The organism is Kitasatospora sp. NPDC034533, from assembly GCF_055575155.1.
In genome coordinates, this window is the sequence record NZ_JBVITE010000002.1 from 55,331 (window position 1) to 170,673 (window position 115,343).

Annotated in this window: 93 protein-coding genes, 4 tRNA genes and 2 pseudogenes (2 of these 99 running past the window's edge); 50 read left to right on the plus strand and 49 right to left on the minus strand. The window is 73.1% G+C overall.

All coding sequences use genetic code 11. The annotated features are described in order from the left end of the window. The 4 genes from ACZ55U_RS01910 to ACZ55U_RS01925 all read right to left on the minus strand — a co-directional run. Nucleotides 1-147, minus strand: partial view of an FUSC family protein gene (locus ACZ55U_RS01910; RefSeq protein WP_465521376.1) — the 5' end (the start) only. The gene continues 1,959 nt to the left of window position 1, outside the view; 147 of the gene's 2,106 nt are visible here — the first part of the coding sequence; the start codon lies at nucleotides 145-147; the stop codon falls past the left edge of the window. Between the two features lie 9 nt (nucleotides 148-156). Beyond that, a complete protein-coding gene (locus ACZ55U_RS01915; RefSeq protein ID WP_465521378.1) occupies nucleotides 157-1,440 on the minus strand; it encodes an HTTM domain-containing protein in 1,284 nt (427 codons plus the stop codon). Next, nucleotides 1,437-2,099: a DUF5819 family protein gene (locus ACZ55U_RS01920; RefSeq protein ID WP_465521380.1), complete on the minus strand. Its 663-nt coding sequence runs from the start codon at nucleotides 2,097-2,099 to the stop codon at nucleotides 1,437-1,439. The genes ACZ55U_RS01915 and ACZ55U_RS01920 overlap by 4 nt, the downstream gene beginning before the upstream one ends. 139 nt (nucleotides 2,100-2,238) lie before the next feature. Continuing rightward, nucleotides 2,239-3,444, minus strand: coding sequence for a rhodanese-like domain-containing protein (locus ACZ55U_RS01925; RefSeq protein ID WP_465521382.1), 1,206 nt, complete (start codon nucleotides 3,442-3,444; stop codon nucleotides 2,239-2,241). Between the two features lie 279 nt (nucleotides 3,445-3,723). On the opposite strand from ACZ55U_RS01925, the gene ACZ55U_RS01930 reads away from it, so the two are divergent. Beyond that, nucleotides 3,724-6,501 (plus strand): ATP-binding SpoIIE family protein phosphatase, encoded by a 2,778-nt coding sequence (locus ACZ55U_RS01930; RefSeq protein WP_465521384.1) that lies wholly within the window; start codon nucleotides 3,724-3,726, stop codon nucleotides 6,499-6,501. Between the two features lie 71 nt (nucleotides 6,502-6,572). Here the strand turns inward: ACZ55U_RS01930 and ACZ55U_RS01935 are convergent, their stop codons facing one another. Then, entirely contained in the window at nucleotides 6,573-7,229 is a 657-nt protein-coding gene (locus tag ACZ55U_RS01935; RefSeq protein ID WP_465521386.1) for a hypothetical protein, read from the minus strand. 312 nt (nucleotides 7,230-7,541) lie between these two features. Continuing rightward, on the minus strand, nucleotides 7,542-9,371 hold the full coding sequence (locus ACZ55U_RS01940; protein WP_465521388.1) for a phosphatidylglycerol lysyltransferase domain-containing protein: 1,830 nt from the start codon (nucleotides 9,369-9,371) through the stop codon (nucleotides 7,542-7,544). A gap of 337 nt (nucleotides 9,372-9,708) precedes the next feature. On the opposite strand from ACZ55U_RS01940, the gene ACZ55U_RS01945 reads away from it, so the two are divergent. After that, nucleotides 9,709-10,362, plus strand: coding sequence for a response regulator (locus ACZ55U_RS01945; protein ID WP_465521754.1), 654 nt, complete (start codon nucleotides 9,709-9,711; stop codon nucleotides 10,360-10,362). Then, nucleotides 10,359-11,507, plus strand: a complete 1,149-nt coding sequence (locus tag ACZ55U_RS01950) for a sensor histidine kinase (protein WP_465521390.1) — start codon at nucleotides 10,359-10,361, stop codon at nucleotides 11,505-11,507. The genes ACZ55U_RS01945 and ACZ55U_RS01950 overlap by 4 nt, the downstream gene beginning before the upstream one ends. An 89-nt stretch (nucleotides 11,508-11,596) precedes the next feature. Here the strand turns inward: ACZ55U_RS01950 and ACZ55U_RS01955 are convergent. Continuing rightward, nucleotides 11,597-11,680 (minus strand) — tRNA-Leu (locus ACZ55U_RS01955). Between the two features lie 423 nt (nucleotides 11,681-12,103). Here ACZ55U_RS01955 and ACZ55U_RS01960 point away from each other — a divergent pair. The 6 genes from ACZ55U_RS01960 (at nucleotide 12,104) to pknB (ending at nucleotide 20,607) form a co-directional block, all read left to right on the plus strand. After that, entirely contained in the window at nucleotides 12,104-12,964 is an 861-nt protein-coding gene (locus ACZ55U_RS01960) for an FhaA domain-containing protein (protein ID WP_465521392.1), read from the plus strand. A gap of 46 nt (nucleotides 12,965-13,010) precedes the next feature. Beyond that, nucleotides 13,011-13,556 (plus strand): FHA domain-containing protein FhaB/FipA, encoded by a 546-nt coding sequence (locus ACZ55U_RS01965; protein WP_465521394.1) that lies wholly within the window; start codon nucleotides 13,011-13,013, stop codon nucleotides 13,554-13,556. A gap of 53 nt (nucleotides 13,557-13,609) precedes the next feature. Further along, complete coding sequence (locus ACZ55U_RS01970) at nucleotides 13,610-15,235, plus strand: PP2C family protein-serine/threonine phosphatase (RefSeq protein WP_465521396.1); 1,626 nt, start codon at nucleotides 13,610-13,612, stop codon at nucleotides 15,233-15,235. 160 nt (nucleotides 15,236-15,395) lie between these two features. Beyond that, on the plus strand, nucleotides 15,396-16,772 hold the full coding sequence (locus ACZ55U_RS01975; protein WP_465521756.1) for an FtsW/RodA/SpoVE family cell cycle protein: 1,377 nt from the start codon (nucleotides 15,396-15,398) through the stop codon (nucleotides 16,770-16,772). Continuing rightward, nucleotides 16,769-18,226 carry a peptidoglycan D,D-transpeptidase FtsI family protein gene (locus ACZ55U_RS01980; RefSeq protein ID WP_465521398.1) on the plus strand — a complete coding sequence of 486 codons (1,458 nt, stop codon included), beginning with the start codon at nucleotides 16,769-16,771 and terminating at the stop codon, nucleotides 18,224-18,226. Before ACZ55U_RS01975 ends, ACZ55U_RS01980 begins: the two co-directional genes overlap by 4 nt. A gap of 260 nt (nucleotides 18,227-18,486) precedes the next feature. Next, nucleotides 18,487-20,607 carry a Stk1 family PASTA domain-containing Ser/Thr kinase gene (gene pknB / locus ACZ55U_RS01985; protein WP_465521400.1) on the plus strand — a complete coding sequence of 707 codons (2,121 nt, stop codon included), beginning with the start codon at nucleotides 18,487-18,489 and terminating at the stop codon, nucleotides 20,605-20,607. 147 nt (nucleotides 20,608-20,754) lie between these two features. Here pknB and ACZ55U_RS01990 read toward each other — a convergent pair whose 3' ends face one another. From ACZ55U_RS01990 to ACZ55U_RS02010, 5 genes are all read right to left on the minus strand, one after another. Further along, the gene (locus tag ACZ55U_RS01990; protein ID WP_465521402.1) at nucleotides 20,755-21,588 is read right to left on the minus strand and encodes a class E sortase; all 834 of its coding nucleotides are present in this window, start codon (nucleotides 21,586-21,588) and stop codon (nucleotides 20,755-20,757) included. A 37-nt stretch (nucleotides 21,589-21,625) separates the two neighbouring features. After that, on the minus strand, nucleotides 21,626-22,801 hold the full coding sequence (locus tag ACZ55U_RS01995) for a class E sortase (RefSeq protein WP_465521758.1): 1,176 nt from the start codon (nucleotides 22,799-22,801) through the stop codon (nucleotides 21,626-21,628). After that, nucleotides 22,726-23,388 carry an aminodeoxychorismate/anthranilate synthase component II gene (locus ACZ55U_RS02000; protein WP_465521404.1) on the minus strand — a complete coding sequence of 221 codons (663 nt, stop codon included), beginning with the start codon at nucleotides 23,386-23,388 and terminating at the stop codon, nucleotides 22,726-22,728. The genes ACZ55U_RS01995 and ACZ55U_RS02000 overlap by 76 nt, the downstream gene beginning before the upstream one ends. A gap of 55 nt (nucleotides 23,389-23,443) precedes the next feature. Next, entirely contained in the window at nucleotides 23,444-23,623 is a 180-nt protein-coding gene (locus ACZ55U_RS02005) for a hypothetical protein (RefSeq protein ID WP_316522182.1), read from the minus strand. 69 nt (nucleotides 23,624-23,692) lie between these two features. Next, entirely contained in the window at nucleotides 23,693-24,457 is a 765-nt protein-coding gene (locus tag ACZ55U_RS02010) for a DUF881 domain-containing protein (protein WP_465521406.1), read from the minus strand. A 169-nt stretch (nucleotides 24,458-24,626) separates the two neighbouring features. Between ACZ55U_RS02010 and crgA the strand changes: the two genes are divergently transcribed. After that, entirely contained in the window at nucleotides 24,627-24,875 is a 249-nt protein-coding gene (gene crgA / locus ACZ55U_RS02015; RefSeq protein WP_465521408.1) for a cell division protein CrgA, read from the plus strand. Between the two features lie 337 nt (nucleotides 24,876-25,212). Here the strand turns inward: crgA and ACZ55U_RS02020 are convergent, their stop codons facing one another. Beyond that, nucleotides 25,213-26,106, minus strand: coding sequence for a rhomboid family intramembrane serine protease (locus tag ACZ55U_RS02020; RefSeq protein ID WP_465521410.1), 894 nt, complete (start codon nucleotides 26,104-26,106; stop codon nucleotides 25,213-25,215). A 620-nt stretch (nucleotides 26,107-26,726) separates the two neighbouring features. Between ACZ55U_RS02020 and ACZ55U_RS02025 the strand changes: the two genes are divergently transcribed. Beyond that, on the plus strand, nucleotides 26,727-27,443 hold the full coding sequence (locus ACZ55U_RS02025) for a DUF5324 family protein (protein ID WP_465521412.1): 717 nt from the start codon (nucleotides 26,727-26,729) through the stop codon (nucleotides 27,441-27,443). Nucleotides 27,444-27,525: 82 nt separating this feature from the next. Here ACZ55U_RS02025 and ACZ55U_RS02030 read toward each other — a convergent pair. The 13 genes from ACZ55U_RS02030 to dnaA all read right to left on the minus strand — a co-directional run bounded on the left by ACZ55U_RS02030 (nucleotide 27,526) and on the right by dnaA (nucleotide 42,887). Next, nucleotides 27,526-27,598: transfer RNA gene (locus tag ACZ55U_RS02030), tRNA-Ala, on the minus strand. A gap of 184 nt (nucleotides 27,599-27,782) precedes the next feature. Next, nucleotides 27,783-27,911 carry a DLW-39 family protein gene (locus tag ACZ55U_RS02035; protein ID WP_014137031.1) on the minus strand — a complete coding sequence of 43 codons (129 nt, stop codon included), beginning with the start codon at nucleotides 27,909-27,911 and terminating at the stop codon, nucleotides 27,783-27,785. A 338-nt stretch (nucleotides 27,912-28,249) separates the two neighbouring features. Continuing rightward, nucleotides 28,250-28,323: transfer RNA gene (locus tag ACZ55U_RS02040), tRNA-Ile, on the minus strand. A 105-nt stretch (nucleotides 28,324-28,428) separates the two neighbouring features. Further along, nucleotides 28,429-28,502: transfer RNA gene (locus ACZ55U_RS02045), tRNA-Ile, on the minus strand. A 16-nt stretch (nucleotides 28,503-28,518) separates the two neighbouring features. Beyond that, nucleotides 28,519-29,913 (minus strand): class I SAM-dependent methyltransferase, encoded by a 1,395-nt coding sequence (locus ACZ55U_RS02050; protein WP_465521414.1) that lies wholly within the window; start codon nucleotides 29,911-29,913, stop codon nucleotides 28,519-28,521. A gap of 255 nt (nucleotides 29,914-30,168) precedes the next feature. Next, nucleotides 30,169-30,870, minus strand: a complete 702-nt coding sequence (locus ACZ55U_RS02055; protein ID WP_465521416.1) for a DUF3566 domain-containing protein — start codon at nucleotides 30,868-30,870, stop codon at nucleotides 30,169-30,171. Between the two features lie 150 nt (nucleotides 30,871-31,020). Next, nucleotides 31,021-33,558, minus strand: coding sequence for a DNA gyrase subunit A (gene gyrA, locus ACZ55U_RS02060; protein WP_465521760.1), 2,538 nt, complete (start codon nucleotides 33,556-33,558; stop codon nucleotides 31,021-31,023). 131 nt (nucleotides 33,559-33,689) lie between these two features. Next, entirely contained in the window at nucleotides 33,690-35,711 is a 2,022-nt protein-coding gene (gene gyrB / locus ACZ55U_RS02065) for a DNA topoisomerase (ATP-hydrolyzing) subunit B (protein WP_465521418.1), read from the minus strand. Nucleotides 35,712-35,981: 270 nt separating this feature from the next. Beyond that, on the minus strand, nucleotides 35,982-36,446 hold the full coding sequence (locus tag ACZ55U_RS02070) for a DciA family protein (RefSeq protein ID WP_465521762.1): 465 nt from the start codon (nucleotides 36,444-36,446) through the stop codon (nucleotides 35,982-35,984). 245 nt (nucleotides 36,447-36,691) lie between these two features. Further along, entirely contained in the window at nucleotides 36,692-37,825 is a 1,134-nt protein-coding gene (gene recF, locus ACZ55U_RS02075) for a DNA replication/repair protein RecF (RefSeq protein ID WP_465521420.1), read from the minus strand. Between the two features lie 40 nt (nucleotides 37,826-37,865). Then, nucleotides 37,866-38,741, minus strand: coding sequence for a phosphogluconate dehydrogenase (NAD(+)-dependent, decarboxylating) (gene gnd / locus ACZ55U_RS02080; protein ID WP_465521422.1), 876 nt, complete (start codon nucleotides 38,739-38,741; stop codon nucleotides 37,866-37,868). Nucleotides 38,742-38,991: 250 nt separating this feature from the next. Further along, nucleotides 38,992-40,122 (minus strand): DNA polymerase III subunit beta, encoded by a 1,131-nt coding sequence (gene dnaN / locus ACZ55U_RS02085; RefSeq protein WP_392868688.1) that lies wholly within the window; start codon nucleotides 40,120-40,122, stop codon nucleotides 38,992-38,994. A gap of 932 nt (nucleotides 40,123-41,054) precedes the next feature. Further along, nucleotides 41,055-42,887: a chromosomal replication initiator protein DnaA gene (dnaA, locus tag ACZ55U_RS02090; RefSeq protein ID WP_465521424.1), complete on the minus strand. Its 1,833-nt coding sequence runs from the start codon at nucleotides 42,885-42,887 to the stop codon at nucleotides 41,055-41,057. 354 nt (nucleotides 42,888-43,241) lie between these two features. Between dnaA and rpmH the strand changes: the two genes are divergently transcribed. The 9 genes from rpmH (at nucleotide 43,242) to ACZ55U_RS02135 (ending at nucleotide 49,993) form a co-directional block, all read left to right on the plus strand. Next, nucleotides 43,242-43,379 (plus strand): 50S ribosomal protein L34, encoded by a 138-nt coding sequence (rpmH, locus tag ACZ55U_RS02095; RefSeq protein ID WP_030059672.1) that lies wholly within the window; start codon nucleotides 43,242-43,244, stop codon nucleotides 43,377-43,379. Nucleotides 43,380-43,397: 18 nt separating this feature from the next. Next, a complete protein-coding gene (rnpA, locus tag ACZ55U_RS02100; protein WP_465521426.1) occupies nucleotides 43,398-43,826 on the plus strand; it encodes a ribonuclease P protein component in 429 nt (142 codons plus the stop codon). Further along, on the plus strand, nucleotides 43,823-44,194 hold the full coding sequence (gene yidD / locus ACZ55U_RS02105; RefSeq protein WP_465521428.1) for a membrane protein insertion efficiency factor YidD: 372 nt from the start codon (nucleotides 43,823-43,825) through the stop codon (nucleotides 44,192-44,194). The genes rnpA and yidD overlap by 4 nt, the downstream gene beginning before the upstream one ends. Beyond that, nucleotides 44,191-45,348 carry a membrane protein insertase YidC gene (gene yidC / locus ACZ55U_RS02110; RefSeq protein WP_465521430.1) on the plus strand — a complete coding sequence of 386 codons (1,158 nt, stop codon included), beginning with the start codon at nucleotides 44,191-44,193 and terminating at the stop codon, nucleotides 45,346-45,348. The genes yidD and yidC overlap by 4 nt, the downstream gene beginning before the upstream one ends. Nucleotides 45,349-45,430: 82 nt before the next feature. Then, nucleotides 45,431-45,961 carry a Jag family protein gene (locus tag ACZ55U_RS02115; RefSeq protein ID WP_449782907.1) on the plus strand — a complete coding sequence of 177 codons (531 nt, stop codon included), beginning with the start codon at nucleotides 45,431-45,433 and terminating at the stop codon, nucleotides 45,959-45,961. Between the two features lie 158 nt (nucleotides 45,962-46,119). Beyond that, the gene (gene rsmG / locus ACZ55U_RS02120) at nucleotides 46,120-46,938 is read left to right on the plus strand and encodes a 16S rRNA (guanine(527)-N(7))-methyltransferase RsmG (protein WP_465521432.1); all 819 of its coding nucleotides are present in this window, start codon (nucleotides 46,120-46,122) and stop codon (nucleotides 46,936-46,938) included. A gap of 262 nt (nucleotides 46,939-47,200) precedes the next feature. Next, the gene (locus ACZ55U_RS02125) at nucleotides 47,201-48,139 is read left to right on the plus strand and encodes a ParA family protein (RefSeq protein WP_465521764.1); all 939 of its coding nucleotides are present in this window, start codon (nucleotides 47,201-47,203) and stop codon (nucleotides 48,137-48,139) included. Then, nucleotides 48,136-49,248 (plus strand): ParB/RepB/Spo0J family partition protein, encoded by a 1,113-nt coding sequence (locus tag ACZ55U_RS02130; protein WP_465521434.1) that lies wholly within the window; start codon nucleotides 48,136-48,138, stop codon nucleotides 49,246-49,248. Before ACZ55U_RS02125 ends, ACZ55U_RS02130 begins: the two co-directional genes overlap by 4 nt. Nucleotides 49,249-49,375: 127 nt before the next feature. Beyond that, nucleotides 49,376-49,993, plus strand: a complete 618-nt coding sequence (locus ACZ55U_RS02135) for a GNAT family N-acetyltransferase (protein WP_465521436.1) — start codon at nucleotides 49,376-49,378, stop codon at nucleotides 49,991-49,993. A 90-nt stretch (nucleotides 49,994-50,083) separates the two neighbouring features. Here the strand turns inward: ACZ55U_RS02135 and trxA are convergent, their stop codons facing one another. From trxA to ACZ55U_RS02170, 7 genes are all read right to left on the minus strand, one after another. After that, nucleotides 50,084-50,410: a thioredoxin gene (gene trxA, locus ACZ55U_RS02140; protein WP_465521438.1), complete on the minus strand. Its 327-nt coding sequence runs from the start codon at nucleotides 50,408-50,410 to the stop codon at nucleotides 50,084-50,086. 132 nt (nucleotides 50,411-50,542) lie between these two features. Then, nucleotides 50,543-51,508 (minus strand): thioredoxin-disulfide reductase, encoded by a 966-nt coding sequence (gene trxB / locus ACZ55U_RS02145; RefSeq protein ID WP_465521440.1) that lies wholly within the window; start codon nucleotides 51,506-51,508, stop codon nucleotides 50,543-50,545. 173 nt (nucleotides 51,509-51,681) lie between these two features. Next, nucleotides 51,682-52,671 (minus strand): zf-HC2 domain-containing protein, encoded by a 990-nt coding sequence (locus ACZ55U_RS02150; RefSeq protein WP_465521442.1) that lies wholly within the window; start codon nucleotides 52,669-52,671, stop codon nucleotides 51,682-51,684. Next, nucleotides 52,668-53,393, minus strand: coding sequence for an RNA polymerase sigma factor SigM (gene sigM / locus ACZ55U_RS02155; RefSeq protein ID WP_465521444.1), 726 nt, complete (start codon nucleotides 53,391-53,393; stop codon nucleotides 52,668-52,670). The genes ACZ55U_RS02150 and sigM overlap by 4 nt, the downstream gene beginning before the upstream one ends. Nucleotides 53,394-53,442: 49 nt before the next feature. Further along, nucleotides 53,443-55,428: a protein kinase family protein gene (locus ACZ55U_RS02160; protein WP_465521446.1), complete on the minus strand. Its 1,986-nt coding sequence runs from the start codon at nucleotides 55,426-55,428 to the stop codon at nucleotides 53,443-53,445. A gap of 295 nt (nucleotides 55,429-55,723) precedes the next feature. Then, nucleotides 55,724-58,180: a murein biosynthesis integral membrane protein MurJ gene (gene murJ, locus ACZ55U_RS02165; protein WP_465521448.1), complete on the minus strand. Its 2,457-nt coding sequence runs from the start codon at nucleotides 58,178-58,180 to the stop codon at nucleotides 55,724-55,726. A 58-nt stretch (nucleotides 58,181-58,238) separates the two neighbouring features. After that, nucleotides 58,239-60,773, minus strand: a complete 2,535-nt coding sequence (locus tag ACZ55U_RS02170; RefSeq protein ID WP_465521450.1) for a DUF6049 family protein — start codon at nucleotides 60,771-60,773, stop codon at nucleotides 58,239-58,241. Between the two features lie 366 nt (nucleotides 60,774-61,139). On the opposite strand from ACZ55U_RS02170, the gene ACZ55U_RS02175 reads away from it, so the two are divergent. Next, nucleotides 61,140-62,564: a CCA tRNA nucleotidyltransferase gene (locus ACZ55U_RS02175; RefSeq protein ID WP_465521766.1), complete on the plus strand. Its 1,425-nt coding sequence runs from the start codon at nucleotides 61,140-61,142 to the stop codon at nucleotides 62,562-62,564. Between the two features lie 55 nt (nucleotides 62,565-62,619). Here the strand turns inward: ACZ55U_RS02175 and ACZ55U_RS02180 are convergent, their stop codons facing one another. The 5 genes from ACZ55U_RS02180 to ACZ55U_RS02200 all read right to left on the minus strand — a co-directional run bounded on the left by ACZ55U_RS02180 (nucleotide 62,620) and on the right by ACZ55U_RS02200 (nucleotide 67,840). Continuing rightward, nucleotides 62,620-63,630, minus strand: coding sequence for an LppU/SCO3897 family protein (locus ACZ55U_RS02180; protein WP_465521452.1), 1,011 nt, complete (start codon nucleotides 63,628-63,630; stop codon nucleotides 62,620-62,622). A gap of 58 nt (nucleotides 63,631-63,688) precedes the next feature. Beyond that, the gene (locus ACZ55U_RS02185; protein WP_465521454.1) at nucleotides 63,689-64,366 is read right to left on the minus strand and encodes an LppU/SCO3897 family protein; all 678 of its coding nucleotides are present in this window, start codon (nucleotides 64,364-64,366) and stop codon (nucleotides 63,689-63,691) included. A 123-nt stretch (nucleotides 64,367-64,489) separates the two neighbouring features. After that, the gene (locus ACZ55U_RS02190) at nucleotides 64,490-65,812 is read right to left on the minus strand and encodes an MFS transporter (protein ID WP_465521456.1); all 1,323 of its coding nucleotides are present in this window, start codon (nucleotides 65,810-65,812) and stop codon (nucleotides 64,490-64,492) included. 120 nt (nucleotides 65,813-65,932) lie between these two features. Next, the gene (locus ACZ55U_RS02195; protein ID WP_465521458.1) at nucleotides 65,933-67,015 is read right to left on the minus strand and encodes an inositol-3-phosphate synthase; all 1,083 of its coding nucleotides are present in this window, start codon (nucleotides 67,013-67,015) and stop codon (nucleotides 65,933-65,935) included. A gap of 126 nt (nucleotides 67,016-67,141) precedes the next feature. Further along, the gene (locus ACZ55U_RS02200) at nucleotides 67,142-67,840 is read right to left on the minus strand and encodes a PadR family transcriptional regulator (protein WP_465521460.1); all 699 of its coding nucleotides are present in this window, start codon (nucleotides 67,838-67,840) and stop codon (nucleotides 67,142-67,144) included. 521 nt (nucleotides 67,841-68,361) lie between these two features. Here ACZ55U_RS02200 and ACZ55U_RS02205 point away from each other — a divergent pair. Both ACZ55U_RS02205 and ACZ55U_RS02210 read left to right on the plus strand, forming a co-directional pair. Beyond that, the gene (locus ACZ55U_RS02205; RefSeq protein ID WP_465521462.1) at nucleotides 68,362-70,842 is read left to right on the plus strand and encodes a transglycosylase domain-containing protein; all 2,481 of its coding nucleotides are present in this window, start codon (nucleotides 68,362-68,364) and stop codon (nucleotides 70,840-70,842) included. A 192-nt stretch (nucleotides 70,843-71,034) separates the two neighbouring features. Then, the gene (locus ACZ55U_RS02210; protein ID WP_465521464.1) at nucleotides 71,035-72,684 is read left to right on the plus strand and encodes a glycosyltransferase family 87 protein; all 1,650 of its coding nucleotides are present in this window, start codon (nucleotides 71,035-71,037) and stop codon (nucleotides 72,682-72,684) included. A 9-nt stretch (nucleotides 72,685-72,693) separates the two neighbouring features. Here the strand turns inward: ACZ55U_RS02210 and ACZ55U_RS02215 are convergent, their stop codons facing one another. The 3 genes from ACZ55U_RS02215 to ACZ55U_RS02225 all read right to left on the minus strand — a co-directional run bounded on the left by ACZ55U_RS02215 (nucleotide 72,694) and on the right by ACZ55U_RS02225 (nucleotide 75,328). After that, nucleotides 72,694-73,728: an alanine racemase gene (locus ACZ55U_RS02215; RefSeq protein ID WP_465521466.1), complete on the minus strand. Its 1,035-nt coding sequence runs from the start codon at nucleotides 73,726-73,728 to the stop codon at nucleotides 72,694-72,696. A gap of 13 nt (nucleotides 73,729-73,741) precedes the next feature. After that, complete coding sequence (locus tag ACZ55U_RS02220) at nucleotides 73,742-74,860, minus strand: lipid II:glycine glycyltransferase FemX (RefSeq protein ID WP_465521468.1); 1,119 nt, start codon at nucleotides 74,858-74,860, stop codon at nucleotides 73,742-73,744. A 168-nt stretch (nucleotides 74,861-75,028) separates the two neighbouring features. Next, nucleotides 75,029-75,328: a hypothetical protein gene (locus ACZ55U_RS02225; RefSeq protein ID WP_465521470.1), complete on the minus strand. Its 300-nt coding sequence runs from the start codon at nucleotides 75,326-75,328 to the stop codon at nucleotides 75,029-75,031. Between the two features lie 319 nt (nucleotides 75,329-75,647). Between ACZ55U_RS02225 and rpsF the strand changes: the two genes are divergently transcribed. From rpsF to rplI, 4 genes are all read left to right on the plus strand, one after another. Beyond that, nucleotides 75,648-75,938, plus strand: a complete 291-nt coding sequence (gene rpsF / locus ACZ55U_RS02230; RefSeq protein WP_030233085.1) for a 30S ribosomal protein S6 — start codon at nucleotides 75,648-75,650, stop codon at nucleotides 75,936-75,938. 96 nt (nucleotides 75,939-76,034) lie between these two features. Further along, on the plus strand, nucleotides 76,035-76,637 hold the full coding sequence (locus ACZ55U_RS02235; RefSeq protein WP_465521472.1) for a single-stranded DNA-binding protein: 603 nt from the start codon (nucleotides 76,035-76,037) through the stop codon (nucleotides 76,635-76,637). A 79-nt stretch (nucleotides 76,638-76,716) separates the two neighbouring features. After that, complete coding sequence (gene rpsR, locus ACZ55U_RS02240) at nucleotides 76,717-76,953, plus strand: 30S ribosomal protein S18 (protein WP_030059640.1); 237 nt, start codon at nucleotides 76,717-76,719, stop codon at nucleotides 76,951-76,953. A 17-nt stretch (nucleotides 76,954-76,970) separates the two neighbouring features. Further along, on the plus strand, nucleotides 76,971-77,417 hold the full coding sequence (gene rplI / locus ACZ55U_RS02245; protein WP_030278278.1) for a 50S ribosomal protein L9: 447 nt from the start codon (nucleotides 76,971-76,973) through the stop codon (nucleotides 77,415-77,417). Nucleotides 77,418-77,532: 115 nt separating this feature from the next. Here the strand turns inward: rplI and ACZ55U_RS02250 are convergent, their stop codons facing one another. Beyond that, entirely contained in the window at nucleotides 77,533-78,870 is a 1,338-nt protein-coding gene (locus ACZ55U_RS02250; protein WP_465521474.1) for an MATE family efflux transporter, read from the minus strand. A 452-nt stretch (nucleotides 78,871-79,322) separates the two neighbouring features. Here ACZ55U_RS02250 and dnaB point away from each other — a divergent pair, with 452 nt between their 5' ends. Further along, entirely contained in the window at nucleotides 79,323-80,972 is a 1,650-nt protein-coding gene (gene dnaB, locus ACZ55U_RS02255; RefSeq protein ID WP_465521476.1) for a replicative DNA helicase, read from the plus strand. Nucleotides 80,973-80,984: 12 nt separating this feature from the next. Here the strand turns inward: dnaB and manA are convergent, their stop codons facing one another. Beyond that, nucleotides 80,985-82,163: a mannose-6-phosphate isomerase, class I gene (gene manA / locus ACZ55U_RS02260; RefSeq protein ID WP_465521478.1), complete on the minus strand. Its 1,179-nt coding sequence runs from the start codon at nucleotides 82,161-82,163 to the stop codon at nucleotides 80,985-80,987. A 337-nt stretch (nucleotides 82,164-82,500) separates the two neighbouring features. Between manA and ACZ55U_RS02265 the strand changes: the two genes are divergently transcribed. From ACZ55U_RS02265 to ACZ55U_RS02315, 11 genes and pseudogenes are all read left to right on the plus strand, one after another. Then, nucleotides 82,501-83,268 carry a polyprenol monophosphomannose synthase gene (locus ACZ55U_RS02265; protein WP_465521480.1) on the plus strand — a complete coding sequence of 256 codons (768 nt, stop codon included), beginning with the start codon at nucleotides 82,501-82,503 and terminating at the stop codon, nucleotides 83,266-83,268. A 189-nt stretch (nucleotides 83,269-83,457) separates the two neighbouring features. Further along, nucleotides 83,458-84,495, plus strand: coding sequence for an MBL fold metallo-hydrolase (locus tag ACZ55U_RS02270; RefSeq protein ID WP_465521482.1), 1,038 nt, complete (start codon nucleotides 83,458-83,460; stop codon nucleotides 84,493-84,495). Nucleotides 84,496-84,515: 20 nt separating this feature from the next. Further along, nucleotides 84,516-85,085 (plus strand): annotated as a pseudogene (mobA, locus tag ACZ55U_RS02275) (molybdenum cofactor guanylyltransferase); the annotation flags it as partial. A 103-nt stretch (nucleotides 85,086-85,188) separates the two neighbouring features. Further along, nucleotides 85,189-85,470: pseudogene (locus ACZ55U_RS02280) on the plus strand (DUF6457 domain-containing protein); the annotation flags it as partial. Continuing rightward, entirely contained in the window at nucleotides 85,467-86,675 is a 1,209-nt protein-coding gene (locus ACZ55U_RS02285; RefSeq protein ID WP_465521484.1) for a molybdopterin molybdotransferase MoeA, read from the plus strand. The pseudogene ACZ55U_RS02280 and the gene ACZ55U_RS02285, both read left to right, overlap by 4 nt. Before the next feature lie 5 nt (nucleotides 86,676-86,680). Continuing rightward, nucleotides 86,681-87,733 carry a potassium channel family protein gene (locus tag ACZ55U_RS02290; RefSeq protein ID WP_465521486.1) on the plus strand — a complete coding sequence of 351 codons (1,053 nt, stop codon included), beginning with the start codon at nucleotides 86,681-86,683 and terminating at the stop codon, nucleotides 87,731-87,733. Between the two features lie 42 nt (nucleotides 87,734-87,775). Continuing rightward, nucleotides 87,776-88,753 (plus strand): NAD(P)H-quinone oxidoreductase, encoded by a 978-nt coding sequence (locus tag ACZ55U_RS02295; RefSeq protein ID WP_465521488.1) that lies wholly within the window; start codon nucleotides 87,776-87,778, stop codon nucleotides 88,751-88,753. 149 nt (nucleotides 88,754-88,902) lie between these two features. Continuing rightward, on the plus strand, nucleotides 88,903-89,775 hold the full coding sequence (locus ACZ55U_RS02300) for a hypothetical protein (RefSeq protein WP_465521490.1): 873 nt from the start codon (nucleotides 88,903-88,905) through the stop codon (nucleotides 89,773-89,775). 166 nt (nucleotides 89,776-89,941) lie between these two features. Further along, nucleotides 89,942-90,556, plus strand: coding sequence for a bacterial proteasome activator family protein (locus ACZ55U_RS02305; RefSeq protein WP_465521492.1), 615 nt, complete (start codon nucleotides 89,942-89,944; stop codon nucleotides 90,554-90,556). A 308-nt stretch (nucleotides 90,557-90,864) separates the two neighbouring features. Next, nucleotides 90,865-92,313, plus strand: a complete 1,449-nt coding sequence (locus ACZ55U_RS02310) for a protein kinase domain-containing protein (RefSeq protein ID WP_465521494.1) — start codon at nucleotides 90,865-90,867, stop codon at nucleotides 92,311-92,313. Nucleotides 92,314-92,425: 112 nt separating this feature from the next. Then, on the plus strand, nucleotides 92,426-94,153 hold the full coding sequence (locus ACZ55U_RS02315) for a protein kinase domain-containing protein (RefSeq protein WP_465521496.1): 1,728 nt from the start codon (nucleotides 92,426-92,428) through the stop codon (nucleotides 94,151-94,153). A gap of 106 nt (nucleotides 94,154-94,259) precedes the next feature. Here ACZ55U_RS02315 and ACZ55U_RS02320 read toward each other — a convergent pair whose 3' ends face one another. Both ACZ55U_RS02320 and ACZ55U_RS02325 read right to left on the minus strand, forming a co-directional pair. Then, complete coding sequence (locus ACZ55U_RS02320; RefSeq protein WP_465521497.1) at nucleotides 94,260-95,351, minus strand: phosphotransferase enzyme family protein; 1,092 nt, start codon at nucleotides 95,349-95,351, stop codon at nucleotides 94,260-94,262. A 65-nt stretch (nucleotides 95,352-95,416) separates the two neighbouring features. Then, nucleotides 95,417-96,076, minus strand: a complete 660-nt coding sequence (locus ACZ55U_RS02325) for a response regulator (protein WP_465521499.1) — start codon at nucleotides 96,074-96,076, stop codon at nucleotides 95,417-95,419. 426 nt (nucleotides 96,077-96,502) lie between these two features. On the opposite strand from ACZ55U_RS02325, the gene pdhA reads away from it, so the two are divergent. From pdhA to ACZ55U_RS02340, 3 genes are read left to right on the plus strand one after another with little or no spacing between them, the layout of a single operon-like run. Continuing rightward, nucleotides 96,503-97,657, plus strand: a complete 1,155-nt coding sequence (gene pdhA, locus ACZ55U_RS02330) for a pyruvate dehydrogenase (acetyl-transferring) E1 component subunit alpha (RefSeq protein WP_465521501.1) — start codon at nucleotides 96,503-96,505, stop codon at nucleotides 97,655-97,657. Next, a complete protein-coding gene (locus ACZ55U_RS02335) occupies nucleotides 97,657-98,631 on the plus strand; it encodes an alpha-ketoacid dehydrogenase subunit beta (RefSeq protein ID WP_465521503.1) in 975 nt (324 codons plus the stop codon). Before pdhA ends, ACZ55U_RS02335 begins: the two co-directional genes overlap by 1 nt. Before the next feature lie 15 nt (nucleotides 98,632-98,646). Beyond that, the gene (locus tag ACZ55U_RS02340; protein ID WP_465521505.1) at nucleotides 98,647-100,095 is read left to right on the plus strand and encodes a dihydrolipoamide acetyltransferase family protein; all 1,449 of its coding nucleotides are present in this window, start codon (nucleotides 98,647-98,649) and stop codon (nucleotides 100,093-100,095) included. A 103-nt stretch (nucleotides 100,096-100,198) separates the two neighbouring features. On the opposite strand, the gene ACZ55U_RS02345 is transcribed toward ACZ55U_RS02340, so the two are convergent. Both ACZ55U_RS02345 and ACZ55U_RS02350 read right to left on the minus strand, forming a co-directional pair. Continuing rightward, the gene (locus ACZ55U_RS02345; RefSeq protein WP_465521507.1) at nucleotides 100,199-101,137 is read right to left on the minus strand and encodes a hypothetical protein; all 939 of its coding nucleotides are present in this window, start codon (nucleotides 101,135-101,137) and stop codon (nucleotides 100,199-100,201) included. Between the two features lie 115 nt (nucleotides 101,138-101,252). After that, a complete protein-coding gene (locus ACZ55U_RS02350) occupies nucleotides 101,253-102,266 on the minus strand; it encodes a hypothetical protein (RefSeq protein WP_465521509.1) in 1,014 nt (337 codons plus the stop codon). A gap of 363 nt (nucleotides 102,267-102,629) precedes the next feature. Between ACZ55U_RS02350 and ACZ55U_RS02355 the strand changes: the two genes are divergently transcribed. After that, on the plus strand, nucleotides 102,630-103,862 hold the full coding sequence (locus ACZ55U_RS02355; protein WP_465521511.1) for a M64 family metallopeptidase: 1,233 nt from the start codon (nucleotides 102,630-102,632) through the stop codon (nucleotides 103,860-103,862). Nucleotides 103,863-103,920: 58 nt separating this feature from the next. Then, a complete protein-coding gene (locus ACZ55U_RS02360; protein WP_465521513.1) occupies nucleotides 103,921-105,273 on the plus strand; it encodes an MFS transporter in 1,353 nt (450 codons plus the stop codon). Nucleotides 105,274-105,322: 49 nt separating this feature from the next. On the opposite strand, the gene ACZ55U_RS02365 is transcribed toward ACZ55U_RS02360, so the two are convergent. Next, nucleotides 105,323-106,144, minus strand: coding sequence for a maleylpyruvate isomerase family mycothiol-dependent enzyme (locus ACZ55U_RS02365; protein WP_465521515.1), 822 nt, complete (start codon nucleotides 106,142-106,144; stop codon nucleotides 105,323-105,325). Between the two features lie 173 nt (nucleotides 106,145-106,317). On the opposite strand from ACZ55U_RS02365, the gene ACZ55U_RS02370 reads away from it, so the two are divergent. The 3 genes from ACZ55U_RS02370 (at nucleotide 106,318) to ACZ55U_RS02380 (ending at nucleotide 109,023) form a co-directional block, all read left to right on the plus strand. Next, nucleotides 106,318-107,115, plus strand: a complete 798-nt coding sequence (locus tag ACZ55U_RS02370; RefSeq protein WP_465521517.1) for a carbon-nitrogen family hydrolase — start codon at nucleotides 106,318-106,320, stop codon at nucleotides 107,113-107,115. A 151-nt stretch (nucleotides 107,116-107,266) separates the two neighbouring features. Then, nucleotides 107,267-108,259: a GntR family transcriptional regulator gene (locus tag ACZ55U_RS02375; RefSeq protein WP_465521519.1), complete on the plus strand. Its 993-nt coding sequence runs from the start codon at nucleotides 107,267-107,269 to the stop codon at nucleotides 108,257-108,259. A gap of 116 nt (nucleotides 108,260-108,375) precedes the next feature. Then, on the plus strand, nucleotides 108,376-109,023 hold the full coding sequence (locus ACZ55U_RS02380; protein ID WP_465521521.1) for a hypothetical protein: 648 nt from the start codon (nucleotides 108,376-108,378) through the stop codon (nucleotides 109,021-109,023). A gap of 22 nt (nucleotides 109,024-109,045) precedes the next feature. Here the strand turns inward: ACZ55U_RS02380 and ACZ55U_RS02385 are convergent, their stop codons facing one another. Then, nucleotides 109,046-109,831 (minus strand): SLATT domain-containing protein, encoded by a 786-nt coding sequence (locus ACZ55U_RS02385; protein WP_465521523.1) that lies wholly within the window; start codon nucleotides 109,829-109,831, stop codon nucleotides 109,046-109,048. 367 nt (nucleotides 109,832-110,198) lie between these two features. Here ACZ55U_RS02385 and purD point away from each other — a divergent pair, with 367 nt between their 5' ends. The 3 genes from purD to ACZ55U_RS02400 all read left to right on the plus strand — a co-directional run. Next, on the plus strand, nucleotides 110,199-111,446 hold the full coding sequence (purD, locus tag ACZ55U_RS02390; protein WP_465521525.1) for a phosphoribosylamine--glycine ligase: 1,248 nt from the start codon (nucleotides 110,199-110,201) through the stop codon (nucleotides 111,444-111,446). Between the two features lie 622 nt (nucleotides 111,447-112,068). Next, nucleotides 112,069-113,679 carry a hypothetical protein gene (locus ACZ55U_RS02395; protein WP_465521527.1) on the plus strand — a complete coding sequence of 537 codons (1,611 nt, stop codon included), beginning with the start codon at nucleotides 112,069-112,071 and terminating at the stop codon, nucleotides 113,677-113,679. A 230-nt stretch (nucleotides 113,680-113,909) separates the two neighbouring features. After that, nucleotides 113,910-115,343, plus strand: partial view of a N,N-dimethylformamidase beta subunit family domain-containing protein gene (locus ACZ55U_RS02400; RefSeq protein WP_465521529.1) — the 5' portion only. The gene runs 99 nt beyond the window's last position; 1,434 of the gene's 1,533 nt are visible here — the first part of the coding sequence; its start codon is at nucleotides 113,910-113,912; the stop codon falls past the right edge of the window.

Sequence of the window (115,343 nt, forward strand, 5' to 3'; positions counted from 1 at the left end):
GAGCGCGACCCCGCCGATCGCGAGGGTCGGGAAGAGCACCAGCGCCACCGCGACCGCCCCGCGAACCGCCCGCTTGGGGTCGGTGAGCGCCCGGTCCAGGGTGAGCCCGGTCCGCGCGGTGTCACGAAGTGCGGCGAACCAGGACATAGCGACATCCTAGGGTGCGGGTGCCCGTCGGATCCGGCTCATCCGGCGCAGCCGCGCCGCCGCCCACAGCAGCACCCCGGTCGGCAGGAACACCGCGTCCGCCGCGATCATCGCGAGCGAGAACACCGGCAGCCCGAGCACCACCGCGATCCCCACGTGCTCCAGCACCATGACGGCCAGCAGCCCGTTCTTGACCCGCCGGTTGAGCAGCGTGAACGGGAACGCCACCTGGAGGAACACGGTGCCGTACGAGATCAGGAAGACGGGCAGCAGCGCCGAGCCGACCAGCGCGGACAGCCCCGGCCAGGGGGTGAAGTAGTCCAGGTGCAGCGGGTAGTACAGCGCGGTGCCGTCCTGCCAGCGCGAGCCCTGCACCTTGTACCAGCCGGCCGTGGCGTAGATCAGCACCACCTCGACGGCGATCACCAGCATCGCGCAGTTGTGCACCATGTTCGCCAGCGCGTCGAGCACCGCCCGCGGCTCGCCGTCCGGCCGCAGCCGGCCGAGCGTCCACCACAGAGCGGACACCGCCCAGAGCCCCCAGAACAGCGGCGACCACCCGAGGTACGGGAAGGCCCGGTCGGTCCAGGTCAGGCTCTCCCCGGCGAAGCCGCCGAACTGACAGACCGCCAGGACGGCCCCCAGCACCGCCCAGAGCACCACCCCCGTCCGCCCGTCGCGGACTCGGCCGGCGTCCAGCGACCAGACCTCGGCGCAGCGGGTGAAGACCAGGTAGACCGCCATCAGGTGGACGACGTTGTCGCCGCCGTCGCCGAGGAGGACGTCCCGGTTCTGCAGGGACAGCACGGTGACCAGGAACAGCACCGTGCTCGCCCTGGTCCGCCAGCCCAGCAGCACGGCCAGGGCCGCCAGCACCGCCAGGTGGTAGACCAGCTCGAACCAGAGCCGCCCGCCGAACCAGGGCAGCACGGTGAACGCCCCGGTGTCGGCCAGCAGCCGGTCGGCGAGCTCCGCCGACCAGGGGGAGCGGTCGCCGTACAGCACCCTCCGGTGCGGCCACTCGCGCAGCAGGTAGGCCAGCCAGACCAGCCCGAAGCCGATCCGCACCGCCGCGGCCTGGTGCCGGCCGAGCACCCGCCCGGTGAAGGCGCCCATCGCCCGGCCGAGCGCCGCCCCCGGTCCGGCGGCCGTCGCCCCGGCCACGCCCGTCTCGGCCGCCCGCGCCTCGGTCGCCCGCGGCTCGGCCGCCGCCGACCGGCCCACTCCGGCCCGCGGCGGCGCCGTGCCGTCCGGCTGAACCGTTCCGTCCGCCAGCACCGTCGCCCCGTTCATCCGAGCAGCCCCCGGTAGTCCTCGTCCGCCACCGGCCACCACGGCAGCTCCCGCACCCGCGGCGGCGCCGGCGCGGCCTCCCCGCTCCAGGACGGCGGTGCGACGGTCGCCGCGGTCGACCGGAACTGGATCTCCCGGACCGGCTCGCCGTCCGCCTCCCGGCCGATCCGCTGGAGGGCGATCCGCTTGAGGTACTGCTCGGCCAGGCCGGCGCGCTGGGAGGTCGGCGACTCGTCCCGAGGGTCGTGCGAGCCTTCGTAGAAGTCCCAGGCCCGGCGCAGCAGGTTCTGCCGGACGTGGCTGGGCGCCGGGTTCCCCCGTATCGCGGCGATGTCCCGCGCGGTCAGCCCGATCCAGTCGTGGGTGCGGGTCGTCCCGTCGGCCGCGACGGTGCGGACCCGGGCGTCCACGGTCACGTTCTGCTGGAGCGGGTCGGGCGCGAACAGCTTCCAGTTCTGCTCGAACTCCGGGTACACCACGCCGTCGACCTCGTCCCGGTACTGCCGGGACACCGAGTTGGCGGGGGCGACGTGCAGGAACACCGCCGCGAGGAACAGCCCGGTGCCGCCGGCCAGCACGGCCGCGGCGAACCCGAGGACCAGCTGCGCGGGCTTCGACCAGGCCCTCCCCGCCGACGGCCGGTCAGTCCTCTGCGCCATGGCCTCCCCGCCCGGTCGGCGGGCGCCGCCGGCCCGGTGCCGACGCGCTCGCGCGCGCCCATCCTGCCCTACGGGGGAACGGGCGCCGCGCCGCCGTCAGCCGTCCTCGGCCGGTCCTCGGCCGGTCCTCGGCCGGTCCTCAGAGGACGAAGGCCTCCTGGCCGGTGCTGCTCACCATCGGACGGCCCGCGCCCTGCCAGGCGTACATCCCGCCGTCCACGTTCACCGCGTCCCGGCCCTGCTGCACCAGGTACTGGACGACCTGCGCGGAGCGGCCGCCGACCCGGCAGAGCACGTACAGCCTCTCGTCCGGCAGCTCGCCGAGGCGGGCGATCACCTCGCCGATCGGGATGTGCAGCGCGCCGTCCACGTGGCCGGCGTCCCACTCGTCCTGCTCGCGCACGTCCAGCAGGACGGCGTCGGCGGGCACGGCGGCGGCTTCGGCGGAGGGGATCTGCGGGAACATCGTGGGGCTCTCCTGGGGTGTCGTCGGGTGCGTGCCATTGTCGCCCACCGGCGCGGACCCGTGGCCGTCCACCGGGGCCGGTCCGCCGTCGAGCAGCCGCCGCAGCTCGGCCTGCCGCTCGGCGGCCTTGGCCAGCAGCTCCTCGGCGAGCTGCTCCAGCAGCCGGTCCGGGTCCTGCGGGGCGAGGGCGAGCAGCTGGCCCATCGGGGTCTGCTCCAGCCGGACCCGCTCGGCCGCGGTCTCGCCGATCTTGGCCGTCAGCCACTCCAGCCGGCGGCGCAGCCAGTCCGAGCGGTCGGGGGAGTCGACGGCCGGCGCGGCCTCCGGCGCGGTTGACCACTCGGCGGCCAGGCCCTCCAGCGCGACCGCGTCCCCGTGCGCGTAGGCCTCGTTGACCCGGGCCAGGAAGGCGGCCCGGCGCTGCTGCTCGCCCGGGTCGGTGGTCAGGTCGGGGTGGGCGCGGCGGACCAGCTCGCGGTAGATCCGCTGGGCCTCCTTGCCGGGCCGCACCCGCTGCGGGGCGGCGGGCGGCGGGGCGGCCTCCCCGTCCTGGCCGGACCGCTCCCGCACCGAGTCGAACAGGGCGTCCAGGTCGGGGAGCTCCTCGACCTGCTGCCGTGCCTCGGCGGCCCGGCGCAGGTCCTCCGGCCGGCCGGTGCGGGCCGCGACGGCCTCGGCGACCAGCGCGTCCAGCTCGTCCAGCCTGGCGTAGAGCGGGCCGAGCAGTTGGTGGTGGATCAACGCGAAGTTGTCGATCTCGACCCGCAGCGTCTGCACGTCCACGTCCAGGCTGAGCCAGGCGAGCTCGGCGGCGGCGACCCGCTCCTCCAGCTCCTGCCGCTCAGGGTCCGTCCAGTGGGCGGGGCTCTGCGCGCTCACGTCTCGCCTCTGTCTCGTCCGGCCGACTGCGTCCTGCGGGCCCACCCGTACGGGCGGTCCGGCCTGCCACCCTACCGCCGTGTTCGCGCACCCCGTCCGGGTGAACCGGGGGTGCGAACGGGCGCGCGGTGCCCGACACGCAACCGATCCTGAGGAATCTCCCCGTTTCGGTGTCGAGCCCGGCCCCGTCCGTGCTTCGCTGGTACCCGCACAGCGTGCCTTCCTCCGGAGAGACGGCCGCCCCCGGCGCGGCGGCCAGGACGGGAGCAGAGCGGATCCATGGTGGCCGAGTCCAACTCCACACCGCGACCGGCGGGCGGCGGTACCGCGCCGGGCGACCACCCGGCGGGTGTGGCCGCCCTCGTCCGGCTCGTCCCCGTCCTGGTCGACCGGTCCGGCCGGATCGCCCACTGGGGCCGCGCCGCCGAGGAGCTGTTCGGCCACCGCGCCGAGGTCGCCCACGACCGCCCGGCCTCCGGCCTGCTGCCCGCCGTGGAGTCCCGGGCGCACGACCGGTGCTCCGTACGACGCCACTGCGACGCCTTCGACACCCTCGCCGAGCGGACCGCCGACGGCCGCCCCTGGACCGGCCGACTGACCGTCACCGACCGCGAGGAGCACCAGCGCGACGTGCTCTGGTGGGCGTACCCGCTGCCCGGCCCGTCCGGCGGGCTGCTCGCACTGGGCGTCGACGCCCGCCCGCTGCGCACCACCGGGCCCCGGCTCGCGCTCGGCGAGCGGCTGCTCCCGTTCGCCGCCGCGCCCGGCGCCCGGGGCGGCTTCCACGCCGTGTCCGCGGCGCTCGTCCCGGCGCGTCCGCCGGTGCCCGAGCCGTTGGCCCGGCTGCTGCCCGCCGGCCACCGCGGGGCGCTGCTGGCCGCCCTGGAGCAGGGCGGGCTGCCCGCGCTGCGACTGGACCCGGCCACCGTGCTGCCGGTGCTGCCCGCCGACGCCCAGCCCGGTACGGCGCACGCGGCCACCGGACTCGGCCGCCGCTACCCGACGCCCCAGCAGCGGGCAGCCAGGGTCGGCCCGCCGCCGCAGCCCGAGCAGGGCGCGCCCGGCCGCCGCCAGCCCGGCCCGCTGCCCGTCCAGCGCGAGGCCGCCCAGCCCGCCGTCCCGTCCGCCGCCCGGCCGCCGGCCGCCGCCGGCGGAGCCGCGACGGGCGGTGGCCCGTCCGTCCCTCCCCCCGCCCCCGAGCGGGAGGCCCCACCCAGCGCAGGAGCCGCCGCCATCGAGCCCATCGCGACCTGGCCCACCGCCGTCGAGCCGGCCACCGACGCCCGCCCGCCGCTGCACACCGGCCGGACCCCGTCCGCCGCCGCCGCGATCCCCGGCCCCGCCGACGGCGGAGCCCCGCCCGGCGGCCGGCTCGGCCCGTTCCTCACCAACGGGCAGGCCGGCGAACAGCTGGCCCTGCTGAACGAGGTCGGCGGCAACGTCGGCACCACCCTGGACCTCGGCTTCACCGCCCACGAGCTGTGCCGGGTGCTGGTCCCCCGGATCGCCGACTTCGCCTGCGTGGACCTGGTGGACGGGCTGATCTCGGACTCCGAGCTGCCGGCCGCCCGGCCGGACGACGACACCATGCTGCGCCGGGTCGCCCTGGTCTACAACGAGACCGGCGGCGCCTGGGACCACGTGCTCGCCGAGGGCTCGCTGGTCAGCATGCCGCGCCGCACCCCGCCCGGGATGGCCCTCCAGCTGAACCAGCCGGTGCTGGTCCCGGTGATCAGCCCGGACGTCGCGGTCGACTACGCGATCGCGCTCGGCGGCGCCCGGCTGGCCCCGGTGGTGACCGGCCGTTCGATGCTGGTCGTCCCGCTCTCCGCCCGGGGCACCGTGCTGGGCATCCTCAAGCTGCTCCGGCTGCCGGACCGCGCCCCCTTCGACGAGAGCGACGCCGCGACCCTCAAGGAGCTGGCCGTCCGCGCCGCACTGTCCCTGGACAACGCCCGGCTGCACCGCGCCGAGGCGCGGGTCGCCACCACCCTCCAGCGCTCGATGATCCCGACCCGCCCGCCGCAGATCCCCGGCGTGCAGATCGCCCACCGCTACCTGCCCGGCGATCCGAAGGCCGAGGTCGGCGGCGACTGGTTCGACGCGATCCAGCTGCCCGGCAGCCGGGTCGCCCTGGTGGTCGGCGACGTGATGGGCCACGGCCTCCACTCCGCGGCCGCGATGGGCCGCTTCCGCACCGCCATGCAGACCCTCGCCGCCCTGGACCTGCCCCCCGGCCAGCTGCTGCGCCACCTGGACAACCTGGCCCACAAGCTCGGCGACGACCACCTCGCGACCTGCCTGTACGCGGTCTACGACCCGATCAACCGGACCTGCGAGCTGGCCAGCGCCGGCCACGTCCCTCCCGTCCTGGTGCACCCGGACGGCACCGGCGAACTGCTGGAGATCCCGGCCGGCGCGCCGATCGGCGTCGGCGGAGTGCCGTTCGTCGCCAAGACCATCGACGTCTCGGACGGCTCGATGCTCGTCCTGTGCACCGACGGCCTGGTCGAGGTCCGGGGCGGCGACATAGGGGCCGGACTGGCCGCGCTCTGCGGCAACCTGATCGACCCCCAGCAGAGCCCCGAACAGGCCTGCGACGAGGTGCTGCGACGGCTGCACTCGGAGGACCGCAAGGACGACGTCGCCCTTCTGGTGGCCCGGTTCGACGGGGTCGCCCCGTCCGAGGTGGCCACCTGGGACCTCACCGTGGACCAGCGCGAGGTCCGCCGGGCCCGCTCACTCGTCCGCGAACAGCTGGCCGCCTGGCACCTGGAGGCCCTCGGCGACACCACCGAACTGCTGGTCAGCGAGCTGGTGACGAACGCCGTCCGGGTCGCCCGGGACACCGTGAAGCTCCAGCTGATCCGGGTGGACAAGCTGCTGGTCGAGGTCAGCGACGACAACCACAACCTGCCCTCGCTGGAGCCGGCCGAGCAGCTCGGCGAGACCGGCCGCGGCCTCACCCTGGTCACCAAGCTCGCCGAACGCTGGGGCACCGCCCGTAAGGCGGTGGGCAAGGTCGTCTGGTTCGAGCTCCCGCTCCCGCACGCCTGACGGCCACCCGGGCCCCGGAACGCCGGACGGCCGCGCACGGACGCCCGCGCGCGGCCTGAGGAACCTGGCCGTCAGGGAATGACGGCCCCCGCCGAGCGGCGCCGCCGAGCCTCCACCGCGACCTCCATCGAGGCGGTCGCGGCCACCGAGGCGGCGGCGCCGACCCCGGCCAGCACCCTCGGCCAGAAGTCCCCGAAGACCTCGACCGAGACGGCGATCAGCAGCGCGGTGATCACCGCCACGACGTGCTCCAGACCGGCCAGGTTCGGCAGCACGACCGCCTCGCCGACCATCACGGCCACCACCAGGCCGGCGGTGTACCAGGCCCGGCTGCGGAACGCGATGCAGATCGCCAGCGCCACCACCGCGGCCGACGGCCCGGTGTCCCGCACGTAGGCGACCCACTTCGGGAAGCCGAACAGGTGGTGCGGCCCGATCGCCACCCCGACCCGGGCGAACAGCGTGCCCGCCAGGGTGCAGGCGTAGGCGACCACCAGCGTCATCCGCCGGCCGAGCACGATCTCGGCGATCGAGAAGACCACGAACACCTGGGCCAGCGCCCCCCAGACCGGAAGGTCCAGCGCCGGCACGTACAGCGAGAGCGGGGTCCGCAGCAGCGACACGTCCAGCGGCAGCGCCGCCCGCACCACCCCGATGTTGTTGACGAAGCGCTCGCCGCCCGGCAGGTGCTGGACGACGCTGAACAGCAGGATCAGAAACGTCGCCACGCAGGCCAGCGGAACAGCGGCGAACTTCTTTCGCACCACCGCGTCCCGGACCGTCGCGAACAACGTTCCCCACTCGGCGACAGCGGCCGATCTGGCGAATGCCAGCGGCCCCTTTCGCACGCCCCCCGCGTGGGTCCTGTGAATCACAACCGTTTCTCCGAATCCCCGAACTCTCGACCACTCCACATTAGAAGCCGCTTGACAAAGCCACATCGGCACGGATGGGGATATCGGTCATCCTCAGGGGGGAGACGCTCCCCCCATCGGCCCCCCATTTCGGCCGACCGGCTCCCTCCGCCCCCCGACGGAGGGCTACCCCTTCCCGTCCCGGGCCGCCACCGGGAGCCGGGGCGCCACCACGGCGGCCCGGGCGTGCCGGCGGCGGAACAGGGCGGGCAGGCTCGGCGCGACGATGAAACCCTCGGCGCGCGCGCTCGCGATGCCGATCCGGGGAATCTCGCTGCTCTTCTCGAAGAGCAGGTAACGCGGCTCCCAGATCGGCCGGTACTTGGCATTGGCGCGGTACAGCGACTCGATCTGCCACCAGCGCGAGAAGAATCCCAGGGTCGAACGCCACAGCCGCAGCACCGGACCGGCACCGAGGCGCGAACCGCGCTCGAAAACCGAGCGGAACATCGCGAAGTTCAGCGAAACCCGCTTCAGCCCGACCTCGTCGGCGCGCTGCAACAGCTCGATGACCATGAATTCCATCAGGCCGTTCTCGGTGTCCCGGGCCCGGCGCATCAGGTCCAGCGAGAGCCCGTCCGGGCCCCACGGCACGAAGCTCAGCAGCGCCTTCAGCTCGCCGTCCCCGTCGTGGCACTCCAGCATCACGCAGCGGCCGTCGCCCGGGTCGCCGAGCCGGCCGAGCGCCATCGAGAAGCCGCGCTCGGTCGCTCCGTCGCGCCACTCGTCGGCCTTGGCCACCAGCTCGGCCATCTCCGCCTCCGAGATGGCCTCGTGGCGGCGGATCCGCACCGTGTACCCGGCCCGCTTGACCCGGTTGTAGGCCTGCCGGACCACCCGCATCGCCCGGCCGTCCAGCGAGAACTCGTCCAGCTCGACGATCGCCTCGTCGCCCAGCTCCAGCGCGTCCAGCCCGTGCCGGGCGTAGATCACCCCGGCTTCCTCGGAGGCCCCCATCACGGCCGGCGCCCAGGCGTGCTCGCGGGCCTCGGCCAGCCAGGCGTCGATCGCGCCCGGCCAGGCCTCCGGGTCGCCGATCGGGTCGCCGGAGGCGAGCGAGACACCGCCGATCACCCGGTAGGTGACCGCCGCCTTGCCGCTGGGGGAGAAGATCACCGCCTTGTCCCGGCGCAGCGCGAAGTAGCCGAGCGAGTCCCGCTCGCCCTGCTTGTCCAGCAGGCCGCGCAGCTTCGCCTCGTCCTCGGGGGTGAGCAGCTCCTTGCCGCGCGGGCTGCGGAAGGCCATGTACAGCACCAGCAGGAAGAGCACCGCGCCCATCGCGTTGATCGCGGCGTTCACCCAGGTCGGCGCCGCGATCACCGAACGCAGGTGCTCGGACGGGGTGATCGTGATCATCCGGCCGACCGAGTAGCGGAACAGGTCCCAGAAGCCGGCGCCGGTCAGCTCGTTGGTCAGCCACACCAGCAGCGCCCCGACCCCGCCGCCGAACGCCAGCCCGCCGACGAAGGTGGCCGCCGCCGTCTTCGGGTTGGAGCTGTCGCCCTTGGAGGTGAACTCCTTGCGCCCGACCAGCAGCGCCAGCACGAACAGGCAGGTCAGGACCGTGGAGAAGTAGTTGAGCGGGTGGGCGCCGAAACGCTCGCCCGGTACCACCATGGCCGTCAGGTAGAGCAGCGCGAACATGCCCCCGAGCGCCGTGTTGAAGATCCACGCCGCGCGCTTGCGCCGCCGCATCGCGATCGCGAGGAACACCGAGAGCACCGCGCTGGCCAGCCCGGCGGTCATCAGGTACGGAGTGAAGTACTCACCCTCGTTGTGCTCGTAGACCTGGTCCCGGAAGGGCGCCAGCAGCACCGTCGCCACGTTCAGCAGCGCGATCAGGCGCAGGTACCAGACGGAGGCCGTGGCGGCCCCCGGGCCCCAGCGCTCCAGCACGCCGCCGGGCCGGGGCTCCGAGGTCGCGGCGGACGGCTCCGACTTCACAGTGGACGACACAGCTCAATTCCAAACGATCAGATGACGGGGCGCATCCCCAGACGGCCCGGCGCCGGGCGCCCGCACGGCCCGACGGACCGACCGGCGACCGTTCCCGGCCGACCGCCCGAGTGGATAGGCAGCCGAAAAGGGTCAGCCAACTCCATGGTTCCTCACCGAAGCTGAGAATTGCGTGAACCGGGTAGCGGATTCCCACCCCCGCCGAACGGCGGGGGTCGACACCCCCCGGGCGTTCGGCGCCCCGCCGCCACTGCCCCTACGCTCAAGACGACCCACGCGGACCGCCCCCCACCACGGCCGCCCGACCCGAGGAGGCACCATCACCACCACCCGCGTGCTGATCGTCGACGACGAGATCCTGGTCCGCTCCGGCCTCGGCCTGATCGTCGGCTCCGCCGGCGACCTCGAAGTGGTCGGCGACTGCTCCGGCGGACAGGCCGAGGAGTACGTCCAGCGGCTGCGCCCGCACGTGGTGCTGCTCGACATCCGGATGCCCGACCTCGACGGCATCTCCGTGCTGCGCCGCCTGCGCGCCCTGCCCGACCCGCCCGCCGTGGCGATGCTCACCACCTTCGACACCGACGAGTACATCGGCACCGCGCTGCGGGCCGGGGCGGCCGGGTTCCTGCTCAAGGACACCGCCCCCGACCAGCTGGTGCACGCCGTCCGGGTGCTCGCGGCCGGCGGCAACATCCTCTCCCCGACCGTCACCCGCACCGTCATCGGCGGCTACGTGGACGGCGGCGGCCCGGACGCCGAGGCCACCGCGCTCGCCCGCACCCTCACCGGCCGCGAGCTCGACGTGCTCGCGCTGCTCGGCGAGGGACTGTCCAACGCCGAGATCGCCGACCGGCTCTTCCTCGGCACCGGCACCGTCAAGGACCACATCAGCGCGATCCTGGGCAAGCTCGGCGCCGCCAACCGGGTCCAGGCCGCCGTCCTGGCCCACCGGGCCGGGCTGGTCCGGCCCAAGCCCGGCGACGGGGCATGACGGCCGCCGACCAACTGCCGTCCGGACGGCTGCCGGCCTGGTGCACCGCCCCCTGGCTGATGCTGCTGCTGCCCGTCCTCTACTCCCTGCTGGACGCCGCCCTGGTCGCCCGGGAGGCCGCCTGGTGGCAGGTGGCGCTGTCCACGCTGGCCGCCGTCGCCCTGTTCTGGCGCCGCCGCTTCCCGGTGGCGGCGCTGCTGCTCACCATGCCGGGCAGCTGGGTGGACGAGATCTGGCTGGCCCCGATCACGGCCGTCTACTCGGTGGCCGCCGAACGCCCCCGCCCCCGGGTCGTGATCCCCTGCGGCACCGTGTTCGCCCTGGTCGAGTTCTTCCACTGGCCGCTGCCCCCGGACCTCCTCGACCTCAGCCGGAACACCGCGCTGGACGCCATCCAGGCCGTGATGCTGGCGGCCGGACCGGCCGCCACCGGGCTGCTCGCCCGCACCCGGCGGGAGCTGGCCGCCCGCGTGGACGAGCTGACCCGCGGCCAGGAACGGGAGAGCCGGCTGCTCGCCGAACGGGTCCTGATCAGCGAGCGCGGCCGGCTGGCGCGGGAGATGCACGACGTGGTCTCGCACCAGGTCAGCCTGATCAGCATCCAGGCCGGCGCGCTCCAGGTGAGCAGCACCGACCCCGCCGCGGTGAGCGCCGCCCGCACCATCCGCGAACTGTCCGTCCGGACCCTGAACGAGCTGCGCCAGATGGTCGGGGTGCTGCGCGGCACGGGCGGCGGGCTGCCGGACGCCCCGCTCGCCCCGCAGCCCCGGCTGGCCGACCTGCCCCGGCTGATCCAGCAGAGCGGCCTGGCCGCCCACACCGAGCTGGTCCCCGGCGACCGCCCGTGGCCGGAGGCGGTCGAGCGGGCCGCGTACCGCACCGTCCAGGAGGCGCTCACCAACATCACCAAGTACGCGCCGGAGGCGACGGTGCACGTGCGGGTCCGGGCGAAGGGGCGCCGACTGCGGGTCGAGGTCCGCAACGAGGCCCCGCCGGTGCACCCGGCCGAGACCCTGCCCGGCGGCGGCCACGGCCTGGTCGGCCTGCGCGAGCGCGCCCAGCTGCTGGGCGGCACCCTCACCGCCGGGCCGACCCCGGACGGCGGCTTCGAGGTCCGCGCCGACCTCCCGGCCGGCCAGGGCTGATCCGGACCGGCCCGCCGACGGCCCGGGGCCCGAACGATCCGGAACGACGAGAAAGCCCCGCAGATCCGTAGATCTGCGGGGCTTCGCTGTGCGCGAGGGGGGAGTTGAACCCCCACGCCCTTTCGGGCACTGGAACCTGAATCCAGCGCGTCTGCCTATTCCGCCACCCGCGCATGGGTGTCGTCTTCGTTGCCGACCGGACTTCCGAACCGCTCGGTACCATCGGTACTTCGCGTTCCCTTGGACCGGCCTCCCTTCCGGGCGGCCCTTCCGACGTGGAAAACATTAGCACGGCCCGGGGGGCTGCTCCGAATCCGTTGTCCCTCGGGCCCCAGGACATTCGAACGGACACCCGGCGAACGCCCGTGCGACCCGCCGGAGGGGTGCCCCGTCGGGAACGCCTGGCGTCCCGTGCCCGACATGCGTCACCCTGTGTGTCCGAGCCCACCCCCGGGCACCACACGGTCCGGGAACCGTACGGAAGGGCCCGGCGTGGATACGATCAGTACGGAAGTACCGCAAGTAGGAGGCGCGACCGGGTCCCCGGCGGGACGCGGCCGGCAGGCAGGCGAACGAACCCTGGAAGGGGGTGCCCCATGGGAGTGCTGAAGAAGTTCGAGCAGCGACTCGAGGGTCTCGTCAACGGCACCTTCGCGAAGGTGTTCAAGTCCGAGGTCCAGCCCGTGGAGATCGCCGGAGCGCTGCAGCGCGAGTGCGACAACAACGCGAGCATCTGGAACCGCGACCGCACCGTCGTGCCGAACGACTTCATCGTCGAGCTGAGCCCGCACGACCACGAGCGGCTCAGCCCCTACTCCGGGCAGCTCGGCACCGAGCTGGCCGGCATGGTCCGCGAGTACGCGGAGGCCCAGCGGTACACCTTCATGGGCCCGCTCCAGGTGAACCTGGAGAAGGCCGACGACCTGGACACCGGCCTGTACCGGGTGCGCAGCCGCACCCTCGCCGCCGAGGAGCCCCCGCAGCAGTACCCGCAGCAGCCCGGCTACGACCGCCCGCCGGCCGCTCCGGCCCCCGGCGCACCGTGGCAGCAGCCCGGCGCCGGCCAGTACAACGCGCCCCCGCCGCCGGCCGCGCCCCCCGCGATGCCTCCGGGCCCGCCCGCGCCCGCCGGCGGGAACGTCCGCGCCCTCCCCGGCGCCGGCCACGGCGGCACCGCGGTGCGCCGCTGGGTCGAGGTGAACGGCGCCCGGTACCAGATCTCCGGTTCGGCCTGCGTGCTCGGCCGCTCCACCGAGGCGGACGTGCGGATCGACGACCCCGGGGTCTCCCGCAAGCACGCCGAGATCCGGCCCGGCACTCCTTCGATGGTGCTCGACCTGGGCTCCACCAACGGGATCGTGGTGGACGGACAGCACACCCAGCGCGCTACGCTCCGCGACGGCTCGCGAATCGTCGTGGGCTCCACCACCATCGTCTACCGGCAGGTCGAAGGGTAGTGTCCGAATTGTTCGCGCGCCTCGCTCACCGACTGGCGGGACGGTCATGTCAGAACTGACCCTCACGGTCATGCGGCTGGGCTTCCTGGCCGTGCTGTGGCTGTTCGTCATCGTCGCGATCCAGGTGATCCGCAGCGACCTGTTCGGCACCAAGGTGAACCCGCGGTCCTCCCGTCGCGGCACCGGCGTCGCGACGGGCGGCGGCGCGGCCACCACGACCGCCGCGCGCGCCGCGGCACCCGCCCCGGCACCGTCGGCGGCGGGCCAGACCCAGGGCGGCGGCGGCCGCCGTCGCGGCGGCCCGACCCAGCTCGTCGTGGTCCAGGGCTCGCTGGCCGGCACCACGGTGGCGCTCCAGGGCCAGACCATCACGCTCGGCCGCGCGCACGACTCCACCATCGTGCTGGACGACGACTACGCGTCCTCCCGGCATGCCAGGATCTATCCGGATCAGACTGGGCAGTGGACGGTCGAGGATCTAGGCTCCACCAACGGCACCTATCTGGACCGGCAGCGCCTGACCGCGCCCACTCCGCTCCAGCCGGGCACGCCGATCCGTATCGGCAGGACCGTCATCGAACTGCGGAAGTAGTAGCGCATGAGGGACAGCATCCCGTCCATGACCCAGAGGGGGGCACAGGTCGCATGACCCTGGTGCTGCGCTTCGCCGCCGGCTCCCACAAGGGACTGATCCGGGAGGGGAACGAGGACTCCGGCTACGCCGGGCCGCGGCTGCTGGCCGTGGCCGACGGCATGGGCGGCGCCGCGGCCGGCGAGGTCGCGTCCTCCGAGGTGCTCGGCTCGATCGTCCGGCTGGACGAGGACGTGCCCGGCGCCGACCTGCTGACCCTGCTGGGCGACGCCGTCCAGGGCGCCAACGACCGACTGCGGCAGATGGTCGAGGAGGACCCGCAGCTGGAGGGCATGGGCTGCACCCTGACGGCCATGCTGTGGACGGGCCAGCGGATGGGCATGGTGCACGTCGGCGACTCCCGGGCCTACCTGCTGCGCGACGGTTCGCTGGCCCAGATCACCCAGGACCACACCTGGGTGCAGCGCCTGGTCGACGAGGGCCGGATCACGCCCGAGGAGGCCGAGACCCACCCGCAGCGCTCGCTGCTGATGCGGGCGCTGGACGGCCGCGGCCAGGTCGAGCCCGACCTGTCGATCCGCGAGGTCCGGGCCGGCGACCGCTACCTGATCTGCTCCGACGGCCTCTCCGGCCCGGTCAGCCACCAGACCCTCCAGGACACCCTGGGCAGCTACTACTCGCCCGAGCAGACCGTGCAGGAGCTGATCCAGCTCGCCCTGCGCGGCGGCGGTCCGGACAACATCACCTGCATCGTGGCGGACGTCATCGACGTCGGCGCCACGGACACCATGAGCGGCCAGTTCAACGACGTCCCGGTGGTGGTCGGCGCGGTCGCCGACGCCCCGCCGTCCTCGGCCGCCGCCGACCGCTCGATCGCGGACACCCCGGCCGGCCGCGCCGCCGGCCTCGGCCGCGGCCCCCAGGGCGCCTTCGGCCCCGCCGAGGGCTACGAGGAGGGCTTCGGCGCCGCTCCGGGCGGCTTCGGCCCCGCCGAGGGCTACGAGGGCGGGTACGGCTACGGCTCCGGCGAGCCCTCGGTGTACGGCACCGAGGACTTCGACGAGGAGCAGCCCCCGAAGCGCAGGCGCCGGGGCCTGACGATCTCGGTGGCCGTCCTGGTCGCGCTCGGCCTGCTCGGCGGCGCCGGCTACTTCGGCTACCAGTGGACTCAGGACCAGTACTACGTCGGCACCCAGGACGACCACGTCGCGATCTACCAGGGCATCAACCAGAACCTCGCCGGGCTGAGCCTGTCCTCGGTGCACTCCTCGTACAGCCAGATCCAGCTGAAGTGGCTGCCCGAGGACCAGCAGGCGCACGTGAAGCGGACCATCTCGGTCAACAGCCTCAACGACGCCCAGACGACGGTCACCGAGCTCGACAACTGGGTGCAGCTCTGCCGCCGGGCCGCCAAGCCGGCCACCCAGGCCACCACCCCGGCGCCCGGCCAGGCCGCGCCGGCCGCGTACCTGGCGACCACGCCGACCCCGACCGAGAAGAAGGTCCTCCCGGGCTCACCGGCGCCGAGCACGGCGCCCGCGACCACCCCGACACCGACCACACCGGCGGCGCCCGTCCCGGCGCCGACCGCCACCCCGCCGGCCGCCGGCGCGCAGAGCGGCGACGCCCCGCTGACCGACGACGAGCTCAGCCGGGCCAACGCCTGCCCGAAGCAGTGACGTCCGTGATCCGACATAGGAGCGCCCCGAGCGGGCGGGCCGGCCGTCAGGGAGCGGTCATTACGTGAGCAGCTACAACGTGAGCGAAGAGCCCACCCGGGCCGGCCGGCGCCGGGCGGCGGCCGAACGCGCCGTCCCCCGGCGGCGGGACAACACCACCATCTCCCCGCAGGAGGCGCCCAACCGGCGCAACACCGAGCTGGCCCTGCTGGTCTTCGCGGTGCTGGTGCCGGTCCTCGCGTACGCCAACGTCGGCCTCGCGATGGACTCCAGGCTTCCGGCCGGCATGCTCGGCTACGGGCTCGGCATGGGCGCCCTGGCGCTGGTCGCGCACCTGCTGGTGCGCCGCTTCGCGCCGTACGCGGACCCGCTGATGCTGCCGATCGCCACCCTGCTGAACGGGCTCGGGGTGGTGATGATCTGGCGGCTGGACAAGGCGGGCAAGCTGCTCAGGGGCAACTACCCGGCGGCCGAGAACCAGCTGATGTGGTCGGCCCTCGGGATCGCCGGCTTCATCGGGGTGATGGTCCTGCTGAAGGACCACCGGGTCCTCCAGCGCTACACCTACATCTCGATGGTGGTGGCGCTGGTCCTGCTCGCCGCGCCGGCCTTCTTCCCGTCCCGGGCGGAGGACTTCGGCGCCAAGATCTGGATCCGGATGGGCAGCTTCTCCATCCAGCCCGGAGAGTTCGCCAAGATCATCCTGACCGTGTTCTTCGCCGGCTACCTGATGGTCAAGCGGGACGCCCTGGCGCTGGCCAGCCGCCGGTTCATGGGCCTGTACCTGCCGCGCGGCCGCGACCTCGGCCCGATCATCGTGATCTGGCTGCTCAGCCTGCTGATCCTGATCTTCGAGAACGACCTGGGCACGTCCTTCCTGTTCTTCGGGCTGTTCGTGGTGATGCTCTACGTCGCCACCGAGCGGACCAGCTGGATCCTGTTCGGCCTGCTGATGTCGATCGGCGGCGCGGTCGCCGTCGCCTCGACCGCCAGCCACGTCAAGGTCCGCATCGACGCCTGGCTCGACCCGATGGCCGCCTTCGGCCCGAACCCGCCGAAGGGCGCCACCGAGCAGATCGGCCAGTCGCTGATGGCGCTCGGCTCCGGCGGGGTCACCGGCTCGGGCCTGGGCCAGGGGCGTTCCTGGCTGATCGCCTTCGCCGCCAAGAGCGACTTCATCCTGGGCTCCTTCGGCGAGGAGCTGGGACTGACCGGCCTGATGGCGATCTTCCTGCTGTACGCGCTGCTGGTGCAGCGGGGTCTGCGCACCGCGCTCGCCGCCCGGGACCCGTTCGGCAAGCTGTTCGCCGTCGGCCTCTCCTCGGCGATGGCGATCCAGGTCTTCGTCGTCGCCGGCGGTGTCACCGGGCTGATCCCGCTCACCGGTATGACCATGCCGTTCCTCGCCCAGGGCGGTTCGTCCGTGGTCGCCAACTGGGCGCTGGTCGCGATCCTGCTGAAGATCAGCGACAGCGCCCGCCGCCCCGGGGTCGAACCGGCCCCGGCCCCCGAGGGCCAGGGAGGACCCGCCCGATGAACAAGCCGATCCGCCGGGTCTCGATCTTCTGCCTCGTGCTGATCCTGGCCCTGATGGTGCGCACCAACTGGGTGCAGGGCGTCCAGGCCGAGTCCTGGGCCACCAACAAGAACAACAAGCGGCAGCTGTACGACCGGTACGCCCACCCGCGCGGCAACATCATCGTCAGCGGCCAGCCGGTCACCAAGTCCGACTTCGTCGACGGCCTGCGCTACAAGTACAAGCGCTCCTGGGTCGACGGCCCGATGTACGCCCCGGTGACCGGCTACTCCTCCCAGGCCTACGGCTCCAACCAGCTGGAGAACCTGGAGGACGGCATCCTCTCCGGCACCGACGACCGGCTGTTCTTCCGCAACACCCTGGACATGCTGACCGGCGAGCAGAAGCGCGGCGGCGACGTCGTCACCACCATCAACGCCAAGGTCCAGAAGGCCGCCTTCGACGCGATGGGCAACAAGAAGGGCGCGGTGGTCGCCCTCGACCCGAAGACCGGCGCGATCCTCGGACTGGTCTCGACCCCCTCCTACGACCCCGGCACCTTCGCCGGCGGCGAGGCGGCCGACACCAAGGCCTGGACGGACCTCAACGCGGACCCGAACAAGCCGATGCTCAACCGGGCGCTCAAGGAGACCTATCCGCCCGGCTCCACCTTCAAGCTGGTCACCGCGACCGCGGCGTTCGAGAACGGCCGCTACCAGAGCATCGACGACGCCACGGACACGCCCGAGCCGTACGTCCTGCCCGGCACGACTACCCAGCTGAAGAACGAGAGCCCGAACGAGCGCTGCGAGAACGCCAGCGTCAAGTCCGGGATGGACCAGTCCTGCAACACGGTCTTCGCCAAGATGGGCGCGGACCTGGGCAAGGAGCGGATGCGGGCGCAGGCCGAGAAGTTCGGCTTCAACAGCACGATCGACACCCCGGTCCGCTCCGAGAAGAGCGTCTTCCCGGACAGCCCGAGCCTCGACGGCACCGCCCAGGACTCCATCGGCCAGCACGACACCCGCGCCACCCCGCTCCAGATGGCCATGGTCTCCGCCGCGATCGCCAACAACGGCAGCCTGATGCAGCCGTACCTGGTGGCCGAGGAGCGCTCGGCCACGCTGACCACCATCTCCAAGCACACCGAGAAGCAGTTCTCCCAGGCGATGAGCGCCGACACCGCGAAGAAGATGCAGGACCTGATGGTCTCGGTGGTCGAGAACGGGACCGGCACCAACGCCAAGATCCCCGGCCTCCAGGTCGGCGGCAAGACCGGCACCGCGCAGCACGGCGAGGACAACGCCGGGCTGCCGTTCGCCTGGTTCACCTCCTGGGCCAAGACCCCGGACGGCCAGTCGGTCGCGGTCGCGGTGGTGGTCGAGGACGGCTCCCAGAACCGCGACGGCATCAGCGGCGGCCGGCTCGCGGCCCCGATCGCCAAGGCGGTGATGCAGGCCGCACTCGGCAAGTAGGAGCGCCGGTCCGGGGTGAGGGGAATGTCACGATGACCAGTCCCGTCCGGATACCGGTCTGATATCGGCCGACGGCTGACTCCGGCCCGATGCGGTACGACCGGTAGCGTATCCGCCAGCAGCGGGTGTGCCCGTTGCCGCCCGCGAGGCACCGAACGGCCCGGCCGGAGAACGGTCGCGGACCGCGCGGAGTCACCCAGGAGCGTGCGGGGACACCTACGTCACAACCTCACCGGCGGGTGAGGGAGAGGGTCGGAAGTATGGAAGAGCCTCGTCGCCTCGGCGGCAGGTACGAGCTCGGCGGCGTCCTCGGACGCGGCGGCATGGCCGAGGTGTACCTCGGCCATGACACCAGGCTCGGCCGCTCCGTCGCCGTGAAGACGCTCCGGGCCGACATGGCCCGGGATCCGTCGTTCCAGGCCCGCTTCCGCCGCGAGGCGCAGTCCGCGGCGTCCCTGAACCACCCCGCGATCGTCGCCGTGTACGACACCGGCGAGGACTACATCGACGGCATCTCCATCCCGTACATCGTGATGGAGTACGTCGAGGGGTCCACGCTGCGCGAGCTGCTGCACTCCGGGCGCCGGCTGCTGCCCGAGCGGGCGCTGGAGATGACCATCGGCATCCTCCAGGCCCTGGAGTACTCGCACCGGGCCGGCATCGTGCACCGCGACATCAAGCCGGCCAACGTGATGCTGACCCGGCAGGGCAACGTCAAGGTGATGGACTTCGGCATCGCCCGCGCGATGGGCGACGCCGGGATGACCATGACGCAGACCTCGGCCGTCATCGGCACCGCCCAGTACCTCTCCCCCGAGCAGGCCAAGGGCGAGCAGGTCGACGCCCGCTCCGACCTCTACTCCACCGGCTGCCTGCTCTACGAGCTGCTGACCGTCCGCCCGCCGTTCGTCGGCGACTCGCCGGTCGCGGTGGCCTACCAGCACGTCCGGGAGGAGCCGCAGCCGCCGTCCGTCTTCGACCCCGAGGTGCGCCCCGAGGTCGACGCGATCGTGCTGAAGGCGCTCGCCAAGGACCGCGACTACCGCTACCAGACCGCCGACGAGATGCGCGACGACATCGAGCGCTTCCTCGACGGCCTGCCGGTGGCCGCCGCCCAGCAGGCCGCGTACGGCATGGGAGCGGCCGGCTACGGCTACGACCAGAACGGCTACCCGCAGCAGCACGACCCGTACGGCCAGACCAACGTGCTGCCGCAGCAGCCCGGCGGCGGCCCGACCGCCCTCCTGCCGCAGGCCTCCGGGCAGCCCGGCTACGGGCAGCAGGGCGGCTACCAGGACGACGGCTACGGGCAGACCTACGCCGGCGCCGCGGGCGGCGGCAACGACGGCTACGACGACGGCTACGGCCGCGGCGGCCGGCGGGGCGAGGACCAGCCGAAGAAGAGCAACACCTCCTGGATCGTGCTGGCGGTGGCCGCCGTGCTGGTCCTGGTCGGCACCTTCTTCGTCGCCCAGGCGATGTTCAGCGACAAGGGGAACCAGGACCCGCCGAAGGTCACCGCGCCGAACCTGGTCGGCAAGACCCTGGCCGAGGCCAAGACGGCCGCCGCCGGGGCCGGTCCCAAGCTCGTGGTGGCCGAGGGCGAGAAGATCGCCTGCCCGGACGCCAACGTCAAGAAGGACCAGGTCTGCACCCAGAACCCGGCGGCGAACACCCAGGTCGCCGAGACCGCGACCATCACCGTGCAGATCTCCTCGGGGCCGTCCAAGGCGCCGGTCCCCAGCGTGGTCGGCAAGCCCAAGGACCAGGCCACCAAGGCGCTCGCGGACCTCGGCTTCACCAACGTCACCACCGAGTACAAGGACGACGACACCGCGGCGCAGGACACCGTCACCGCCCAGGACCCGCCGGCCAACTCGTCCGTCGACCCGAGCGCCCCGATCAAGCTGACGGTGTCGCAGGGCAAGGCCAAGGTCACCGTCCCGAACGTGGTCGGCTCCCAGAAGGAGGACGCGACCAACACCCTCCAGGGCCTCGGCTTCCAGGTGGACGCGTCGAAGACCACGCCGACCAACGACCCGACCAAGGTCAACACCGTCGCCTCGCAGTCCGTCCCGGCCAACAACAAGGCACCGGCCAACACCAAGATCGCGCTGACGATCTACAAGGCGCCGGACAAGGTCCCGGTCCCGCCGCTGGCCAACGTCAAGCTCGGCGACGCCGCCAACCAGCTGAAGGCGCTCGGCCTGACCTACACCGTGGTCAACGGCCAGCCGGACCCGAACGCGACGGTGCAGCAGAGCAACCCGCCGGCCGGCACCCCGGTCGACCCGAACACCCAGATCCAGCTGTGGATCAAGGCGGCCGAGCCGACCAAAGGGGGCGACGCCACCACCACACCCCCCAAAGGGGATCACTAGGCCTCCCGTCTTCCCCTGGTTCGACTGAGCCGGGGGCGGGAGCCCGGGTAACCCCCAGCACGGCCGAGGGCCCGCCGCGGTGATCGCGGCGGGCCCTCGGGCGTTCGTCCGGGCTCTCGTCCGGGCCTTCCGTCCGGCCGTTCCGGCTCAGCGGCGCAGCTCCGGCGGCGGGGTGCGGTTGGCGTCCACGTCGTCCACCCGCACCAGGCTCCCCCAGACGGCCATCCGGTAGCGCGAGGTGTACACCGGCGTGCAGGTGGTCAGGGTGATGTAGCGGCCGGGGCCGGCGTAGCCGGAGCGGGCCGGGACGGGGGCCACGATGCCGGTGTCGTACTTGGAGGTCTCCGCCAGGGTGTTGTCGACCCGGTAGACGTACCACTTGTCCTTGGTCTCGACCACGATCGCGTCGCCCTTGCCGACGGCGTCCAGGGAGTGGAACTTGGCGCCGTGGCCGTCCCGGTGGGCGGCCAGCGCGAAGTTGCCCTGCTCGTCCCAGGGCATCGCGGCCTTGTACGGCTGCTCGTAGACGCCCGCCACGCCCTCGTCCAGGACGTCGGTGGAGGTGCCCATCCGGATCAGCACCTGGAAGTTCCGGCCCATCGCCGGGACGTGCAGGAAGCCGACGTCGTCCCCGGCCGCGAACTGCCTCGGCCCGTCCGCGGCGCCGGCGGGTCCGGCGGGCGCGGTGGCGCCGGGAGCGGGGGCGGCACCGGGCGCGGCCGACGGGCCGGCGGTCGGGCCCGCGGCCCAACTGCCGCGCAGCCGGTCGGCGGCCTCCGAGGCCGAGCGGTCCGCCTGCACGTTGGTCCACCACAGCGAGTAGGCCACGAACAGGCCGAGCACCAGGCCCGTCGTGATCAGCAGCTCGCCGAACACCCCGAGCGCGACCAGCGCCCGGCTCCGTCTGCGCCCGCCCGGCGGTGGGGGCGGCGGAAAGGCCTCCGCCACCGGTTCGGCCGACTGCTCGGTGTCGTCCTGCATCTGCGGTGCTCCCCCTCCGGGCCGGGCGGCAGGGCGGCTACCCGCCCGTGATCGCGGCCGGCTTGCCCTGGGCGCGCGGCCGTTCCTCGATCATCTTGCCAAAAACGATGAGACGGAACTTGGAGGTGAACTCCGGGGTGCAGGTCGTCAACGTGATGTAGCGGCCCGGACCGGTGTACCCGGCGCCGTTCGGCACCGGCTTGATCACGCTCACGTTGTTGGGGGAGGTCTCCGGGATGCCCCCGGTGACCTCGTAGGTGTAGTAGCCCGCCGCGGTCTCCACCACGATCTTGTCGCCCTTGCCGAGCTCGTTGATGTACCGGAACGGCTCGCCGTGGGTGTTGCGGTGGGCGGCCAGCGCGAAGTTGCCCGCCTTGTCGGCGGGCATCCCGGTGCCGGTGTAGTGGCCGACCAGGCCCTTGTCGAGCACGGCCGACTTGGAGGTGCCCTCGGCGATGGGGAACTTCAGCCCCAGCTTGGGCAGGTAGACGATGGCGAAGCCCTTGCCGGGCTCGAAGACCTCGGGCTTGTTCGGGTCGGGGGCCGGCTGCCCGGGCTGCGCGGGCGGCGGGGCCGCGTCGAACTGCTGCTCCAGCCGGTTGCGCGCCCCGTCGGCGGCGGCGTCGGCCTGCACGTTGGTCCACCAGAGCTGGTAGGCGACGAAGAGCAGCATGACCAGGCCGAGCGTGATGCACAGTTCGCCGACGCCCCGGGCGGCCACCACGAGCGGGGACTCCTTGGGCCGCACCCGCCCCGCGGTACGGCCCTTCGCCCGGCGCCGTCCGTTGCCGGAGCGCAGCGAGGTCCGGCCCTGGGCGGCGCGGCGTCGCTCGGCCCGGCCGCCGGTGGGCGGAGCGGGTTCGGTGGTGGGCGCGCCGGCGCCGAGGTCGGCGGGCAGCCGCAGCTGGAGGGTCCGGTCGGGCAGCCAGGGGTACTCGGGCCCGTCCACGATGGGTTCCTGGGCCTGCTCGTACACGCCCCAGGCGTCCTCGGGCACGGTCTGCACCGGGTACCCCGGCTGCTGCTGCGGCGAGCCGCCGGCGCCGTCGCCCCGGTGCCCGCCGTACTGCTGCACGGTGCCGTACGGGTCCGCCTCCGGCTGGAAGCGCCCGTCCGGACGCAGCGCGGTCACGCCGGTCAGCCCCGGCCGATCACCGGGGCGAGCCCGGCCGACCGGTCGACCGCCTGCGGGAAGCCGCACTCCGCCAGCCAGTTGGCGAGCATCCGGTGGCCGCCCTCGGTGAGCACCGACTCGGGGTGGAACTGCACGCCCTCGACCGGCAGTTCACGGTGCCTCAGGCCCATGACGACGCCGCTCTCGGTGCGCGCGGTGACCACCAACTCGGCCGGTACCGTGGACGGTTCGACCGCGAGCGAGTGGTAGCGGGTCGCGGTCAGCGGCGAGGGCAGGCCCGCGAACACCCCGCCGTCCTCGTGCTCGACGGGCGAGGTCTTGCCGTGCAGCAGCTCCGGCGCCCGGCCGACCACCGCGCCGTACGCGGCCGCGATCGACTGGAGCCCCAGGCAGACGCCGAACACCGGCAGCCCGATCCGCGCGCAGTGGTGCACCATCTCGATGCAGACCCCGGCCTCCTCCGGGCCGCCCGGTCCGGGGGAGAGCAGCACCCCGTCGAAGCCCTCCGCGCCGTCGCGGCGCGTGGCGTGCTCGACCGTCACCTCGTCGTTGCGCACCACCTCGCAGGTGGCGCCGAGCTGGTACAGGTACTGGACCAGGTTGAAGACGAAGCTGTCGTAGTTGTCCACCACCAGGATGCGGGGCGGGGTCGGCGGGGTCGTCATGCGCGCGGGGTCTCCGTGGGGTGCGGTGCTGGTAGGGGGTGCCGGGTCCGGCGGCTCAGCCGGTCGCGGCGCCGTCGCCGCCGTCCACCGTGACGTCACCGAAGGGGAGCAGCGGTTCCGCCCACGGGAAGACGTAGGTGAACAGGACGTAGACGATCCCCAGCACGAGGAGCAGCGAGATGACGGCCCGGACCAGGGTGTTACCCGGGAGGTGACGCCAGATCCAGCCGTACATGGTGCTCCCTCGACGTAGCGGACTGGGGTCAAGAGTAGACCCGCCGCCCACGGCCGCGGGGCAGGTCCGCTACTGCCGGCCGTCGGCGGAGCGCAGCTCGACGGTGCCGGAGTACCCGGGCAGGGTCAGCTCCCCGCTCTCCTGGACCTTCCAGCCCAGGCCGTACGCCTGGACGTACTGGAGGTAGTTGCGGATCGTCGGGTCCGCCTCGACGGCCGAGCGCAGCGCGTCGGTCCTGCCCACCGCCTTGACCACGTACGGCGGGGAGTAGACCCGCCCCTGGAGCAGCAGGGTGTTGCCGACGCAGCGGACGGCGCTGGTGGAGATCAGCCGCTGGTCCATCACCTGGACGCCCTCGGCGCCGCCCCGCCACAGCGCGTTGACCACGGCCTGAATGTCCTGCTGGTGGATGACCAGGTCGTTGACGCCGGGCTCGGGCACCCCGGGGATGCGGGCGGTGGCGTTCGGCGGGGCGTCGTTGAGGGTGACGGTCAGCCCGCCGCCCTGGAGCGGTTCCAGGGCGGCCCCGGAGCGCAACCCGCCCAGCTGGGCGGCGTCGGCCGGGTCGTGGCCCTGCTGCTCGGTGAGCTCCTGGGCGCGGGCCTGGAGGTCGGCGAGCTGGGACTGCGCCTGCTGGTTCTGCGCGCTGCGCTGGCGGACCACGTCGCCGAGGCTGAGCAGCGAGTTGTCGGTCCGCAGGTCGGTGCCGCGGGCGGTCTGCGCGCTGACGTAGAAGAGCAGACCGGCGAGCGCGAAGACGGCGCAGGTCAGGGCACGTCCGACAATTCGGGTGCCGGAGCGGCGGGCAGCGGCCGACTCAGGGGGAATCGACAAATTAGTCACCGTACCCTTATCTCCTCAAGACCCGCCGAGCCACTACGCTAACGGACGCCGGTGGCATGCGGCGGAGCGGTCCCCAGGGCGTTCTCCCGCAGTCGGCACCGGCAGACTCACCCGCTGCACCTCCGCGCGGTCTCACAGCGCATCGACAGGAGAGCTCCTCGTGCCGAAGTCCCGACTCCGCAAGAAGTCCGACTACACCCCGCCGACCACGGCCGCGGTGAAGATCAGTTCGGGCCGCAGTTGGGTCGCACCGCTGATGCTGGCGATGTTCCTGATCGGGCTGGTGTGGATCGTCACCTACTACGTGACCAGCGGCAGCTACCCGGTCGAGAGCTGGCGGAACTGGAACATCCTGGTCGGCTTCGGCTTCATCGCCGCCGGCTTCGGCGTCTCCACCCAGTGGAAGTGACGGCCCGCCCGTCCTGAGGCTCGGTTTCGAGCCGTCGCCCGCCGCTTCGGACCGCTCGCCCCGGGGCGGCGGTCAGGCGTGTCCGGAGGCCGCCGGAAAGCGGCCCGGTCATCCCCATCATCGGACTGTCCCGCTTATCCACATGGTTATCCACACTGGGGAAAAGTCCCCCCAGCCTGTGGATAACTCCGCCGCCCGCGAGTTTCCACAGCTGTGCACAACCACCCGGGAACGGGGCAACCGCACAGCAGGACACGCGTAGAACAACAGTCCACCCCCGGTTGGCCGCACAACCTGTGCACAGCCCCGCACCCGCTGTGGACAAACGTCCGAGGGGTCAGGCCCCGTAGAGGGCCATCCCGACCAGCAGCATCCCCGCCTCGATCGCCACCGCGCCCCCCACCGCCAGCGCCTGGACCAGCCCGCGGCGCCCGCGAGGGGCGTACATCAGGCCGGCCGCGGTCAGCGAGCCGAGCAGCAGCCCGCCGAGGTGCGCCCGCCAGTCGATGCCCGGACGGGAGAAGGTGACGATCAGGTTGAAGACCAGGAACGCCATCGCCGGGCCGAGCGGGCCCCGGTTCCGCAGCTGTATCACGATCGTGGCGCCGATCAGCCCGAAGATCGCCCCGGAGGCGCCCACCGAGTTCATCCAGTCGCCGGCCACCACGAAGGCGAAGGCGCTGCCGCCCAGCCCGGAGACCAGGTAGAGGGCCAGGAAGCGCAGCCGGCCGAGCGCCTGCTCCAGCGTCGGGCCGAGCCAGAACAGCACCAGCATGTTCATCCCGACGTGCCACCACTCCAGGTGCAGGAAGGTGGCGGTCAGCAGCCGGTACCACTGGTGCGGGCCGTCGGCGATGCCCGCCGGGCCGCCGAGGATGTCCCGTCCGGCGCTGAACAGCGACCAGGTCTGGCCCAGCCGCGGAGTGAGCACGTAGGCCGCCAGCACCCAGACCACGATGTTGATCCCGATCAGCAGCCGGGTGACCAGCCCGCCGTCGGCGGCCAGGGCGCCACCGAACCGGGTGGTCGCCTGCCGCGACCCGGCGTGGCCGGCGCCGACGCAATCCGGGCACTGGAAGCCCACCGAGGCGGCCACCATGCACTGCGGGCAGATCGGCCGCTCACAGCGGGTGCACGAGATCCCGGTGGGGGTCTGCGGGTGCCGGTGGCAGCCGGGCAGTCCGGCCTCCGGGGAGCGATCGGCCGACGACCGCGGCTCGTCCGGGAGCATCAGCGGGGTCCCCTTCCCGTACACGACCTCCGAAGCAGCCAGCCTACTGCCGCACCGCCGTTCCCGGCCCGGCTCCCCCGGACGCCGCCCGGTCCCGGCCCACCGGGAGGCCGCCCACGGCCCCACCGGCTCGCCGCCCCTCCCCGCGTGCCTGGGGAGCCACCCCTCCGACGCCTCCCCCGGCCGCCCGCAGGGCCCGGCACGGCCCCCGCCGTCCCTTCCTCCCCCAGCCGCCCCGCAGAGGCCCGTGCCAGGCCCGTCCCGACGTCGACCTCCCCTCACCCCATCCGCCGCCCCACAGGGCCCGACAGGGCCCGACGCCTGGCCCATCCCGACCGCCGCCGCACCTTCCCCTCCCCCTCACCCCCACCCCCCGCAGGGCCCCACGCCCGGCCCATCCCGACCACCGCCGCACCCTCCCCTCCCCCTCACCCCCACCCCCCGCAGGGCCCCACGCCCGGCCCATCCCGACCACCGCCGCACCCTCCCCTCCCCCTCACCCCCGCCCCCGCAGGGCCCCACGCCCGGCCCATCCCGACATGCCACGGAACAAATCAGGATGCATGATCAGCATTCAGGTGGATATGTGCATAAAGGACGCCACCCAGGAGGAGAGACTCGTGAGCTTTTCGGATTCAGCCCGAGAGACGGCCACCAGGACCCGGGACACCGCCGCGCAGTTCGCGGACGGCGCCAAGCAGCGCCTCGGCCCGGCCTTGGACGCCTTCGGCCCGAAGGCCTCCCAGGCCGCCCACAATCTCCGCAGCCAGTACGACAAGCATCTGGCCCCCCAGTTCGGCCAGGCCTTCGCCAGCCTGCCGCCGGAGGCCCAGCAGAACACCCTGAAGGCCCTCCACCGGGCCCAGGAGGCCGCTCTGGCGGCCCGCCTGTCCGCCGCCCGGGCCGCCGACCAGGCGCGCTCCACCGTCGGCCCCAAGGTCGCCCAGGCGGTCGACCAGGCCCGCACCACCGTCGGCCCGATGGCCCACGAGGCCCAGGCCCGCGGCGCCGCCGCGCTGACCGCCCTCCAGGGCAACGTCAGCTCGGCCGAGATCAGCGAGCTCGCCGCCCGGAACGCCAGGAAGGAACACTGCAACCGCCTGGCCACCGGCCTCGCCGTGGCCGGCCTGCTGGCGATCGGCAGCGGCCTCGTGGCCTGGCAGTGGTGGCGCCGGCACAGCAACCCGGAGTGGCTGGTCGAGCCCCCGGCCGTGCAGGAGCCCGGCCCGGCCGGCGCCCACGCCGCCTCCGCCCCGGTGAACGGCTCCGAAGCCGGCGAGGCCCCGGCCACCGAGGACGACGGTCCCGCCGCCGGGGACGGCCCCCGGCCGTCCTGACCGCGCGGAGGTCCCCGGGAAAGCCGAGAGGCCGCTGACCGGAATTTCCGGTCAGCGGCCTCTTGGTTACCGCTGTGGGCTGTGGAGCATAGGAGACTCGAACTCCTGACATCTGCCTTGCAAAGGCAGCGCTCTACCAACTGAGCTAATGCCCCTCGACGGCACCGCGCGTGCCAACGGGCACTAGCGTACCGGGTTCCGGCGCGGTTCCCAGCGCCGTCCCCCTGGAAAAGTGCCGTTCCATGGGGTCGGCCGGTCCGGTTCGGCGACCGGGCCGGCCGGCCCGGGAGGCGCCGTCCGGCGCCTCCGGAACTCGTCGATCGTCAGATCGCCCGGGGCTCAGCGACCGGCCGGGACCGGGTCGGTGGCCTCGGTCCACAGGTCCTGCTCGGCGCGGTCCGCCTGGACCTGACGGTAGACAAAGAAGCCGCCGAGGGCGACCAGGGCGACCAGGAGAAGCTTCTTCACCGCGGGACCTCGTCCTTCTTGCGTTGGTGGACTCAAGAGCGGGATCCGGCGGAATGACCGGGCCGACGAGTCCAGATGGTGTTTCGAGCTCGAACGGGCGGACCGGGTGCCAGACTGCCCTTGCGGCCGATGATACACACCGGTGTCCCAATCGTGACCAGCCACCGGCACGGCCAACCCGGCGGTCCGGTCCCAGGATTGACGCCGCGGCTCCCGGCCGCCGCCCCGGCCGCCGAATGGAGCGGCCCGGAGGCCCCCGAGGCCGGGCGGACGGCCCCGGCCCGCCGACGAAGACGCCGAAGGGCCCGGAGTGGATCACTCCGGGCCCTTCGTGGAGGTGGGCCTAACAGGACTTGAACCTGTGGCCTCTTCCTTATCAGGGAAGCGCTCTAACCGTCTGAGCTATAGGCCCTCACCGAACAGAGATCGTACCGGACTCCGGCCGCACCGGTGGCCCGCCCGATCTCGGGAAGTGTCGAAGGGCCCGGAGTGGATCACTCCGGGCCCTTCGCGGTTGTGGGCCTAACAGGACTTGAACCTGTGGCCTCTTCCTTATCAGGGAAGCGCTCTAACCGTCTGAGCTATAGGCCCTTGCCGCACTGAAAGATTAGCGGACCGACCGCCGATCTCCCAAATCCGTATCGGCCGGGGCCGCGGCAACGCCCCCCGTGACCAGCCCCGGCGCGGCGGCGGAGGGGCGCACCAGCCACTCCTCGCGGGTCGGCGGCAGGCCCGCCGCGCCCTCCTCGGTGCTGCGTACGGCGAGGACCTGGTTGACCCCGATCCGGTTCTGCTCGAAGGCGAGCGCGGAGGCCGCCATGTACAGCCGCCAGACCCGGGCCCGGCCGAGGCCGACCAGCCGGACCGCCTCCGTCCAGTGCGCCTCCAGGTTGGCCACCCACTCGCGCAGGGTCAGCCCGTAGTGCTCGCGCAGCGACTCGACGTCCCGGACCTCGAATCCGGCCTCCTCCAGCCGGGCCACGGTGGAACCGACGGGGGAGAGCTCGCCGTCCGGAAAGACGTAGCGGTCGATGAAGGGGCTGGTGCGGTGCGGTTCGCCGGGGCGGTCGGGGCGCCGGGCGATCTGGTGGTTGAGCAGCCGGCCGCCGGGCACCAGCAACCGGTACAGGCCCTCGGCGTAGATCCGGTACTGCTCGGAGCCGACGTGCTCGGCCATCCCGACGCTGGAGATCGCGTCGAAGGGGCCGTCCACGACCTCCCGGTAGTCCTGGAGGCGGACCTCCACCCGGTCGGACAGGCCGGCCTCCTCCACCCGGGCGCGGGCCAGCGCGACCTGCTCCTTGGAGATGGAGACGCCGACCGCGGTGACCCCGTAGTGCTCGGCGGCGTGCAGCAGCAGCGAGCCCCAGCCGCAGCCGACGTCCAGCAGGCGCATTCCGGGCCTCAGGCCGAGCTTGCGGCAGATCAGGTCGAGCTTGGCCTCCTGGGCGGCCTCCAGGCTCTTCGCCTCCGGCGTCCAGTAGGCGCACGAGTAGACCATCGAGGAGCCCAGCACGAGGCGGTAGAAGTCGTTCCCGACGTCGTAGTGGTGGCTGATGGCCTCGCGGTCCCGGCTGCGGCTGTGCAGCCGCCCCCGGGCCGTGCGGGCCTCCTCCCGGGGCGGCTCCGGTTCGAGGCCGATCGCCCCGGCCCGCAGCGCGGCGGCGAGCACCCGGCGGCCCGGCGCGCCGAGGACCTCGCGCGGCCCCAGCTCCCGGGTGCGGATCTCCGGCAGCTCGGCGAAGCGGGCGACGGCGGAGAGCGTCTCGTACAGGTCGGTGCCGGGGGCGAGGTCCAGGTCCCCCGCGACGTAGGCGCGGGCCAGGCCCAGCTCGTCCGGCCGCCAGACCAGCCGGCGCAGCGCCCGGCGGTTGCGCAGCACCACGGTGGGCGCTCCCGGAGGCCCGGCGACGCTGCCGTCCCAGGCCTGCACCCGCAGTGGTACCGGGACCCCCAACAGCCCTTCCAGGGCCTCGACCAGTTGACCTGCGAGCTTCGCCACCGCGCGCCTCCGTCCAGTCGTCCTGTGGAAACCTGCTGCCCCGGTCGGGCGGACCGGGGCGGTCGGCGGCACTCCCAGGCGCGGGACGGGCGGCACCAGCTAAGCCCACGGCGGGTGCCCGGTTTCCGGGCGGCGCGCCGCGGGCCACCGGCTGTCACCCGAAATGCCGACGGACCCCAGGCTGGAACAACAGCCGGGGTCCGTGCATTCCGCCCGTGGACGGCGAACTGAATACCAGTCAGGATCTGGCCGGAATCAGTCCTCCTCGGCCAGGGTGAGCTCCACGCCGCCGGTGAAGCCGGCCGCCGCGTTGTAGATGAACGCGGAGAGCGTGGACAGGGCGGTCAGCAGGACGACGTCGACGACGGCGATCAGCGTGGTGAAGGTCATCACCTTGCCGAAGCCCACGTAGTCCATCAGGTTGACGCCGCCGTTGCTGTCCGAGCCGGTGACGTCCTTGAGGGTCTTGGTCAGCGAGTCGAAGACGCCGAGCGAGTCCAGCGTCATCCACAGCACCGCCGCGGCCACGATGATGATGATGCCGACGGCCAGCGACAGCAGGAAGCTGACCTTCATCACGGACCACGGGTCGACCTTGGTCACCCGCAGCCGGGCCTTGCGGGTCCGGCCGAGCCCGGGGCCGCCGGCCGCGGGGGGACCGGCGGGGCGGCGCGCCGCTCCCGCGCCGCCGGGGCCGACCACCGGGGTCCCGCCGGGCGGGGTGTTGCCGCCCTGGACCCGGGTGCCCCGGGCCGGGGTCGGCTGGCCCTTGGCGTACGTGGTGGGCTGCGAGAAGCCGCCGGCACCGGTCTGGCCCGCTCCACCGGTCGGCGGCATCAGCGAGGTGGACGCGGTCGAGTGCTCGTTCGGCGGCTGCGGGACGCCGTACGATCCCCCGCCCTGCGCGCCCGGACGGCCGCCGGAGGTTCCTCCCGCAGCACCCGTGGCTCCACTCACCTGGTCCTCCCGCACTTCCCACCAGGACGGCGGCGCCGCCCTGCTTCGTCACTCGTCACCCAGCGCCCGGCGGGATTGCCCGGAACTGGTCGGCGTCCGGTGCCGCCGCGCCCATCCGTTGGACGCGACGGCACCGGTCTGCGGTTCGGTTCAGGCCTCGACGTCTCCGTCGACCGCCGTCGCCGCGCCCTCGGCCGTCTCGGTGGACTCGGTACCCGCCACCTCGTCCTCCGCAGTCTCCTCGTCCTCGGCCTCCGCGTTGCGGGCCATGCCCACGACCGCGTCGCGCTTTCCGAGGTTGATCAGTTGGACGCCCATGGTGTCACGTCCGGTTTCACGAACCTCGGAAACCCTCGTGCGGATCACCCCACCCGAGAGGGTGATCGCCATGATCTCGTCGGACTCGTCGACCACGAGCGCGCCGACCAGCGAGCCGCGGCCTTCGACGATCTTCGCCGCCTTGGTGCCGTAGCCGCCGCGTCCCTGGACACGGTACTCGTCCACACCGGTGCGCTTGGCGTACCCGCCGTCAGTGGCGGTGAAGACGTAGGTACCCGGACGGACGACGTTCATCGAGAGCAGTTCGTCGTCCTCGCGGAAGGCCATGCCCTTGACGCCGGAGGTGGCGCGGCCGGTGGGCCGGAGGGCGTCGTCGGTCGCGGTGAAGCGGATCGACTGGGCCTTCTTGGAGACCAGCAGCAGGTCGTCCTCGGCGGAGACCAGCTCGGCGCCGATCAGCTCGTCGTCCCGGCCCTCCTCGTCCTGGCGCAGGTTGATCGCGATCAGGCCGCCGGAGCGCGGGGAGTCGTAGTCCTTGAGCGCGGACTTCTTCACCAGGCCGGCCCGGGTGGCGAGGACCAGGTACGGCTTGTCCTCGTAGGTGCGCACGGCCATCACCTGGGTGATGTGCTCCTCCGGCTGGAAGGCCAGCAGGTTGGCCACGTGCTGGCCGCGGGCGTCGCGCCCGGCGTCCGGCAGCTCGTAGCCCTTGGCCCGGTAGACCCGGCCCTTGTTGGTGAAGAACAGGATCCAGTTGTGGGTCGTCGTCACGAAGAAGTGGTCGACGATGTCGTCCTGCTTGAGCTGGGCACCGCGCACGCCCTTGCCGCCGCGCTTCTGCGAGCGGTAGAGGTCGGAGCGGGTCCGCTTGACGTAGCCGCCACGGGTGATCGTGACGACGATGTCCTCCTCGGCGATGAGGTCCTCGATGGAGAGGTCGCCGTCGGACGGGATGAGGGTGGAGCGCCGCTCGTCGCCGTACTTCTCGACGATCGCGGTGAGCTCCTCGGAGATGATCTCCCGCTGGCGGGTCGGCGAGGCCAGGATCGCGTTGTACTCGTCGATCTTGCGCTGGAGCTCGTCGTGCTCGTCCGTGATCCGCTGGCGCTCCAGGGCGGCCAGGCGGCGCAGCTGCATCTCGAGGATGGCGTTGGCCTGGAGCTCGTCGATGTCGAGCAGGCCCATCAGGCCGGTGCGGGCGGCGTCGGCGCTGGCCGAGGCCCGGATCAGCGCGATGACGTCGTCGATCAGGTCCAGGGCCTTGAGCAGGGCGCGCAGGATGTGGGCGCGCTCCTCGGCCTTGCGCAGCCGGAACCGGGTGCGCCGGACGATGACCTCGACCTGGTGGTTGACCCAGTGCCGGATGAAGGCGTCCAGTGACAGGGTGCGCGGCACGCCGTCGACCAGGGCCAGCATGTTGGCGCCGAAGTTGGTCTGGAGCTCGGTGTGCTTGTACAGGTTGTTCAGCACGACCTTGGCGACCGCGTCGCGCTTGAGCACGACCACCAGGCGGGTGCCGGTGCGGGCCGAGGACTCGTCGCGGACGTCGGCGATGCCGGCGATCTTGCCGTCCTTGACCAGGTCGGCGATCTTCAGCGCGAGGTTGTCCGGGTTGACCTGGTACGGCAGCTCGGTGATCACCAGGCACTGGCGGCCCTGGATCTCCTCGACCTCGACCACGGCCCGCATGGTGACGGAGCCGCGGCCGGTGCGGTAGTAGTCGTCGATCCCGCGGCGGCCGACGATCAGCGCGCCGGTGGGGAAGTCGGGGCCCTTGATCCGCTCGACCAGGGCGTCCAGCAGCTCCTCGGCGGAGGCCTCCGGGTTCTCCAGGTACCAGAGCGCGCCGGAGGCGACCTCGCGGAGGTTGTGCGGCGGGATGTTGGTGGCCATGCCGACCGCGATGCCGGTGGCACCGTTGACCAGCAGGTTGGGGAAGCGCGCGGGCAGGACGGTCGGCTCCTGCGAGCGGCCGTCGTAGTTCGGCGCGAAGTCGACGGTCTCCTCGTCGATGTCGCGCATCATCTCCATGGCCAGCGGCATCATCTTGCACTCGGTGTAGCGCATCGCCGCCGCCGGGTCGTTGCCCGGGGAGCCGAAGTTGCCGTTGCCGTCCACCAGCGGCATCCGCATCGACCACGGCTGGGCCAGGCGGACCACGGTGTCGTAGATCGAGGTGTCACCGTGCGGGTGGTAGTTGCCCATGACGTCGCCGACGACGCGGGCGCACTTGTAGTAGCCCTTCTCGGGGCGGTACCCGCCGTCGTACATCGCGTAGAGCACGCGGCGGTGCACCGGCTTGAGGCCGTCGCGGACCTCGGGCAGCGCACGGCTGACGATCACGCTCATCGCGTAGTCGAGGTACGAGCGCTGCATCTCGGTCTCGAGCTCGACCGGCTCGATGCGCATGGTCGCCTGGGCGGTGGCCTCGGCGGCCTCGGGCGTCTCGGGCTGGTCGCCTTCGGGACGGTTGTCGTCGACCACTGGTGGTCAGTTTCCTTTCACGCGGACTGGAACGTGCGGGGCCTGGGGTGCAGGCGTCACACGTCCAGGAAGCGGACGTCCTTGGCGTTGCGCTGGATGAAGGAGCGGCGGGCCTCGACGTCCTCGCCCATCAGCACGGAGAACAGCTCGTCGGCGCGGGCGGCGTCCTCCAGGGTGACCTGGAGAAGCAGCCGGTGCTCGGCGTCCATGGTGGTGACGCGCAGCTCCTCGGCGTTCATCTCGCCGAGACCCTTGAAGCGCTGGATCGCGTCGTCCTTGGGCAGCCGGCGCCCGGCCTCCACGCCGGCGGCGACCAGTGCGTCGCGCTCGCGGTCGGAGTAGGCGTACTCGAAGTCGTCCTTGCCCCACTTGATCTTGTACAGCGGCGGCATCGCGAGGTAGACGTACCCGGACTCGACCAGCGGCCGCATGAAGCGGAACAGCAGGGTCAGCAGCAGGGTGCGGATGTGCTGTCCGTCGACGTCGGCGTCGGCCATCAGGACGATCTTGTGGTACCGCAGCTTGGACTCGTCGTAGTCCTCCTGGATGCCGCAGCCGAACGCCGAGATCAGCGCCTGGACCTCGGTGTTCTGGAGGACCTTGTCGATCCGGGCCTTCTCGACGTTCAGGATCTTGCCGCGGATCGGCAGGATGGCCTGGGTGCGCGGGTCGCGGCCCTGCTTGGCCGAGCCGCCGGCGGAGTCACCCTCGACGATGAAGATCTCGCACTCGGACGGGTCCTTGGACTGGCAGTCGGAGAGCTTGCCCGGCAGCGAGGCGGACTCCAGCAGGCCCTTGCGGCGGGTGAGGTCGCGGGCCTTGCGGGCGGCGACGCGCGCGGTGGCGGCCTGGATGGACTTGCGGATGATGTCCGCGGCCTCGTTGGGGTTGCGGTCCAGCCAGTCGTTGAGCTGCTCGTGGACGACCTTCTGGACGAAGGTCTTGGCCTCGGTGTTGCCGAGCTTGTCCTTGGTCTGGCCCTCGAACTGCGGCTCGCCGAGCTTGACCGAGATGATCGCGGTCAGGCCCTCGCGGATGTCCTCGCCGGAGAGGTTGTCGTCCTTCTCGCGGAGCAGCTTCTTGTCCCGCGCGTAGCGGTTGACGAGGCCGGTCAGCGCGGCGCGGAAGCCCTCCTCGTGGGTACCGCCGCCGTGGGTGTGGATGGTGTTGGCGAAGCTGTAGACCCCCTCGGTGTAGGAGGAGTTCCACTGCATCGCGACCTCCACCGAGATCGCCTTGTCCTTGTCCTCCGCCTCGAAGTCGATGACCGAGGGGTGGATGACCTCGCCCTTGCGGGAGTTGAGGTGGGCGACGAAGTCGGCGATGCCGCCGTCGTACTTGTACGTGACGGAGAGCGGCTTGCCCTCCTCGTCCACGTGCTCGGGGCGCTCGTCGGTCAGCGAGATGGACAGGCCCTTGTTGAGGAAGGCCATCTCCTGGAAGCGGCGGGAGAGCGTCTCGAAGGAGTAGACGGTGGTCTCGAAGATGTCGCCGTCGGCCCAGAAGGTCACCGTGGTGCCGGTGCGGTCGGTCTCCGCGCCCTTGGCCAGGGGGGCGGTCGGGGCGCCCATCTTGTAGTCCTGGGTCCAGATGTGGCCTTCGGTGTGGATCTCCACCGCGAGCCTGGTGGAGAGCGCGTTCACCACCGAGACGCCGACGCCGTGCAGACCGCCGGAGACCGCGTACCCGCCGCCGCCGAACTTGCCGCCCGCGTGCAGCACGGTGAGCACGACCTCGACGGCCGGCTTCTCCTGCCCGGGGACGATGCCGACCGGGATGCCGCGCCCGTTGTCGGCCACCCGCACGCCGCCGTCCGGCAGGATCGTGACCTCGATGGTGTCCGCGTGCCCGGCCATGGCCTCGTCGACGGAGTTGTCCACGACCTCCTGCACCAGGTGGTGCAGGCCACGCTCACCGGTCGAGCCGATGTACATGCCGGGACGCTTGCGGACGGCGTCGAGGCCCTCCAGCACCTGGATGTTGCTGGCGTTGTAGGACTTCTCGCCCTGATCGGTCTGGTCTGGGGTCTGGCTGGGGTTGCCGGAATCGGCCACGAAGCGCCCTCTCTGGCACAGCACGGGCCGCATCCCCAATCCCGTGCGGGCGGGCGTGCGACCACAGCGTTCTGACTCGGTTGCCACTAGCAACAGTGTTTGGCTTTCAGTCTACCGGTACGACTGACAGAGATGGGCGTTTGGCAGCCCTTGAGGGCAGATACGCCGCCCTGAATCCCCTCTGCACATGTCCCGATACTCGACCGGGGGGCCCAGGGCGCCTGGAAGGGCTGTCAGGGGTTCCGGAAGATCGCCATCCGGTCCGCGCTCCCGGGGGACCGGCCGAGGCCCCGGTCAGCCCCAGGTGTCGCCCGGCCCCTTGCTCCCCGGCGCGCGCAGCCGGCCGTAGCCGCGGGCGGGCGCCGCCGGGCCGAGCACCTTGATGGTCCGGACCGTCCCGTGGCCCAGCTCGTGGTTCAGACGTGCCACCAACTGCCTTGACAGCCAGCGTAGTTGAGTGGCCCAGGCGGTGGAGTCGCACTGCACGGTGAGCACCGCGGCGGCCTCGTCGTAGGAGGAGGGGTGGCAGTGCGCGGCGATGTCCGGGCCGACGATCTGCGGCCAGCGGCCCATCACCCCGCCGACCGCGGCCGAGGACTCCCAGCCGCGCTCGGTCAGCAATCGGTTCAGCGCGGCACCCAGCGGGACCGGGTCCCGGCCGTCCGAGCGGGCGCCGCTGCGCAGTCCGTGCCGCTTCGCCTCGCGCTTCTCCCGGACCTGCTCACCGCGCTGGCGGGCCTGGGCCCGGGCCGCCCGCAGCGCGGAGCGGGCGAGGTCGGCGCCGGTCGGCCGCGGGGCACCGGCCTCGGACGCGCCGGGCTCGGGGACAGCGGGTCCGGGGACACCGGGCTTGGAAGCGCCCGGCCTGGGGGAGTGCTCCGCCGGCTCGCTCACGGCGATCTCCTTTCCCCAGCCTGTGGACAACGCTGAACGGTCCAGCGTACGGGAGCGCACACGGGACGGGCCGCCGGGTGCGCCCGGCGGCGGGGGTACGGGGGGAGCGGTCAGGCGTCGATCCGGCGCACCGCGCCGTCGGAGACCGCGAACCGGGCGCCGGCCAGCGCCTTCGGCACGTCCTCGGCGACCGCCGCCGTCACCAGCACCTGCTCGCCGTCGGCCACCAGCTCGGCCAGCCGGTCGCGGCGGGCGGCGTCCAGTTCGGCGAAGACGTCGTCCAGGATCAGCACCGGTTCACCGCCGTCGGCGCGCAGCAGCTCGTACGAGGCCAGCCGCAGCGCCAGCGCGTACGACCAGGACTCGCCGTGGCTGGCGTAGCCCTTGGCGGGCAGCGGGCCGAGCTTGAGCACCAGCTCGTCGCGGTGCGGGCCGACCAGGGTGACGCCGCGCTCGACCTCCTGCCGGCGCACCGCCCGCAGCGCGTCCAGCAGCTGCTCCTCGGCCTGCTCGCGGCTGGTCGGCAGCTCGCCCTCGAAGGAGCTGCGGTACTCCAGGGCGGTCTCGCCGCCGCCGGGGGCCAGCTGCCCGTAGGCGGCCGTCACCAGCGGTTGCAGGGCGGCCACCAGCTGGATCCGGAAGGCCGTCAACTCGGCGCCGGCGCGGGCCAGGTGGCCGTCCCAGACCTCCAGGGTGGACAGGTCGGCGCCCTTGCCGCCGCCGGCCCGGCGGGCCATCGCGGCGGTCTTCAACAGGGCGTTGCGCTGCTTGAGGACCCGCTCGTAGTCCTGCCGCACCCCGGCCAGCCGGGGAGCCCGGGCGGTCAGCAGCTCGTCCAGGAAGCGCCGCCGCTCACCCGGGTCGCCCTTGACCAGGCTGAGGTCCTCGGGGGCGAACAGCACGGTGCGCAGCAGGCCCAGCACGTCGCGCGGGCGGACGTTGTCGGAGCGGTTGATCCGGGCCCGGTTGGCCTTGCCCGGGGTGAGCTCCAGCTCGACCAGGGTGGAGCGGCCCCGGTCCACCACCGAGATGCGGATCACCGCCCGCTCGGCGCCCAGCCGGACCAGCGGGGCGTCGGTGGCCACCCGGTGGCTGCCCAGGGTGGCGACGTAGCCGATCGCCTCGACCAGGTTGGTCTTGCCCTGGCCGTTCGGCCCGACGAAGGCGGTCACGCCCGGGTCGAGGGGAACCTCGGCCCGGGCGTACGACCGGAAGTCGGCGAGCGACAGATGCGCGACGTGCATGGCTGTGGACTGCGCCCGCCTTCTGTGGAGGAGCTGCTGGTTACTTGGACTCGACCGCGTGGCCGCCGAACTGGTTGCGCAGCGCGGCGATCATCTTCATCTGCGGCGAGTCGTCCTGGCGGGAGGCGAAGCGGGCGAACAGCGAGGCGGTGATCGCCGGCAGCGGGACGGCGTGGTCGATCGCCGCCTCAACGGTCCAGCGGCCCTCGCCGGAGTCGGCGGCCCAGCCGCGCAGCTTGTCCAGGTGCTCGTCCTCGTCCAGGGCGTTGACGGCCAGGTCGAGCAGCCAGGAGCGGATGACGGTGCCCTCCTGCCAGCTGCGGAAGACCTCGCGCACGTCGGTGACCTCGGGGGCGGCCTCCAGCAGCTCCCAGCCCTCGGCGAAGGCCTGCATCATCGCGTACTCGATGCCGTTGTGGACCATCTTGGCGAAGTGGCCGGCGCCGACCGCGCCCGCGTGCACGCTGCCGAACTCGCCCTCGGGCTTGAGCGCCTGGAAGATGGGCTGGACCTTGGCGACGTGCTCGGCGTCGCCGCCGTACATCAGCGCGTAACCGTTCTCCAGGCCCCAGACGCCGCCGGAGACGCCGCAGTCGACGAAGCCGATGCCCTTGGCGGCCAGCGCCTCGGCGTGCTTGACGTCGTCGGTCCAGCGGGAGTTGCCGCCGTCGACCACCACGTCGCCGGGGGAGAGCAGCTCGGCGAGCTCGTCGACGGTCGCCTGGGTGGCGGCGCCCGCCGGGACCATGACCCAGACCACGCGGGGGCCCTGGAGCTTGGTGACGAGCTCCTGGAGGCTCTCGACGTCGGAGATGTCCGGGTTGCGGTCGTAACCGATGACGGTGTGGCCGGCGCGGCGGATCCGCTCGCGCATGTTGCCGCCCATCTTGCCGAGACCGATGAGGCCGAGCTCCATGACCAAGTCCTTACCTGTGGTGACGTGCCTGCCGGCGGCGCCGTTGCCGCACTCCTTGAGCCTACGCGCTGCGCTGGGTCCGGCCGCCTGCGATCGAGCCGGCCGGGGGAGACGTCCACAGGCTGTGCACAGCGGGTGTGCACAGCCTGTGGACGGAAGAGCGGGCTGGGGATCAGCCGGAGAGGCGGACCGGCATGCTGTGCCCTGTGGGGGGCGGCCCCCACACCCCGGGATCACGCCGGCCCGGATGTCAGCCGGAGAGGCGGACCGGCATGATCAGGTACTGGTAGGCCTTGTCCTCCTCGGCGTCCACCGAGACCTTGCCGCTGAGCAGCGCCGGCTTGGTCGGGGTGGTGAAGCTGAGCTGGGCGAAGGGGGAGTCGATGGCCTTGAGGCCCTCCTCCAGGTAGCCCGGGTTGAAGGCGATCGAGATGGCGTCGCCCTCCAGGGAGGCCTCGATCCGCTCGGTGGCCTGGGCGTCGTCGCCCGAGCCGGCCTCCAGGGTCAGCACGCCCTCCTCGAAGTTCAGGCGGACCGGGGTGTTGCGCTCGGCGACCAGCGAGACGCGCTTGAGCGCCTCCAGGAAGGGCTGGGTCTGGATCGCGGCGACGGCGTTGAACTCCGTCGGGAACAGGCTGCGGAACTTGGGGAACTCGCCCTCCAGCAGCCGGGTCGTCGTCCGGCGGCCGGCGCCCTCGAAGCCGATCAGGCCCTCGCCCGCGCCGCCCGAGGAGAGCGCGATGGAGACGTTGTCGCCGCTGCCGAGGGACTTGGCGATGTCCTGGAGCGTCTTGGCCGGGACCAGCGCGACGGCGGAGATGTCCGACTGCTCGGGCTTCCACAGCAGCTCGCGGACGGCGAAGCGGTAGCGGTCGGTGGCGGCCAGCGTGATCCGGTCGCCCTCGATCTCGACCCGCACACCGGTGAGCACCGGGAGGGTGTCGTCCCGGCCGGCCGCGACCGCGGCCTGGCTGACGGCGGAGGCGAAGACGTCACCGGAGACGGTGCCGGTGGCGGTCGGCATCTGCGGGAGCGCGGGGTACTCGTCCACCGGGAGGGTGGGGAGGGTGAAGCGGGAGCTGCCGCAGACCACGCTGACCCGCTGGCCGTCGGTGGAGATCTCCACCGGCCGGTTGGGGAGGTTGCGGGAGATGTCGTTCAGCAGCCGGCCGGAGACCAGGACGGTGCCGGCCTCCTCGACGTCCGCCTCCAGCTCGACCCGGGCCGAGACCTCGTAGTCGAAGCCGGACAGCGCCAGGCTGCCCTCCTGCGCGGTCAGCAGCAGGCCGGCCAGCACCGGCACCGGCGGCCGTGCCGGGAGGCTGCGAGCAGCCCAGGCCACCGCCTCCGCGAGGACGTCACGCTCCACCCGGAACTTCACCGGTAACCGCCTCCTGGATCGAGCGCTCCCGCTCGCACTCTGGTTCGTCTGATCTTGATCGTCGGTCTGGCTGTCCACCGAGCTGTGCCGCTCCGCTTCCAGTCGCAAGGACAGTCTGACGTACTCCGCCGACAGACGGGGCAGACGGGCGGAAGCGACCCGAACAGGTGTCGGGGCCCGGTTGTCCACAGATTCGGGGCCCACCCACTTTGAAAGCAAGTCCGGGGTCTAAATGTGTAGTGGTAGTAGTAGGGCCTGTGGAAACCGTGGATAACCCCGTTTCCGCAGGTCAGAGCCCGAATTTTGTCCACAGAGACTGTGGACGCGGGCTGTGGACGGGCAGGCCCCGCTGTGGACAGCCGAGCGTTACCCACAGGCCACGCTCGGTATCCACAGGTTATCCCCAGGGCTGTCCCCAGATCCGGGCCCGGTTATCCACGGGCGCCGGTCAACTTTTCGTGACGCCTTTCACACCAGGGTATGAACGCCAGTGCACGGTTGTCGAACTGTGGACGCCGCTGTGGACAACCTGGGGATAACCGCCCGTCGGCTGGGGACAACCGGTGGATAACCCGGACGGCCCACTGGGGGCCCGTCAATTGTCCACACCCTGTGGATAACCGTTGTGCACAAGTCCACAGGCACCTGACCTGCGCGGAAGAGCGTAGCGGCGACGGGCCTGTGGACGAATTCTGGATAACTCCGGGCCCCCCACCCTGTGGACGGCGGAGAACCGGCCCGGCCTGTGGACAACGGCCTCGCGCGCCCCCGGGTTTCGAATCACCGGTCAGTTGTTCGGCGCGGGCTGTGGACTGGCGGAGCGTCCGTCGACGGCATCTCTGCCCAGCCGGCGCGCGACGCACACCTGTGGACGCGCGAAAAGGGCGTCAGGATCGCTCCTGACGCCCTCGGGGCCGCACCGCCGGCGGCGGCTAGCTCTTGATGCGGTTGGTGAGTTCGGTGACCTGGTTGTAGATCGAGCGCCGCTCGGCCATCAGCGAGCGGATCTTGCGGTCGGCGTGCATCACCGTGGTGTGGTCGCGGCCGCCGAACTGCGCGCCGATCTTCGGCAGCGAGAGGTCCGTGAGCTCCCGGCACAGGTACATCGCGATCTGGCGGGCCGTCACCAGCACGCGGCTGCGCGAGGATCCGCAGAGGTCGTCCACGCCCAGGCCGAAGTACGCGGCGGTCTGCTGCATGATGACCTGCGCGGTGATCTCCGGGCCGGCGTCCTCGTCCCCGCCCGGGATCAGGTCCTTGAGGACGATCCCGGCCAACTCCAGGTCCACCGGCGCCCGGTTGAGGTTGGCGAAGGCGGTGACCCGGATCAGGGCGCCCTCCAACTCCCGGATGTTGCGGGTGATCCGGGACGCGATGAACTCCAACACGTCGGCGGGAGCGTTGAGTTGCTCCTGGATCGCCTTCTTGCGCAGGATCGCGATCCGGGTCTCCAGCTCCGGCGGGGTGACGTCGGTGATCAGCCCCCACTCGAAGCGGTTGCGCAGCCGGTCCTCCAGGGTGGTCAGCAGCTTGGGCGGCCGGTCCGAGGAGAGGACGATCTGCTTGTTCGCGTTGTGCAGGGTGTTGAAGGTGTGGAAGAACTCCTCCTGCGTGGACTCCTTGCTCGCGAGGAACTGGACGTCGTCCACGAGCAGGATGTCCATGTCCCGGTAGCGGCGGCGGAAGGTGTCCGCCTTGCCGTCCCGGATCGAGTTGATGAACTCGTTGGTGAACTCCTCCGAGGACACGTAGCGCACCCGGGTGCCCGGGAAGAGACTGCGCGAGTAGTGCCCGATGGCGTGCAGCAGGTGGGTCTTGCCCAGCCCGGACTCGCCGTAGATGAAGAGCGGGTTGTACGCCTTGGCCGGGGCCTCGGCGACCGCCACCGCCGCCGCGTGCGCGAAGCGGTTGCTGGCGCCGATGACGAAGGTGTCGAAGAGGTACTTGGGGTTCAGCCGGGCGGCCGGCTCGTCCTTGCGCGAGCCGCCGGCCGGGGGAGCGCCGGGCGGGGCGGGCACGCCCGGGACACCGGGACGCTCGGTCGAGCGCTCCGGGGCGGCCTTCTCGGACGGGCGGCCGCCGGAGGGGCGGGAGCCGCCCGCGCGGCGGCCGGCGCCGGTGCGGGGCTGCTCGTTCGGGCCGGGGCCGTAGGCGCCGCCGAAGAGGTCGCCCTGGGTGGTCGCGGGCGGGCCGGGAACGGGGCGCGGCGCCGGACGGGGCGCGGGCTCCTCCGGCTCGCGGTAGGCGGGCGGCTGCTCCTGGTAGCCCTGCCAGCCCCGGCCGGCGGCGGGGGAGCCGTACCCGCCCTGGCGCGGCTCGTAGCCGCCGGCGTCGTAGCGGGTGCGCTGGTAGTCCTGCTCGTAGGAGGAGCCGCCCTCGTAGGACTGGCCGTGCTCGTACGGCTGCTGGTACCCCTGGCCGCCGTAGTCGGGGGCCTCCTCCTCGGCCGGGCCCGGGTAGGGCTCGGCGGGGGCCTGGGCGGCGGGGGTGGTGGGCACCGCGTTGGCGTCGACCATCACGGCGATCCGGACCGGGCGGCTGAGCTCACGGCTGAGGGCCTCGGTCAGCTGCGGCAGCAGCCGGCCCTCCAGCACCTGCTTGGCCCGCTCGTTCGGGGTCGCCAGCAGGGCGGTGTCGTGCATCATCCACATCGGCTGGGTGCGCTGCACCCACTGTTTGTCCATCTCCCCGACATCGGGGTCGCTGACCAGCCGCTCGACGACCCTGGCCCAGACCGGGACGAGGTCGCTGTTGACATCAGCCACTGGTGCACGCTTTCCAAGAACAAACCAGACAAGTTCTGCAACGGTAGTCAGCGAACAGGGCCGGATCAAGTCGTTGTCCACAGGCTGTGGGCAAGGTGGACCGCAGGCGGCTGGTTTGACCCTCGCGCCCCGTCCCGCGTACCGTAACCAGGTCGAGTTGTCGATGGCCGCTGCCGCATGTCCGCGGGTCCACCCGCTCCATAAGGCGCGCAGCACGGGCGCCGTGGATTGCCTCAGACCCCAGCCGAACTGGGGCGATGGGCCGGATTTCCGAATTCAGGGGAGATCACGCGGACGCACGGTGACGGCCAAGCGACTCCCCGTCATCCTACGATTCACCTCAGGAGCCCCCGAGTGAGCAAGCGCACCTTCCAGCCGAACAACCGTCGTCGCGCGAAGACCCACGGCTTCCGGCTGCGTATGCGTACCCGCGCCGGCCGCGCCATCCTGGCCGCCCGCCGTGGCAAGGGCCGCGCCAGCCTGTCCGCCTGATCCGCGCCAGAGTCTGTTGTGCTGCCCTCCGAGAATCGGCTGCGGCGGCGCCAGGACTTCGCGACCGCGGTGAAACGCGGTCGTCGGGCCGGCCGGCCCCTTCTGGTCGTCCATCTCAGCAGAGACGGTGACCCGCAGGGGCAGACCGACCGGACCAGCGACTCCCGCCCGCACGTCGCCGAGGGGACTCCTTCGGCGCGTGCGGGTTTCGTCGTGAGCAAGGCCGTTGGCCCGGCGGTCGTCCGCAACCTGGTCAAACGCAGGTTGCGTCACCTCGTTCGTGATCGTCTGATCAGGCTGCCCGCCGGTAGCCTGATAGTGGTGCGTGCGCTGCCCCAGGCCGCGACCGCCTCGTACCAGGACCTCGAACGTGACCTGGACGCGGCACTGAAGCGGTTGCTGAGGACGGAGCCCGCCGCCACGGCGCCGACGGGAGCAGGGCGATGAAGTACCTGCTGATGGGTCTGATCAGGGTCTACCAGTGGACGATCAGCCCACTGCTCGGTCCGGTCTGCCGTTACTACCCCTCCTGCTCGCACTACGGCTACGAGGCCGTGAAGGTGCACGGGGCGGTCAAGGGCGGCGGACTGACCGTGTGGCGCATCCTGCGCTGCAATCCGTGGACGCCCGGCGGGGTCGATCACGTCCCGCCGCGCAAGCATCCGGTGTGGCACCGGCGGTTGCGGGACTGGCTGAGCAGCCGGTCCGCCGTCGACACGTCGGTGACCGTCACCCCCGCCGGTCCGGACCCAGAGGGCCCGGCGACCATTGGCCGCGAGCGGCCGATCCACCTGTCCAAGGAGCCTGACCGGTGACCTTCGGTTTTCTGAGTCCCCTGTACACCGCGGTGTCCTGGATCATCGTCCAGTTCCACTCGCTGTACAGCAACATCTTCAACCCGGACGGCGGTTGGGCCTGGGGCCTGGCCATCGCCTCGATGGTGGTCGTCATCCGGATCTGCCTGATCCCGCTCTTCGTGAAGCAGATCAAGGCGACCCGGGCCATGCAGGCGATCCAGCCGAAGATGAAGGCCATCCAGGAGCGCTACAAGAACGACCGGCAGCGCCAGTCCGAAGAGATGATGAAGCTGTACAAGGAGGCGGGCACCAACCCGTTCTCCAGCTGCCTCCCCATCATCGTGCAGGCGCCGTTCTTCACCGCTCTCTACGGTGTGCTCGCCAATGTCGCCAAGGGCCACGACATCGGCGTCATCCACGGCGACCTGCTGGTGAGCGCCGGCAAGGCGCACATCTTCGGCGCCCCGCTCTCCGCGACCTTCGTCGGCAGCGGTGAGACCAGCGTCAAGATCGTCACCGCGGTGATGATCATCCTGATGTCGCTGTCGCAGTTCGTCACCCAGCGCCAGCTGATGACCAAGAACGTCGACCTCACGGTGAAGACGCCGTTCATGCAGCAGCAGAAGATGCTGATGTACGTCTTCCCGATCATGTTCGCGGTGATGGGCATCAACTTCCCGGTCGGTGTCCTGGTCTACTGGCTGACCACCAACGTCTGGTCGATGGGCCAGCAGCTGGTCGTCATCCACAACAACCCGACCCCGGGCAGCAAGGCCTTCGAGGAGCGCCAGGCGCGGCTGAAGAAGGCCGGCCGACTGCGTCCGGACGGCACGGAGATCAAGGGCGCGCTCTGGGGCATGCTGCCCCCGTCCAAGGCGGCCGTCAGCGAGGCGGCCAGCGCCGCCGCGGTGGTCGAGGAGTCGGTGCAGGTGCGCCGCCAGCAGCCCCGCCGGCAGACCAAGTCGCAGCGCCAGCAGAGCGGTGCCGGGCAGTCGGCGGTCGACCTGGGCAAGGAGACGGCGGCCGAGGAACCGGCCGAGTCCGCCCCGGCGGAGTCCGGGGGCAAGCCCGAGGCCGCCAAGCAGGGCGCGGCCAAGCCCGCCGGCACCAAGCAGGGCACCCGGCAGCAGCCGAAGCGCGGTGGCGGCCAGCGGCCGAAGAAGAAGTCCTGACCGCCCCCCGGCCCGTTGTGACAGCCGCGAAGAGCTTCGTTCCCGGCCCGCCAGACGGGCCCATCTCCGAAGGAGTCCATCAGTGACGGAAGGCACCACCTCCGCCGTCGAGGCCGAGGCCGCCGCCAGCGCCGACGAGAGCCTCATCTCCCGCCTGGAGCAGGAGGGCGACATCGCGGCGGACTACCTGGAGGGTCTGCTCGACATCGCGGACCTCGACGGTGACATCGACATGGACGTCGAGGGCGACCGCGCCCTGGTGTCCATTGTCAGTGACGGCAACGACCGCGCGCTCCAGCGCCTGGTCGGCCAGGACGGCGAGGTGCTGGAGGCCCTCCAGGAGCTGACCCGGTTGGCTGTCCACCGGGAGACCGGCGAGCGCAGCCGCCTCATGCTGGACATTGCCGGCTTCCGGGCCCGCAAGCGCGAGGAACTGGCGGCGCTCGGTGCCAAGGCCGCGGAGCAGGCCAAGAGCACCGGCGAGCAGGTCAAGCTGCGGCCGATGACGCCCTTCGAGCGCAAGGTCGTCCACGACGCGGTCGCCGCGGCGGGCCTGCGCAGTGAGTCCGAGGGCGAAGAGCCCCAGCGGTGCGTGGTCGTGCTGCCGGCCTGAATCCGGTAGGCCGATGACCGGTCGCCGCGGCGGCCGGATGGCTTCACGGACGCGACCCCGTCCGCCTCGTGCGGGCGGGGTCGTCGTCCCTCCTGGGATGTTTCACGTGAAACAGTGCGTTGAGCGGGTCGGTGGATCCGGGGATCGGAGAGGTCGAGATGGACACGGATAACGCGGCTGCCGGCCGGGCGGGGGCGGACGTGGACCCGGCCGCGGAGGGGCGGGCCATCGAGGTGGGCGAGCCGGGCGAGCCGCCCGCCGCCGCCCGGGAGGTCTTCGGGGACCGGTTCGACGCCGCGGTCCGCTACACCGAGCTGCTGGCCACCGCGGGGGTGCAGCGCGGACTGATCGGGCCGCGCGAGGTGCCCCGGCTCTGGGACCGCCACGTGCTGAACTGCGCGGTGCTGGCCGAGCTGCTGCCGTCCGGGATCACCCTGTGCGACGTCGGCTCCGGGGCCGGCCTGCCGGGCATCCCGGTGGCGCTGGCCCGTCCGGACGTCTCGGTGACGCTGCTGGAGCCGCTGCTGCGCCGGACCACCTTCCTGGAGGAGGTCGTCCGGGAGCTGCGGCTGGAGAACGTCACGGTGCTGCGCGGCCGGGCCGAGGAGATGGTCGGCAAGCTCGCGGTGGACGTGGTGACCGCCCGGGCGGTGGCGCCGCTGGAGCGGCTGGCCGGCTGGGGCATGCCGCTGCTGCGCCCGCACGGGCAGATGCTGGCGCTCAAGGGCGACAGCGCCGAGCAGGAACTGGCCGACTCGCGGGCCGGGCTGGCCAAGCTGGGCGCGGTCGAGTGGAGCGTCATCGGGGTCGGTGAGGGCACCCTGGAGACCTCGACCCGGGTGGTCCAGGTGAAGGCGGGGGAGAGCCCCGGCGGGGTGAAGGCGGCGACCCGGCGTGCCAAGGCGGCCCGGGCGGGCCGCAACGCGAGCGCCCGCGGCGGCGAGCGCGCCCGGGGCGGGCGGCGCCGCGGCCGCTGAGCCGGATGCTGCCCCACACGTGGTGACCACGGGCGGACGGGCCTCCTGGAAGGGAGGAGCGTCCGCCCGTCGTCGTTCAGGTGACGGGCGGGACACCGGAGTGTCGCAACGTCAGATTTCCGGCATAGCGGGCATGGTGTTTCACGTGAAACGTCGCTCCTTGCTCTCGGGCATCCTCCGCCGTGACCGGGCGGCGACTGTTGCCGCTCCGGTTTCACGTGAAACACTGACTCCCATGCAGGACTCGGAGACCGTCGACCAGATCGATGACACCCCCATCGCACGGGCTGCGCAGGCCGCGGTCCGGGCGATCGGCCGAGCGGGCGAAGGACTGCCCCGGCCCGCCACCACCCGGGTGATCGTGGTCGCCAACCAGAAGGGTGGGGTGGGCAAGACCACCACCACCGTGAACATGGCCGCCTCGCTCGCCATGCACGGCCTGCGCGTCCTGGTCGTCGACCTCGACCCGCAGGGCAACGCCTCCACCGCGCTCGGCATCGACCACCACGCGGAAGTCCCGTCCATCTACGACGTCCTGGTGGAGGGCAAGCCGCTCGCCGACGTGGTGCAGCCGGTGCACGACGTCGAGGGGCTGTTCTGCGTCCCCGCCACCATCGACCTGGCGGGTGCCGAGATCGAGCTGGTCTCCCTGGTCGCCCGGGAGAGCCGGCTCCAGCGCGCCATCGCGGCCTACGAGCAGCCGCTGGACTACATCCTGATCGACTGTCCGCCCTCGCTGGGCCTGCTGACGGTCAACGCCCTGGTGGCCGGTCAGGAGGTGCTGATCCCGATCCAGTGCGAGTACTACGCGCTGGAGGGACTCGGCCAGCTGCTGCGCAACGTCGAGCTGGTGCGCGCCCACCTCAACCCGGCCCTGCACGTGTCGACCATCCTGCTCACCATGTACGACGCCCGGACCCGGCTGGCCGCCCAGGTCGCCGAGGAGGTCCGGACCCACTTCCAGCGCGAGGTGCTGAGCACGGCGATCCCGCGCTCGGTGCGCATCTCGGAGGCGCCCAGCTACGGGCAGACGGTGCTCACCTACGACCCGGGCTCGACCGGGGCGCTGTCCTACCTGGAGGCCGCCCGCGAGCTCGCGCAGCGTGCGGTGGTGGGCACGCTGGTGGGGCAGCAGCGGCACGGCCAGCAGGGGCACGGCGCCCCGGTGGCACAGCACGGTACGACGGAGGGTCATCAGTGAGTGCTCGCAGGGTTGGTCTGGGGAAGGGGCTCGGGGCGCTGCTCCCGTCGGCTCCGCCGGCGGTCGGCGGGGCGGTGGGACAGCCCGCACCGGCCGCGCCCGCACCGGCCCCGGTGGTGCGGGAGTCCGCCGGGACGGGGGCGGTCTCGCCGACCGCGGTGCCGGTGCTGCCGTCCGGCAGGGGGACGGTGGCCGCCCGGGCCGGATTGATGGGCCGACGGGAGAAGGCCTCGGCACAGCAGCCGGTCGAGCAGGCGGCCGAGGTCGCCGGGGCGCGGTTCGCCGAGCTGCGGATGGACTCGATCACCCCGAACCCGCGCCAGCCGCGCGAGGTCTTCGACGACGACAAGCTGGCCGAGCTGGTCGCCTCCATCAAGGAGGTGGGCCTGCTCCAGCCGATCGTGGTGCGCCAGGTCGAGGCCGAGCGCTACGAGTTGATCATGGGCGAGCGCCGCTGGCGGGCCTCCCGGGAGGCCGGTCTGGAGCGGATCCCGGCGATCGTCCGGGCCACCGAGGACGACAAGCTGCTGCTGGACGCCCTCCTGGAGAACCTGCACCGGGCCGAGCTGAACCCGCTGGAGGAGGCGGCCGCCTACGACCAGCTGTTGCGGGACTTCTCCTGCACCCATGAGGAGCTGGCCGACCGGGTCGTCCGCTCGCGGGCGCACGTCTCCAACACGCTGCGGCTGCTGAAGCTGCCGCCGTCGGTCCAGAGCCGGGTCGCCTCCGGGGTGCTGACGGCCGGGCACGCCCGGGCGCTGCTGGGGCTGCCGGACGGGGAGCGCCAGGAGGAGCTGGCCAAGCGGATCAACGCGGAGGGCCTCTCGGTGCGGACCACCGAGGAGATCGTCCGGATGATGGTCGCCGAGCCCGAGAAGCCCAAGCGCCAGACGCCGAAGGCGGGCAAGCTGAACTCCCCGGCCTTCAACGACCTGGCGAGCCGGCTGTCCGACCGCTTCGACACCCGGGTGAAGGTCGAGGTGTCGCAGCGCGGCGGCAAGCTGGGCAAGGGCAAGGTGGTGCTGGAGTTCGGCTCGGTGGAGGACCTGAACCGGATCCTGGACAGCATGGCCCCCGGCGAGGACGGTCTGCGGCTGTCGCAGGGCTGAGCCGGTCGGCCGAGGGCGACGACCCGATGGGTGCATGTTCCACGTGAGCGCGGTTTCACGTGAAACATGCACCCATCGGCGTTCGCGGGGGAATGCTCGACCGTGAGAGGGAGGAGGAGGTGCGGCCATGGGACGCCGGATCGCTCCGCTGACGCTGGACAACCTCGGGGACCTGCCGACCGGCTGCCGCTCCTGCGTGTTCTGGGAGCTGGACCCGGTCAGCGCGAAGCAGGCGGTGGAGTCGGGCAAGCCGGAGCTGGAGAAGGAGGGGTGGATCTCCACGGTGCTGCTGGAGTGGGGGTCCTGCGGCCGGATCGTCTACGTGGACGACCGGCCCGCCGGGTTCGTGCTCTACGCGCCGCCGGCCTACGTCCCCCGCTCGCAGTCCTTCCCGACCAGTCCGGTCTCACCGGACGCCGTTCAGCTGATGGTCAGCCGGGTGCTGCCGGGCTACCAGCGCCAGGGGCTCGGCCGGGTGCTGGTGCAGACCGTGGCCAAGGACCTGATCGGGCGCGGGGTACGGGCCGTCGAGGCCTTCGGTTCGGTCGGACGGGTGCCGGTCAGCTGCGTGCTGCCGGCCGACCACCTGCTCGCCGTCGGCTTCAAGACCGTCCGCCCGCACGGGCGTTATCCGCGCCTGCGGCTGGAGGCGCGGACCACGCTCTCCTGGCGGGAGGACGTCGAGGGGGCGCTGGAGCGGCTGCTCGGCGGCGGGCGGAAGGAGCCCGCGCTGCGGCCGTTCTAGGGCGTGCCTGACCGCCCGCGCCGGAAACGACGGTGGCGGGGCTCCTCGCCGAGAGGAGCCCCGCCACCGTGCGGTCGACGACCGTGATGCCTAGATGAACTCGGCCAGCTCGCGCAGCAGCGCGGCCTTCGGACGGGCACCGGTGATGGACTTCACCGGCTCGCCGTCCTTGTAGACGATCAGGGTCGGGATCGAGATGACGCCGTACTTGGCGGCGGTCGCCTGGTTGGCGTCCACGTCGAGCTTGGCGATGGTCAGCTTCTCGCCGTGCTCGGCCGCGATGTCCTCCAGGACCGGGGCGACCTGGCGGCACGGGCCGCACCAGGTGGCCCAGAAGTCGACCAGGACGGGCTTGTCGCTCTTCAGGACGTCGTTCTCGAACGTCGCGTCGGTGACTGTGGTGGTGGCGCCGGCCACGGGAACTCCTCGGGTTCGGACGGAGGGGGCTGCTGCCAGGAGAACAACGGGTGGGCCCGTTCTGTTTCTGCCCGGCGGGAGCGGGGGTGTTTCACGTGGAACACCCCCGCGTGGTGGATCGGGGGAGGGGACTCAGACCGCCACGGCGGCGGCCTTGGCCTCCAGGTCGTCCAGCGCGGCCAGGTAGCGCTCGGCGTCCAGGGCGGCGGAGCAGCCGGTGCCGGAGGCGGTGATGGCCTGGCGGTAGGTGTGGTCCACGACGTCGCCGGCGCCGAAGACGCCCGGGATGTTGGTCCGGGTGGAGGGGGCCTCGACCTTGAGGTAGCCCTCGGCGTCCAGGTCCAGCTGGCCCTTGAAGAGCTCGGTACGCGGGTCGTGGCCGATCGCGATGAACAGGCCGGTGACGGCCAGCTCGCGGGTCTCGCCGGTGGTGGTGTCGCGCAGGGTGACGCCGCTCAGCTTCGGGTCGCCGTGGATGGCCTCGACCGCGCTGTCCCACTCGAAGCGGATCTTCTCGTCGGCGAAGGCGCGCTCCTGCATCGCCTTGGAGGCGCGCAGGGTGTCCCGGCGGTGGATGATCGTGACGCTCTTGGCGAAGCGGGAGAGGAAGGTCGCCTCCTCCAGGGCGGTGTCGCCGCCGCCGACCACCGCGATGTCCTGGTCGCGGAAGAAGAAGCCGTCGCAGGTGGCGCACCAGGAGACGCCGCGGCCGGAGAGCTTGTCCTCGTTCGGCAGGCCGAGCTTGCGGTGCTGGGAGCCGGTGGTGACGATCACGGCGCGGGCCTTGTGGACGTTGCCCTCGGAGTCGGTGACGGTCTTGATGTCACCGGTGAGGTCGACCGCGACGATGTCGTCGGGGATCAGCTCGGCGCCGAAGCGCTCGGCCTGGGCCCGCATGTTGTCCATCAGCTCGGGGCCCATGATGCCGTCCCGGAAGCCCGGGAAGTTCTCGACCTCGGTGGTGTTCATCAGCGCCCCACCGGCGGTGACGGCCCCCTCGAAGACCAGCGGCTTGAGGGAGGCACGGGCCGTGTAGAGAGCGGCCGTGTACCCGGCCGGGCCGGAACCGATGATGATCACGTTACGGACGTCGCTCACTGCTTCTCCTGGTTCGCATCGCGACCCGCGTTTGCTGCGGGGAGGGCGGTCCTGCTCCGCCGCCCGGGACAACGACTGACCAGTGTCTCGCATTCCCAGGCGGATCAGTACCAGGCGCCCGGAGTCCGGAAGCGGCGTGCCGCCGCGGGCGTGGATCGCATGGGAACCGCCGGTCAGTGGCTGGGAACGGCCTGGTGCAGGGCGACCGGGCCGCAGTCGGGGGTGCGCAGGTAGACGTCCACGTAACCGGGGCGCCCGGGCAGCGGGTAGACCAGGACGTCGACCGGGGCGCCTTGGTAGCTGCCCCGGTCGGTGGCCAGCGGGGGCCCGGCGGCGGGGGCCGGGCAGGCCGCGCCGGCGGGGGTGTCGGAAGGGGCGTCGGAGGGGGAGGGGGCGGCGGGTTCGGGTCGGATGCCCTCGGCGGGCGGGGCGCCCTCGGACTTCACCGGTCCGGTGGCGTGCGGCCCGGGGGCGGTCTCCGTGCGGGCCAGCAACTGCTGGATCTGGACGGCCAGTTCGTCCTCGCGGTAGGTGGTGCCGGCGCCGACCGCGTGCGGGGTGCGGTTGGCGCCCGCGTCCGCGGCGGTCGGGGCGTTGCCGGCGACGGCGGTGGAGACGCCGGAGGGGGTGTCGGGGTGCGACAGCAGGGCACCGCCGAGCGCCAGGGCGGCGAGGGCGGCGGCCGAGCCCAGCAGCAGGGCGAACCGCCGGCGCCGGGAGCGGCCGGGGCCGGTGGCCGAGCCGGGCCTTCCGGCGGGCCGGTGATCGGGCCGGTGGGCGCTACGGGCGGAGGAGGACGGCGTGGCGGGCGGCAGGGAGGAGGGTATGGCGGCGGGGACCGATCGGGGCGACGCCTCGCCCGGGCGGTCGGCCGTGAGGCGCTCCTGCGACCGTCCGGCGGCTTCGGCGGCGGCCTCGGCCAGCGCCGCGTCCAGCCGGGCGGCGACGTCGGCCGGCATCGGCGGGGCGTCGACGTCGCCGAGCAGCGCCTGGACCTCGGCCAGTGCGTCGACGGTCTCCCGGCACCCGGCGCAGCCGTCCAGGTGCCGGCGCAGCGCCGCGAGTTCGTCCGGGGAGTCGACCAGCCCCTCGGCGAGGTCGGCGAGCCGCTCGACCCCGGGGTGGTCGTCGGCGGGGTCGGGGGAGGAGGGGTGGGCGTTCATAGGGTGCTCGCGTCTCCTTCCGGAACCGTCCGGCCGGTGCTCGGGCCCGTCCCTGGGACGGTGCCCGGCCCCTTCGGGTTCCCCGGGGCGTCCCGGCGCGGCGGCGGGGCCGAGCCGGGGGCGTTCCGCGCCTCCCGCGGGTGCGGTGTTTCACGTGGAACATCGTGGTCGCGCAGGTGCCGGACCAGCGGGAGGAGCCGGGCCCGGCCGCGCGCGCAGCGGCTCTTCACGGTGCCCACCGGGACGCCCAGCAGCTCGGCGGCCTCGGCGACCGGGTAGCCCTGCATGTCGACCAGCACCAGTGCGGCCCGCTGCTCGGCGGGCAGCTCGGCGAGCGCCGCGGCCAGTTCGCGGTGCAGCTCGGCCCGGACCACGGGGGAGTCGGCCGGTTCGGCGGTGCCGACCAGGGCGTCCAGCCGTCGCGGGTCCTCGTCGAGCGGGGTGGTGCGTCGGGTGGCGCCGCGCCGGGCGCGGTCCAGGCAGGCGTTGACCACGATCCGGTGCAGCCAGGTGGTGACCGCCGAGCGGCCCTGGAAGGCGGCGGCGGAGCGGAAGGCGGAGACCAGGGCGTCCTGGAGGGCGTCGGCGGCCTCCTCGCGGTCGCCCAGGGTGCGCACCGCGACCGCCCAGAGCCGGTCGCGGTGGCGGTTCACCAGCAGGCCGAAGGCCTCCGGGTCGCCGGCGACGTGCCGGGCGAGCAGCGCCGCGTCATCGTCCGCCACCGTCCACCCCCCTCGACTCCCTCGCCGTCGCGCCGGTCCGCCGGCCCGGTCAGCCGGAGACCTTGACCTCGGCGACCTGGCCCATGAAGTGGCCGTTGCCGTCCTTGGGCAGCGCGGTCAGCCAGAGCAGGAGGTAGCGCGTGGTGACCGGGGAGTCGAGGGCGTACTCGACGTTGGCCCCGCTCTTCTTGCCGACGACGGTGAAGGCGTCCAGCTTGGCGCCCGCCGGGTTGGCGGCGATGCCCGCGGAGGGCACCCGCAGCTCCGCGGTGTGCTCGCCGGCGAACTGGACGCTCACCGAGGAGACCGCCTGCGGCGAGCCGAGGTCGACCAGCAGCCCGGTGCCCGACTTGAGGGCGGGCGCCTTGGGACCGAACTGGTCGGCGTACCACTGGGTGTTCCAGACGGTGTTCGGGTCGCCGTCGACCGCCTTCGCGGGGTTGTCGCTCCCCTCGGTGCCGTCGCCCGGCGGGGTGTAGGACTGGGCGCCCTTGATGGTGAGCGGCACCGGGTTGTGGGTGCTGGCCTGCGGGCTCGGCGCGGCGCTGCTGGTCGAGGGGAGCGGGGAGGCGGCGGCCGGTCCGGTGTGGCGCAGCGTGTCGACGAACTGCCAGGAGGCGACGCCGATCGCGCCCAGCGCGACCGTCCAGGCGGTGGCCTTGACCACCTGGCGCAGCCGCCGCCGGAAGCGCCGGGGGGAGGTCGGGCGGGAGGAGGCCGGCAGCGGGCTGACCGTGGTGTCGGCCACCCGGGTCGGGTTGGGCGCGGTGGGCAGCGCGTGGGTGTTGTGCCGGGGCGGGGCCGGGAAGGCGGGCAGCTCCGGTTCGGGCTGGCGGATCCGGGGCAGCTGCGCGATCGCCCGGACCAGCTCCTCCGGCGTGGTGATCGGCTTCGCGTGGTGCGGCGGCTGGTCGAACAGGGCGCGCGCGGCGAGCTCGGACAGGCCCTTGTGCACCCCGGCGCGGACCTGGTCCGGGGCGACGTTCTGGAGGCCCTTGGGCAGGCCCTGGAGGTCGTAGCGGTCCTCCGGGTACGGCCAGCGGTGGGTGAGCGCGGCGAACAGCAGTGCGCCGATCGCGCGGGTGTCGGCCCGCTGGGCGTCCTCGGCGTCCTCGGCGGGCAGCCCGCGCAGGGCGGCGTCCACCGCGATGCCGTTGATCCGGTACTGGCCGCTGTCGGTGCGCAGCACGCAGCGCGGGGTGAGCCGCAGATGGGCCTGGCCGCGCCGGTGGGCGGCCGCGACGGCGTCGGCGACCTGGCGGACCATCTGGTACGCCTCGTGCGGCTCCATCGGGCCGCTCGCGATCAGCCGGGCCAGGTCGGAGGAGTGCGGCAGCCACTCCCGCACGACGTAGACCAGCTCGCCCTCGTGGACGGCGTCCAGCACCTGGACGAAGCGCGGGTCGCCGAGCAGGGCGGCGGACTTGGCCGCGGCCAGCACCTTGCGGGCCCGCTGGTGGCCGGAGGCCATCAGGTGGACGCCGACGGCCCGGCGGAGCTTCTCGTCGACGGCGCGCCAGCTGCTGAAGGTCTCGGTCTGGGAGATGCACTCCTCCAGCCGGTACCGGTGGCCGATCATGTCGCCGCTGCGGCGCTGCGGCGCGGGGAGGGTGCGCGGCAGGGTGGCGGTGTCGCGCGGGTCGACCGTGGGCTGCGGGTCGGTGGGGCGGCGCGCGGGGCGGGCGGGCTCCGGGGCGGGCTTCTTCCGGGGGGAGCCGGCGGCCAGTTCGGCGCGGATCTCCTGGACCGAGAGCGGCGCGGTCATCTCCGAGGTCTCCTCGCCGGCGGCGGACTCCGGGCGGTCGTCCGCCCGGTCGTCCGGTGTCCGCTCGGGTGCCCCGTCCGCGTCGGTGTCCGCGGTGGTGCGCCCGGGGACGGCGGCAGCGGCGGCAGCGCCCTCGCGGGCGTCCGCGGAGGCGTTCTCGCCGGCGTCCTCCGAGCCCGCGAGCTCGTCGATCGCCGCGGCCAGCGCGGCCTCGTCCGCCGCCGCGCCAGCTGCTGACGTCTCGACGACCGCCTTGGTGCCATCAGCCACCGTGGTCCTGCCTCCCCTTGTGTCGCCCCGGCCTGAGAGAGTCGCTGGAGCCCGAGGGTTGGCCGCCCTGTGCTCCAGGACAATTGTGCCCACTCTTCTCCACCGGGTACGACCGCTGAGGCGTCCGCTCGGTTGCACGGGGGTGGAGAGATGTGGTGCAGATCCGACACCCGGTCGCCATCCGGCGCCCCGGCGGACCCGAACGAACCGGTGACCCGGCGCTCGGCCGGACGAGCGTCGTGCTCCGGTTGACGCCCGGTCAGGGCGCCCGCTCGTCCGGCCGGTGGCCGGACGGTCAGCGGCCCAGCCGGCCGCGGAGCATGCTCAGCGTGGCGTTCAGCTCCTCGATCCGCAGGCGCTTGGCGACGAGCGCGAAGACCACCAGCTGGAGGCCGCCGGCCACCACCACGGACGCCACGCTGCCCGGCCAGCCGCCGATCACCTGCTGGATCCCCAGGCTGGCGCCGAGGCCGACCAGGGCGGCCGGGACGCAGGCGGCGGTCAGCCGGCTGTACGTCCGGCCGATCCGCTTGGTGTCCAGCCCGCCGATCCGCTTCTTCAGCTTCGGCATCGCGACGATCACTCCGACGGCGTAGCCCAGGCCGTAGCCGAAGGCGATGCCGATCACCGTCCACTCGGCGGGCAGCACCAGCCAGCACAGCACCGCGAAGCCGGCCTGGCAGCCCGCGACCCAGACGGTGTTGGAGAACGGGGTCCGGGTGTCCTCGTAGGCGTAGAAGCCGCGCAGCATCACGTACTGGGCGGAGTACGGGATCAGGCCCAGCGCGAAGGCGGAGAGCATCAGACCGATGTTGGTGGCGTCGTCCAGGACCCTCTCGTTGCCGCCGACCGCGTAGATCGAGCGGCCGATCGCCGGGCCGAGCGCCAGGAACAGGAACGCCGCCGGGACGACCGCCACCGCCGTGCTGCGCAGGCCGTAGGAGATGTCGTCCCGCACGGCACCGGCGTCGTCGTCGGCCGCGGCCCGGGAGAGCCGGGGGAGCACCGCGCTCATGATCGAGACGGTGATCACGGCCTGCGGGAGCTGCCAGATCAGCAGGGCGTTGGAGAACGCGGCCAGGCCGACGCCGCCGTGCCCGGCCGCCGCCGCGGCGGCGCCCGCCTTGGTGGACAGCTGGGTGATCACCAGGTAGCCGGCCTGGTTGGCGAGCACGAAGAAGAACGTCCACTTGGCCAGCCGGGCCGCCTTGCCCAGGCCGGCGCCGCGCCAGTCGAAGCGCGGCCGGTAGTGGAAGCCCGCGGCCCGCAGGTACGGGATCATCGACAGCGACTGGACCGCGAGGCCGACCAGGGTGCCGAGGCCGAGCAGCCGCACGCCCTCGGGGGAGATGGTGTCGGGGGCGACGTGGGTGGTGCCGAACCCGCCGTAGACCCAGATGTACGCGGAGAAGGTGAAGATCACCACGATGTTGTTGAGGACCGGGGTCCACATCATCGCGCCGAACCGGCCGCGGGCGTTGAGGATCTGGCCCATCACCACGTGGATGCCCATGAAGAAGATCGTCGGCAGGCAGTAGCGGGCCATCGCCACCGTGGTGTCGGCGAGCTCCGGGGTGGCCATCATCGGATGGGCGATCAGCTGCACCAGGACCGGTGCCCCGAGCACCGCCAGGAAGACCACGCCGCCGAGCCCGACGATCACCAGGGTGAGCAGCCGGCTGGCGTAGGCGGTGCCGCCGTCCTCGTCGTTCTTCATGCTGCGCACCAGTTGCGGCACGAAGACCGCGTTCAGCGCGCCGCCGCCGATCAGGATGTACAGCAGGGTCGGGAGGGTGTTCGCCGCGTTGTAGGAGTCACCCATGACGGCGACGCCGATGGCCGTGGCGATCACCATGGTCCGGACGAAGCCGGTGCCGCGGGAGACCAGCGTGCCGGCCGCCATCAGCGCGCTGGAGTTCAGCACGCTGGCGACCTTGCCGCCCCCGCCGGCCGGCTTGGCGGGCTCGGGGGCGGGCGCCTGCTCGCCCGACCACTCCTCGGCGGCGTCCCCCGAATGCCGGCCCGCCGGGGGCACCGCGACGGAGGCCACCTGCATGGTGGCCTCCGCCTCGGACAGCGGCGGGTCGAACTCGATCGGCGGCACGAAGTGCTGCTGCCCGGCCGGGGCGCCGGCGTGCTGCGGGTGCCCGGGGTGGCCGGCCATCGGCGGGTACGGTGCCGGGTCGGCCGGCGGGGGCATCGGCTGGCCGGGCTGCGGGGCCATCGGCTGGGGGACGGGCGGCGGCGTCGCGGCCTGCGCCGGGCGGCCGCCGAACAGGGCGTCCACCCCGACGTACTCGGTGGTCTCGGAGTCCCAGGCGGCGTGTGCCGGGCCGGGGTGCCACTGCGGCAGGGGCTGCTCGGCGCCGCCCCAGTGGCCGCCGGCCGGGACCGGGTCCTGCGGCCAGGCGGCCTGCGCCGGGGTGTCCCAACCGGGCTGCGACGGCGGCACCGGCGGCGAGAAGTGCTCCGGGGCCTGGTACGGGCCCGGAGGCACCGGCGTCGGGTAGCCGCCGACCTGCGGCGGCAGCTGCGGCGGCACGTCGTACGCGGCGGCCGGCGGCTGCGGCGCGGCGGGCCGGTCGGCCCGCAGCCCGTACGGGTCCTGGCCGTCCCGCGGGTGCCCGTACGCGTCCGCCGCGTACGGGTCCTGGGCGTAGGTGTCGGCCACGTACCAGTCGCCGGACGGCGACTCGGCGCCCGGCCGGCTCTCACCGCGGCCCGGCGGCCGCTCCTCGCTGCGCCCGGTCATGTCACCTCTTCGCTGTCGTGGGGGGAGGCCGGCCCGGGGGTGCGGGGGGTCGGCGGTATCAAGGACCAACCTTCTCATCACTGGCGGCCCGATCCCGGCCATCCGGGCTGCTGCCGCGCGGTGTCTGCGCGCGACCGCCACCAGCGGTGTCATCCGTCCCGCCGGTCCCGTCCGGTGCCCGGACCCCGGTGGGATCCTCCGGGGAATCCGCCGCCGGGGGCTGCTCCCGGTCCGCCGGAGCGGGCTCCGCCGCCGCGCCGCCGCCCGCCGCCGGGGCGTCCCCGATCGGCTGGTCGCCGTCCTCGTGCGGCTGCCCGCCGCGCCGCCTGCGCTGGCGCACGAAGCGCAGCGCGGCCAGCAGCAGCAGGACGCCCGCGCCGGCGAAGACGTACAGCACGCCGTTGGTCACCGAGGTGACGTTCACCTGGAACCGCTGGGGCTCGCCGTACGGCCTGGAGTCGGGGCCGGTGGTCCACAGCTGGGCGGTCATCGCGACCCGCCCGTTGTTGTGCGCCTCGGCGTTGAAGCGCAGGGTCACGCTCTGCGAGGCGGGGAGGACCAGCTCCTCCTCCTTGCCCACCCGCAGCCGGTTCGGCTGGGCGGAGGTGAGCACCAGCTTCAGGTTGGTGACCGGCTGGGTCAGGTCGTTGCGGACGCTGACCTGGAGCACGCCGGTGTTGCCGGCCAGGGTGACCACGTTCTTGTGCGGCACCTGGACGGCGTTGGTCAGCTCGTTCAGGTACCCCCTGACACCGGCCCGGTAGGTGCTGCCGGCCGCCGGATCGCCGCGCCACTCGGTGGACAGCGAGCGGACCATCGCGGCGCTGAACGGGCCGCGCACCCGCTGGGGCAGGGTGAGCACCCGCATCAGGGTGTCCAGGTCGTCCTGGATCCCGTCGGTGCCGCTCAGGTCGTCCGCCGGCAGCTCCGAGGAACGGGCCTGCGTCGGGTAGTCGGTGGGCGCCGGGACGCCGGTGTTGGCCTTCGGGTCGGGCGCGGACTGGGCCACCGCGTCCAGCTTGACCGAGGAGATCCACTTGCCGTCCGCCGTCTGGAGGGCGTTCGCCAGCGTCTTGGCGGCGTCGGCGCTCAGGTCGCGCGGCGGCATGATCAGCAGTCCGCGCTGGTTCTGCGGCTGCTCGTGGGTGATCGCGAAGGTCTCGGCGAGGAAGCGCTGGGTCGTGTCGGTCTGCGCCTGCCGGCCGCTCAGGTCCCGGTCGAAGAGCGCGGAGACCGTCGGGTCGGCCACCACGGCGTTCTGCCCGGTGCCGATCTGGCGGACCGCGGTCGGGGTGTAGTTGAGCGAGTCCGGCTCCGGCATGCTCTCGCCGTTGACCAGCACCAGGCTGCTGCCCGCCTGCTGGGCGAGGGCGGCGATCTGCTGGTCGAGGTGGCCCCGGTACGGCCAGGCGACGTCGGAGCGGGTGTCCACGGAGAGCCGGCCCTCGACGGTCAGCCGGCCGGCGGTGGCCGCCTTGCTCAGCGCGGTGGTCATCCCCGCGAGGTCGGAGCCGTTGTGGGCGATCGAGGCGAGGTCCGGGTCGGCGTACGGCAGCGCGACCACCTGGTCGCCCTGCTTGGCGACGGCGGCCCGCAGCTTGTCCAGCCAGGCGGTGGCGGCGGCGTTGCCGGTGCCCGGGACGGTGTTGTCGTCCTTGGCCGACTTGCCGGACGCCTCGGTGCCCGGCTTCTGCACCTTGTACGGCTTGGTCATCGCGAGCGCGGTGTCCAGCAGGTCCGGGTCGATCACCCAGGTCAGCCCGTTGAGCTTGGCACCGGTGTCGACCAGCTCGTACAGCCGGCCGCCCGGGGCGAACTCGGTGGCGAGGCTGTCGTCGCGCAGCACCGAGATGGTCTGGTCATCGGCGGCGGTGGTCTGGGCGGCCATCACCGGCGCGTGCACCAGCGGCCAGACGGTGGCGACCTTCGTCGGCTGGGCCCCGTCGTTGCCCGGGTTGTACGGCAGGAAGGTCCGGGCGATGCCCAGGGCGCGGTCGCGCCCGTTGTCGCCGGTGCTGCCCCAGGCGTCCACGGCGAGCTCGTACGCGCCGTTCGAGGTGAAGCCGAGCTCGTTCACCGCGACGCTCAGGGTGTACGACTGGCTCTGCCCCGGGTTCAGCTCCGGCAGGGCGTACTGGGGGCTGTCCAGCTCGATGCCGTCCCGGTCGCTCGGCGTGGAGCGGCCGGCCACGCCGGCCAGGTCGCTGCGCCGGTCCAGCGGCTTGTTGGAGGCCGGCTTGCGGACGGCCGCGTGGGCGCCCCTGATCACCGACTTGCCCGCGTTGGTGACGTGCCCGGTGATCGTCACCGTGCCGTTCGGGGTGGCCACCTGGGGGCTCAGGGTGTCGATGGTCATCACCACCGGGTACTCGGCCGTGACGGTGGCGTCGGCGGCCGGGCGGACGTTGCCGCCGGTGGGCAGCGCGCCGGCCGGGGCGGCCGTGCAGAGGGTCAGGGCGGCCGCGCAGGCGGCGGCCAGGCGCAGGCCCGCTCGGCGGGCCCGGCGGGCCGGATGGCGCCCGTCGGAGGGGCGCTCGGCCCGTCCAGGCTGTCGGTGCGCTCCCAGGCCCGAGTGCCGGTCCGGCTCACTCACTCGCTTCGCCCTCGCCGTTCTCGATCGTTCGATGCTGATGCCGTCCGCCCGGCGCGGTCCGCCCGACGGTCTTCGTGTGACGCTGTTGGAACCCTTCGCCCGACGCCGTCGCCGCACGGCCGCCGCGGGAGTTCCGCGGGAGTGGCGACACGCGACACCGCATCCCCTGGCCGGTGTCCGAGATTCGTCCACCGGCATGGTAACGATGCGGCCTGCGGTGCGGTGTTGCGGGCTGTGGGGTGAGACGCCCAAAACGCGCGGGCGGTTGACCTGGCCGGGCACGTACCCTTGTGAGCCGTGTCCACTGCCAATGAGCCCACCGCGCGCACCGACCGTTCCAGCACCGCCGTCCAGGCCGTCCCAGGCCTGAGCGAGGCCCAGACCCTCGGCCTCCAAGAGCTGCTGCGGGTGTCACCGGTGGCCGACGAGATCGCCCGCCGGTTCCAGGCGGCCGGTCACCGGCTGGCGCTGGTCGGCGGGTCCGTCCGGGACGCGCTGCTCGGCCGGCTCGGCAACGACCTGGACTTCACCACCGACGCCCGCCCGCAGCAGGTGCTCAAGCTGGTCAAGGGCTGGGCGGACGCGGTCTGGGACGTCGGCATCGCCTTCGGCACGGTCGGTGCCCGCAAGGACACCCCCGAGGGCTCCTTCCTGATCGAGATCACCACCTACCGCTCCGAGGCGTACGACCGCACCTCGCGCAAGCCCGAGGTCAGCTACGGCGACACCATCGAGGAGGACCTGGTCCGCCGGGACTTCACGGTCAACGCGATGGCCGTCGACCTGCCCGGCCGCGGCTTCGTCGACCCGCACCACGGCTTGGAGGACCTGGAGGCCCGGGTGCTGCGCACCCCCGCCACCCCCGAGGAGTCCTTCTCCGACGACCCGCTGCGGATGATGCGGGCCGCCCGCTTCGCCGCCCAGCTGGACTTCGACCCGGCGCCCGAGGTGGTCGCCGCGATGACCGCGATGGCCGAGCGGATCACCATCGTCTCCGCCGAGCGGATCCAGGCCGAGCTGAACAAGCTGCTGCTGGCCGCGCACCCGGTGAAGGGCCTGCGGCTGCTGGTCGACACCGGGCTGGCCGGGTACGTGCTGCCCGAGCTGCCGGCGCTGCGGCTGGAGCGGGACGAGCACCACCGGCACAAGGACGTCTACGAGCACTCGCTGACCGTCCTGGAGCAGGCCGTCGACCTGGAGCAGGACGGACCGGACCTCACCCTGCGGCTGGCCGCGCTGCTGCACGACATCGGCAAGCCGCGCACCCGCCGCTTCGAGCCGGACGGCCGGGTCTCCTTCCACCACCACGAGGTGGTCGGCGCCAAGATGGTCCGCAAGCGGATGCGCGAGCTCAAGTACTCCAAGGAGATCACCGAGGACGTCTCGCGCCTGGTCGAGCTGCACCTGCGCTTCCACGGCTACGGCGGCGGCGAGTGGACCGACTCGGCGGTGCGCCGCTACATCACCGACGCCGGGCCGCTGCTGGAGCGGCTGCACAAGCTGACCCGCTCCGACTGCACCACCCGCAACAAGAAGAAGGCGGCCGCGCTCTCCCGCACCTACGACGGCCTGGAGGCGCGGATCGCCGAGCTGAAGGCGCAGGAGGAGCTGGACGCCATCCGCCCGGCGCTGGACGGCAACCAGATCATGGAGCTGCTCGGCCTCCGGCCCGGCCCGCAGGTCGGCAAGGCGTACAAGCACATGCTCGAACTGCGGCTGGAGCACGGCCCGATGGAGCACGACGAGGCGGTCGGGGCGCTGCGGGCCTGGTGGGCCGAGCAGCAGGGCTGAGGAACGCCGGCGGGGGTGGCCCGGGCCCGGGCCACCCCCGTTTCCGCACGGTGTCTCAGCCGTTGACCGACCGTAGGCACAGGACGTAGTCCAGGGACGGAAGGAGCGGGTGCTTGACCCAGTACGTGCTGGTGGCCTTCGGCTGCTTGGCGCAGGCGTCCTTGTCGGACGTGCCGGTGTACTTGTAGACCACCTTGTACTGGGCCTTGGCGTCCGTGCACGGCAGCACGGCCATCTTCGGGTCGGTGTCGCTCCCGTCGTTGTGCAGGCAGTCCCCGGCCTTGGCGGCGTCGGCCGGGTCGGCGGCCGGCGGGGTGTAGGACGGCAGCGTGAAGGTGGGGGTGGGCAGCGGCGCCGGGGTGTAGGTCGGCAGGGTGAAGGTGGGGCTGGGCAGGGTCAGGACGGTGGACCGGCTCGGGCTCGGCAGGGGGTCGGCGACCGGGCCGTCGTCCTTCCCGGGGCCGAGCACCCCGGTGGCGGCCAGCACCACGGTGAGCGCCAGCGAGACCGGCACCAGCAGCATCGCGATGTGCGGGCGCCTGGTCAGCGGGACGCCCGGGTCGAGCTGGGGGCCGTGGGTGCCGGGGGCGGGCGGCGGCAGCTGCTTGAACTTGTGGTGCGGGCCGAGGTTCAGCAGCAGCGTGATCGGGGTCAGCACCCAGGAGACGAAGCTCCACCAGCCCTGGACCAGGGTCCGGGCGGACATGTCGCGCACCGTCGCCGTTCCGCAGGTGCGGCAGAACGGGCCGGTCATCCGGAGCATCCGGTAGGCGACGATCAGGCCCTGGTGGCCGCGGACGGTGGCGTCGACCGCCGGGTAGCCGCCGCAGAACCGGCAGGTGGCCCCGCCCACCGGCGGCGGGTACCCGTAGCCGTAGGCGTCCGGCGGCGGCTGCACGCCGTACGGCTGCTGGGGCGGCGGGGCGGCCGGGTAGCCGTACCCGGGCGGCGGCGGGGGCGGGGCGCTCGGGTAGCCGTACCCCGGGGGCGGCGGCGGGGGCGGTGCGCCGTAGGAGCCGCCGGAGGCGTACGGGTTGCCGTCGCCCGGGGGCGGGCCGTACGGCATCTGGGGAGGAGGAGGCGGAACGGACAAGTGGTCCCCCGGGGAAGGAGTGGCGGAAGGGTCAGGACTGCTTCACCGGCGGGACACCGGTGGGGGCGGGCGTCATCGAGCCGAGGCAGAGCACGTACCGCTTGGTGTTCCAGCGGCGGCCGCTCTTGCCCGCGACCGTGTTCACGGTCTGCGGCGTCCCGGCGCAGCGGCTCCGGTCGGTGGTGCCCTCGAACTTCGCCAGCACCCGGTAGTTCGCCCGGGGATCGGTGCACTTGACGATCTCGACGTCACGGGTGCCGCCGGCCCGTACGCAGTCGCCGGGCTTGGCGCTGCTGACGCTCGGTCCGGCGACGAAGTAGCCCACCGCCAGCGCCAGGCCGCCGCCGACGACTCCGGCGATCCGCAGCTTGGACCGGGTGCCGCGCTTGGCGGCCGGGGCGGGCGGCATCACCGGCGCGGGCTGCGGGGGGCCGTACGGCCCGGGGGGCGGCTGCTGCCCGTACGGCCCGGGGGCCGGCTGACCGTACGGCTGCTGCCCGTAGGCGGGTGGCGGTCCGAAGGAGGGCGGCTGCCCGTGGCCCGGTGGCGGACCGTAGGCCGGCTGCTGCCCGTAGGTTGGCTGCTGCCCGTGGGCCGGCGGCGGGCCGTAGCCGGGCGGGACCGGCGGCGCGGGTTGCCCGTAGCCGGGCGGCGGCCCGTACGGCGCGACCGGCGGGGGCGGCCCGTACGGGTTCGGCGGTGTGCTCATCAGTTCGTCCCCCGAGACTAAGTTCTGTCGATGCGACAGGCCTGAGTACCTTAGCGACTCGGACGGACGCCGCCCCGGCCCCCAGCGGTTCCGGGGCGAGCGGTCACCCGGGACCGGGCCGCGTCACCCGGGGACCGGGCTGCGACGGGCGGCGCGCAGGTAGAGGACCGCGGTCAGGGCGTACACCCCGGCCACGCCGAGCAGCACCGGGAGCGAGCGCCCGGACAGCGGCAGCACCAGCGCGGTGACCAGGGCGGCGGCCACGAAGGCGACGTTGAACAGCACGTCGTAGATGGCGAAGACCCGGCCGCGGTACTCGTCCTCGACCGACTCCTGCACCACCGTGTCGGCGCAGATCTTGGTGCCCTGGGTGACCACCCCGAGCAGCAGCGCGGCGATCAGGCAGGGCACCAGCGCGAAGCCCAGGCCCAGCGCGGGGACGAAGAGCACCGGGGCGACCAGGCAGGCCGTCATCCACCCGGCCAGGCCGAGCCTTCGGGTGCACCAGGGGCTGACCACGGCGGCGACGAAGAACCCGGCGGCGGACAGGCCGACCGCCTGGCCCAGGGTGACCAGCCCGGCCGCGCTGTCGGCGGGGTCGTTGAAGGTGTACCGGGCGAGCATCACCACGACCACGATCAGGACGCCGTAGCAGAACCGGGCCGCGGTGACGGCGGCCAGCGCGTGCACGGCCGGCCGGCAGTCCCGGACCAGGTGGCGCACCGCGGCGCCGAGTCCGAGGGCGGCGCGGACCAGGGCCCGGCCGATCCCGGGGCGGTCCGGGTGCTGCTCCGGGCCGAGCAGGTCGCGGTCCATCCGCCGGGCGGCCAGCGCGGCCGAGAGGTAGAGCACCGCGGCCACCGTGACCAGCGCGGCGTCCGCCTTCGGGCCGGGCGCCATCAGCTGGTGCAGCAGGAATCCGATGCCTCCGCCGGAGGCGGCGGCGACCGTCCCGAGGGTGGGGGAGAGGGCGTTGGCGGTGACCAGCTCGTCCTGCCGCACCACCCGGGGCAGGGCGGCGGACAGGCCGGCCAGGATGAACCGGTTGAGCGCGGTGACCAGCAGCGCCGAGGCGAAGAACAGCCAGGTCGGCGCCTCGGCCAGGAGCAGCGCGCCGGTGACCAGGCCCAGCCCGAAGCGGGCCAGGTTCCCGAAGTAGAGCACCTGGCGGCGGCGCCAGCGGTCGAGCAGCACACCGGCGAACGGGCCGATCACCGAGAACGGCAGCAGCATCACGGCCAGCACCGAGGCGATGTCGGCGGGGGAGGACTGCTTCTCGGGGGAGAAGACCACGTAGGCGGCGAGCGAGACCTGGAAGACGCCGTCCGAGAGCTGGGAGAGCACCCGGGCGGTCAGCAGCCGCCGGAAGTCGCGGCCCTTCAGCAGGTGGCTGAGCGTGGCACGGTGCGCGGACTGGTGGGTGCTGCCGTTCTCGGTGATCGCCACCCGCCCAGGGTGCCATGGAACCGGCCGACGTTTCACGTGAAACATTGGCCTCGAAAACGTGAAGGGCCCACGATCATCGAGACCGTGGGCCCTTCCTGCCGACTATGCGCGGTCAGCGGTTCAGCGCTCGACCTCGCCGCGGATGAACTTCTCGACGTTCTCCTTGGCCTCGTCGTCGAAGTACTGGACCGGCGGGGACTTCATGAAGTACGAGGAGGCCGAGAGGATCGGGCCGCCGATGCCGCGGTCCTTGGCGATCTTCGCGGCGCGGACGGCGTCGATGATGACACCGGCGGAGTTCGGGGAGTCCCAGACCTCCAGCTTGTACTCCAGGTTCAGCGGGACGTCGCCGAACGCGCGGCCCTCCAGGCGGACGTAGGCCCACTTGCGGTCGTCCAGCCAGGCCACGTAGTCCGAGGGACCGATGTGGACGTTCTTGGCGCCCAGCTCGCGGTCGCGGATCTGCGAGGTGACGGCCTGGGTCTTGGAGATCTTCTTGGACTCCAGGCGCTCGCGCTCGAGCATGTTCTTGAAGTCCATGTTGCCGCCGACGTTCAGCTGCATGGTGCGCTCGAGGATGACACCGCGGTCCTCGAACAGCTTGGCCATCACGCGGTGCGTGATGGTCGCGCCGACCTGGGACTTGATGTCGTCACCGACGATCGGCACGCCGGCCTCGGTGAACTTGTCCGCCCACTCCTTGGTGCCCGCGATGAACACCGGCAGGGCGTTCACGAAGGCGACCTTGGCGTCGATGGCGCACTGGGCGTAGAACTTGGCCGCGTCCTCGGAGCCGACGGGCAGGTAGCAGACCAGGACGTCGACCCGCTGGTCCTTGAGGACCTGGACGACGTCGACCGGGGCCTCGTCCGACTCCTCGATGGTCTCCAGGTAGTACTTGCCCAGGCCGTCGAGGGTGTGGCCGCGCTGGACGGTCACGCCGGTCGGCGGCACGTCGCAGATCTTGATGGTGTTGTTCTCGCTGTTGCCGATGGCGTCGGCCAGGTCGAAGCCGACCTTCTTGGCGTCGACGTCGAAGGCGGCGACGAACTCCACGTCACGGACGTGGTAGTCACCGAACTGGACGTGCATCAGGCCGGGGACCTTGCCGGCCGGGTCGGCGTCCTTGTAGTACTCGACACCCTGCACCAGCGACGCGGCGCAGTTGCCCACGCCCACGATGGCTACGCGAACCGAACCCATTCCGGTTGCTCCCTGTGATCTCATGAGGCCCGCCGGGATCGGCGGAACTCGTCCTGCTTCTTCGATGACTGCATGTACGGGCGCGAGGCGCCCAATCCTGCCGCGCGGCACAGGGCTGGCGCGGTGTCAGCGCTCCTGGGCGGAGCGCCCCGGGCGGTCGTACGGCGGCCCGGACGGGTCCGAGGACCCGGTCTGCTGGCCACGGCCGTCCGAAGTCTTGCGGGGTCCGGCGGAGTTGCCGCCGGTGTCGGGGCTGGTGCGGCCGGTGCGGTTGGACCGCTCGGTCTCGATCAGCTCGTTGAGCCAGCGGACCTCGCGCTCCACCGACTCCAGTCCGTGCCGCTGGAGTTCGACGGTGTAGTCGTCGAACCGCTCGCGGGCCCGGGCCAGTGAGTTGCGCATCCGCTCCAGCCGCTCCTCCAGCCGGCTGCGCCGTCCCTCCAGGACGCGCATCCGCACGGCCCGGTCGGTCTGGCCGAAGAACGCGAAGTGCACGCCGAAGTGCTCGTCCTCCCAGGCGTCCGGGCCGGAGTCGGCGAGCAGCTCCTCGAAGCGCTGCTTCCCCTCGGCGGAGAGCCGGTAGACGATCTTGGACCGCTTGCCGTTGAGCGCGGTGGCCGGGACGTACTCGACGTCCGGGTTGTCCTCGACCAGGAAGCCCTGGGCGACCAGGCTCTTCAGGCAGGGGTAGAGCGTTCCGTAGGAGAGTGCCCGGAAGGTCCCGAGCAGGATGTTCAGCCGTTTGCGCAGCTCGTAGCCGTGCATCGGGGCGTCGTGGAGCAGGCCGAGGACGGCGAACTCCAGCACTCCTGAGCGTCTGCCCATCGCCGTGGTCCTCCTTCCCCTCGCCCGCCGTCCGGCCGCCGCATCCGGCGGTATTCCGCTTCGATGTATCGGCTCGATATATCGAGAACAGTAAACCCGGCCCACGCAACCGGCAAGGGGGACGCGCGTGAATGTGATCACAAGCCGACGCGCGGGCGGAGTTGGCAACGGGCGTGTAATGATCTCTCGCTGTTTTGTGGGCATTGGGGACTGATGTCCGATTAGTTGTGTTTCCGCGCTGCGTACGCTGTCGCGTGTGCACGAGGACCACCTCCGGGAGTTCAGGGCGGTTTTGCGGGCATCGGACGTGAACCCTGCCTTCAGGCTGGAAACGCCTGGCGAGGAGTAACTGGAAGATGAGCGAGCGACGGCGAAGGACGCCCGACCCGGGCGGTGACGGGCAGCAGCCCCCGGGAGGCGGCGGCCGTCGGGGCGGGGGGCCGGGGCCCGACGAGCTGCGCTCGGACGGCGTCGGCCGCAGGCGTCCCCAGGGGGTCCGGGAGACCGCGCAGCAACCCCGGATGACCCGCGCGGAGATGCGCAAGGCCGCCCAGAAGAAGGGGAAGGGCGGCGGCGCCCGGCGCGATGCGGCCGCGGCGGCCGACCCCGGCAAGAAGCGGTTCATCGACTACCCGCGGTTCGGCAAGACCGGCGTCCGGCGCTGGCTGCCGTCCTGGAAGCAGTGGATGAGCGGCTTCCTGCTGGTCTTCGGCTGCTTCGTCGGCCTGGTGTTCTACCTGTACCAGACCACCAAGGTCCCGGAGCTGAACGACCTGGTGCAGAACCAGAACACCATCTACTACTGGGCCGACAACAGCGAGATGACCCGCAAGGGACAGACCAACCGTCAGATCGTCGAGCTCAAGGACATCAGCCCCAACCTCCAGAACGCCGTCATCGCCGCGGAGAACAAGAGCTTCAGGACCGACAGCGGCATCGACCCCAAGGGCATGGTCCGCGCCGTCTGGAACATGGCGAAGGGGGGTGAGACCCAGGGCGCCTCGACGATCACCCAGCAGTACGTGAAGAACGCCTACCTGAGCCAGGAGCAGACCCTCAGCCGCAAGGTGAAGGAGTTCTTCATCACACTGAAGATCAACCAGGACAAGGACAAGGACGAGATCCTCAAGGGCTACCTGAACACCAGCTGGTTCGGCCGCGGTGCGAACGGTGCCCAGGCGGCCGCCCAGGCGTACTACGGGGTGGACGCCAAGGACCTGAACGTCTGCCAGAGCGCCATGCTGGCCGGCCTGCTCAAGGGCGCGACCTACTACGACCCCACCAACCCGGAGAACAGGGAACGGGCCCAGGGCCGGTGGAACTGGATCCTCGACCAGATGGTCGACACCAAGGCGATCACCCCGGACGAGCGCGCCAAGTGCAACGTCTTCCCGGACCCGATCCCGCAGAAGGCCAGCTCCAACATGAACGGTGAGATCAGCTACCTGGTCGACACCGCCAACAAGTACGTGACGTCCACCGACAAGACGATCACCCAGCAGATGATCGACCGCGGCGGGCTGAAGATCTACACGACCTTCGAGAAGGAGAAGGTCGACGCCCTGAAGAAGGCCGTCGACGACGTCAAGGCGGAGAACCTCGACCCGCAGAAGCGTCCGGACAACGACACCAACATCCAGTTCGGCTCCGCCAGCATCCGCCCCGGCGACGGCGCGATCGTCGCCCTCTACGGCGGCGACGGCGTGGAGAACGGGCACTTCGGCAACAACGCCGACGCCACCGGTGTCCAGGTCGGTTCGACCTTCAAGCCCTTCGTGCTGGCCACCGCGATGCAGGTCGGCGTGCAGACCGCGAAGGACGACAAGGGCAAGCCGAAGCGGATCAACGCCGACAGCCGCTACCTCGCCGACGACCTGTCCGAGATCCACAAGCCGGACGGCTCGCTGGTGATCGGCGACGACGGCAAGCCCTACCACCAGAAGAACGAGGACCCCGGCAAGCGCGGCTACGTCTCGCTGCGGCAGGCCATGCAGTACTCGTACAACGTGCCCTTCGTCCAGCTCAACCAGGACGTCGGCGGCCAGAACGTGGCCGACATCGCGGTCCAGATGGGCATCCGGAAGGACAGCCTCGCCGACCCGAAGACCGCGACCTTCCCGCTCGGCACCTCCACCATCAGCCCGATCCGGATGGCCACCGCCTACGGCACCCTGGCGGCCAGCGGCAAGGAGGCCGAGCCGTACTCGGTCACCAAGGTCGAGGTGAACGGGGTGGAGCGCGCCGGCTTCGGCAAGAAGGACCTCAAGGTCGCGCTGGAGCCCGCGGTCGCCGACAACGTCACCGACGTGCTGGTGAACGTGGCGGCGAACGGCACCGGCAAGAAGACCAAGGACCTGGGCCGCCCGGTGGCGGGCAAGACCGGTACCACCGACGAGAACAAGTCGGCCTGGTGGGTCGGCTACACCCCGCAGCTGGTCACCAGCGTCGCGATGTGGCGCGAGGACCCGAGCAAGCACGAGCGGCAGTCGCTCAAGGGCACCGGCGGGAAGACCTCCATCCACGGTGGTGACATCCCGACCGACGTCTTCACCCGGTACATGAAGGCGGCGCTGGCCAACGAGAAGAAGATGGACTTCCCGACGCCGCAGCCGGTCGGCACCGAGGTGGACTCCTCCGGTGCGCCGTCCACGGCCACCGCGTCGGCGGGTCCGACCGCCAGCGACACCCCGTCGGCCCCGGCGCAGAGCCAGTCGCAGGACCCGCAGCCGCAGCAGCCGCAGCCGACGCAGACCTGCGTGCCGGGCGTGGACTGCCCCGGCGACCACCCGACCCACTCGACCAGCAAGGGCCCGAACCCGGGCAACAGCTGTCTGCCGGTGATCGGCTGCCAGACCCCGTCGCCGACCTCGACGGACACCACGCCGCCCGGTGGCGGCAACGGCACCGGCGGCGGCGGCCACCCGGGCGGCGGTGGCGGCGGCAAGCCGACGCCGAGCAGCACCGGTGGCGGCGGCCTCCAGGGCCTGCCGACCGGGCAGTAGCCCGGCGGAACCCGTGACGGCGGTGGCGTTCCTCCTCGGAGGGCCGCCACCGCCGTTCTCGTCGGGGGCCACCGGAGGCCGTGGGCGTTGGGGCGGTTTCGTCATGATTGGCGAACCCGCCCGCCGTCCGGAGTGCGGACCGTTGCGGGGTCCTCCTCGTCCCGGTGCGATCGGTGCGGCAGGATGTCCGGCATGACGTCGAGCGATCGTGACGAAACCGCCGGCCCGGTCGGTTCCGGTGCCGCCGCAGGGCCCACCCCGGCAGCCGTCGCCACGGCCGCGCCACCCGCCGACACCGTGGTCGTCCCGGCCGACGAGGACCCGATCGCGGCGGCCGGCAGCGAGGTGATCGGCGGGCCGCCCGGGCGCCGGGCGCTGCTGGGCGTCTCCTGGTGGATCCCGGCGCGCTTCCTGGCCCTCGCGGTGATCGTGGTGTCGGTGCTCGGCATGGTGCAGAAGCTGCCCTGCTACGAGCAGGCCTGGTTCCAGCCCGGCTCCCCGCAGTACGTCCACGCCTGCTACAGCGACGTCCCCCACCTGTTCACCGGGCGCGGCTTCGCGGCCGGGCTGCACCCGTACGTGGACCGCATCCCCGGCACCTCGGGCGACCTCCAGTACCTGGAGTACCCGGTGCTCACCGGCCTGTTCATGCAGGTCGCGGCCTGGCTGACGCCCGGCGGCGGGAGCCAGCAGACCCAGGAGCAGTGGTTCTGGGCGATCAACGCCGGGATGCTGATGGCCTGCGCGGTGGTCGCGGTGGTGGCCCTCTCCCGCACCCACCGGCGCCGCCCGTGGGACGCCCTGCTGTTCGCGCTCTCGCCCGTCCTGCTGCTCAACGGCACCGTCAACTGGGACCTGCTCGCGGTCGCCCTGGCCGCCGTGGCGATGGCCTGGTGGTCGGGCTCCCGGCCGGGCTGGGCCGGCGTCTTCATCGGCCTGGCCACCGCGGCCAAGCTCTACCCGGTGCTGCTGCTCGGCCCGCTGCTGGTGCTCTGCTGGCGGGCCGGCCGCTGGCGGGAGTTCCGGCTGGCGCTGGGCGGCGCGGTCGGCTCCTGGCTGGTGGTCAACCTGCCGATCATGGTGGCCAACTGGCAGGGCTGGTCGACCTTCTACGTGTTCAGCAAGCACCGCGGCGAGGACTACGGCTCGTTCTGGCTGATCCTGATGCAGCGCCGCGGCGTCGGGCTGGAGAACCTCGACCTCTACATCGGCGCGCTGATGGTGCTGGGCTGCCTGGCCATCGCCTGGCTCGGCTTCTCGGCCCCGCGCCGGCCGCGCTTCGCCCAGCTGGCCTTCCTGGTGGTCGCGCTCTTCGTGCTCGCCAACAAGGTGTACTCGCCGCAGTACGCGCTCTGGCTGCTGCCGCTCGCGGTGCTCGCCCGGCCGCGCTGGCGGGACTTCCTGATCTGGCAGGCCTGCGAGGTGCTCTACACCCTGGGCATCTGGTCCCACCTGGGCTTCGTCACCGGTTCCAAGCAGCACGGGCTCAGCGAGGGCTGGTACCACTTCGCGATCGGGCTGCACCTGGCGGGCACGCTCTACCTGGTCGCCGTGGTGGTCCGCGACGCCCTCCACCCGGACCGCGACCCGGTCCGCTGGGACGGCAGCGACGACCCGTCCGGCGGGGTGCTGGACCACGCCCCGGACGTGGCCGTGCTGGGCACCGCCCGCCGGCTGCGCGAGGAGGAGAGCTACGCCGGGTACGCGCCGGCCGGCTCCGAGCAGTGGCTGAACGAGCCGGAGCCGCCGGAGCCGGCCGGGGAACGTGCCGGGGGCGGGGTCACCGGGGACGGGGCCGGAAGGCCGGGCCCCACCGGGCAGGAGCCGGGCCTTCCCGGGTGACCGGGACGGTCAGCGGTCCACCACGCGGTCGAAGTGCGTGGTGGTGTGCCGGACCTGGAGACCGAGCTCGTCGCCGATCACCGGGGGCTTGGTGTCCCCGTCCAGGAACAGCAGCGAGACCTGCATGTGCGGCGGCTCGGCGAACCACAGCTGCTTGCCGGACCAGTGGAACGGCGACTTGGTCTTGTTGACGGTCGCCAGCCCGGCCCGGGCGATGCCCTTGGCCCGCGCGCCCATGCTCTGGAGGTACTTGGGCGCCTCCAGGCCGATGCCGTGGGCGGTGCCGCCGGCGACCACCAGGATGTGGCCGTCGGAGGGCGCCGGGTGCTGGCGGTAGCCGTAGCGGTCGCCCTTGCGCACCGGGGTGACGTCCAGGACGGTGGCCCGGACCTCCAGCGCGGCGTGGTCGCCCAGCCAGAGCCGGGTGCCGATCCGGGCCCGGAAGACCGTCTGCGGGTAGCGCTTGGCCAGCTGCTCCATGCCGGCCGCGCCGAGGTGGCTGACGAACACGGTGTGCACCGGGATGCCGGCCGCCGCGGCGGTGTCCACCCAGTACACGACCTCGTCGACGGGGTCGGAGCCGTCCGGCCGGTCCATCGGCAGGTGCAGCGCCAGGCCCTCGAAGGCGACGTCCTCCAGCTCGGCGGCGACGGTGCGCAGGTCGTCGGCGCCCACGCCGTGCCGGCGCATGGTGGTCATGCACTCGACCACCACCCGGGCGCCGTGCAGCGCCCGCAGCGCGTCCACGCTCGCCACCGTCCGGATCACCCGGGCGTGCGGCAGCGGCAGCACCTCCTCGCCAACCCGGTAGGGGGTGAGCACCAGCAGTTCGCCGCCGTACCACTCGGCGGCGTCGGCCGCCTCGTACGCCGTCCCGACGGCGAGCACCCCGGTGCCCAGCAGCGTCGCCTCCTCGGCCAGCCGGTGGTTGCCCAGGCCGTAGCCGTTCCCCTTGGCGACCGGCACCAGACCGGGGAACTCGGCGAGGACGGAGCGCTGGTGCGCGCGCCAGCGTTCGGTGTCGAGGTAGAGCGACAGCGTCATCGGGGCAGCCTCCTCAGCGGCGGGACATGTAGAGGTCGAGGGCCTTGTGCAGCAGCTTGTTGAGCGGGAAGTCCCACTCGCCGAGGTACTCGGCCGCCTGGCCGCCGGTGCCGACCTTGAACTGGATCAGACCGAACAGGTGGTCGTCCTCGTCCAGGGTGTCACTGATGCCGCGCAGGTCGTACACGCCGCCGCCGAGGGCGTAGGCGTCGCGCATCATCCGCCACTGGATGGCGTTGGACGGCTTGACCTCGCGCTTGTGGTTGGCCGAGGCGCCGTAGGAGTACCAGACGTGCTCGCCGACCACCAGCATCGTGGTGGCGGCCAGCGGCTCGCCCTCGTGGTACGCGATGTAGAGGCGCATGCGGTTGGGGTCCTCGGCCACGAGGGCCTTCCACATCCGCTGGAAGTAGGCCAGCGGGCGCGGGGTGAACTTGTCGCGCTCGGCGGTGACCAGGTAGAGCTGGTGGAAGATCGGCAGCTCGTCGTAGCCGCCCTGGAAGACCTCGACGCCGCTCTTCTCCGCCTTCTTGATGTTGCGGCGCCAGAGCTGGTTGAAGCCCTTCTGGATGTCGTCCAGCGAGCGGTTGGCCAGCGGCACCTGGAAGACGTAGCGGGGCTGGACGTCGCCGAAGCCCGCGCCGCCGTCCTCGCCCTGGAGCCAGCCGGCCTTGCGCAGCCGGTCGGCGACCTCGAAGGCCCGCGCCTCGTACCAGTCGGCCTCGACGTCGCGCAGCCGCTTGGCCTGCTTGCCGGCGATGGCCTCCTTGATGGTGGGGGCGTTCCAGCGGCGGATGACCACCGGCGGGCCCATCTTCACCGAGAACGCGCCCTGCGACTTGAGGTGCGCCAGCATCGGGGAGAGCCAGCGGTCGAGGTCGCGGTCGAACCAGTCGATGACCGGGCCCTCGGGCAGGTAGGCGAGGTAGCGCTTGAGCTTGGGGAGCTGCCGGTAGAGCACCAGGCCGGCGCCGACGAGCTGGTCCGCGTCGTCGAACCAGCCGATCGACTCGGAGCGCCACTCGGCCTTCACGTCACCCCACGACGGCACCTGCATGTGGCTGGCCGAGGCGCGGCTCCTGATGAAGGCGAGGTGCTCCTCGCGGGTGATCGTCCTCAGGCGCAGGCTCATTGCTCGGTGCTCCTCGTCGGTCGGGCTGCGGTGGCCCCAGGTTCTCGGGTCGACCCTATCGTCCGGGGCCCGGGCGCCCGGCGCGGCGGGCACGACGGCGCCCCCGTCGGGCGGCTGTCTCCTCAGCAGACACGCGACGGGGGCGCCGGGGGTTCCTGGGGAGGGCGTTCAGCCCCAGAGGCCGCCGCGGGCGACGCCGAGGTAGAAGCCGATCGCGGCGGCGCCGAGCGTGATCATCAGGACGAAGCGCTCGGCGGTGGTGACCGAGACGAACATGCCCCACAGGCCGGTGATGATCCCGAACAGGCCGGTCCACGAGGTCAGCAGGTGCAGGTTGTGGAAGAACGAGGTGGTGAAGGCGATCACGCCCAGCAGGGCGGTGACGCCCACCAGGGTGTTCTCGCGGGGGTGCGGGTGGCCGTCGGTGTTCAGGGTGAGCGCGGGCATGCGGTGGACGGACTGGGCCATGACTCCCACCTCCTGGCGTGGAGACGAACGGGCAGGAATCCCGTTCCGTCCAGATTGCGGCGGTTGGGCCGGTCTCACAACCCCTATGCGTTTTGTTCGTCCGTCCGGGTGCGGGTAGGCTGTGCCGTCTGCACTGGTGTAGTTGTGCCCCCTTGCGCCCTCTTCCGGGTGACACCCGATCCGGGTGGTGCGGGGGTCGACTGTCCGACCCGGCCGCTACGGTGGGCCGGAGTCGGTACTGCTCCGGTGCCGACGCTACGCACAACCCTCCTGCCACGGAGAGACCGTGGCCGCTGAGTCCAAAGGAGGTGGGTTACTCATGCGTCACTACGAGGTGATGGTCATCCTCGACCCCTCGGTCGAGGAGCGCGCTGTCTCCCCCCTGATCGAGAACTTCCTCACCGTCGTCCGCAACGGCGGCGGCAAGGTGGAGAAGGTCGACACCTGGGGTCGTCGCCGTCTGGCTTACGAGATCAACAAGCAGTCCGAGGGCATCTACTCGGTCATCGACCTGAAGGCCACGCCTGAGGTCGTCAAGGAGCTCGACCGCCAGATGGGCCTGAGCGAGTCGGTTCTGCGGACCAAGGTCCTGCGCCCGGACACCCACTGAGCCACCTCTGAGGCCTTCGGGTCTCGGGTAGCTCGCGTCCGCTGTTTCACGTGAAACAGCGGTGAACGGACATCTTCCCGAGAGGTCATCACCACCATGGCAGGCGAGACCGTCATCACCCTCGTCGGCAATCTCGTCGACGACCCCGAGCTGCGCTTCACCCCGTCGGGTGCGGCGGTCGCGAAGTTCCGCATCGCGTCCACCCCCCGCACCTTCGACCGTCAGACGAACGAGTGGAAGGACGGCGAGAGCCTCTTCCTCACGTGCAACGTCTGGCGGCAGCCGGCGGAGAACGTGGCCGAGTCGCTGCAGCGCGGCATGCGCGTCATCGTGCAGGGCCGACTGCGCCAGCGGTCTTACGAGACCAAGGAAGGCGAGAAGCGGACGGTCTTCGAGGTCGAGGTCGACGAGGTCGGCCCGAGCCTGCGCTCGGCGACCGCCAAGGTCACCCGGGCCAACCGGTCCGGCGGCCCCGGTGGCGGCTTCGGCGGCCAGCAGGGCGGCGGCCAGGGCGGTGGCTGGGGCGGTCAGCAGGGTGGCGGCCAGCAGGGCGGCGGCTGGGGTGGGAACTCCGGCGGCGGCCAGTCCGGCCCCTCCGACGACCCCTGGGCCTCCAGCGCCCCGTCCGGTGGAAACCAGGGCGGCGGCTGGGGTGCCCCGTCCGGTGGCGGCGGCTACTCGGAAGAGCCCCCGTTCTAAGAGCTGACAGATTTCGTGCGGCCCGGCCGCCGGCGTCCCCGGACGCCCGCCGGGCCGTGAACCCCAAATGGAGCACACAATGGCGAAGCCGCCTGCTCGCAAGCCGAAGAAGAAGGTTTGCGTCTTCTGCAAGGACAAGGTCAACTACGTTGACTACAAGGACACGAACCTGCTGCGGAAGTACATCTCCGACCGCGGCAAGATCCGTGCCCGTCGGGTGACCGGCAACTGCACCCAGCACCAGCGTGACGTCGCCACGGCCGTGAAGAACAGCCGTGAGATGGCGCTGCTGCCCTACACCAGCACCGCGCGCTAAGAGAGGGTGACCGAGTAATGAAGATCATCCTCACGCACGAGGTGCCGGGTCTCGGCTCCGCCGGCGAGGTCGTCGAGGTCAAGGACGGCTACGCCCGCAACTACCTGGTCCCGCGTGGCTACGCCATCCGCTGGACCAAGGGTGGTCAGAAGGACGTCGACGCCATCCGTCGCGCCCGCAAGATCCACGAGATCCAGACCCTGGACGCCGCCAACGACGTCAAGGGCAAGCTGGAGGGCGTCCAGGTCAAGCTGGCCGTCCGCTCGGGCGACGCCGGCCGTCTGTTCGGCTCGGTGACCCAGGCCGACGTCGTGGAGGCCATCAAGGCCGCCGGCGGCCCGGCCGTGGACAAGCGCGCCGTCGCGATCGCCTCGCCGATCAAGACCGTGGGCACCCACAAGGTCTCGGTCAAGCTGCACTCGGACGTCGTGGCCAACCTCGACGTCGCCGTCGTGGCTGCCTGAGCTCCGTAGCTCCAAGGCCTGAGGGCCGGACTCCTCCGGGAGTCCGGCCCTCGGTCGTTCCCGGTTCGCCCGGTTCGCCCGGGTCGTTCCCGGTCCTCTCCGGGCCCGGGGCGCCTCAGCCGCGCACCGCTCCGGTGACCAGCCACTTGCCGCCGCGGGCGCGCCAGGCGAGGAAGCCGGCCCGGAGCAGCATGAACAGGTTCATCGCCCACCAGAGCCCGGCCAGTCCGGCACCGGTGGCCGGTACCGCGAGGGCCACCGGGACGAACACCGCCAGGGTCGCCAGCCCGGCCCAGGCCAGGTACGGACCGTCCCCGGCACCCATCAGCACGCCGTCCAGCACGAAGACCAGGCCGGCCACCGGCTGGGTGAGCGCGAGCAGCAGCAGGGCGGTGTCCAGCTGGGCCCGGACGGCCGGGTCGGGCGTGAACAGCGGGACGTACAGCGGGCGGGCGAGCACCACCAGCAGGCCGAGGACCAGCCCGGAGACGACGCCCCACTCGACCATCCGCCGGGTGGCGGCCCGGGCGCCCGGGACGTCCGAGGCGCCCAGGAAGCGGCCGATGACGGCCTGGCCAGCGATGGCGATGGCGTCCAGGGCGAAGGCCAGGAAGTTGAACAGCGTCATGGCGATCTGGTGGGCGGCCACCTGGTCGTCGCCGATCCGGGCGGCCACCGCGGTGGCGGTCATCAGCACCGCGCGCAGGCTGACCGTGCGGACCAGCAGCGGACCGCCGGCCCTGGCACTGGCCCGGATGCCCGCCGCGTCCGGCCGCAGCGAGGCCCCCTCCCGGCGGGCGCCGCGGACCACCACGACCAGGTAGGCGGCGGCCATCCCGGTCTGCGCGAGCACGGTGCCCCAGGCGGAGCCGGCCACCCCGAGCCCGGCGCCGTACACCAGGCCGGCGTTCAGGCCGATGTTGGCGGCGAAGCCCGCGACGGCCACCGCCAGCGGCGTGCGGGTGTCCTGGAGGCCGCGCAGCACCCCGGTGGCGGCCAGCACCACGAGCATCGCCGGGATGCCCAGGGAGCTGATCCGCAGGTACGTCACGGCGTGCGGCGCGGCGGTCGCCGAGGCACCCAGCACGTCGGCCACCAGGGGAGCCAGCAGCAGGGTGAGGAGGACCACCGGGACGGCCAGGCCCAGGGCGAGCCAGATGCCGTCGATGCCCTGTTGCACGGCGCCCCGGCGGTCCCCGGCACCGATCCGGCGGGCGACCGCCGCGGTGGTGGCGTAGGCCAGGAAGACGAACACGCCGGTGGCGGTGGAGAGCGCGGCGGAGGCGACGCCCACCCCGGCCAGCTGGGGGGTGCCGAGGTGGCCGACGATCGCCGAGTCGGCCATCAGGAAGAGCGGTTCGGCGACCAGCGCGCCGAAGGCCGGGACGGCCAGGGCGAGGATCTCCCGGTCGTGCCGACGGCGGGAGGCCCGGGTCGGGGTCGTGGCGGTCATGGGCTCCAGGCTACTCATCCACAGGTAATGGATGTAAGTGGTTCATGCCTATTACTCGAAACTCTGAGCGACACGGTTCGCCCGCTCCGTGCCCACAGCCATTCGGAGGCGTGTGAAGAATTTCTCATGCACAGGCCCGGGAAGTGGTAATCCCAGGTCAGCAGGTTGACGGTGGATCGATCGTCCGGTTATCCACAGGGACGTCCACAGGGGTGTCCACAGCTTTGCGGCAGTTCTCCACAGGCCGGGGCCGTTCATCCACACCCCCTGTGGATAACCGTCTTGGCGCAACGGCGTCCGGCGCCTTAGCGTGGGCCCTCCGCCCGACACTCCCACCGCCCCGGCGTCCGATTTGTCGGGGCCGTGGCGTACAAAGAGGAGCGGATCCGTTCCATCCAGCCACCGGCAAGGCCCGCTCCAACTTCGCACCACTCGCTGATCGGGGAACACGCGTGACCGGCCCCCAGTACGACGACCACGACGCCCCGCCGCCGGAGGACGACTGGCAGACCGCCGAGGATCCCTTCCCGGTCGGCGCCTTCGACGACGCCCCCTTCCCGGACGGCCCCGGGGACCGGCTGCCGGTCTCGCGCCGGAGTGGCGAAGGGCACCAGAACGGCGGCCGTGAGGGCTTCCCGAAGCGCGACGGCTTCCAGAAGGACGGCTTCCGGAAGGACGGTTTCCAGAAGGGCGGCTTCCGGAAGGACGACAAGGGCGGCCGGTCGGAGGGCGGCTGGCAGCGCCGGGACGAGGACGGTGGCCAGGGCGGGACGGACGGCTTCGAGCGCGTCCCCCCGCAGGACCTGGACGCCGAGAAGTCCGTCCTCGGCGGCATGCTGCTCTCCAAGGACGCCATCGCCGACGTGGTCGAGGTGCTCAAGCCGGCCGACTACTACCGGCCCGCGCACGAGATGATCCACGGCGCGATCCTCGACCTCTACGCCCGCGGCGAGCCGGCCGACCCGATCACCGTGGCCGGCGAGCTGACCAAGCGCGGCGAGCTCCAGCGCGTCGGCGGCGCCGCCTACCTGCACACCCTGGTCAACTCCGTCCCGACCGCGGCCAACGCCGAGTACTACGCGCAGATCGTCAACGAGCGCGCGGTGCTGCGCCGGCTGGTCGAGGCGGGCACCCGGATCGCCGGCATGGGCTACGCGGCCGAGGGCGACGTGGACGAGATCGTCAACGCCGCCCAGGCGCAGATCTACGCCGTCACCGAGCAGCGCACCAACGAGGACTACGCGCCGCTCGCCGACATCATGGAGGGCGCCCTCGACGAGATCGAGGCGATCGGCTCCCGCCAGGGCCAGATGTCCGGCGTGCCGACCGGCTTCGCCGACTTCGACCAGCTCACCAACGGCCTGCACCCCGGCCAGATGATCGTCATCGCGGCCCGCCCCGCGATGGGCAAGTCGACGCTCGCGCTGGATTTCGCGCGGGCCTGTTCGATCCACCACAAGCTGCCGAGCGTGATCTTCTCGCTCGAAATGGGCCGCAACGAGATCGCCATGCGCCTGCTCTCCGCCGAGGCCCGGGTGGCGCTGCACCACATGCGCTCCGGGAACATGACGGACGACGACTGGACGCGGGTCGCCCGGCGGATGCCCGACGTCAGCGAGGCGCCGCTGTTCATCGACGACTCGCCGAACCTGTCGATGATGGAGATCCGGGCCAAGTGCCGCCGGCTCAAGCAGCGCAACGACATCAAGCTGATCGTCATCGACTACCTCCAGCTGATGCAGTCCGGCGGCTCCCGCCGGGCCGAGAACCGCCAGCAGGAGGTCTCGGACATGTCCCGTAACCTCAAGCTGCTGGCCAAGGAGCTGGAGGTCCCGGTCATCGCGCTCTCCCAGCTGAACCGTGGCCCCGAGCAGCGCACCGACAAGCGGCCGATGGTCTCGGACCTCCGAGAGTCCGGCTCGATCGAGCAGGACGCCGACATGGTCATCCTGCTGCACCGCGAGGACGCCTACGAGAAGGAGTCCCCGCGCGCGGGCGAGGCCGACCTGATCGTCGCCAAGCACCGCAACGGTCCGACCGCGACCATCACGGTGGCCTTCCAGGGCCACTACTCGCGCTTCGTCGACATGACCCGGGACTGAGCCCCGGGGCCGTCAGACGGTGACGGTGGCGCGGAAGAGCGTGCTGCCGGTGCCGGAGAGGCGGGTCGGGGCGCCGGTGGCGGGGAGGAAGGCGGACTGGCCGCGGGCCAGGTCCAGCACGGTGCCGTCGGCGGCGGTGAGGCGGGCGGTGCCCCGGGTGCAGAGCAGGATCTGCGGGGTGCGGCCGTCGATCTCGCGCTCGACGCCGTCCAGTGTGAAGCGGGAGAGCCGGAACTCGTCGATCGGGACGGGGTAGAGCTCCTCGCCCGGGGTGCCCTCGACCGCGGCCGGGCGCACCGGCTCGGGGGCGCCGGCCTCGAAGACCACGACCTCCAGCAGCTCCGGCACGTCGATGTGCTTCGGGGTGAGGCCCGCCCGCAGCACGTTGTCGGAGTTGGCCTGGAGCTCGACGCAGACGCCGGACAGATAGGCGTGCGGCACCCCGGCGCCCAGGTAGAGCGCCTCGCCGGCGCGCAGCCGGAAGTGGTTGAGCAGCATGCCGGCGACCACGCCGCGGTCGTCCGGGAAGTCCTTGGCGATCCGGGCGTACGGCTCGTACTCGCCGTCGGGGTCGGTCAGCGCCAGCACCTCGACGGTGCGCCGGACGGTCTCCTCGTCCAGCGCGAGGGCGGCGGTCAGGGCGCCGCGCAGCGCCTCGGACTCTCCCCCGGCCGTCAGCCGGTCGATCACCGGGGCGAGCCCCGGCACCGCGAGCCCGGACAGCAGCTGGGCCGCCTCGGCGGGCCGGCGGAAGCCGCAGAGGCCCTCGAACTCGCCCAGCGCGCAGACCATTTCGGGCTTGTGGTTGGCGTCCCGGTAGTTCCGCTCGGGGGCGTCCAGCGGGATGCCGAGGGCGTTCTCGGCGGCGAAGCCGGCCCGGGCCTGGTCCAGCGTCGGGTGGGCCTGGATCGACAGCGGGATGCCCGCGGCGAGGACCTTGAAGAGGAACGGCAGGGTCGGGCCGAACCGGGCCACGCTCGCGGCGCCCAGCTCGCCCTCGGGGTCGGCCGCGATCAGCTCGTCCAGCCGGCGCGGGCCCGCGCCGCGGTCGGCGCGCGACGGGGCGCCGGGGTGGGCGCCCATCCACAGCTCGGCCTGCGGTTCGCCGGTCGGCCGCTGCCCGAGCAGCTCGGGCAGGGCGGTGAGCGACCCCCAGGCGTACGGGCGGACGGTGTTGACGAGCCTGTCCATGCGCGCGGTCCTACTCCTTCGCTGTCTGGGCGGCCCCGGACGTCACGGGTCCGGATCGCCGGGGCGGGCCCGCCGGTGCGGGCGGTCCGGGCACGGGCAGGGGAACGACCCTAGCCGAACGGTGTCACCCAGGGGGAAACGGTGGGCATCCAGTGGGAGTGCCATGGCCGGAGCGGTGGTTCCCGGTGCGGTAGTAGGATGCCAGGACGCAGTAGCCTCCGCCCCTGCGCGCAGCCGTCCGCCGAGGTGATCCCCGGCAGGCTGCCGGTGGAGCCGCGTTCCAGAGTGCGGGCGCCGGTGTTCCGAGACCCCCCGTCATCGGCCGAGAGGTTTGTACGTGACCGTGAACCAGCAGAGTTTTGCTGATCTCGGCAAGGTCCTGGTGATCATCCCGACCTACAACGAGGCGGAGAACGTCGAGCGGATCGTCGGCCGGGTCCGTGCCGCCGTGCCCGAGGCGCACGTGCTGGTCGCCGACGACAACAGCCCCGACGGCACCGGTGAGCTGGCCGACAAGCTGGCCGCCGAGGACCGCCAGGTGCACGTGATGCACCGCAAGGGCAAGGAGGGCCTCGGCGCCGCCTACCTCGCGGGCTTCCGCTGGGGCATCGACAACGGCTACGACGTCCTGGTCGAGATGGACGCGGACGGCTCGCACCAGCCCGAGGAACTGGACCGGCTGCTGGGCGCGCTGCGCGGCGCCGACCTGGTGCTGGGCTCGCGCTGGGTGCCGGGCGGCCGGGTGGTGAACTGGCCGAAGTCGCGGCTGCTGCTCTCCCGCGGCGGCTCGACCTACTCGCGGCTGATGCTGGGCGTGCCGATCCGGGACGTCACCGGCGGCTACCGGGCCTTCCGCAAGGAGACCCTGCTCGGCCTGGGCATGGACGAGGTCGCCTCGGCCGGGTACTGCTTCCAGGTCGACCTGGCCTGGCGCACGGTGAAGGCCGGGTTCAAGGTCGCCGAGGTGCCGATCACCTTCGTCGAGCGCGAGCTGGGCGCCTCCAAGATGAGCCGCAACATCGTGGTCGAGGCGCTGTGGCGGGTGACCACCTGGGGCGTCACCGACCGGCTGGCCCGACTGCGCCGGGGCGCCGCGAAGCGCTGACCGGGCTCTCCGAGCCGTCCGAGGGGCCCGTCCGCCGAACCGGTGGACGGGCCCCTCGCCCGTCCGGGGCACGGTGTGACGTGATCCGGAACGCGCGCCGCGCCGGGCGCGCCTCCCGCGCAATCGGACACCGGTACTCCCATGCTGTAGGGCGCAGGTAATCAGACCGCCGACCAGAGGGAGCAGCCCGTGACGTCGTCCCCGCCCGAGGAGAGCGCCGGCGCGGAGCGTGCCCAGGGCCGGCCGGGCGTCCCCGCCGAGTCCGCCGGGCCGGCGGCGGGTGCCGTGCCGAACGAGGGCGTCGAGCCGGCCCGGCCGCTGGAGACCGCCGTCTTCACCGGCCCCGAGTCGGCCTTCTTCGCCACCTCCACCCTGATCATGGGCGAGCGGACCGCGATCCTGGTGGACGCCCAGCTGACCCGCAGCGCCGGGCGCCAACTGGCCGAGTGGGTCGCGGGCAAGGGCCGGCGCCTGCTCGCGGTCGTGGTCACCCACCAGCACCCGGACCACTACTTCGGCGCCGAGGAGGTGCTGCGGCTCTTCCCCGACGCGCAGCTGCTGGCCGCCCCGGCCGTGGTCGAGGCGATCCGGCGCACCGTCGCCGCCAAGGTCGCCCAGTGGAAGCCGGTGTACGGCGACGACATCCCGGACCACCCGCTGATCCCGGCCCCGCTGCTGCCGCAGCCGCTGATGCTGGACCGCCAGGTGATCCCCGTCCTGCTGCTCGGCCAGGCCGACTGCGCGGACTCCACGGTCGTCCACGTGCCGAGCATCCGCACGGTGATCGCCGGGGACTTCGTCGCCAACGGCACCCACCTGTGGACGGCCGACACCACCCCGGCCCAGCGCACCATCTGGGGGCACAACCTCGGCCGGATCGCCGACCTCGGCGCGGACCGGGTGATCGCCGGCCACCGGGCCCCGGACCAGGGCGACGACGCCGCCCGGGTGCTGGCCTTCACCGGCGAGTACCTCCAGGACTTCGACCGGCTGCTGGCCGAGCACCCGGACGACCCGGAGGCGCTGGTCACGGCGATGAACGAGCGGTACGGGGAGCTGACCCTGCCCGCCTTCCTGTCGCTGGGCGCGAGCGCCAACACCTCCCGCGCGGCCGGGCCGGAGCCGGATGCGCGACCCGAGAAGGAGCCGGAGCCCGCGCCCCTGCCCGAGTCCGAGCCGGAGCCCGGGCCCCTGCCCGGGCCCGAGGAGGAGCCCGGGGCGCGGTAGTACGGGCGGATACTGGCCGCATGACGCCGTACGACGCGATCGTCCCGGCGGGCGGGGCCGCCCGGCGCCTCGGCGGGGCCGACAAGCCCGGCCTGACCGTCGGCGGGACCACCCTGCTCGACCGGGTGCTCGCCGCCTGCGCGGGCGCCCGGACCACCGTCGTGGTCGGCCCGGCCCGGCCGACCGCGCGGGCCGGAGTCCGCTGGACCAGGGAGCGGCCGCCCGGCGGCGGTCCGGTCGCCGCCGTCGCCGCCGGGCTCGACCTGGTCACCGCGGACACCGTGCTGCTGCTCGCCGCCGACCTGCCGTTCCTGAACCGGCGGACGGTGGAACGGCTGGTCACCGCCCTCGACGAGGCCGGGGCGCAGGGGGACGCCGCCCTCCTGGTCGACGCGGACGGCCGCGACCAACCGCTCGCCGCCGCCTACCGGACCGCCGCGCTGCGCGCCGCGCTGGCCGCGCTCGGCGATCCGGCGGGCCAGTCGCTACGGCGCTTGCTCGGCGGACTGAGCGGGCCGCGGGTGACCGACACCGACCGGGCCGCCCACGACTGCGACACCTGGGAGGACCTGGAGCGGGCCCGCGACCGCGACCGGCGGTGAGCCCGCCGCTGACCTCACGGTGACCGCAGGCGGCGTGTGAGCGAAACGACGCGCGCCGCACACGGGGCCCAACACCTCGGGGAAACCACCCATCGGGCAGCATGGGCGCATGGAGCGCACGCTGGATGACTGGATCGCCGAGGTCAAGGCCGACCTGGGCATCGACCTGGACGTGGACGTCCGTGGTCTGCTCGACGCGGCCCGGGTGGTCGCGCACGGAGTGGCCAGGCCGGCCGCGCCGCTGACCGCCTTCCTGATCGGCTACGCGGCCGCCCAGCGGGGCGGCGGGGCGCAGGCCGTCGCCGAGGCGACCCGGCGGACCGAGGCCCTCGCCGAACGGTGGGGCGCCGCCGACGCCCCGGGCGAGTCGTGAGCGCGGTCGGGCAGACCACCGCGGCCGCACCGCCCACCGCTCCCGGACCGCTGAGCTGGCCCCGGGCCCGGGAGGCCGCCCGCCGGGCCGGGCTGCGCCCACTGCCCACCGTCGCGCTCCCGCTGGCCGAGGCGCTCGGCCACACCCTCGCCGAGCCGCTCGGCGCCCTGACCGACCTGCCGGCGTACGACACCTCCGCGATGGACGGCTGGGCGGTGGCCGGCCCCGGCCCCTGGCGGGTCACCGGGCGGGTGCTGGCCGGCGGGGCCGAGCCGGCGCCGCTGGCCGACGGCACCGCCGTGGAGACCGCCACCGGCGCCCAGCTGCCGCCCGGCGCCACCGCCGTGCTGCGCCGTGAGCACGGCCGGCTGGACGGCGCGCTGCTGCACGACCGCGGACCGCGGCCGCTGACCACCGGCCAGGACGTCCGTCCGCGCGGCCAGGAGTGCCGCCGGGGCGAGGAGTTGCTGCCGTCCGGCACGCCGGTGGGCCCGGCCGTGCTCGGCCTGGCCGCCGCCTGCGGCCACGACCGGCTGACGGTGCACCGCCGCCCGGAGGTCGGACTGCTCGTGCTGGGCGACGAGTTGCGCACCACCGGAGTGCCCGGGCCGGGACTGGTCCGGGACGCGCTCGGGCCGCTGCTGCCGCCCTGGCTGCGGTCGGCCGGCGCCGACCCGGCCGAAGTCCGGTACGTCCGGGACGACTTCGCGCTGCTCCGGGACGCGCTGCGGCACTCCGCCGCCGACCTCGTGGTCACCACCGGCGCAACGGCCGCCGGGCCGGCCGACTTCCTGCACCGGGCGCTCGCCGAGGCCGGCGCCCGGCTGCTGGTGGACGGCGTCGCCGTCCGGCCGGGGCACCCGATGCTGCTCGCCGAACTCCCCGGCGGCCGCCACCTGGTGGGCCTGCCGGGCAATCCGCTGGCGGCCGTCGCCGGGATGGTCACCCTCGTCCTGCCGCTGCTGCACGCCCGCGCCGGGCGGCCCGCCGCCGCGCCCGTCCCGGTGCCCGCCGCGGCGGCGCTGCCCGGGCACCGCACGGACACCCGGCTCCAGCCGGTCCGGCGGACGGCCCGGGGCGTTGTGCCGCTGGCCTTCGACGGCCCGGCGATGCTGCGCGGCTTCGCCCGGGCCGAGGCGCTGGCGGTGGTGCCGCCCGGCGGGGCGGCGGCGGGGGACCCGGTCGAACTGCTGGAGGTGCCGTGAACCGCGTGAAGCGCGACAGGTCGCCCGGCACCGAGCCGTGGGCGGACGCCGGGATCGTGCTGCCCGCCCGGCGGGCCGAGCCCGCCGTCCGGCAGGTCGGCTCCCGGCTGCTGCTGGCGCTCGCCGTGCTGGTGGCCACCACGCTGATCGTGTACGTCGACCGGGAGGGCTACAACGACAACGCCGGAGGCGGGCTCAGCTTCCTGGACGCGGCGTACTACGCCACCGTGACGCTCTCCACCACCGGGTACGGCGACATCACCCCGTTCAGCGACAGCGCCCGGCTCACCAACATCTTCGTGGTCACCCCGCTGCGCGTGGTGTTCCTGATCATCCTGGTCGGCACCACCCTGGAGGTGCTCACCGAACGGACCCGCCTGCAATGGCGGTTGAACCGCTGGAGGACCACCGTGCGCGAGCACACCGTCGTCATCGGCTACGGGACGAAGGGCCGCAGCGCCGTCGACACCCTGCTCGGCCAGGGGGTGAAGAAGGAGGAGATCGTCGTCGTCGACCCGCAGCGCAAGGTGATCGACAGCGCCGCGCGGGACGGCCTGGTCGGCGTGGTCGGCGACGCCACCCGCACCGACACCCTGATCCGCGCCGCGCTGCCCAACGCCGCGCGGGTGGTGGTCGCGCCGGAGCGGGACGACACCGCGGTGCTGATCACGCTGACGGCACGCCAGTTGAACAAGGCCGCCACCGTGGTCGCCGCCGTCCGGGAGGACGAGAACGCGCCGCTGCTGCGGCAGAGCGGCGCCGACGTGGTGGTCACCAGCTCCAGTTCGGCCGGGCGGCTGCTCGGGCTGTCGATGCTCAGCCCGCACGCCGGGGCGGTGATGGAGGACCTGCTGACGTACGGCAACGGGCTGGACGTGGTGGAGCGCCCGGTCACCCGGGCCGAGGCCGGGCACAGCCCGCGCGAGTGCGCGGACCTGGTGGTCGCGGTGGTCCGCGGCCGGCGGGTGCTCAACTACACCGAGCCGGAGGCCGCGGTGCTCCAGCTCACCGACCGGGTGATCGTCATCAAGTCCAGCGGGGCCGCCCCGACCGGTTGAGCCGCACCCGCGAAATGCCCTGAACCGCAGTAGGTTCGGGGCATGCATGCGATGACGATTCCCGTACCCGGCGGTCCCGAGGCACTGGTCTGGGCCGAGGTGCCCGACCCGGTGCCCGGCGAGGGCGAGGTCCTCGTGGAGGTGGCGGCCACCGCCGTCAACCGGGCCGACCTGCTCCAGCGGCAGGGCTCCTACAACCCGCCGCCCGGCGCCTCGCCCTATCCGGGGCTGGAGTGCGCCGGGCGGATCGTCGCGCTCGGGCCCGGGGTGTCCGGCTGGGCGGTCGGCGACGAGGTGTGCGCGCTGCTGGCCGGCGGCGGCTACGCGCAGCTGGTCGCGGTGCCGACCGGGCAGCTGCTGCCGCTGCCCGCCGGGCTGTCCGCCGAGCAGGCCGCGGCCCTGCCGGAGGTCGCCTGCACGGTGTGGTCCAACGTCTTCCTCACCGCCCACCTGCGGCCCGGCGAGACGGTGCTGCTGCACGGCGGCGCGAGCGGGATCGGGACCCTGGCGATCCAGCTGGCCAAGGCCGTCGGCGCCCGGGTCGCGGTGACCGCGGGCAGTCCGGAGAAGCTGGCGCGCTGCGCCGAGCTGGGCGCGGACATCCTGATCGACTACCGCGAGCAGGACTTCGTCGAGGCGCTCCGGGAGGCCACCGGCGGGGCCGGGGCGGACGTGGTCCTGGACATCATGGGCGCCAAGTACCTCCAGCGGAACGTGGACGCGCTGGCGGTCAACGGTCGGCTGGTGATCATCGGGCTCCAGGGCGGCGTGAAGGGCGAGCTCGACCTCAACACGCTGCTGCGCAAGCGCGCGGCGGTGATCGCCACCAACCTGCGCGGACGGCCGCTGGCGGAGAAGGCGGCGATCGTGGCGGCGGTGCGCGAGCACGTGTGGCCGCTGGTCGAGTCCGGGGTGGTGAAGCCGGTGGTGGACCGGGTGCTGCCGCTGGCCGAGGTGGCCGAGGCGCACCGGGTGCTGGAGCGCGGGGAGCAGGTCGGGAAGGTCGTGCTGCGGGCCTGATCGCCAGGCGCCCGGGGGCGGGTCGGTAGCACGGAAGGGCGCGGATCGCCCGGGATGCCGTGACGGTCGGGGCGTGCGAGCCTGGTCCGGAGCAGTCCCGCCGCCGATCCCGCCCCCGGGCGCCATCGGCCGTCGGAAGGACTCCGACCGTGGCCGCATCACCGCACGCATTCCTCGGGCCGCTGCCCGACGCGCCGCACCGCCGTCGTACCCCCCGCCGCTCCGCTCCGGGCCGCTCCGCTCCGGGCCGCGCCCAGCGGCTGCTGGCGGCGGCCGTCCTGGGGCTCACTCTTCCGCTGGCCGCCGCTTCGGCGGCGGTGGCACTGCCCTCACCGGCGGCGTTCCAGGTGCCGGGGGCGTTCCCGGGGGCTGGGGCGGGCGCCGGCCCGGAAGGCGGGCCGGGCGCGGAGGCCGGCTCCGGGAGCGCCGCCGACCCCGGGAGCGACGTCGAGCCGGATCCCCGGTCGGCGTACGGGCAGACGTGGCGGTCGCCGCGTCCGTACCCGGGCGGCGACTTCCCCCGGATCCACCGCCACCGCCCGGCCTCGCTGCCCGAGCGCTCCGACGCCGCCGTGGCGCAGACCCCGGAGCAGGCTCCCGAGCAGGCGCCGGAACAGGCGCTGGAGCAGGCTCCCGAGCAGGCGCCGGAACAGGCGCTGGAGCAGGCTCCCGAGCAGGTACCGGAACAGGCTCCCGAGCAGGCCCCCGAGCAAGCACCGGAGCAGGCCCCCGACCGGACCGCGGACCGGGGCATCGACGCCGACCAGCCGGAGAGCGGCGGAGGCGCGGACGCCGGGGCCCCAGGCGAGGCCGCCGCCCCGGACCCGGCCGCCCCCGGCACCGCCGGCCCGGAGACCTCCACGGCTCCCGTCGGACAGCCGGTGGCGGTCGCCGCGCCGGCCCCCGTGATCTTCCCCGCCCGCTGGCAGGACGCCTCCACCACCCAGCTCCCGCTGGGCGTCGGCCTCGGGCTGATCGGCTGCGGTCTGGGACTGATCGGCCTGCGGCTGCGCAAGGGCTGAACCGAGGCGCCCAGGGGCCGCCGTCCGGCCGTGGAGATCCGGTGTGGGTCCGGGAGCGGTTCCGGGCAGGTGGACCGGAGGAGCACACTCGTCACGGGGTGCCGCCGGACGGCGGGACGGCCGGGGGCTTCCGCCGGACCAACCCCAGTGAGGGAGAATGTCGTTCATGACGAATCCGATGAACGAGCGCCCGTCGCAGGAGCCCTTCCGGGCCACCGGCGGGCAGTCGCAGGACGGCCAGAAGGTGCTGATCGTCGGACCGGACGGACTGCCCGTGGGCCAGGGGTTCGCCGGCGCGGCAGGGGGCGGGGACGACGAGGACGACGCACCGCGTGAACTCCCGGTGACCGAGATGGTCGAGCAGCCGGCGAAGGTCATGCGGATCGGCAGCATGATCAAGCAGCTGCTGGAGGAGGTCCGGGCGGCGCCTCTCGACGAGGCGAGCCGGGTCCGGCTGAAGGACATCCACGCCAGCTCGATCAAGGAGCTCGAACTCGGGCTGGCCCCGGAGCTGGTCGCCGAGCTGGAGCGGCTGTCGCTGCCCTTCACCGAGGACACCATCCCGACCGAGGCCGAGCTGCGGATCGCCCAGGCCCAGCTGGTCGGCTGGCTGGAGGGCCTGTTCCACGGCATCCAGACCGCCCTGTTCGCGCAGCAGATGGCGGCGCGGGCCCAGCTGGAGCAGATGCGCCGGGCGCTGCCGCCCGGTCTGAACAGCGGTGAGGCCGACGAGGAGGAGCCGGGCCAGGGCCGCGGCCTCCGCTCCGGCCCGTACCTGTAGCCGCGCGGTACCCGCCGGCAGGTACGTCCGGCCCGCGCGGAGCGCCGTCGGGCCGGACGTACCGCGACACCCCCGCCGCCCGGGCCGGGCCGCCGGGGCGGGCCCGGAACGGGACCGCAGGGCCTCCGGCCGCAGCGGACCTGGACCGACCGCCGTCGGCGCGAGCCGATACCCTGACCCCTGTCGGCGGCCGGTGGAACCCGCCGCGACGGGGCCCGCCAGGCCAGCGGGCCGGGCCCACCACGCACGGACGAGACCGAACGTCAGGCTGCGGCGAGCACGGCCGCGCCGAGGGGGAGCAGAGGACCATGAGCGAGCACGGCAACGCGGCGGTCGAGGGCTCCTCCCTGGGCAACGGCCGCTATGTGCTGCAGCGGCTGCTGGGCGAGGGCGGCATGGCCTCCGTGCACCTCGCCCACGACCGGGTGCTGGACCGGCAGGTCGCGCTGAAGAGCATGCACAGCGAGCTGGGCCGGGACGACTCGTTCAAGGAGCGCTTCCGCCGCGAGGCCCAGGCGGTGGCCCGGCTGGAGCACCCCAACATCGTCACGGTGTACGACAGCGGCGAGGACATCGCCCCGGACGGCTCCAGCACGCCGTACATCGTCATGCAGCTGATCGACGGCATGGGCCTGCGCGAGTCGATCAACGAGGCGATCGGCCGGTACGGCGCGATGCCGACCGAGGAGGCCCTGCGGGTCACCGTCGGCGTGCTGAACGCGCTGGAGGCCTCGCACGACATGGGCCTGGTGCACCGCGACATCAAGCCCGGCAACGTCATGTTCGACCGCAAGGGCAACGTCAAGGTGATGGACTTCGGCATCGCCCGCGCGTTGGAATCCGGCGTCACGTCGATGACGCAGACCGGCATGGTGGTCGGCACCCCGCAGTACCTGTCGCCGGAGCAGGCGCTCGGCAAGCCCGTGGACGCCCGCTCCGACCTGTACTCGGTCGGCGTGATGCTCTTCGAGATGCTCACCGGGCAGCTGGTCTTCGACGGCGACTCGGCGTTCTCGATCGCCTACAAGCACGTCCAGGAGGAGCCGCCCGCCCCCTCCACGCTCAACCGCTCGGTCACCCCCGAGGTGGACGCCTTCGTCGCCCGGGCGCTGCGCAAGGACCCGGCGCACCGGTTCCAGAGCGCGGCGGCGATGCGCGACGAGGCGGAGCGGCTGATCGCGGCGGCCAAGAACGGCGGCAGCGGGCACAAGCTGGAGGCCAGCACCCCGCTGGTGATCAACGAGGGCCCGCCCTCGGTGCACGCCGCGCCGCAGACGCCGCCCCCGCACGCGCCGTACGGGCAGGCGGGGCTCCAGCAGGGCGCGCAGCCGCAGTACCGGACGCCGCCCCCGGCCTACCAGACGCCGCAGCCGCAGACCCCGCACCCGCAGGCGCCGTACGGGCAGGCGGGGCTCCAGCAGGGCGCCCAGCCGCAGTACCGGACCCCGCCCCCCGCCTACCAGACGCCGCGTCCGCAGGCGCCGTACGGGCCGGGGGGGCTCCAGCAGGGCGCCCACACCCCGCCGCCGCAGCCGTTGCCGCCGTACCAGCAGCCGAAGGCGTCGACCGGCGGCGGATGCTCCACGGCCGTGGTGGTGGTCGGGATCATCGTCGGCGTGCTGGTGCTCGCGGGCATCATCATCGCGATCGTGGTCAACCGGGCCGAGCAGAAGACGACGGGCAAGGTCGGCCACGCGGAGCGCCCCGCCGAGGTGCTGGTCGTCGACCTCCCGGCCGGCCGCGACGGCCTGCTCTGACGGCGTCCGACCGCTTCCGGGGTACCACGGTCGTCCTCCGGAAGCGGTAGCGTTCGGGGATACGTAAGCGACAGGGCACCGCGATCCGAGCGAACGCCCGGGGCGAGGAGCGATGGCACAGACGCAGCAGCCGGACGAAGAGGCGGGTGCCCGGGCGGTCGGCCGGACCGGCGGCACGCCGAGGATCCCCGAGCCCGGCAGCGAGGCCGCGACCTCGGCCCTGCCGCCGGTCGCCGGCGGCCCGCAGACTCCGGGCCGCGGCACCGCCGTACCGCTGAGCACCGTCGGCGACGGCCGTTACCGGCTGACCCACCGGCTCGGGCGCGGCGGCATGGCCGAGGTGTTCGCCGCCGAGGACGTGCGGCTCGGCCGCACCGTCGCGGTCAAGCTGCTCCGCGGCGAGCTGGCCCAGGACGACGTCGCCCGGCTGCGCTTCACCCGTGAGGCCCACGCCGTCGCGGCGCTCAACCACCACTCGATCGTCGCGGTCTACGACACCGGCGAGGAGTACGTCGGGGACGAGTCCACGCCGTACATCGTGATGGAGCTGGTCGAGGGCCGCACCGTCCGCGAGCTGCTGGCGGACGAGGAGGCGCCGCCGGTCGACCAGGCGCTGATCATCATCGCCGGGGTGCTGGAGGCGCTCGCCTACAGCCACCGCAACGGCATCGTCCACCGCGACATCAAGCCCGCCAACGTGAGCATCACCAACACCGGCGCGGTGAAGGTGATGGACTTCGGCATCGCCCGGGCGCTGACCGGCGGGGCCACCACGATGACCCAGACCGGCATGGTCATGGGCACCCCGCAGTACCTCTCGCCCGAGCAGGCGCTCGGCAAGCCGGTCGACCACCGCTCCGACCTGTACGCGGCCGGCTGCATGCTCTACGAACTGCTCACGCTGCGCCCGCCGTTCACCGGCGACACCCCGCTCTCGGTGGTCTACCAGCACGTCCAGGACCCGCCGGTGCCGCCCTCGCAGGCCAACGGCCGGGTGCCGGCCGGGCTCGACCCGCTGGTGCTGCGCTCGCTCGCCAAGAACCCGGACGACCGCTTCCAGGACGCCGACGAGTTCCGCGCCCACGTGCAGCACGCGCTGCGCGAGATGCACAGCGCGGCCGGGGCGGGCTGGGTCGGCGGGGCCGCGGGCGACACCGGGGCGACCCAGGTGCTCCGGCCGGACCAGGCGGCGACCACGGCGTTCGGCGCCGTCCGCCCGGGCGACCAGACCTCCGTGCTGCCCTACTCGGCGGGCGGCTCCCAGGCGCCCGTCTCGCCCTACCTGGCGGCCGGCAGCTCGTACGGCGGGGACGGCGCGGGCGGGGACGGCGAGGGCTCCGGCGGGCGGCGCGGGCCGTGGGCCTGGGTGGCCGGCGCGGTCGCCGTGCTGGTCGCGGCCGGTGCGGGCATCGCGTTCGCGCTCGGCGGCTTCGGCGACAAGACCCAGGACCCGAACCCGACGCAGCCCCCGGCGGTCAGCTCCACCGAGACGACTGCGCCGACGGTCCAGAGCGGGCTGCCGAGCCCGCCGGCCTCGGTCTCCGGCAGCAAGAAGCCCCAGCAGCCGGCCGAACCGGGCAGCAACACCGGGAACAGCACCTGGAACAACGGCAACAACGTGTCGCCGTCGGCGAGTTCGGGCCGGCACACGCCGAGCCCGACGCCGACGGAGTCCGCGAGCCACACGCCGACCGGGAACTCGACGGCGAGTCCGAGCAGCGGGTCGACGTCCGGTGGCAACGGAAACGGCAACGGCACCGGGCTGCCGAACCCGCTGCCGACCAAGTCCGTCCCGGTGACCGCGCCGCCCTCGGCGCCGGCTCAGCTCGGCAACGGCTGACCGGTGGGAGGACCGACGGCGCGGGCCGACCGGCTTCGAACCGGCCGGCCCGCGCCGTCGTGAGGGGCTCGTCGTCCCGCCCCGATGAGCCGTCGGCCGGCGCCCCTCAGTTGGCGAAGGCGTCCAGGACCTGCTCGTACTCCTGGCACCACCACGCCAACTGGCCCGCGGAGGCGGGGTAGAGCGGGTCGGCCCGGTGGTCGGCCCGCTGGTAGCGCCACTGGAGCATCCAGAAGTCGTTCAGCCGCTCCCACCAGACCCGGTGGACGGCGGCGGCCAGGTGCTCGGCGGTGGCGGCGCCGGAGGCCCGGTAGGCCTGGGAGTAGCGGCGGACCCGGACCAGGTCCAGGACGCCGGAGGAACGGTCGTTGAAGAGCAGCGTGGCGGCCCGGACGGCCTCCTCGGCGCGTGGCTGCGGACCGAGCTTGTCCCAGTCCAGGACGGCCGCCACCGCACGGCCCGGCCCGTACAGCAGGTTGAGGCCGTGGAAGTCGCCGTGGGTCCAGCCGGTGGGCGGCGCGGCCTCCGGAGCGGGGCGGCGGTGGGCGTGCTCGGCGAGCAGTTCCAGCCGTTCCGTGAGCCGGTCCACCACCAGTCCGTCCAGCTCCCCGGACGGGTGGTGCTCCCGGGCGCGGCGCCGCAGGTCACGGGCGAGTTCGGCGCTCTCGACCGGGTCGGCGCTGTGGTAGCCGGCGGGTTGTGCCAGGGGGGCGCAGACGTCGTCCAGTGCGCCGTGCAGTCGGCCGAGCAGCGCGCCGAGCTCGTCGCACTGCTCCGGGTCGAGTTCGCCGCCGTGCCGGTGCCGGCCCTCGACCCAGGGGAACAGGGCGAACATCCGGCCGCCCCGGGAGGCCACCGTCCCTGCCCCTTCCGCGCAGGTCAGCGGGGGCGCGACGGGCAGTCCGAGGGCGTTCAGCGCGGCCATCGCGCGGTGGTGGGCGAGGATCTTCGGGCGGCGGGCGGTGGCGGCGTCGACGTAGCACTTCAGGAAGTACGGACCGGCCTCGGTGGTGACCAGGTACCCCCGGTTCAACAGGCCCTCCGCGACGGGTTCCACGGCCAGTGGTCGCCCCACCCGGTAGCGGGCCAGGACCTCGGCGAGCGCGTTGTGCGGGACGGGCGGGCTGAGGGTCCCCATCGGCGGTGCGGAGAGGTCGGGGCGGGCCGGGGCGCAGGCGAGGGTCTGGCTGAAAGTCACGTGCAGAGGTTATGGCCCCCTTGCGGGGGCCCTTGACAAGTCGTCAGTTCTGTGCAGTCGCGCGGTCAGTACTGGTGGTCGGCCTGGTGTCGCGCCACGAAGGCGGCCGCCTGGGTGCGTCGCTCCATGCCCATCTTGGCGAGCAGACTGGAGACGTAGTTCTTCACCGTCTTCTCGGCCAGGTGCAACTCGTTGCCGATCTGACGATTGGTCATACCCTCGCCGATCAGATCGAGGATCCGCCGTTCCTGCTTGGTGAGCTGGGCGAGCCGCTCGTCCTCCTTCTCGCCGCCGTCGCGCAGCCGGGCGAGGACCCGGCTGGTGGCGACCGGGTCGAGCAGCGAGCGGCCGGCGGCGACGTCCCGGACGGCGGTGATCAGGTCGGTGCCGCGGATCGCCTTCAGCACGTAGCCGGAGGCGCCCGCCATGATCGAGTCGAACAGCGCCTCGTCGTCCGAGAACGAGGTCAGCATCAGGCACTTGATCCCGGGCAGCTGGGAGCGGATCTCACGGCAGACCTCGACCCCGTTGCCGTCCGGCAGGCGGACGTCGAGCACCGCGACGTCCGGGTGGACCGCCGGGATCCGGGTGAGCGCCTCGGTGGCCGTGCCGGCCTCGCCGACCACCTCGATGTCGTCCTCGACCGAGAGCAGATCGTGCACGCCCCGCCGGACGACCTCATGATCGTCGAGCAGGAATACCCTGATTTGTCCGTTATCAGTCACATCCAAAGCCTCCCATATCGACGTACGAAAGACCTATCGTTCACACCTCCGTCAAGACGCGTTCCGGCCACAGCCCTCCGAAACCGATACCGAGAACCCCCTTACGTACGGGCGTCCGCCCGGATAACGTGCGCTGGTGTCCTGAAGGCGCTCGAATTGAGAGCTGCGTCACGCCGCCGTCACCCCCACCCTTTCCGACGGCGAGCCGATCGCGGCACCCTCGGGGTTGTGGACCCTGAACAAGTAGGACGTCCTAGCGCAAGCGCGCCGGGGGCGGACGCTGGGTAACGTTCTCGTGAGGGACGCCGTCGGAACAGGATCACCACCTGCCCCGCTGTGGGAGCGCACACCCACGCGCGCCCCGCGAGGCGGTGACCGGACCGGTCACCGGCGACCCCGGGCGGCCGGACAGACCGAGGAGTGAACGTGACCGTCAAAAGCACGGCGAGGGCCCGCAAGAAGGCGGCCCCCTCCGTCCCTGACACCCTCCGCGCGACGGGCAAGGACGCCCAGCCGGAGCTCGTCCAGCTGCTCACGCCGGAAGGCGAGCGGGTCGAGCACCCGGACTACCCCCTCACCACCACTCCCGAGGAGCTGCTCGCCCTCTACCGCGACCTGGTGCTGGTGCGCCGGTTCGACGGCGAGGCCACCGCGCTCCAGCGCCAGGGCGAGCTGGGCCTGTGGGCCTCGCTGCTCGGCCAGGAGGCCGCCCAGGTCGGCTCCGGCCGCGCCATGCGCCCCGGCGACTACGCCTTCCCCACGTACCGCGAGCACGGCGTGGCCTGGTGCCGCGACGTGGACCCGCTGAACCTGCTCGGCATGTTCCGCGGCGTGAACCACGGCGGCTGGGACCCGAACGAGAAGAACTTCCACCTGTACACCATCGTGATCGGCGCGCAGGCCCTGCACGCCACCGGTTACGCGATGGGCATCGGCAAGGACGGCGCCGACGACGCGGTGATCGCGTACTTCGGCGACGGCGCCTCCAGCCAGGGCGACGTCAACGAGGCCTTCACCTTCGCCTCGGTCTACAACGCGCCGGTGGTGTTCTTCTGCCAGAACAACCAGTGGGCGATCTCCGAGCCCACCACCACCCAGACCAAGATCCCGCTGTACCGCCGCGCCTCCGGCTTCGGCTTCCCGGGCGTCCGGGTCGACGGCAACGACGTGCTGGCCTGCCTGGCGGTCACCCGCTGGGCGCTGGACCACGCGCGCAGCGGCAACGGCCCGGTGCTGATCGAGGCGTTCACCTACCGGATGGGCGCCCACACCACCTCCGACGACCCCACCCGCTACCGGCACTCCGAGGAGACCGAGGCCTGGAAGGCCAAGGACCCGATCACCCGGCTGCGCGCCCTCCTGGAGAAGGAGGGCCTGGCCGACGAGGCGTTCTTCGCCGCCGTCGACGCCGAGAGCGAGCAGCTGGGGCTGCGGGTGCGCGAGGGCGTGCGCGGCATGCCGGACCCGGACCCGACCCTGATCTTCGACCACGTGTACAGCGAGCCGCACGCGCTGGTCGATGAGGAACGGGCCGAGTACGTCGAGTACGCGGCCTCCTTCGAGGCGGGGGAGACCCACTGATGGCCGGTCAGCTGAGCATCGCCAAGGCCCTGAACGGGGCGCTGCGCAAGTCGCTGGAGAACGACCCGAAGACCGTCCTGATGGGCGAGGACATCGGCAAGCTCGGCGGCGTCTTCCGGATCACCGACGGCCTCCAGAAGGACTTCGGCGAGGACCGGGTGATCGACACCCCGCTCGCCGAGTCCGGCATCGTGGGCACCGCGATCGGCCTGGCGCTGCGCGGCTACCGCCCCGTCGTGGAGATCCAGTTCGACGGCTTCGTCTACCCGGCCTTCGACCAGATCGTCTCCCAGCTGGCCAAGATGCACGCCCGCGCGCTGGGCCACGTCAAGCTGCCGGTCACCGTCCGCATCCCCTACGCGGGTGGTATCGGCGCGGTCGAGCACCACAGCGAGTCGCACGAGGCGTACTTCGCGCACACCGCCGGCCTGCGGGTGGTCACCCCGGCCAGCGCGCACGACGCGCACTGGATGCTGCGGCAGTCGATCGAGTCCGATGACCCGGTCATCTTCCTGGAGCCCAAGCGCCGTTACTGGGACAAGGGCGAGGTCGGCGACGCCGCCGACCTGGGCCTGCACGACGCCCGGATCGTCCGGCCCGGCGCCGACGCGACGCTGATCGCCTACGGCCCGATGGTCAAGGTCTGCCTGGAGGCCGCCAAGGCCGCCGAGGAGGACGGCCGCCGGCTGGAGGTCGTCGACCTGCGCTCGCTCTCCCCGGTGGACTTCACCGCCCTGGAGGAGTCGGTCAAGCGCACCGGCCGGGCCGTGGTGGTGCACGAGGCACCCGTCTTCCTGGGCATGGGCGCCGAGTTGGCCGCGCGGCTCACCGAGAAGTGCTTCTACCACCTGGAGGCACCGGTGCTGCGGGTCGGCGGCTACCACGCGCCGTACCCGCCGTCCCGGGTCGAGGAGGCCTTCCTCCCCGACCTGGACCGCGTGCTCGACGCCGTCGACCGCGCGCTCGCGTACTGATCCCGGGGAGCGAAGATGACCACCGAAGTTCGCTCGCTCCGCGAGTTCAAGATGCCCGACGTGGGCGAGGGCCTCACCGAGGCCGAGATCCTCAGCTGGTACGTCAAGCCCGGTGACACCGTCACCGACGGGCAGGTCGTCTGCGAGGTGGAGACCGCCAAGGCCGCGGTGGAGCTGCCCATCCCGTTCAACGGGGTGGTCGAGCAGCTGCACTTCCCCGAGGGCGCGACGGTCGACGTCGGCACCGTGATCATCTCGGTCGCGGTCGCCGGGGAGGCGGGGGCCGCGGCTCCGGCCGCTCCCGCCGCCGCGCCGGCCGCCGCTCCGGCACCGGCGCCCGCGGAGGCGGCCGAGCCCGAGCGGCGCGAGGTGCTGGTCGGGTACGGCCCGCGCACCGGCGCGGCGCAGCGCCGGGCCCGGCGGACGACGACGACCACCACCGCCACGAAGGCCCCGGCCGCGCCGGTCGCCCCCGCCCCGGTGGCTGCGGCTGCGGCTCCGGCGGCTCAGGCTCCGGTGGCCGAAGTGCCGGTCGGGGAGCGGCCGTTGGCCAAGCCGCCGGTGCGCAAGCTGGCCAAGGACCTGGGCATCGACCTGCGGGCCGTCACCCCGACCGGTCCGGGTGGCGTGATCACCCGCGAGGACCTGCACGCCCACGCCGCCGTCCAGGCCGCCGCGCCGGCTCCGGCCGTCGAGCCGGTCGTGGCCGAGGCGGTCGTGGAGGCGGCCGAGGCCGTCGCGGCCCCGGTCTCCGGGCCCGCCGGCGACGTCCGGGTGCCGATCAAGGGCGTCCGCAAGGCGACCGCGCAGGCGATGGTGGCCTCGGCCTTCACCGCCCCGCACGTCACCGAGTTCGTGCAGGTCGACGTGACCCGCACGATGAAGTTCGTCCGCCGGCTCAAGGAGAGCGGCGAGCTGGGCCGGGACGTCCGGGTCAGCCCGCTGCTGATCGTCGCCAAGGCGCTGCTCACCGCGATCAAGCGGCACCCGGAGATCAACGCCCAGTGGGACGAGGCGGCCCAGGAGATCGTCATCAAGGGCCAGGTGAACCTCGGCATCGCCGCGGCCACCCCGCGCGGCCTGATCGTGCCGAACATCAAGGACGCCGGGTCCAAGACCCTGGCCGGGCTGGCCACTTCGCTCGGCGAGCTGGTCGAGACCGCCCGCCAGGGCAAGACCTCGCCGGCCGACATGCAGGGCGGCACCATCACCATCACCAACGTCGGCGTCTTCGGCGTCGACACCGGCACCCCGATCCTCAACCCTGGCGAGGCCGCCATCCTGGCCTTCGGCGCGGTCCGGGAGCTGCCGTGGGTGCACAAGGGCGAGGTGGTCCCGCGCCAGGTGACCACGCTCGCGCTCTCCTTCGACCACCGCCTGGTGGACGGGGAGCTGGGCTCCAAGGTGCTGGCCGACGTGGCCGCGCTGCTGGAGCGCCCGAAGCGCCTGATCACCTGGGGCTGACGGCCTTCCGGGAGGCCTCCTGGGAGGCCTCGTAGGGCAGAGGAAGGGGCCCTCCCCCGCACCGCCGTGCGGGGGAGGGCCCCTTCGTCGTCCGCCCGTTCGACTAGCGCTGGTGGCGGAGTCGGCGGACGGCGATCAGGACGCCGGCGCCGAGGGCGAGGAGGGCGGCGGAGGTGAGGCCGAGGAAGGTGTTGGTGGTGGAGGAGCCGGTGTGGGCCAGCTCGGGGGTGCCGGCGGGCGCGGTGGTGGCCGGGGCGGCGGTCGGGGTGACGACGGGCGCCTCGGCGGCCGGCGCGGTGGTCTTGTCGGCGGCGGGCTGCGCGGCCTTGGCGGGCTCGGCGGGCTTGGTGGGCGCGGGCTTCGCCGGGGTGGTCGGCTTGGGCTTGGCCGGGGTGGTCGGCTTCGCGGGGGCCGCCGGGTGCCCGACCTTGACCTCGGTGATCGCGCCGCGGCCGTTGCTCGGGGAGACGACCACCTGGAGCCTGTCGAGGTCCTTGGCCACGCCGGCGGAGAGGGCGACCCGGAAGCGGTAGCGGACGGAGTGGCCGTTGGCGAGCGGCTTGCCCGCGGACGCGATGGTGGCGCCGATCGCCGGGTCGCAGCCGTGCTGCAGTGCCGCGCGCTGCCACTTGCCGCCCACCATGACCTCGGCGGTGACCTGCGAGGCCTTCAGGCCGGCGCCGTCCGGGACGAACGCGATGCCGGGGACGACCCGGTGGTAGTCGGTGCCGGTCCCGTTGAAGAACTCCGCTTCGAACTCCACCTTGGCGCCGCCGGCGTCGATCGTGCGGGGAGCCTTGATGAACTTGGTGGTGGCGCCCTGCCCGTGCACCTCGACGGACCCGTCCTCCTCGTCCGCCGGGGACGGCTTCGCGGGGGCGGTCACCGGGGCGTCGTCCGGGGCGCCGCAGGCCCAGGCGGTGTCGGTGGCGAGGAACTGGACGCCGCCCACGAGGACGGCGGTGGCGGCCAGGGTGGCGATGCGGCGGCGGCCGGAGGACGTGCGGTTGTTCTTCGCGGAACGGGTGATGGTCGTGCGCATGACAGGAACCCCCGAGTGTCATCGTGCTGGTGGTGTGGGTGGGTGGTGCCGGACGGCGGGCACGGTGGCCCGTCAGACTGGGCCGGCGGACAGCCGTGCGCCCGCCGGGGGTCGGTCAGCGCTGGTGGCGGAGTCGGCGGACGGCGATCAGGACGCCGGCGCCGAGGGCGAGGAGGGCGGCGGAGGTGAGGCCGAGGAAGGTGTTGGTGGTGGAGGAGCCGGTGTGGGCCAGCTCGGGGGTGCCGGCGGGCGCGGTGGTGGCCGGGGCGGCGGTCGGGGTGACGACGGGCGCCTCGGCGGCCGGCGCGGTGGTCTTGTCGGCGGCGGGCTGCGCGGCCTTGGCGGGCTCGGCGGGCTTGGTGGGCGCGGGCTTCGCCGGGGTGGTCGGCTTGGGCTTGGCCGGGGTGGTCGGCTTGGGCTTGGCCGGGGTGGTCGGCTTGGTGCCGGGGGCGGGTGCGGCGGCGTGCGCCACGTGGAAGGAGAGCATGTCGCCGGTCTGGTGCGGGAACCCGGGCGCCTTCGCGCCGGGGACGAACGCGAGCTCGGTCGTCTCCTTGGAGGCCTTCGCGGAGAGCCCCACCCGGAACAGGAAGTTCGCGGCCCGGCCGTTCTCCAGGCGCGCGGTGGTGGTCGCCGGGGACGCGACCGTGTAGACCGACGGGTCGCCGCCGCCGTGGACGAACGTGACCGGCTTCCAGCCGCCCCCGGAGGCGACCTCGATGGTGAGGTCCTCGGACCGCAGGCCGCCCGCGCCCGGGTTGAAGATCCCGAGCACGGCGGAGACGTTCTGGTACGGGGCGCCGGTGAAGTTGGTGACGCTGACGCCGACCTCGATCTTCGGGCCGCCCGCGGTGATGGTCTGGCCGGCCGGGGTCATCAGGAACCCGGCCTCGTAGGTGCCCTGGTGGGCGGCGGCGGGCGCCTTGGCGGGGGCCTTGGCCGCCGGCGCGGTGGCGGTGGCGGTGGCGGTCGGCGCGCCGGCGGCCGGGGTGGCGGCCCAGGCGGTGTCGGTGGCGAGGAGCTGGACGCCGCCGGCGAGCACGGTGGTGGCGGCGAGGACGGCGAGGCGGCGGCGGCCGGAGAGGGCGCGGTCGTTCTTCGCAGAACGGGTGATAACGGACGTGCGCATGACGTGACTCCCCAGGGTCATGGTGTGACGCGTGTGTGGGTGAAGACGACCGGCTCCGCTCCTGCCGAGCGGAAGCGCCCCCCGGCTCCGCCGGTCTCGCTCTCCGTGCCTTCATCCGTATAGACGCGCATCCCCGCCGGGGGTTGCAGACGAGTTCGGAGATTTTTTCGGAGTGCTTCGGCGGGTCCCCGGGGCCCTTCCGGGTGATGGTTGGTATGACCTCAATGATCCGGAAAGTCCGGATCGTTCGGCCAGCTCGGTGACTTTTTCGCGTCCGGACAGGGGAGCCCCGCCCACTCGGGTACGTCTCCGCTCCACCACCCGGGCGACACCGGGTGACCGGAGCCCCGAGGACGCACCCGTATGCCGTCTGGCAACCCCGGCCGTCTCGTACGGAGCCTGGCCGCACTCGTGTTGGTTTCCACCGCCGTGCTCCCGGCAGCCCTGGAGCTGGCCGGTCCGTCGCCGTTCGGCGTGATCGGGCCGGGCGCCCCGGCCGACCGGGCGGTGCCGCCGCACAGCGCGCTGCGCGCCGACCAGCGGCTGCCCGTGGCCGCCCCGACCGTCGACATACGCCGCACCGGTGACCCGGCCAACCGGATCACCCTGGTGCTGCTCGGCGACGGCTACACGGCCGGCGAGCAGGACATGTTCCGGCTCCAGGCCGACCGGGCCTGGCACGCGCTGATGGACATCGAGCCGTTCCGCACCTACCAGGGCTTCTTCAACATAAGACGGGTCGAGGTGGTCTCCCCGGTCTCCGGGATAGCCGAGACCGAGAGCCGCGGCCGCAAGCCCGCCACCCCCCTCGGGATGCACTTCTGGTGCGAGGGCACCGCCCGGCTGCTCTGCGCCGACGAGGCCGCCACCGCCCGGTACGCGGGGGACGGCGCCGGGCCGCAGTACCTGATAGCCCTGGCCAACTCCACCGAGTACGGCGGTGCCGGCGGCACCGGGGTGACCACCCTGGCGGGTGGCAACGCGGACGCCGGCCGGATCATCCAGCACGAGATCGGGCACACCGTGGGGGACCTCGGCGACGAGTACGACAGCGCCCCGGACGACGCCGACTACCCGAACCTCGCCACCCTCAACGCCGACGACATGCGCAGGAAGCAGGTCAAGTGGTGGCGCTGGCTGGGCGCCGAGTCCCCGGACGGAGCGGGCGTGATCGGGGCGTACCGAGGCGCCAACGGCCTCTACCGGCCCACCCGGGACTCGGTGATGCGCACCCTGGGCAGCGCGTACAACCTCCCCTCGCGCGAGGCGATCATCAAGGAGCTGTACCGCAAGGTCCGCCCGACCGACGCCCCCCAGCCCGCCCCCGGCGAGGTGGCCGGCCGGCCCCGGCTGGACGTCCGGCCGCTGCCGCTGACCGGACCGCGGCAGCTGAAGGTGGAGTGGACGGTGGACGGCGTCCCGGTGACGCCGCAGTCCGCCGACGGCTCCTGGTTCGACACCGCCCAGCTGGAACTGGCCCCGGGCCGGACGGCCACCGTGACGGCGACCGTCCGGGACACCACCGACTGGGTGCGGGACGAGGCGTTCCGGGACCGCTACATGACCCGCTCGGTGTCCTGGACGCTCAAGGGCTGAGGTCCGGCGGCCCCCGGGCCTGGGCGTCCAATCATGGGATGACTAGTCTGGTCTGACTATGACCGTGGAGCCCGCCCGTTCAGCCCCGTCCCTGTCCGTCCCCGCTCCCCGATCCACCGCCGAGCCCCCGTCCGCCCCGTCCGGCTCGGCGCCGCCCGTGCTCGTGCCGCCCGGCGGCCGAGCGGCCTGGCTGGCCTGGTCCATCGGCGTCAGCGTCTACATCCTGGCCGTCATCCACCGCACCAGCCTCGGCGTGGCCGGGCTGGACGCCGCCGAGCGCTTCGGCATCGGCGCCTCGGCGCTCTCCACCTTCTCGATCCTCCAGGTGCTGGTCTACGCGGCCATGCAGGTCCCGGTCGGCCTGCTGGTCGACCGGTTCGGGCCGCGCCGGGTGCTGCTGCTCGGCGTCCTGCTGCTGAGCACCGGTCAGCTGGCCTTCGCGTTCAGCTCCTCCTTCGGCCCCGCGCTGGCCTCCCGGGCGGTGCTCGGCTGCGGCGACGCGATGACCTTCATCAGCGTGCTGCGGATCGCCGCCCGGTGGTTCCCGGCGGCCCGCAACCCGTTCGTCGCCCAGCTGACCGGCCTGGCCGGGATGGGCGGCAACCTGGTCACCACCGTGGTGCTCGCCCAGGCGCTGCACAGCGAGGGCTGGACGCCCACCTTCGCCGCGATCGCGCTGCTCGGGGTGGCGGTGTTCGCGCTGGTCGCGCTCTTCCTCCGGGACACGCCCCCGCAGGAGGCCGCCGCACCGCCCGGGGCGCTGCGGCCGCGGCCCAGGGTCGGCCGGCAGGTCCTCGCCTGCTGGCGGGAGCCCGGCACCCGGCTCGGGCTCTGGATCCACTTCACCACCCAGTTCCCCGGCAACGCCTTCGGCCTGCTCTGGGGCCTGCCCTACCTGGTGGAGGCCCAGGGCATGTCCCGGGCCGGCGCGGGCGGGCTGCTGACCCTGCTGGTGCTCTCCAACATGACCTGCGGCTTCGTCTTCGGCCGGCTGCTCTCCGCCTCGGCGCGGGCCCGGATGCCGATCGTGCTGACCGTCATCGCGGCCACCGCGCTCGGCTGGGCCCTGGTTCTGGCCTGGCCCGGCGGCCACCCGCCGACCTGGCTGCTGGTCGGGATCATCCTGGTGATGGGCAGCAACGGCCCGGCCTCGCTGGTCGGCCTGGACTACGCCCGCGCCCGGAACCCGGGGGAGCGGCTCGGCACCGCATCCGGGATCGTCAACATGGGCGGCTTCATCGGCACGATGATCGCCCTGCTCGGCATCGGCGTGCTGCTGGACGCGCTCTCCCCGGCCGGCGCCGGGACGTACTCGGCCACCGCCTTCCGCTGGGCGTTCTGCTGGCAGTACGTCCCGCTGGCGGTGGGCACGGCGATGATCCTGCGGCTGCGCCGGAAGGTCGCGGCGTAGGCCGGTGAGGCCCCGCCCCACCTGGGGCGGGGCCTCACCGGCGGCGGCCTCAGATGGTGACCGAGAAGTTCGCCAGCACCCGTTCGGCCAGCTCCGCGTCGCCCTCGACGGTGACCGGGCCCGGGCGGCCGCGGCCGCAGGCGAGCCGCAGGTAGGTCTCCCAGTCCATGGTGAGCTGGACGTCGGGGGCCAGGCTGATCGACTCGTCCACGGTGCAGCGGCCGGTGGAGTCCACCCGGACGGTGCGCAGGAACTCCACCGGGCCGGTGACGTCCAGCACCAGGGCCGTCCCGGCCGGGGCGCCGGCCTTGGTGGCGACGGCCTTGGGCAGCAGCTCCAGCAGCACGTCCCGGGTGACCAGGGCGCCAGGGGAGTCCAGGTTGCCCGGGACGTCCAGGGCCCGGCGCAGGTCCTGCTCGTGCACCCAGACGTCGAACGCCCGCATCCGCAGCAGCTCGTGGTACGGGACGTCCCTGGCCAGCGGCCCGGCCGGCCAGCGCACCGGGTCCTCGGGGCCCTGCTTGGCGTTCCGCAGCGCCCGCGAGCGCCGGATGACGGTGTACTCCAGCTCGCTGGTGATCTCCAGCGCGGTGTGGCAGCGGCGCTTGTCGACCGGCAGTTCGACGTAGCGGGCGAACTCGGTGGTCACGTGACGGAGGTCACGGGGCAGCGAGTGGATCGGGCGCGGGTCGCCGAGCAGTTCGGACTCGACCGCGATCACGTGCGAGACGACGTCCCGGACGGACCAGCCCGGGCACTCGGTGGCCCGGTTCCAGACGTTCTCGGGGAGGGGGGCGACCAGCTCCGATATGGACTCGATGCTGTGGGTCCACGCCTCGGTGTAAGCCTGCACGGTCTGGTTGTCCGTCACGGGAATCTCCGGCCCTCCGTCAGCTTCCTTGCCGCGCGTGCCCCGCCGTCACGGCCGACCGGGATGGTCCGGCTTCCGGGCGCACACGCCTACCGCACGTTACGCTGCCGGGAGACAGCTGGGCAGCGCTTTCGGGTGACGATCGTAGGTCTCTTGCCGTGGACGGTGGTACTGTGCGCGCTTCATTGATCCAACTCGCGGTCTCCGACGCGGAGCCGCCCGCCGAGCGCAGGGCCCGGGCGGCGGCCCTGGTGCGGGCGCAGCAGGACGCCGATCTGGTGGTGCTCCCCGAGCTGTGGCCGCTCGGCGGCTTCGCCCACGACCTCTGGTCGGACGGCGCGGAGACGCTGGACGGGCCCACCTCGGACGCGATGTCGGCCGCCGCCCGGGCCGCCGGGGTCTGGCTGCACGCCGGTTCGATCGTCGAGCGCGATCCGGACGGGCCGATCTACAACACCTCGCTGCTGTTCTCCCCGGACGGCGAGCTGGTGCACACCTACCGCAAGATCCACCGCTTCGGCTTCGACAGCGGCGAGGCGGTGGTGATGGGCGCCGGTCAGGAGATCGTCACCGCGCCCACCGACTTCGCCACCCTGGGCCTGGCCACCTGCTACGACCTGCGCTTCCCGGAGCTGTTCCGGGCGCTGCTGGACGCCGGCGCGCAGCTGCTGGTGGTCCCGGCGGCCTGGCCGGCCCGGCGGCGCGAGCACTGGACGCTGCTGGCCCGGGCCCGGGCGGTGGAGGAGCAGGCCTTCGTGCTGGCCTGCAACACCGCGGGGACGCACGCCGGTGTCGAGCAGGCCGGGCACAGCGTCGTGGTGGACCCGTGGGGCCGGGTGCTGGCCGAGGCGGGGGCGCAGGAGCAGGTCTTGACGGTCGAGTTCGACCCGGCCGAGGTGGCCAAGGCGCGGGCCGAGTTCCCGGTGCTGCGGGACCGCCTGCTGGGGATTCCGGCACCCGTCCAGCGCTGAGCCGGGGCCGGACCGGGGCGCGGTGGGCGGCGTTCCGGGAGGGTTGGTTCGTACCTGGGTCGGCCGGGTTTGAGAAGATGAGCACTCGTCGTGTTCCCCGCCGACCCGTACGAGGGCCGGCCCGGTAGGCCCGCCCGAGGAGATCGCGCCCATGCCTGACAACGGTGCAGGCGACACCCCCCGCCCCGTCATCCAACGCAACAGCCTGCGCGAACAGATCGCCGGCGCGCTGCGCGAGGAGATGATGGCCGGCCGGCTGGCGGCGGGCAGCAACTTCACCGTCAAGGAGATCGCCGACCTGTACGGCGTCTCCGCGACCCCGGCCCGCGAGGCCCTGGTCGACCTCGCCGCGCAGGGCCTGCTGCGGGCCGAGCACCATCGCGGCTTCACCGTGCCCGAGCTGAGCTGGGGCGACTTCGTGGAGATCTTCGAGTCCCGGGTGCTGATCACCGACAGCTTCCACCGCCAGTACGCCGCCCGCCGGGCGCTGCCCGACCTCAGCCGGCTGCCCTCGCTGCGCCGCCGGGCCGACGCGGCGGTGCGGGCCGCCCGGGCCGGGAACCTGGACGTGATGGTGGGCTGCGACCGCCGGTTCTGGCAGGAGGTCGGCGGGCTGCTCGGCAACGCCCGGATGGCCGAGTACCTGGACTGGCTGCGGGTGCAGTCCTGGATGTTCGCCGCGCCCTACCTGCGGGCGCTGTCCACCCTGGCCGGCCTGTGCTGGGACCGCCACCCGGAGCTGGTCGAGGCGATCGCCACCCGCGATTCGCCCGGCGCGCACCGGATCATCTGCGAGTACAACCTGTACACCGTCCGGCTGCTGGCGGACCTGGCCGGGCAGTCGGTGGAGTCGGTGACGGTGCTGGGGCTGCTCACCGAGTTCGTCGGGGAGCAGCCGCCGACGCCGCCCGTCGAGCCGCCGGCCGCGCGGGAGCCCGCCGCCGAGCCGGCCACGGGACGCGACGAGCGGAGCCGCCGCGGCGACGAGGTGGGCCGGGAGCTCGGCCGGGAGCTGGGCCTGGGCCTCGGACTGGTGCCGCAGCCCCGCGCGACGACCTACGGCCGGTACGGCCGACGGCTGCCCGAACCGCCCCCGGAGGCACCGCCGGGGCGGCCCGACCCGCACGCGGCGCCGGGCCGGTAGGGTGGGCGGCTGTCGGGCCGGCCGCCCCGCGAAAGGGCCGTCCGGGTACCGACCCAGCCCCCGTCGTCGCCCCGTCTCCGCGGGCGATCCCCGCCTCCGGAGAGGAACTGCCGGCCATGGCCTGCGACCTCTGGCTCGTCCCGCTGGTGGACGTGCTGAGCCACAGCCCTGACAACCCGTTCCGGGACGACCTCGCGCTCTACAACGCGGTGCTGACCTCGCGCGGGCTGCCCGAGGTGCCGGTCTACCGCTACCTCCCGGGCATAAGCGGCGGGGTCGAGCCGATAGCCGCCTTCGACTACGACTCCCTGCACTTCCTGCGCCGCGCCTACCTGCTGGGCCTCACCGGCCTGGACATCACCCCGGTCGACGCGCTCGGCGGCGACTACGAGCAGCTGCTGGAGATGTTCGAGAGCAGCGCCGAACAGTCGCACCTGGTCTGGCACTTCGACCACGCCGGCGCGTACGTGCCGGTCGAGTTCGCGGCGCCGCTGGTGGACGACACGCTGCTCGCCTCCGGCGGCCCGCTCGGCTCCAGCCACGGGCTGCTGCGCGAACTCCAGGCCGTCGCACCGGCGCTCGGCATCGACCCGCTCAACCCGCCGGACCCGACCAGGCCGCTCGGCCCGACCGGCCTGGAGCAGCCGTTCGGGCCGCCGATCGACGACGTCCACCCCTTCGCCCGGGAGCGGCACGCCTGGTCCGGCCTGTACGCGGCGGCGGTCAGGAGCGTCAACCAGGGCTCGATGATCGTCTTCGCCTGACCCCGCGGGAGCCGTCCGGGACTCACCGCAGCGGCCCCTCCGGCGGCCGCTGGCGCGGCATGGTGGGCCGGGTGCCCGGCGGCGGCAGCACCCGCACCTGGGCGCCCACCCCGGGTTCGCTGCGCCCGCCCCAGGCGCCGGCGGACTGGGTGGGCAGCTGGGTCATCGAGGCCCGGAACTCCAGCATCCACTCCGAGGTCTCGGAGCGGACCATGTCCGAGACGTCCTCGCAGAACCGGCGCAGCACGCCCAGGCAGCGCTCGGCGGCCTCGCCCGCGGTGCCCTCGGTCGGGCCGAGCACCTCGCGCACGCACTCCGACGCCCAGTCGAACTGGAAGGCCTCCAGGCGGCGTTGCAGCGCCTGGCCGGTGGAGACGTCCCGCATCCAGCCGGAGGTCACGCCGAAGACCCGGTCGGCGGCGAGGCAGGCGGCGGAGAGCGCGAAGCCGACGTAGCCCCAGCCGGTGCCGTGCGCGAAGCCGCCGGCCAGGTCGACCAGCGGGGCGACCACGCCGCCCGCCGCGAATCCGGCCGCGCCGAACCGCAGCAGGCGCGCCCAGCGGCGCTTCCAGACCCGGTCCCGGCGGTACCACTCGATCGCCTCGACGGCCCGCTCCTCGGACCAGCGGTAGAGCTCCTCCAGCCGTTCCGCGGGCTCGCCCCAGTCCCCGAGGGGGAACTGTCGGGTGCTCAGGTCGGTGCGGCGGTGCGTGGAGGCCCGCCGGACGGCGGCGACGACGGGCTGGTCCTCCTCCCCGATCTCCTTGCCCCAGGCACTCTCCTCGGGCTGCATTTCCGGCTGGCTCACCTGTGGGGCTCCCTGTGGCGGGCGGACTGCTGGTTCTGTCGGCGCATCGGCTGACGTGGTGTCCGCCGGTGGTTCTCCAACAGCACTTCTTACCGCCAAATGGCTGACCGTGTGGGCGCTTCTCCGTTGATCGTTACCGGTTTCGGCCACCGGAACCCGAGGTAAGCGGGTTGCGGGGGGCGGCGAGATTTCACCCGTCCGAGCGAGGGTCCGGTGACCCGGTGTCGTGACCCGGCCACCCACCGCCGAACCGGCCGCTCCGGGCTTGGAGGATCCTCCGGCCCGCTCGGCCCGTGGCGGCCTCCTTCTGGAGGATCCGACGGGACCGGAGAGCGGCCGGAACCGGCCACCGACTACGCTGCCAGGCGTGAAGGTCCTCGTCATCGGCGGCGGCGCCCGCGAACACGCCCTGTGCCGCTCTCTGTCCCAAGATCCCGCAGTGACCGAACTGCACTGTGCCCCGGGCAACGCCGGGATCGCACGGGTCGCGACGGTCCACCCGGTCGACCAGCTGGACGGTGCGCAGGTCGCCGCGCTGGCCGGGCGGCTCGGCGCCGGCCTGGTCGTGGTCGGCCCGGAGGCCCCGCTGGTCGCCGGTGTCGCCGACGCCGTGCGCGCGGCCGGGATCCCGGTGTTCGGCCCGTCCGCGGCGGCGGCCCGGCTGGAGGGCTCGAAGGCCTTCGCCAAGGACGTGATGGCCGCGGCCGGCGTCCCCACCGCCCGCTCCTACGTCTGCACCACGGCCGAGGAGGCCGCCGAGGCGCTGGACGCCTTCGGCGCCCCGTACGTGGTCAAGGACGACGGCCTGGCCGCCGGCAAGGGCGTCGTGGTCACCTCCGACCGCGAGGCCGCGCTGGCGCACGCCGCCGCCTGCGAGCGCGTGGTCATCGAGGAGTACCTGGACGGCCCCGAGGTCTCGCTGTTCGCGATCACCGACGGCACCACCGTCGTCCCGCTCCAGCCCGCCCAGGACTTCAAGCGCGCGCTGGACGGCGACGAGGGCCCCAACACCGGCGGCATGGGCGCCTACTCGCCGCTGCCGTGGGCGCCGGCCGGGCTGGTCGAGGAGGTCCTGGAGACCGTCCTCCAGCCGACCGTGGACGAGCTGCGCCGCCGCGGCGCCGAGTTCTCCGGCCTGCTGTACGCGGGTCTGGCGCTCACCTCGCGCGGCACCCGGGTGATCGAGTTCAACGCCCGCTTCGGTGACCCGGAGACCCAGGTCGTGCTGGCCCGGCTGCGCACCCCGCTGGCGGGCGTGCTGCTGGCCGCCGCCAACGGCACCCTGGACCAGCTGGAGCCGCTGCGCTGGGACGAGGGCGCGGCCGTCACCGTGGTCGTCGCCTCCGAGGGCTACCCGGCCGCCCCGCGCACCGGCGACCCGATCGAGGGCCTGGCCGAGGCCGAGGCGGACGGCACCGCGTTCGTGCTGCACGCCGGGACGAAGGCGGGCGAGGACGGCCGGGTGCTGAGCGCCGGCGGCCGCGTCCTGTCGGTCACCGCGACCGGCGCCGACCTCGCCGAGGCGCGCGAGCGCGCGTACGCCGCCGTGGACCGGATCTCGCTCCGGGGCGGTCAGCACCGCACCGACATCGCGGCGAAGGCGGCCATCGGCTGAGAGGCCCCGCCTCCCGCACCCCGCGGCCCCCGTGCGAACCCCTCGCACGGGGGCCGCGGCGCGTGGCGGCCCGGGCCGGCGGGCCCCGGAGCCCGGGCCGGGCGGAGCCGGCGTGCGCCGGTCAACCCCATGGCCGCAGCCCCACCGGCGTTTCGGGGCCGGAGCGGCCGCGGCGGGGGACACACCGTTCGGTCGACGGATTCCAGCCCATCGGGTGACAGCACCCGCATCCGGCTGACGTAACCCGCTGCCCGGCCTTATGGTGCGCTGGATCGCGGTGCGCGGGGCCCGTGCGCCGGGGTCGCCGCCGGGTAGCGGTGCTCCCACGGGGGGATGCTGGACGGCGACCGGCCAGGCGGTCGTCCGGGTGCTTCGCACCGGACCGGTCGCCGCCGTCCGGCGGCGTCACCGGACCACCGGGGCGGTGTCACCGGGACGAGTGGAAACCGGGACGATCCGGAACGCCCACCCGGACCGGGGCGTCGAAAATGTCAGTAGCGCCACGCAGCATGCACTACCGGGGATCGGACACCTCCGCTTCCCGGTCGGAACTGATCGTTTCGAGTCGGCTCAGGGGCCCGAAGCCGGGCGCCGGAGGGCTCCGAAGGGGGTGCCGCACCGTATGGCCGCAGTCGACCTCGCGCGCGCTCACGCTCAGGCGGTCCTACGGGTCCGAGGCCTCGCCCGGGCCGCCGCCGCCCTGCCCGCCGCCATCGCGGTGGTCCTGCTCGCGGGCCGGTTCACCGGCCGGATCGGCGCGCCCGGCGCCGCCGACGCGGCCGGCTGGGACGCCGCCCGTTGGGCGGTCTGCGCCGTCGCCGCCCTGACCCTGCTGGTGGCCGGGCTCACCGCCCGGGCCCTGCACCGGGCCGTTCCGCCGTCCACCCCGGCCGTCCCGCTGGACCGCGCCGAGGCCCCCGAGCTGTACCGGCTGATCGACGAACTGGCCGACCGGCTGGACGTGCCCGCCCCCTCCGCCGTCGCCCTCACCCCGGACTGCGACAGCTGGCTGGAGGACGTCCCGGCGGACCGCCGGACGGCTCCGCCGAAGCCCGGCGGCCGACCGCACCCGCTGCGCCCGGGCGCCGAGCCCCCCGGCCCCGTCCTGGTGATCGGCTCGCCCTTCCTGTGGTGGATGCGCTCCGGCGAACTGCGCGCCCTGCTCGCCCCGGTGGTGGCCGGCACCGCCGCCTCCGCCGACCCGGAGATCGCCGCCGCCCGTCGCTTCCTGCGCACCCTGGACGCCTGCCTGGACTCCGGCGGCGGCACCGCCCCCGGCCTCGGCGGCGCAGTCCTGGCCGCGCCGCCCGGGCCGCCCCGGCGCGGTCCGGCCGCGCTCGCCGACCGGATCACCCGCCGGATCACCCGCCGCCTGCTCGGTGCCTGCCGCGGCCACTCCGCCGAGCTGGAGCGCTCGGTCGCGAGCTGGGCCTCCGAGCAGGCCAGGACGGTCGACTACGGCCTGCGGATCGCCGCCCAGGAGCAGGTCGGCCTCGCCTACGCCGGATGGGACCGGCTGCTCACCCGGGTCGCGCTGCCCGCCTGGCGGCTCGGCCGCCACCCGGCCCACCTCAACGCCGGCGTGGTCGCCGCCCTCACCGAACTCTCCCGCCGCGACCGGCTGGCCGACGGCTACGGCAGCCGCCTCGGCGACCGACCCGCCTGCGACCTGCTGGAGCAGCCCGGCGACGTCGACCGGGCGGTCTCCCGGCTCGCCGCCGACCTGTTCTTCGGCCGCCCGGCGGCCGGCGGCTGGCACGAGCTGGAGTGGGCCGACTACCCGGCCGAGGTGGTGGACGCCGGCTGGCGGGCGGGCGCCGCCACCCTCCAGAGCGCCCTGGACCGGCTCGCCCCGCAGTCCCGCCCCGGCGCCCCGACCCTCACCCGGCTGCTGGGCCGGCTCGCCGACGGCGACGGTGAGGTGCTGGCCGCCGCGCTCGCCGCCCAACTGGCCCGCACCACCGCCCCGGCCCCGCTGCTGGAGCCCGCCCGCAGCGGCCGCGACCTGCTGGTCGACCACGTCACCGCGATGGTCTGCTGCGCGGCCGTGGACACCGCCGCCGGCGCCCCCGGCCTGGACTGGCTGGACGGCCCGGTGCTGCTGCTCGGCGAGGTCCGCCGCACCGACCTGGCCGGCCCGGTCGCCCAGGCCGTCGAGCAGGGCCAGGACGGACCGCTGCGCGCCTGGCTCGACGCCGCCGACGTCCGGTTGGAGAAACCCGTGCGCCTCTGACGTCCCGGGCGTTCCAGGAGGGCGCACGGTGCTGCTGTGCGCGCCCCCGATCCGGTCGGCCGCCGGGCGTCTTCGCAGGCCGGAGGCCCTCTCCGGGAGGCGCGCGAGATTCCCCGCGCCAATTGCCTCCGGAGGGTGACGCAACGCCTGCACTCTGTGGTGTATTAGACCGCACGCACATCCGGGGGGCACGTGCCAACCCCGGGCGGAAGTGCACCTGGGAGGGGCGCGTGAGGACCGAACTCAACCGTCGCTGGGAGTCGGGCACGCACGCCTACAGCGTCTCCGACCCGTTCGGCCAGGGCCCGCTGCCCTGGCTGCGCAGCCCCGACCAGTACCTGGCCGAGGGCGCCGTGCCCTGGTACGTCTCGGTGGACGCGCCCGGCCAGCAGCCGCTGGCCGTCGGCACCCGGCTCAAGCCGCCGGTCGGCACCCCGCAGGGCGCCAACGACGTGGACCAGCAGATCAAGGGCTTCGCCTCGGCCGGAGTGGTCCGCCCCGGCGGCTCGGTGGACTTCCGGGTCACCGTCAACCCGCCCCGCGAGTTCACCGTGGACGTCTACCGGATCGGCCACTACGGCGGCGACGGCGCCCGCTTCATGACCTCCACCCCGCACATCGCCGGCCTTGCCCAGCCCGCCCCGCTGGTGGTCGACCGCACGGTCTCCTGCCACCACTGGTGGCACTCCTGGCGGCTCCAGATCCCGCCGCACTGGAAGCCCGGCTCGTACGTCGCCGTGCTGACCACCGCGGACATGCTGCACCGCAGCCACATCCCGTTCACCGTCCGGGACTGCGAGGGGCAGGGGCGCGCCGCCGAACTGCTGCTGGTGCTCCCGGACGTGACGTGGCAGGCGTACAACCTGTTCCCCGAGGACGGCCGCACCGGCGCCAGCCTCTACCACGCCTGGGACGGCTGCGGCGGCCTGGTCGGCGAACCGGAGGCGGCCGTCACCGTCTCCTTCGACCGCCCGCACGCCACCGCCGGGCTGCCGCTGCACGTCGGCCACGCCTACGACTTCATCCGCTGGGCCGAGCGCTTCGGCTACGACCTCTCGTACGCCACCGCCACCGACCTGCACGCCGGCCTGGTGGACCCGTCCCGGCACCGGGCGCTGGTCTTCCCCGGCCACGACGAGTACTGGTCCGAGCCGATGCGCCGGGCCGCCGAGCGGGCCCGGGACACCGGCACCTCGCTGGTGTTCCTCTCCGCCAACACCATGTACTGGCGGGTCGAGCTGAGCGCCGCCGCCTCCGGCGAGCCCAACCGGCTGCTCAACTGCCGCAAGCGGCAGAAGGTCCGCCCCGGCAGCCCGGCCGCCGGGGCGCCCGGCGCGGCCAGCGCGCTGTGGCGGGACGCCGGGGAGCCCGAACAGCACCTGCTCGGGCTCCAGTACTCGGGGCGGGTCGCCGCACCCGTCCCGCTGGTGGCCCGGCACACCGCGCACTGGCTCTGGGACGGGACGGGGCTCCAGGAGGGCGACGAGCTGCCCGGACTGGTGGCCGGCGAGGCCGACCGGTACTACCCCAAGGTGGCGCTGCCCGACCACGTCGAGCGGGTGCTGCTGGCGCACTCGCCCTACCAGGACCCGGTCGGCCGCACCCGCTACCAGGAGACCTCGCTCTACCGGGCGCCCAGCGGGGCGTACGTCTTCGCGGCCGGC

Coding starts and splice junctions, on each gene's coding strand:
- ACZ55U_RS01915 (WP_465521378.1), bottom strand. CDS start 1,440: ATGAACGGGGCGACGGTGCTGGCGGACGGAACGGTTCAGCCGGACGGC.
- ACZ55U_RS01920 (WP_465521380.1), bottom strand. CDS start 2,099: ATGGCGCAGAGGACTGACCGGCCGTCGGCGGGGAGGGCCTGGTCGAAG.
- ACZ55U_RS01930 (WP_465521384.1), top strand. CDS start 3,724: ATGGTGGCCGAGTCCAACTCCACACCGCGACCGGCGGGCGGCGGTACC.
- ACZ55U_RS01950 (WP_465521390.1), top strand. CDS start 10,359: ATGACGGCCGCCGACCAACTGCCGTCCGGACGGCTGCCGGCCTGGTGC.
- ACZ55U_RS01960 (WP_465521392.1), top strand. CDS start 12,104: ATGGGAGTGCTGAAGAAGTTCGAGCAGCGACTCGAGGGTCTCGTCAAC.
- ACZ55U_RS01965 (WP_465521394.1), top strand. CDS start 13,011: ATGTCAGAACTGACCCTCACGGTCATGCGGCTGGGCTTCCTGGCCGTG.
- ACZ55U_RS01970 (WP_465521396.1), top strand. CDS start 13,610: ATGACCCTGGTGCTGCGCTTCGCCGCCGGCTCCCACAAGGGACTGATC.
- ACZ55U_RS01980 (WP_465521398.1), top strand. CDS start 16,769: ATGAACAAGCCGATCCGCCGGGTCTCGATCTTCTGCCTCGTGCTGATC.
- pknB (WP_465521400.1), top strand. CDS start 18,487: ATGGAAGAGCCTCGTCGCCTCGGCGGCAGGTACGAGCTCGGCGGCGTC.
- ACZ55U_RS01990 (WP_465521402.1), bottom strand. CDS start 21,588: ATGCAGGACGACACCGAGCAGTCGGCCGAACCGGTGGCGGAGGCCTTT.
- ACZ55U_RS02000 (WP_465521404.1), bottom strand. CDS start 23,388: ATGACGACCCCGCCGACCCCGCCCCGCATCCTGGTGGTGGACAACTAC.
- ACZ55U_RS02005 (WP_316522182.1), bottom strand. CDS start 23,623: ATGTACGGCTGGATCTGGCGTCACCTCCCGGGTAACACCCTGGTCCGG.
- ACZ55U_RS02020 (WP_465521410.1), bottom strand. CDS start 26,106: ATGCTCCCGGACGAGCCGCGGTCGTCGGCCGATCGCTCCCCGGAGGCC.
- gyrA (WP_465521760.1), bottom strand. CDS start 33,558: ATGCGCATCGAGCCGGTCGAGCTCGAGACCGAGATGCAGCGCTCGTAC.
- recF (WP_465521420.1), bottom strand. CDS start 37,825: ATGCACGTCGCGCATCTGTCGCTCGCCGACTTCCGGTCGTACGCCCGG.
- gnd (WP_465521422.1), bottom strand. CDS start 38,741: ATGGAGCTCGGCCTCATCGGTCTCGGCAAGATGGGCGGCAACATGCGC.
- yidD (WP_465521428.1), top strand. CDS start 43,823: ATGAAGTACCTGCTGATGGGTCTGATCAGGGTCTACCAGTGGACGATC.
- rsmG (WP_465521432.1), top strand. CDS start 46,120: ATGGACACGGATAACGCGGCTGCCGGCCGGGCGGGGGCGGACGTGGAC.
- ACZ55U_RS02135 (WP_465521436.1), top strand. CDS start 49,376: ATGGGACGCCGGATCGCTCCGCTGACGCTGGACAACCTCGGGGACCTG.
- ACZ55U_RS02150 (WP_465521442.1), bottom strand. CDS start 52,671: ATGAACGCCCACCCCTCCTCCCCCGACCCCGCCGACGACCACCCCGGG.
- murJ (WP_465521448.1), bottom strand. CDS start 58,180: ATGACCGGGCGCAGCGAGGAGCGGCCGCCGGGCCGCGGTGAGAGCCGG.
- ACZ55U_RS02180 (WP_465521452.1), bottom strand. CDS start 63,630: ATGCCGTACGGCCCGCCCCCGGGCGACGGCAACCCGTACGCCTCCGGC.
- ACZ55U_RS02185 (WP_465521454.1), bottom strand. CDS start 64,366: ATGAGCACACCGCCGAACCCGTACGGGCCGCCCCCGCCGGTCGCGCCG.
- ACZ55U_RS02195 (WP_465521458.1), bottom strand. CDS start 67,015: ATGGGTTCGGTTCGCGTAGCCATCGTGGGCGTGGGCAACTGCGCCGCG.
- ACZ55U_RS02200 (WP_465521460.1), bottom strand. CDS start 67,840: ATGGGCAGACGCTCAGGAGTGCTGGAGTTCGCCGTCCTCGGCCTGCTC.
- ACZ55U_RS02205 (WP_465521462.1), top strand. CDS start 68,362: ATGACCCGCGCGGAGATGCGCAAGGCCGCCCAGAAGAAGGGGAAGGGC.
- ACZ55U_RS02210 (WP_465521464.1), top strand. CDS start 71,035: ATGACGTCGAGCGATCGTGACGAAACCGCCGGCCCGGTCGGTTCCGGT.
- ACZ55U_RS02215 (WP_465521466.1), bottom strand. CDS start 73,728: ATGACGCTGTCGCTCTACCTCGACACCGAACGCTGGCGCGCGCACCAG.
- ACZ55U_RS02220 (WP_465521468.1), bottom strand. CDS start 74,860: ATGAGCCTGCGCCTGAGGACGATCACCCGCGAGGAGCACCTCGCCTTC.
- ACZ55U_RS02225 (WP_465521470.1), bottom strand. CDS start 75,328: ATGGCCCAGTCCGTCCACCGCATGCCCGCGCTCACCCTGAACACCGAC.
- rpsF (WP_030233085.1), top strand. CDS start 75,648: ATGCGTCACTACGAGGTGATGGTCATCCTCGACCCCTCGGTCGAGGAG.
- ACZ55U_RS02235 (WP_465521472.1), top strand. CDS start 76,035: ATGGCAGGCGAGACCGTCATCACCCTCGTCGGCAATCTCGTCGACGAC.
- rpsR (WP_030059640.1), top strand. CDS start 76,717: ATGGCGAAGCCGCCTGCTCGCAAGCCGAAGAAGAAGGTTTGCGTCTTC.
- rplI (WP_030278278.1), top strand. CDS start 76,971: ATGAAGATCATCCTCACGCACGAGGTGCCGGGTCTCGGCTCCGCCGGC.
- ACZ55U_RS02250 (WP_465521474.1), bottom strand. CDS start 78,870: ATGACCGCCACGACCCCGACCCGGGCCTCCCGCCGTCGGCACGACCGG.
- manA (WP_465521478.1), bottom strand. CDS start 82,163: ATGGACAGGCTCGTCAACACCGTCCGCCCGTACGCCTGGGGGTCGCTC.
- ACZ55U_RS02295 (WP_465521488.1), top strand. CDS start 87,776: ATGCATGCGATGACGATTCCCGTACCCGGCGGTCCCGAGGCACTGGTC.
- ACZ55U_RS02305 (WP_465521492.1), top strand. CDS start 89,942: ATGACGAATCCGATGAACGAGCGCCCGTCGCAGGAGCCCTTCCGGGCC.
- ACZ55U_RS02310 (WP_465521494.1), top strand. CDS start 90,865: ATGAGCGAGCACGGCAACGCGGCGGTCGAGGGCTCCTCCCTGGGCAAC.
- ACZ55U_RS02315 (WP_465521496.1), top strand. CDS start 92,426: ATGGCACAGACGCAGCAGCCGGACGAAGAGGCGGGTGCCCGGGCGGTC.
- ACZ55U_RS02335 (WP_465521503.1), top strand. CDS start 97,657: ATGGCCGGTCAGCTGAGCATCGCCAAGGCCCTGAACGGGGCGCTGCGC.
- ACZ55U_RS02340 (WP_465521505.1), top strand. CDS start 98,647: ATGACCACCGAAGTTCGCTCGCTCCGCGAGTTCAAGATGCCCGACGTG.
- ACZ55U_RS02345 (WP_465521507.1), bottom strand. CDS start 101,137: ATGCGCACGACCATCACCCGTTCCGCGAAGAACAACCGCACGTCCTCC.
- ACZ55U_RS02350 (WP_465521509.1), bottom strand. CDS start 102,266: ATGCGCACGTCCGTTATCACCCGTTCTGCGAAGAACGACCGCGCCCTC.
- ACZ55U_RS02355 (WP_465521511.1), top strand. CDS start 102,630: ATGCCGTCTGGCAACCCCGGCCGTCTCGTACGGAGCCTGGCCGCACTC.
- ACZ55U_RS02360 (WP_465521513.1), top strand. CDS start 103,921: ATGACCGTGGAGCCCGCCCGTTCAGCCCCGTCCCTGTCCGTCCCCGCT.
- ACZ55U_RS02375 (WP_465521519.1), top strand. CDS start 107,267: ATGCCTGACAACGGTGCAGGCGACACCCCCCGCCCCGTCATCCAACGC.
- ACZ55U_RS02380 (WP_465521521.1), top strand. CDS start 108,376: ATGGCCTGCGACCTCTGGCTCGTCCCGCTGGTGGACGTGCTGAGCCAC.
- ACZ55U_RS02395 (WP_465521527.1), top strand. CDS start 112,069: ATGGCCGCAGTCGACCTCGCGCGCGCTCACGCTCAGGCGGTCCTACGG.